This is a genomic window from Pseudomonas massiliensis (genome assembly GCF_000826105.1).
In the GTDB taxonomy this organism is placed as follows: domain Bacteria; phylum Pseudomonadota; class Gammaproteobacteria; order Pseudomonadales; family Pseudomonadaceae; genus Aquipseudomonas; species Aquipseudomonas massiliensis.
Window position 1 is genome coordinate 57672 of record NZ_CCYK01000003.1, and the last position, 115343, is coordinate 173014.

Below are 115343 nucleotides of genomic sequence, written 5' to 3' on the forward strand. Positions count from 1 at the left end.
CGACCAAACCACCCCTTAACCAGATCCTCTTCGGCCCGCCTGGGACAGGCAAGACCTACGCCACCATCAATCAGGCCTTGGCGGTACTTGCCCCTGAATTTCTGGCGCAAAACGCCGACAACTCGCCCGAAGCGCGCCAAGCTCTCAAAGCAGAATTTGAGCGTTTCGCGACTGCTGGCCGCGTTCGTTTTGTTACTTTCCATCAAAGCTTCAGTTATGAGGATTTCGTAGAAGGCATCCGGGCGGATTCAGACAGTGAAACAGGCCAGTTGCGCTACTCCATCGAAGCAGGTGTGTTCAAGCGATTGTGCGACGATGCAAAAACGCAGCCTGCGACGGACCTGGGTATACGCCCAAACCCGGCTATTTGGAAAATCTCTATAGATGGTTCAGGCTCCTCACCTAGCAAAAGCTATTGTCTGAAACACAATGAGGCCCGCATTGGTTGGGGCAAGACCGGGGATTTGCGCGAAAACTACGAGGCCAACGCCTATTACCAAGGGTTGGGCGGCGGCGATAAAGGCACACTCCATTACTTTGCTGAGCAAATGGCAGTGGGGGACATTCTCTTATGCATCCAATCGGCCGAGAAGATCGGCTCCATTGGAGTGGTCACTAGTGAGTACCGTTTCGAGCCCAGGACGCCGGAAGGGGTGATACCTGACTATCAGCACGTACGCTCGGTGCGTTGGCTTTATCGCGATATCAACCTGTCTGTCCTGCCGATCAACGATGGCCGCCAGTTCACGCTGAAAACCGTCTACGCCATGAGCCGGTTCACTTGGGCGGACCTACTCACATACCTACAGCACGAGGGCGTAAAGCCCGCCGAACCTTCAGCATTAACGACGCCTACGGATGATCCCTACGTGCTCATCATCGATGAGATTAACCGAGGCAACGTGTCGCGTATCTTCGGCGAGTTAATTACGCTAATCGAACCTTCCAAGCGCGAAGGCGCGGATGAAGCGCTCAGCCTGCAATTGCCCTACTCGAAAAAGCCGTTCACTGTGCCAAAGAATGTGTACCTGATCGGTACCATGAATACCGCAGATAGGTCCTTAGCTGGACTGGATATCGCGCTGCGCCGCCGTTTTGTGTTCAGGGAAATGTTGCCAGAGCCGCATCTGTTGGATGGCACAGCAGTAGAGGGTGTGAACATCGGCCAGCTATTGAGAGTAATGAATCAGCGTATCGAGGTGCTACTAGACCGTGAACATTGCCTGGGGCATGCGTACTTCATGCCATTGGCGAATGGTGGCACCTTGGCAGAATTGGAGCTGATTTTCCGCAACCAAGTACTGCCTTTGTTGCAAGAGTATTTTTTCGAAGATTGGCAGCGCATCCAGTGGGTGTTGAATGATCACCGCAAGCCGCCTGTCGATCGCTTTGTGGTAAGTGAAGACCAAGACCATCTGGCGCTGTTAGGCAATAAAGTACCCACTCAGGGCCAAGTGTGGCGTATTAATCCGCAAGCGTTCGGCCGGTCAAGCGCTTATGCCGGGGTCATCACCTGCGACGGCATCGATTCGACTGAGGCTGACATCAGGGAGCAGGAAGCTTGAGCATCAGCGTTCTTGTTCGAGAGTACGCCAGGCTTACCACGGCGGCGGTACCATCGGGCAACCTGGATTGCGCGCAGATTTCGGAAAGCGCCTTCGATTGGCTATGTGACCTGAGTGCAAGCTTCAACCGCAGTGGCGCCACGCTGCTGCAGGTGGAGGGCAGACAATCGCTGAAGTGGGACAGCTATGTAGGGGTAATCGAAACGCCGTGCGGTACACGACTGGAGATACTGCCCAAGCATATCGAGCAGGATGCCTGCGTGCGCAGAAGCCGAGCGCTGCTTCGGAAGTTGATTCAAGCGGCGCTCTCCTTGAAACCACGGCAGGTGTCGGTGACGGGGCTTGAGTTGTTTGATGCCCCGCTGACTGAATGGGTGATGGGGCAGTTCCTGACTGAGCTAGACGTGTTGATAAAGCGCGGTATTCGCTTTGACTATAAACGCGTCGAGGAAGAGCAACGTTTTCTGCGTGGACAGCTCAATGTGATCGGGCAGCTTCGCCAGCCGCTGAGTAGGCAGCATCACTTCCAACTTCGCCACGATGTGTATTTGCCCAACCGTGCTGAGAACCGCTTGTTGAAACTCGCGCTGGAGCGCGTTGCTAAGGTTACGCGGGAGCCTGCTCATTGGCGGCTCGCCAATGAGCTTCGCACATTGTTGGCCGAAATCCCCGCAAGCCGTCAAGTCCAAGAGGATTTGCGTCTTTGGAGCTTTGATCGCCTGATGGCTCACTATCGAGCGATCAAACCCTGGTGTGAGCTGATTTTGAATCACCAGATGCCGGTAGCCGTGCAGGGCGAGTGGAAAGGCATGAGCCTGCTGTTCCCCATGGAGCGGCTGTTCGAGAACTACGTAGAACAGTGGTTAGACAGCCAGTTGAAGCCCGACGCCAAACTGACAAAGCAGGCCGCCGGGGCGGTGCTGTGTCGTCATAACGAAAAAGGTATGTTCCGGCTGCGGCCGGACATATTGATCGATACACCTGATCAACGCTGGGTGATGGACACCAAATGGAAACGCATCGACCAGCGCAATGCAAAGCAGAATTACAATCTCAGCCAGAGCGATTTCTACCAGCTGTTTGCCTACGGTCATAAATACCAGAAAGGAGGGCAAGTGCCGAAGTTGGTACTGATCTACCCCTATTGGGCCGGCTTCCAACATGCATTGCCGGTGTTCGATTACGGAGGAGGGATGCAGCTATGCGCATTGCCATTCGATTTGGACAAGGATTGCCTGCTGGATGCAGACACGGTGCAGGTGCCTTTCCTCTAGCTGCTTTATGGGCGCCTTATGGACGCGACGAGATTGGATATTATTGAAAGTTGCAGGGCTTGGATGCTAGAGGCTGAGAGGTCGAATGGGGAGATGCTGGAGCTCAATGTTGTCTTCACGCGTCTGCGTACCGACGCTATTCTCTTCCAAATATTATACTGGTAAAAATTGAATGACATGGACCATTTCTTCGGTGACTGCCTACGGCGGTGTCGTGTTGAGCTCAACTGGGCTGATACTGTTGCGCGAGCCCATGAATCACTACGACGGCTACGTGTGGACATTCGCCAAAACTCGAGTGAGTGAGGGTGAAACACCGGAGCAAACCGCATATCGCGCAGTTCGTAGTGGGTTCGCCACTAATGCCAAAGCTGTTGGAGTGCTGCCAGGAGAGTACATGGGAGGAACGTCGCTAAGCGCGTTTTTTCTAATGTTGCCCCAACTTAACCACGGTACGCTGAATGAGCATACCCAGGCAACGTGCTGGGCGAACTTCGATCAAGCTCGCGTGTTGATTGGTAAGACTACCAATACCGTTGGCCGTAAGCGTGATCTCGCGGTATTGGAAGCAACCCGGCAATGGTTGGAGCGAAACGAAAAAGGTGTTATAGCCTTTGAGCAGCATGGTTCTCTCGGGTGGGCGGTTAAGGGAGATTGGTTAACCGAGGAAATGCCCGAGCAGCGGACAACACTATCATTGGATTTTAACCTGGACGCTGAGGACGTGGAGGCTATTCGCAAAGGATATATTCCGTCAGAGATGGAAGAAAAATGGTTTAGTTACTTTGTTGACAACGTGCTTTATCAGCATCGCAGCTGGACAGGGTTCATGATAGATCAGATCACTTTCGAAACCACCCTGACTGGGCTTCGGGCGGTAAGTGCTGTGGTAAATCGTGACCCTAGGCAATATCAACAAACGGACGATGCGGTGGATATTCGGCGTATAGAATCAATGGTTCGTGAGTTGGCTGCTCACAACAGGGGTAGATAAGGGAAGGCGGCTACGAACACCACCAAAATCATGACTATCTTTAGCGCACGACTTTTATATCAACTACATTATGGAGTTAGGGATTCTCCGATCAAGTTTCCAAGCACCCGCCAACCTGTGCTGAAATAGCCTTCGCCCACCCACTGCGACAGACCGCCATGAGCCAGATGAGCTTTTCCGATTTCGAATACGCCGGCAAGCGCAAGCAGACCCGCCGCGAGCGCTTTCTGGCCGAGATGGATCAGGTGGTGCCCTGGGCAGGGCTGGTGGCGCTGATCGACCCGCACTACCCAAAGGCGGGTGGCGGGCGCAAGCCGTACCCGCTGGAGACCATGCTGCGCATTCACCTGTTGCAGAACTGGTTTTCGCTCAGCGACCCGGCGATGGAGGAAGCGCTGTACGAGATCACGCCGATGCGCCAGTTCGCACGCCTGACCTTGAGCGCGCCGATTCCCGAAGACACCACGATCATGAAGTTCCGGCACCTGCTAGAGAAGCATCAACTGGCGGCCGGGATTCTGCAGGTTATCAACGGCTATCTGCAGGACAAGGGCCTGTCGCTGCGCCAGGGTACCATCGTCGACGCCACCATCATCCACGCGCCGAGTTCGACAAAGAACAAAGACGGCAAGCGCGACCCCGACATGCACCAGACAAAGAAGGGCAATCAATATTTCTTTGGAATGAAGGCGCACATCGGCGCGGACGTGGAATCGGGCCTGGTGCATCATGTTCACGGCACTGCCGCCAACGTCGCGGACGTCACCCAGGTAGCCGAACTGCTGCATGGCGACGAGAACGCAGTGTATGCCGATGCCGATGCCGGTTACACCGGGGTCGAGAAACGGGAAGAGCATGCCGGGCGTGAGGTGATCTGGCAGATTGCAGCGAGGCGCAGCACCTATACCGCCTTGCCCAAACGCAGCCTGATCTACAAGGGCAAGCGGCGCATCGAGCGTGCCAAAGCGCAGACCCGGGCAAAGGTCGAACACCCGTTTCGAGTCATCAAGCGCCAGTTCGGCTACGTGAAAACGCGGTTCCGTGGCTTGGTGAAGAACACGGCGCAACTGACGACCCTGTTCGCCCTGTCGAACCTGTGGATGGCTCGAAAACATGTAATGGGTACGGGCGAGTTGCGCGTGTAGATGGGCAAAACGGGCTGAAAAGCCCCGCTTGGCCCTGCGCATGGGCACTGACGACTAAAAACGGACGCGATCTCGGTATTTTTGCGTCCGTCAGACCTTTCTGGCGAAGTTGCTCGGAGCTTTCTTAGGTAAAAGCAGGTCCACCTCAAAGGTGTCGCCGTGTTCGCTAATGGACGTTTGCGCGCGTCAGCTCAGAATCGCTAAACGTGACCAATGCTGGCATATGCAGCGCCTGATGCTTGGCTTAGCGCAGGACTATACTGAGTCGACTTCAAGCCGGGTTTGATGCCAGACGGCTGGTTCTGGCCTACCCCCGATTAGCAACCCCAAACGGTACATGCACCAGCGGCAAATCTCCCGCGGGTGAGCTCAAGTGACTGCGCTGGTCATCGAAGAACATGTGCGGTTTGAGAATGCTCAGTACCCGTGATTTTTCCATTCCGCCGAGGAAGAAGGATTCATCCGGCGACACGCCCCATTCCTTGAGGGTGGTCACCACGCGTTCATGGGAGGGTGCATTGCGGGCCGTCACGATGGCGATGCGCAGGATCCGTGAATAGTCCAGGTCCTGTGCAAGACGTCGTTGTTCCAGTGCCTGGATCAGCGATAGCTTGCGCACCAGGTCCGCGAGAGGGCCGGGGTTATGGGCGATGCCTTGGCGTTCGGTCTCATGGGCCTGGAATTCGTCCAGGTTCAGGTTGCGCTTGTACACGCTTTCCGCTTCGTCGTCGGCAATTACGCCGTCGAAGTCGAAAGCTACCCTTAACTCAGGGTCGAGTTCGTCGTCGTACACCTTGGAAGGCAACACGCGGCCAGCGGGGTAGTTGGCATCGATGGCCCGTTGCACGTCTTCTTCGTTGGCGCTGAGAAACAGCGACGCATTGAAGGCAGGCAGATAGGCGTACGGCGAGCGGCCGGTCATGAAGGCGGCACGGCTGATTTCCAGTCCGTAATGTCGGATAGAGCGAAACACCCTTAGGCCGGTTTCAGGCGAATTTCGCGAGAGCAGCACCACTTCCACCGGCTGCTCGTTCGGAAATGCCTGGTTGAGGCTCAAGAAACGACGGATGAACGGAAACGCCACGCCCCGAGGGAAAGGCTCGTCCAGGTGTTGTTCCTGATGTTGGCGGTAGGCTTCCACCCCTTCGTTCAAGTACACCTCATGAGACTCCGTGAGATCGAAGAGGGCGCTGGAAGCGACGCCGACCACCAGTTTTTGTTCGATGGGGTAGGGCATGGTTGGCCTTTGAAAAAATGGTCTACAGCTGCTTAAGTTCGACGGACGCTCGATCAGTCATACAGCCAAGCCTTCAGTTCCTTCAAGTTTTTCACCCAGATCTGCTGCGCTTCGGGCTTGGGGTCCAGCTTCTTCGGGTCGATCTGATAGCGTTGCAGCACATACTTCACCAGCGCCTGACGCGTCTGAATTTCCAATGTGCCCCCAACCATACCGAAATCGGTTTCTATGATTGCCTTCTGTTCCGGCGTAAGGCGCTCATCGGGCACGATCAGCACCGGCACCTCGGTGTTCCATTCATGGTCGCCTTCGATGCCATGGGTGGTGACATCGTCCATCAGGTCAGGCACACCCCGGAGCCGGCTCAATACGAAATCCCGGTACGCCTGGTTCTTTTCGCAATACGCCCGCACGTGCCAGCGCATGCCGGTATACACCAAAGTGTGCGGCGCGATCAGGCGAACCTCCGGCGTCGGGTTTGCCAGGGACACGTATTCGATTTCGAGACGCAGATGCTCCCGACAAGCCTTGAGCAAAGGGCGCAGCACTTCGGCCGTGATCGAACGGTCCGGCACTTCCAATACCCGGGTGTGGGCATAGGCCAGGGCAAGCCCCTCGATGTGCCTGGCGCGGGAATTGTTCTGATAGAGCAGGTGCAGATACGCGCTGGCGCTGTCATCGATGAACAGCGGCTTGAACTGCTTGCTCGGCACGTAGCCTTTCAGTTGTTTGTCATATGTAAGGTTTTTAGGCGCATGCTCGGTGATGTAGGTATTGATGTCCTTCGACGCCTGCTGCCGGCTGATGCCGAAGCTCTGCATCAGATGCCCCGTGGTTAGCCGGCCCTCCCACCAGGCCACCGTCTCGATCAATCGATAGCGAAGGGCTAGGTCCCAGCGAACCTGTTCGATGGCCTGCTTGCGTTTCATCCTGTCTCCACATGCGCGAATAATTTACCTGTACAAGTCTACAATCTAGATCTGTCGAGTTCCATTACATATCGTGCGTCCCAACAGCGGCCTGCACGGCCAGCGACACGTTAAGGGACTACCAATGAATACGATGGAACAGATCAAAGGCTGCCTGCTGGGCGGCGCGGTGGGCGAGGCCCTAGGTGTGCCTGTGGACGCACTGTCGTGGCCAGGCATTCAACTCGCCTACGGCCCCCATGGTGTTAGCGAGCTGGCCCCCACCACCAGCCGCACACGCTGCACTCAAAACCTGCAGATGACCTTATTCACCGGGGAAGGCCTGCTACGTGCGTTTCTGCGCAACAGCCGCCACGAACCCTGCCACGTGCCCAGCGTTATTCACGCGTCCCTGCTGCGCTGGCTCACTGCCCAGGGTTACAACACGGAGGTCCCCGTACAGGTCAACGGTTGGTTGACGGAGCAACCCAACGCCTGGTTGCCAAGCGTGGAAACATCGGCATATATCGCCACCTTGAAGGCCGCCATCCGGCTCGGCAAACCCGCGAACAATGACCGCAACGGCTGCGACGGCCTGCTACGCGCCGCACCTTGCGCCTTTTTCGGCAATGCCTTCGCCTATGCCGCCGACTCAGCCCGCCTCACCCTTGGCCATCCTAGTGGCCACCTAGCTGCCGGGCTGTTCGCCGACATCCTCCAGCGGCTGACGGAGCAGGGAAGCAGCCTGGAGCACGCCATTACCCAGAGCCTCGCCACACACGGCGCCCGCCCCGGCATGGCAGACGTAAAGGCCACGCTGGAACGATCCCTGTTCTACTTCTACGAAAACTACCGCCCCGGCCCCGAGCGCATCGCCGCCTTCGGCAGCGGCTGGGCTGCAGAAGAAGCACTGGCGACCGCCCTCTGGTGCGCCCTGATGGCGGACGATGTGGAGGAAGGCATTATCACCGCCGTTAACCACAGCGGCAACAGCAGCGCCACTGGGCAACTCGCCGGGCAGGTGTTGGGGCTCCAGCACGGCGTACGCTGCATCCCGTCGCGGTGGCTGGCGGGGGTAGGGATGCGCGGAGTGGTGGAGCGTATGGCCGGGGATGTCTACCGAGTGCCACGGGAATATTGTGGGGTCGGCGGGGAGGGGGGAGTGGGGGTCTTATACACATCTGACGCCGCCGGCGAAAAGAGAGGAGGGGGTGAATGGGGACGGGCGTTCCGGCATTACCAGCCATCAGGTCAGCTGTTTGATCAAATGGAAACGAAACGAGGCAGTATGAGCGACACGAAAATCAGAAATCTTATGTTGCTGGGCGTTGCGGCTGCGCTGGTTGGGCTTGTTTGGTATCTCGATGCCGCTAACGAGCGCTGGAAGGCTTTCGCCGAGCAGCACCATTGTCGAAAGGTTGGAGAAGTGAGCCCCGATGTGAGTACCGGAGTGGCGGTTACCATGAGTGGGCAACTGGCGCATGTGACCACATTCGACCCTGGTAAGACTGGGTATCAGTGTGATGATGGGGTTACGTATTGGCGGTAGGGTGCTAGCAGGCAGAGCCTAAGGTTGGGAAGTGGCAATACGGCCGAGCGCTCATGGATTATCTGCTGCTTTGTTTTTTATGAAGAGCATCACCCTACATCTGAACATGTTACTGGGTCGGCTGGCGGCTGGGTGGCGTAAGAGCCGCTGGCTCAAAATGCCAAGGCACTGTTTGGCGGAGACGGCGTATCCGACAGGCCTGTAGCAGAGCTGTCCCTGACTGAAACTACCGTCCGTACGGCAAGCGTTTGCCAAAGGATCCATTTTCGGGCAAATTGCCATCAACTGCTTGACGATTGATACATTTGCCTGCCTTTAACCAGGAGTGGTTACGGCGGTTACCAAGCATCCGGCACTGGGCGGCGCATGAGTCTGGCTGTGCCGTCTGTACGCCCAAATACTCCAGGTGCGCCGCCTGCAATTTCAAATACGGCTTTATCAAGCGCCCGCCTACGGGCTTGTTCGGCCAACTGATCATGACGACTGAGTTCTACATAAATGGACACTTTTTCAATGCTCTTCAGAACATGGACCGAGAACCCTTCTGCGCAATTCTGGGCACCTTCATTCGTTGGGGCCGTGGTCTTGCTACTGTTGTCTTGGTACGGCTGGCGGTATTTTTTCCGATCCTTTGCGCTGTCCAGGCAGTTGAAGGCACTCACTCGGGGCATGAAGGCAGCGAAGGCAAAGACGCCAGCGCAACGCCGTGATGCAGCGGCAATGCTTTTCAAAGGCCAGCGTTTCGAGCATCTTTGGAAAGAGTATTCAGAGACCCTCCATGATCAATTCACGTTACAGGATGGCGAACAGCAACTAAGGCGGTCACGCGCAACTACCAGCGCTGCAAGTTTCTTCACCGCGCAGAACATGATTGAGACCCCGCTGGGTGCAGAGTTTTACAAGCACTTGCCTGGCATTCTCACCGGCGTGGGCATTGTCGGGACATTCTTTGGTCTTATGCTGGGTTTGCAACACTTTGACCCGAGTACCCCTGAGCAGGTGAATGCAAGCGTCGACAAGCTGCTCAAGGATGTCCTGTTCGCCTTCTTGGGCTCGTTCGTTTCCATTGCGGCCTCCATCGTCGTAACTGTGACGGAGAAATGGAGGCTGGGGGTTTGTTACCAGCATCTGGAGGCTCTGACCGAGGAGATCGATGGCCTGTTCGATAGCGGGGTAGGAGAGGAATACCTGGCCGAACTTGTCAGGTCTAGTAACGAAAGCTCCATCCAGACCCGTCAGCTCAAGGACAGCTTGGTCACCGACTTGCGAGAAATGTTGCAAAATCTAGTGGACACCCAGGTGAAGGAAAACCTCAAGCTGGCCGAAACGCTCTCGGCTAGTTATCGAGATTCTGGCCAGGTGCTCGCTGAACAAATTGGCGGAGCTATCGAAAACAGCCTCAAGGCGCCTTTGGAACAGTTGGCAGGGGCTGTCCAATCGGCCAGCGGCGACCAGAGCAGCCAAGTGCAAGGCCTGCTGCAAGACGTACTAGTTGCATTCATGAACAAGCTAGAAAGCTCCTTTGGCCAGCAATTCAACGGCCTTCACGAGATGCTTGGTCAATCGATCGCTGCCATGCAATCCATGCAGCAAGGCTTCAATACCCTTGTGCAAGATATGCGCTCGGCCAGCGAAGCCTCTTCGGACAACAGTGCAAAGATGATCGGCCAGTTGCTTGCCGATATGCAAACCGGGCAAAACGCGATGCAAGCCGGTATGAACGAGATGCTTTCCAACCTGCAAGCGTCGATTGCGCGCATTGGCAGTGAAGGCGAAGGCGCCGGTGAGCGCATGGCACGGCAGCTTGAAAAACTCTTCGCCGACAGCGAAGCGCGGCAGCAGGCTATGGCGGAAAACCTCCAAGCGTTTGTCGAAACGCTCAAGCAGAGCGTTGGACATGGGCAGCAGGAAACTATGAGTAAGATCGCCGCGTCCGTCGATGTGCTGGGCGAGCAGTTGGGAAGCCTGTTCAAGCAGATGGAAACCAATCGCTTGCAGATGGACCAGGCCTCCCGCGTCGCGCAGGGCGAGCTGCACCAGGGCACCCGAGAAATGGTAGGGGGCCTGGAAAAGCAGGTGGGCGAGCTACTGGATGCTGTAGCGGAGCAAAGCGGGGTGATGCGCGACACCTTGGGCCAACTCAGTGCCCAGACCGCTCAGCATTTACTCAGCATGCAGCAAGGGGCCGACAAGATGCGCTCGGCTGCCGATCGTTTCGATATAGCCGGGCAAAGCGTTAGCAAGGCCAGCGAGGCAACTGCAGGGGTGGTAGGTGCCTTGCAAGGTACCAGTACCGAACTGGTAGGCGCCTCGCGTGAGTTGAGCAGTGTGGTGGCGGATTATCGTAATAACCGAGAGTCCCTGAACCAGACGTTAGCGATCATCCAAGGGGTGGTTGAGCGTGCTCAGCAGGAAGCAGCAGGGCGTAACCAGTACTTGCACGATCTCAGGCAGCACAGTGACGGTTTGCAGCGGCTTAATCGCGAAGCCAACGAGTACCTCGAAGAGATCAGCAAGATCCTGGGGGGCGGGTTCAGCGAATTCAGCGAAGGAATGGACCGCAGCCTGCGCCAGACGCTTGGTAGTCTGGATGCCGAACTGCACAAGGTGGTCACCAGCCTTGCGGGTGGCGTGGATGGGGTCAAGGAAAGCCTTGAAGACTTCAGCGACATCATGGAACGCGTTCAGCGCCGCTAGGGGAGTTAGTGAATGTTTGGGAAACCGGCGGCTCCCGTTCGCGCCCGCGACGAAGGTGAAAAACCGTTCTGGATCTCTTTCGCAGATCTGATGACTGCGATGATGATCCTGTTCCTGGTGGTAATGGTTGCCTCATTGAGCTCGGTAACCCAGCGTATCCAGCAAGCAGAGCAGGGGGAGAAACAGCGAGGGGCCGATATCGCCAGGCTTTGCCAGGACCTTAAGATCAAGGCCGGTAACCGGAACACAACCATCTTGGTGGACTGCCACGACAACCGCATCAGCTTCGGCGAAGCGGGGCGGTTCGGCCATAACCAGTACTACCTGGATAATAAGGGGCAACAGGCATTGCAGGATGTAGTGCCGCTGATACTGGATGCGGCAGACAGCGAGGAAGGCCGCAAATGGCTTAAGCAGGTAGTCATCGAGGGCTTCACGGATACCGATGGCTCCTACCTGTACAACCTGCACCTTTCCTTGCAGCGTTCCGAATGGGTGATGTGTAGCTTGTTGGATAGCCGTAGCCCGGTGCAGAAAGAACTTGATCCTCAACGGCAGCAGCAGATTCGCAGTATGTTCCTTGCGGGAGGCGTTTCGTTCAATAACGCCAAGGACAGCAAGCAGGAGAGCCGGCGCGTAGAATTGAGGATGCAGTTCTATGGCTTGAAGGACAAGCAAGGCGTGGTGGCCGAGGATGGCCCGGTATTTACAGGCATGGCACCAGAGAAGTGCCAATTGGAGATGCGTTGATGAGCACGGCATTGTCAGCGCTGTCTTCTGCCATTCAATCTGGCCTGCAGCGTCACCGAGGGCGCACGGATGGCGTTGAGCTGTCAGGCTTCGACGGCTTGCGCCTTGCGAGGGAAGACCTGGCCAGGCGATATGACCGGGCAGAGAAGGCATTCGTACCCCCAAAGGAAAAGCGCCAGGAAGCACTTAACAAATTCAAAGCCGAGCAAAAGCTTGATAGTTCCGAGTGGCGACTAGTGTTTGCTGGCCTTTCGGATCGGGAAAACGAAGCCATTGCTGTTCTAGAGGATGAGCCGCTATTCGAGCGAGTACATCGCGAAGTGGGCAGTCGTATCGATCGGAAAATACTCAATCGCAGGGACTGGCTCGCGCTCTGCTACAGTTATTTCGCCTATGACGGTAATGTGCCTGCGGATAACCACAACTGGGGTCTGCTACGCGGCGATATTGACCGTGGCTTCAGCATGATCAAGGCATGCGCAGCCCGTGAAAAGGAGTGGATGCGGATCGTCGAGCACCATCGCACACTCTTTGGCGAACAAGCTGGTATCCAATTGGCCGAAGATATCTTTGCAGGGCGGGCCCGGGATCTCTCGGCGCTGCAGGCGATTGCTCAGGTGCCTGACAGCAGCTGGCTATGGCAGAGGATTTTCAGCGTCTTGCTGTCGCGAATATTCACCCTGGACGATAACGCGTTTCTTCAAAGGTTGCCCGAACTGGTCGCGCTGGGGCAGATCAATACACGCTATGTGAACTCCATACTCAGCGCTTGCCTGACTCGGTATCACCGGTCCCGTATGCGGGAGCAATCATCGTCCCTGCTCAAGCAGGCTGCGCTTGAGCATTGGGGCAGTCCTCAGATTCGTTCAAGGCAGAATGCCTGGCTTCAATATGTGGAAGAACCGGTTTGCGCCATGGTCGTGGCCTGGTTCGCCAAGGAAGACCTCGAACACTTTTTCACACTCCTCAAAGGCGAGGCAGAAGTCGACCAATCTCGGCTTTTTTACTGGCTGCGCTTCGCCAATCAAATGAGTTACACACGGATCGTGATGGGAGCCGATGCATGGCGCGACCAGGCATCGGACTTCGTTCAGTTCCGGGATAAAAACAAGGGCAGGCTAAGCCAGCTCACCGGCGGCCCTGGTCACAACAATGCGGTCGTTATGCAAATTGGCAATTACTTCTTCGTCGAATTTTCCGGAACAGGTAATGCCTGCTACGTTTACCGGTCTGACGCAGCGCCGTTCAATCCGGACAAAAAATCCTTGGCGCTCGCTTCCGAATTGAAGCAGCAAGGTCGCGCATTGAAGCGCATGTCACATTCCCCAGCCCCACGTCGGCCAAACCGTGTGGAAGGGTGGCTAGACCGATTCGATTCGGAACTACGTGCTCTGGGCATTACCCCCCATTCCGCTGCGGCGTCTGCTTCTGCGCAAACTGCTCACGTTCAATCAGCCTCTACAGCGGAGCTAGCCGTACTGCTCGAACACATCAAGTACAAGCTTGTAGATAACCGCGACCGTGGTGGCGCGCTGCAGGTGGTGCTTGAACGGGTAGACGCCCGGGCAGAGTTGGCACTCAAGCGTCTCGGCTTCAAACCCGTGAACAATAACCCGCTAGCGTTCTGGAGGTCGTGATGCTGAAGCGATTTTTTTCCCGTCGCGAGCCAGGCATCACCAGCGCCCGGCCAACCGGTTTTGCTCCGGTAGTAGAGGAGCAGGGCTTTTGTTACCCCCTTGCCTTGGCCGAGGACGATTCACATTGGCACCTGGCAGCCTACTTGGACCAGTTATTCGAAGAAGATCTGGCTACCCAACTTAGTGACCGCTGGCTTCTGCCTTGGGAAGCTCTTTATCAGTTGCTTGATGACCCGGAGCATGTCAGTAGTCTACCGCTGCTAGGCCTACCGCCTCTCTCAGCGTTACGACCACAGCTTTGCAGCAGTGGCAGCCTTGCCGAAGCGGACTTCAAAGTATTCATCCAGAGCTGGCAAGACCCTCTCACTCATGCGCCAGTCAACTTTGAGCGTACGGGCGCTGTGGTTCGCCATGGCACAAACACTGAGTTGCTACCCGAGCCCAGCTGGGCGCTATTACAGGCCGTCCAGAGCCTACACCAGGCCCAAAAGGAACACCCTGGTGAAAGCACCAATCAGATCGGTTGGGCGAACATCCGTAAGGTGGCAAAAAAAGCCAAGGCCGGCATGGATGGTTTCCTCGACAAGACAGTGGTTATCAAGCCGGAGCGGCTACAAATCAAGCCACGCAAAGCCATGGTGGGGAATACGCCAGTAATTGAGCTGGAGGCGGGTTTCGAAGGCCAGCCTGCCAACTGGCTGGCCAGTTTCGATGGCTATAAACAGGTACAGGACACTTACCGCGTCAGCGACAGCGATGGCACGATAACCCATGTATTGATTGAGCCGGATGTGCGAACGGTACTCGAGTCGGTGAGGGGGTTGCCTGGGCGTCGCGTTGCCGGTGATGACGCGATCACTCTCGTACGCAACCCATACAGCGTGATAGGGGATGCTGCGCAAAAGGTCATTGACCCGGATGAATACGAGGCAAGCCTGGTAGAGGCGGGTATCCATTTCCACCGATTCCGGGTGACCCCTGTCTTAGCCGAAGACGGTCAAGCTATCCAAGCAGTCAACCTCTACCTCGAACCTATCAGCAAGGCCCCGCTGCCTGAACACATTCTGGAATTCCGGGCCTCGCATGAATTCGCTCCGTTTGTCCAAGAGTTGCAGGTCAAGCTAGCCGCAGGCATGCCAGCTGGCCTGTGGCAAGGGTTCGAGTTGGAGCTCAGCGACTTCGACCTCGGCCAACTGGCAGGTATCAATACACTCCTATCCGACTGGCAAAAGCAAGAATCTGGATATACCTTCGAGGCTGTGTTGGACCTAGCCTCCTATGGTGACCGGGTAACTGGCATCGGCGAAGCCGAACACATCAGCTCGCCGTTTCTGGTGAAGGAAGCGACCGAGAACTGGCTACCTGCCGAGGTAAAGGCGGCCGGCCTCGAAGGGGCATTGCTCAACCGATGGGACCCAGCCAATCGCGAGCATTTCGAGGAGTTCCAGCTTCGTCTGGATCAAGCCCGTGAGACGGGTGAAGCGTACGTTGACCTTCCAGGCTGCGACGCGCGGCTGCCGTTGAAGGCTGCGCAACAACTGCGTGACGCCTGGTTACGCAAGCTTCAACCCGCTCAAGAGTGCACCGAGCAGAAGCCCGAGAAAGCGGCCCGGACGGTCCTGCAGATTGCACACAACATCGAAGAAGCTACCTATGCGCAGCGACGCGAGTCTGCGCTCAAGGCAGCACATGATGCGCCTGCTCAATTACCCACGCTGTTGCGGGATGACATTCAACTGCGCGAGCACCAACTCAAGGGTGTGGCTTGGATGCAGCAGTTGTTCGGTCTTTCACCCCAGCATGTGTCCGGGTGCTTGCTAGCAGACGACATGGGGCTCGGGAAAACCATTCAGTTACTAACCTTCATTGTGAACTACCTGGAGCAAAATCCAGCCGCGGAGCCGGTACTGATCATTGCGCCTGTATCCTTGCTCGACAACTGGGAACGGGAACTGAAGCGGTTCTTCCACAGCGATGCGCTAGCGGTATTGAAGCTTTATGGCGGCGAGCTAGGTGCAGTCAAGTTCAAGAAGCACGAGATCCCGCTCGAGCTGCAAGCCAAGGGCATCAAGAACCTCCTTCGGCCAGGCTGGAGGGGTAACGCAGGAATCGTACTCACGACCTATGAAACTTTGCGTGATCAGGAATTTTCATTGGCTCGCCAACAGTGGGCGATCGTAGTGTGCGACGAAGCACAAAAAATCAAGAACCCCGCCGCGTTGATCACTCAAGCTGCCAAGGCCATCCCAGCAAGGTTCCGGGTTGCCTGCACGGGTACGCCTGTCGAAAACACCCTCATAGACTTGTGGTGCCTGTTTGACTTCATCCAGCCGGGCTTGCTGGGTGGCTTGAACCAATTTGGGCGGGAGTATCAGCGCCCCATCGAGGCGGCTGCCGAGCGTGATACGGTCGCGCTGGAGCGGCTTCGGGCGCTTATCGAGCCGCAAACGTTGCGACGTACCAAGCAGGACGTTGCCAAGGACTTGCCCGCCAAGATCGAGGACGAGGCCTGCAGAGCCCTGCAGATGCATAAGCTGCAGCGCAACCTGTACCTAGGAGCCATCTCGGATTACACCCAAAGACAGCAAATGCAAGAGCAGCTGAATCAGCGCGAAAGCGGCATGCTGGGCTTGCTGCACAAACTCAAGCTGATATGTGCACACCCCTATAGCGTGCAACCAGACCCCCTGCTGCGCACTCATTCGCCAAAAATGGGTTGGTTGATCCAACAGCTTGAACAGATCCATCGCTCCGGCAGCGGCGATAAGGTGATCGTGTTTACCGAGCTACGAGATATCCAGCGTGAATTACAACACGCCATAGAAGAGCGTTTCGGCTTCAAGGCCACCATCATCAATGGCGATACCAGTACCAGCAGCCATAGTTCCCAAAGTCGCCAGCGGCTTATTGACCGTTTCCAGGAGGCGCCAGGCTTCTCAGTAATCATCCTCTCGACCGTGGCAGTCGGGTTTGGCGTAAACGTACAGGCAGCAAACCATGTCATTCACTTTACCCGTTGCTGGAACCCCGCGAAGGAAGACCAGGCAACAGACCGCGCCTATCGCATCGGCCAAGAGAAAGACGTGTATGTCTATTACCCGACCATCAGAGACGCGCAAATGCCGACATTCGAAGCCACGCTGGATGAATTACTGAACAAGCGCAGGGCGTTGGCCAGGGACATGCTGCAGGCCGCAGGCGAAGTACATGCGGCTGACTTCGGTGCAGTTGTAAAGCAGTAACGGGCAAAGGCAGAAAACCTGCGCGAAAACTTTACCTGTGAATTTACACAAGATGGACCTCACCCAGGCACAACGCTAGGTTAGGCGTATACGAAACGCTTCTGGTTGAAATCTGAGTAGTAAAAGCGACCAGAGCCTACCAAAGGATTGCGAGGTAACCATGCAAGCGACTCAGTGGCCCATAGACGTTGTAATCATCACCGCAGTACTCGCATCCATATGCGCATTGCTTGGCTATTTCGTGGCGAATGCAAGACAGGCTCGGCGATCGAGCCAGCTTGCTATACAGCTTGGACAGGCCCAGGCCGAACAAACCGAGACTGCCGCTCAACTTCTGGCGCTGAAAGTCGAGATCAAGGCAGCTGAAAACCATAGCCATCAATTGCAGATTGCCGCAGGGGGCTTCAACGCCACACTAGCTTCCGCAGAGGCTACCCAGGCGCGATTGGCCGCGGAGGTTAATGAAGGCAAGCAGCGTCAAGCTGCGCTGGAAACCAAGCTGGAAGCTTCGAACACGCAGCGGCATGAGGCCGTGACACTCCACGAGGCGGTATTGGCGGAATCTCGTAGCTTGAAGCTGCAACTGGATGATTACAAATCCCGCCTTGGGCAGGCCTGTACCCAATTGGAGGAAGCGCGGGGGGCTATCGGCATGTTGAAAGATGCCCTTGCAGAGGAGGGCAAGCGTGCCAAGGGGCTGGAAGCAGCCGATAGTACTGTCCGCGCCCATCTGGATGAACTGAAGGCCCAGCTTGCGGCAGCGGTGGAGAAGTATGAGGCACTACAGCGGCAGCTTGCCGAAAGCAGCCGTGAGCGCACTCGGCTTCAGACCGAGTTGGACGAGCGCGCCGCCAGCCATGTTCGGGAACTGGCCGCCTTCGAGCAGCAGAAGGCGAGCCTCTCAGAGCAGTTCAAGCTCCTTTCAACTGAGATCTTGGAAGCGAAAACGCTTTCGTTGCAGGAAAGCAGCAAGGTCACCTTGAGTGCGGTGATGAGCCCCTTCCAGCAATCGATCGACACCTTCAAGCGGGAGGTTCAGGAGATCCACCATCGCGAGACAACCCAGCAAGGTGAGCTTCGTAAAGAGCTGGAATCGCTCAAGGCGCTTAACCAGCAGATCACCGCGGAAGCACATGAGCTCTCCACGGCCTTGCGTGGCCAGAAGAAGCTGCAAGGCAATTGGGGCGAGCTGATACTAGAGAACGTACTAGAGCGCTCAGGCCTGCAGCTGGGCAAGGACTACCGGCGTGAAGTCAGCATCATGACCGACGACGGCGCGCAGCGGCCCGATGCGATTGTTTACCTGCCCCAAAACAAGCACCTGATCATCGATGCCAAGGTATCACTCAACGCCTATACGCGTTTCGTGAATAGTACTGACGACAATGAGCGAGCATTGGCGCTGCGGGAGCACGTACAGGCTGTGGCCAGCCGCATCAAGGAGCTGGCGGACCGTGATTACTACAAACTGCCAGGGCTTCGCTCACCTGACATGGTGTTCATGTTCATACCGATCGAGTCTGCATTCGTTGAGGCGCTGAAGGCAGACGAAACGCTTTTCCAGCAGGCGATCGAAAACAACGTGCTGGTTGCAACCCCTACAACCTTGCTGACCAGCCTCAACATTGTGCGCCAGTTGTGGCGCTATGAAGACCAGAACAAGCACACGGCGGCATTGGCCGATAAGGCAGAAACCGTGTTCAAGAAGCTGAATACGTTCCTTGGCAGTTTTGAACGAATCAAGAAAGGGCTTGAGGTAGCGACCGAAGCCTATGGTAAAGCGGAAGGGCAGCTTATCAGCGGCAAGGGAAACCTTGTGAAGCAAGTCGGCGAATTCAAGAACCTAGCACCGGCTATCAAGGCAGAACTGCCAGCCTACTTCGTTGAAAAGGCCGCCTTGGAAATCGACTTCATTCCCATGGAGCAGGCGCCCGAAGCCGAGCCGCTGAGCTTTTTGGAAGACAGACTGAGCGACAGGGGCGAGAGCGAGATCAGCTACCAGGCGGTTTGATGGAAAATTCGGTTGCCCATAGCAGTGATTGCGATGGAAAAGGGGGCGACGGCAAAAACTGAGTGCAACACCTGATCCATCCGGTACGGTGTACGCATGTCTTACCGAGAACTCAGCATTGAAGAACGCATCACTATCCAGATTGGCCAGCTCCAAGGGCTGAGCCAGCGAGCCATCGCGAGGATATTGAATCGCAGCCCCTCGACCATCAGCCGGGAGCTTCGTCGTAATGCCGCCGTTGCATCGCCCTATTCGGCCAGCCAAGCCCATCGAAAGATGCGCCAGCGCCGTACGGTCTGTCGGCCGGCCCGCAAGCTTGAACCAGGTACAGAACTGTTCGACCTTGTGGTCTACCTGTTGCGACAGCGCTTTTCTCCCCAGCCAATTGCCGGCAAACTTCGACGCATGGAATTTCCAAAGCGTGAAGACGTGTACGTCTGCCGCGAGACCCTCTACAACGCCATCTACGCGCTGCCGGTGGGCGAGCTTCGCAAGGAGCTGATCATTTGCCTGCGTCAGGGCAAAACCAGTCGCCGCCCCGCTCGGGTGGAGTAGATCGCCGTGGTCAGATCCCCGATCTTGTCAGCATTCATGTACGCCCGCCGGAGGCCGAAGACCGCTTGACGCCCGGCTACTGGGAAGGCGACCTCATCAAGGGCAAGGGCAACGCCTCCGCAGTCGGTACGCTCGTTGAGCGCAGTACGGGTTACCTGATGTTGGTGAGAATGCATGACGCCACCGCCACGTCTGCCGTGGAAGGCTTCAGCGCGGCGTTGAATCGTATGCCGCTGGCTGCGCGTAAAACGCTTACGTACGACCAGGGCCGCTAGATGGCGCGCCATGCCGAAATCACTCAGCGCACGGGTGTTGCCGTGTACTTCTGCGACCCTCACAGCCCTTGGCAGCGTGGTAGCAACGAAAACATCAATGGCTTGATCCGCCAGTATTTACCCAAGGGTACCGATCTGTCGGGTGTGAGCCAGGAGCAATTGAACGCGATCGCGTACGAACTCAATATTCGGCCGCGCCAACGTTTTGATTATCAATGCCCAATCGAAATGATGACGCAGATGATGGCCAGGCACCACGAAAGCCCACCCTTAACTCAATAGCTTGGTGTTGCACTCAGCCTTTGAAACCGCCGGGCGTATCCCAGGCCGAAGACGGTGCGTTCGTAGCAGTGAAGAAGCGCCAAATTATCGATTCCTACGAAGACCAAAGCGGAAAATGTGAAATTCGTAAAGCAAGGAAAAAATCGATTTAGCGCATCTCGTTCGGACCAGGGTACGGTCGACTTGTAGTGGTCAACTGATCCCGGACACTGCGTTAAGTTTTTCCTCGGCAACGGCAGGCGCCAAGCCTTCGTTGAATTGATGCGGTCGTAGCCAGTTGTACCGTTCCATCAGGAAACGACCGATATCTTGTTTAGCCAACGCGGCGCTCATATAGCCCATCGTCGGTATCCATTCAGTTTTCAGGCTGCGAAATAGCCGCTCCATCGGGGCATTATCGTGGCAGTTGCCGCGCCGACTCATGCTCTGTGTGAAGCGGTATCGCCATAGTCTCTGGCGGAAACTCCGGCTCCCATATTGGCTGCCCTGATCACTGTGAAACAGCACATTCCGAGGCCGGCCACGCAGCTCATAGGCCATATCCAATGCCTTGATCACCAGGTCGGCGTCAGGCTTGGCTGAGAACGCCCAGCCTACGACCCTGCGCGCATAAAGATCGATCACCGCTGCCAGATAGTGCCATCGACCTTCGGCCCAAACGTACGTGATGTCACCGCACCAGACCTTGTCTGGGGATTCCACGCTGAACTTTCGATCAAGCACGTTTGGGATATCAGGTCGCTCCACGGTGGCCTTTTTGTAGGCATGAGAGCCCGGTTGTTTGCTGATCAGGTTCATCTCGCGCATCAACTTACGTACCTTGAACCGTCCAATCTGCAGGCCATCCTCCTTCATCATCAGCATGATGCTGCGGCTACCTGCAGCGTTTCGGCTTTGCGTAAACAGCTCGTTCACACGGCTGCGCAAAATTACCCGCTCAGCGTTCGGAGAACGACGTCTGCGGCAGTACGCGTAGTAGCAGGATCGAGTGACTTCAAAGACCGAGCACAACAAATCAACCGGCTCCTCTGAGCGAAGCTGATCGACTAACGCAAACGCTCGTGCTCCTCGGCCATCAAGAGCGCGGTAGCCTTTTTTAAAATGGATTTCTCGCGTTCCAGGCGGTTGATTCGGGCTTCCAATTCCTGGATTTTCTGCTGCTCGGGTGTCAGCGCTTTGCTAGTCGGCGTGACACCACCTCGTTCCTGCTGGAGCTGGTTGACCCACCGGCGCAGGGCTGACTCCACCAACCCGAGCGACTGAGCTGCATCAGCGTGGCTGTAGCCTTGGTCAAGCACCAGGCTGGCAGCTTCGCGCTTGAACTCGGAGGTAAAGGTACGTCGTTGTCTGCTCATCGAACACCTCTGTGTGGCGATCATTTTCGCCTAAAAAGGTGTCCGGGGTTAGTAGACCACTACAACTCCAGTCTGGTTAGGCCTGAAGACTTCGCTAGCTACCTTAGCGTCTGATACCGGAGGAAGGCAGGCATCGGGAAGCGCCTTTCGGCGCTTTCTTTTCGGATTTGGTGGGTCGGGGTGATCTGAACTCTAATTGTAAATCGTTGATTTAAATCAACAAATTAAATTTAGAATTTTAATTGGAATACATTTTGGAATACCGGTTGATTGGGTAAGGCTTGAGCCACTCTGAGCTCTCATGTGCAGGAAGGACAGGGTTACGGCAGGGCTTACTCCAGGAGCGCGATGAGCCGCAAAGGTAATCTCGTCTCAGGAGCAAGCAGCACGATTTGCCTCCTCTCTACTGAATAGGGCTACCAACACTACGGCGATTGCAAGCAACCACACAGCAAGGGTACTGATTTCGGCTGCAACGATGATCTTAGCCGAGCCGATTATCAGAGCGAATGCCGCAAGAGCGCAGCCCAACGCTAGCTTTAACATTATGAACTCCTTTGTACCTAAAAAAGAAATATGGGATGCCCTCTGAGGGCATCCCACATATGCGCCTGGGCGTTCAGGCTACCAGTTCAAGCGCAGCATCCAACGCACGCTGCTTGATTCCCGCGCCTGGGCCGAACCAGGCCGAGTCCAGGCGGTAGTCTACCGATCGAGCACGTCTCTCATGGTCCACGTACTCGGTGACGGCGTTCAGTAAGCCCCAGGCGGTACCATTGGCTGATATGAGATGAGACCCGCGCCCGCGCCCTGTGTAGAGCGCCATAGCCTTCTGGAAAGCAAGGTTTAACGCAGGCCTGGTCTTGCTGCGTGGGGTGACTTCGGTGTGTAGGATCTGCCCGAAGTACGCTTGGGCTTCCTGAAGGGAGACCTTGCGTTCCGCGAGCTGGCGCATGCGGTACATAAAGTCGTCCCATTGCGAGACGGCGATACCCAACTGCTTTTTCACCGCTTGCGGATCGAAGCGGGTGCTGTGAGGCACTTTAATCGCGCCGGTCGCGCTCCCGAGCGACATAGCCAGGGTGTTGTTGCAGACGACGCGGATCGTAGTCGGCGTAGCCACCGTGGCCAACGTGCCGTCGCAAGATGTCGCCAGCAGCAGATAGCCGCCCACCTCGTCCTTTCCTTTAAGTGCTGTCGAGTGGCCTGTACGAGCGAGGGCCCAGAACTTGCGGCCGCCCTTGAGCACACCTGCAGTTTCAAGCTCATAACCCGAGACCTCAGTAAGTTCTCGGTAGAATTCGAGGACTTCGGCTGGCTGAACCACCTGGTAACGATGTGAAACGACGGATAATGGTTCCAGCGTGTCTGACCGATAAAGCACCTTTTGATCGGCGAAGGAATGGATCTCAGCCAGCGGGCCTTTAGTCGTGGATTTGAAATGGACTGGGCTGGATTCAATCTGCCAGTTCATACCGGCTTGTTGTTGCCAAACCTCAATAGACTGGTTCGGCCGTAGCTGGTTACCCAGCCCATGCCAGGGCGTAGTGCCGACATAGGCCATATTTTGGATTTCATGTGCCATGGTTAATGATTCCGCTTACTTGATTTTAGAGGGTGTTAGGGTCGAGGCTGTTAGGCTCTGTACGAAATTAACTAGGAGTAAATGAACCACCGCAGCGCAAACATACATACGCTGCTGGATCGTGAGGCCCCGTTGCTGCCAGCTTTGCTCGGGTGGATTGAGCGAGTGCTGTGACTAGGTTTTGAGATGGCTTTTCAAGAGCGCGGTATTTTGTGCCGGTTGATACGGCCGGGTAGCAGGATTGGAGGCGAGCCAGAATCAGCTTGTTTACCGATTCGGCGCAAATAGCCAGGCGGTAAGTCGCTGTAATCGATGCAGTACAGCGTGAGTTGCAGATAGGGCGAGGGAAAGGCATGGCGACTCCTCTTGGGTATTAGTCGCCGAGGTTATATATATTTCAAATTTGTTTTATTGATTTTTTTTTTTTTTTTTTGGAATTTTCGATGTTGATATTCGAATGGTGCTTATTTTCTTGCCTGCTTTTTTAAATTTATAATTTCATCTTCCAGGTCAATTATTTTTTGGCGCATAGATGTTATTATTGTGTGCTGAATTTGAAATCGCTCATTAAGGAATTCTACTTTTTTCTTGAGGGTTTCGTTTTTTGTCTTCGCTTTGTTAAAGAGTTCTTCTTGGTTTTCTATTATGCCCTCTATTAGCTCGCTTTGAGTAATATTCAGCGCCTTGGATGTTTTTCTTATGTATAGCAGTACGTCGTGGGGCAGAGATAGCTGGATCGGGGATTTGAGCTTTGATTTTTGTTTGTTTCGGTACTTATGTACCGCCCATGAGTTCTTTGCTTTGGTTAACTGCGTTTGGGAGAGGTTTTCAGTTCTTGCTGCATACCAAGCAAGTATTGCGTTGTAGGAGCTCAATGGTTCGCCAGCAGCTTTGCTGAAGTATTTGATTGCCCAGCGCGTCTGGATCGGATCACTCCAGTCGATCCAGCCTAGCACTGAGCAGATGTCAGCTTGCATGAGAGCCCTCTTGAAGTTACCGGAAACCGATTTGTATGGTGCCATGGGGCGCTGAGCGGCGCTAGCTCGGAGATGACATGTCATGTCTGAACAAAATACAGGGTGTAATATGTAGAGCACACGGTTATGCTACACTAGCCTTTCGAGAGGTCTGTCATGCTGAACCCCGAATCTGCTATAGCGGTCATCCTTGCAACTTCGTTGAATTCCGACCCGCGTCTGCGTCGCCCCGCAAGAACCCCGTGTACGCGTCAAGGCAAGTGGTTAGCGCTTCTGCTTGCACATCATCAGCCTAGCCTGACAGACGGTCGGCCCCTAGTGAGTGCAGGGTTTCTCAAGTCTGTAGGGGTCTCAGCGCGCCAAGCTCCCATTGGCCTCAAGGATCTAACCGATTGCGGCTGGCTTTCGAAGGGGAGTACCAGGCTTCCCTATCGTGAAAATTTCCCTACCCTAACGCACGCGCAGGCCATCCGTTTTTTGCTTGAGTATCCTCGTAGTTCCCATCTGGACTTTGAGAGCAGATTCAAAATAGGGCTGAAGCCAGATAATCGCCTGCTGCTGGTGACGCTGCTATCTTTGGCGAATGAGACTGGAAGAATTGACGCAGTGAGCGATACCGAGCTAATGCATCTGACGGGATTCGCTAAGGCCCAACTAAAATGTCAGATGCATCGGTTGAAATTTTTTGGCCTGGTCAGCGGTGTGGTGCCCGGGGCCACGCTTTTGAACGATGAGCAGAAAGGAAAGACCTGTATTTACCTAAACCTGCTTCACCCATGCTGGGCAAGCTTCTACCCGGGATGGAAGCTGGCTAGACTAAACCCCAACCTCGAGAATTTTATCAGTGAAGCCTCTGTTAGGCTTTTCTCTAAAAAAATGTGGAGCGCGCAGCCCAACGATGATGATGCCTACTCGTCTAGGCGAGCCTACGCGGACCATGCCCAGACACATCTGCGAAATCGAGTGATAGTGGAGATGTCCGCGGCTGCCCGTTACATCACGTCTACAGGCGGGTCTATGTCTAAAATTGAAGATGGCAGCATAGGTGGAGAAATCCCGGGCTTTGTGGACCTGATAGTATCCTTCTTCTGCTATCTTAGAGAAGAATTTGGATACGTTGTTTATTCTGGTACTAGCCATTTTGATATTTTCGTGGTGTTACCATTTTTTGGTAGTAGGCAGCCTGAAGTAGAGGTGGGTGGCTTCATGCTGCTTACGAATAGCAGTAAAAACGTCGCTGCAATGGATAGCGCCTGGTTAGCTGAGCAGCCGGTGAAGAGTTGGATTAGGCAAGGCATCGTAACTGACGCTGCCGAAGGTCCAAGAAAATATGGATCTCGTAAACGGACCATTGGCGGGGCGACTGAGGTTTTGTTCCGGGAAATAAATACCTGACAGATCCATCCTCTGGGAATGACAGAGGGCCCATCCATGAAAATCTTACGGCTGAATCATGTAATCGATACGACCGGCCTGTCTAGGTCCACGGTTTACAAATATATCTCAGAAGGTACCTTTCCGAAACCAATTTCATTGGGTGAGCGGAGCGTTGGTTGGCTCGAAAGTGAGGTCATGGATTGGCTTCTGGCTCGAATTGAAGAAAGAGATCTATCGTCGATTCGCTGAAAACTACCTTAACCTATCACGGCGCGCCATGAGCGTGTCGTGATGGCTTTATGCCGGAGTAGAGAATCATGGCAGAGCCTTTTCTTATGGCGGCTTGAAGCCGTTTTTTATGCTGTGTGGTTAATATGTTTATATCCTACTGTAAATGCAGTACTCAGCTATCATATTAATGGCTGAGCAAAGAGTGCGCTAAGCCGAAGAATATATGTCGGCTAGGGATCCATCAGATAGCGATTTTTCAATAAACTAGAATCTGAAATTGCACTCACCTCAAGTGAATGCATCTACGAATATTTACCGACGGTACCTAGTGTATGAGTTAAACACTAAGAGTACCTAGCCATGAGCATACGTCACCCTCACAATCCTAAATTGCATCTGTTCGATGATCATTACTACAACGGGCTACCGGTCATGCGCGGTAAGGGGCCTTTCATCACGGAGTATCTAGACGTGCTCCAGAATACCATTGCCTTGGCCCAAGGCCAGTACCGTAGAGTACTGGCATACCGTGTAGACCTCCATTTTCCCAAGGACATGGACATCACTGACTACCTCAAGGACAACCAAGCCATTAGCAGATTCATCGAGTCCTATAAAGCGAAGATTGAGCACAATCGAGCAGTAGCGATGCGTGACCGCCCCTACGCTCACGATACAAAGGTCAGGTACGTGTGGACACGGGAGTTCGGGCAGGCTGAGCGACCGCATTACCATCTGCTGTTTATGCTCAATGGCGCCGCGTACTACACCGTGGGGAACTTGAACTCCAGCACCCCCAACATGATCAGCCGTATGCAGGAGGCCTGGGCCAGTGCGACGGGGTTACCGGTCGGCACCGCAGCAGGTTTGATACACATTCCTGAAAATAGCACGTACAGGCTGGATCGAGAGGATCAGGCCATGCTGGCGGAACTACACAAGCGCGCAAGCTACCTGTGTAAGGCCGCTACTAAGGTCTACGGTAACCGTGCCCGTGGATTCTCAAGCAGCAGAGGCTGACCTTAGCGCCTAGGGCCCCGGAGGCGCCTGGGTGCGCTTCCCATGCATCTCAGCACACTCTACAGTGGACCTTCATGAAAATGGAGGTAGCTGTATGACAGGCTCGACATGGGCCCGCGAGCTGTCGAAGCTCAACCACTGACAGTGATAGCCACATGCTAGCTCTTAAATGAGTACAATAACCTCCAGAAACCTACAGCCAGTGGGGTGTGTCACGCCATGGCACCGCTCAGAGATAGTATTTAATGGACAAGCTCTGGAAGCAAATTACCCAATCCGATTACACATGGGAACGGGACGCGCTGGAGTTCGCGAAGCAGTTGCTCCCTGACCACGACCCCTATCGTGCGTGGGCAAACTTCGAGTTTATCGCTCAGGATGGCTCCATAAACGAAGTTGATCTCATGGTGTTGACGCCTAAGGGCATGTACGTCATTGAGATCAAATCCCACCCAGGCGTGATTCTTGGTGACGCTGCCAACTGGGTCTGGGAAAAGCCTTTGCCCAAAGGTGGGCAGAAGATCTTCGACAACCCCCGTTTGCTTGCTCGTCGCAAAGCGCAAAAGCTGGCGTCTCTGCTGAAGCTGCAGCCTTCATTTCATCGAAGCAAGGAAACGGTGCCTTTTATTGATGCCTTGGTGTTCCTCTCTGCAGAGGACCTGGTCATCAAGCTGGAAGGTAATGCGCGCCAAGGTGTGGTCAATCGGCAAGAGCTGCTCCGCGAGATCACCCTAATCGATGAGAACTGGAGGCATCGACAGATTACCGCTTATGCAGCCAAAGTCATCTCACGCGCTGTAGAGGAAGCGGGCATTAAAGAGTCCGTGCGCATGCGTCGTGTGGGCAGCTATGAGCTTCAAAGCCTTCTCGACGAGTCCGACACTTATCAGGATTGGCTAGCCTTGCATCCAGACCTAGGTCTGCAGCGCAAGGTGCGAATTTATCTGACCCAGGGCAAGCCAAGGGAAGAGGTTTTTCGGCTCGAAAAAGCGGCCAAACTTGAGTTTCGCTTTCTTGAGGGTATCGAGCATCCAGGAATTTTACGGGCGCACGAATTTCAGCAACACGATAGCGGCCCAGCTCTGATCTACGAGCACGATCCCAAGGCATTTCGTCTCGACCATCTTTTGATGAATCTAGGCAAGGATCGTCGGCTGGATACGATACAGGCTACCTACCTGCTTCGCCTCATAGCAGAGGCTGTGCAGTACGCGCATGGCCAGAAGCTTTATCACCGTGGTCTGAGTCCGCAATGCATCTGGGTCAAGTCTCAGGGTGAAGAGAAGTACAGTGTCAAAATCAGCAACTGGGCCACTGCAGAGCGTGTGTTCGAGAGTGAGTCGCGCAACGTTAGCGCCCTAACCCGTCTCAGCAACCTTGTGCATGAAGATGCCGGGCCTTATGTCGCGCTGGAAGCGCACACTGGCGCTGCAGACGGTGTGCACTTGGATGTGTTCTCCCTAGGGGCGATCGCCTACCACCTATTTACAGGTAAGAAGCCCGCGCAGACCGACATCGAGCTACTGGACAGGCTGCGCCGCGGTAATGGTCTGCAGCTCACCGATGAAATCAACGGGGCAAGCGAGGCTATGCAGTACCTGGTGCAGTACGCCACTCACCCTGATGTGGGGAGCCGGTTGGAGTCAGTCAGTGAGTTCATAAAACGACTGGATGACCTTGAGGACGAGGTCAGTCAGCCGAACACACTGCGAACTAACCCAACTGAGGCGCGTAAAGGTGACCTCCTACCGGGAGGCTTCCAGGTTGTTCAGCCGCTTGGCAAAGGTGCGTGCTCAGTCGTATTCCTGGTCGATTACCAGGGGCAGTCTCGCGTTCTGAAGATCGCTTCGACACCTGACCACAATAGCCGTCTTACAAAAGAGGGTGAGGTGCTGGCCAGATTGCGTCATCAGGCCATTGTTCCTTACTACAAAACCCTAGATATCGTTGGCCATACCGCTCTGCTACTCGACTACGCGACCGAGGGCACCCTGGCTCAGCGCCTCCGCCATGTCGGCGCTGTGCAGCTGGAGTTGCTTGAGCGCTTCGGTGATGACCTGCTCAGTGCGGTTGTGCATCTGGAAGACCAGGCATTGGTGCATCGTGATATTAAGCCAGAGAACATCGGCTTGGTGATGCAAGGCAGCGTTCTTCACCTCATGCTTTTTGACTTCTCACTGTCTAGTGTCGGTGCTGACAATATCAGTGCTGGCACTTTGGCCTATATGGATCCTTTTATCCGTGATCCTGGCCGCCGCCGTTGGGACGACCATGCCGAGCGATTCTCGGTTGCGCTGACTCTTTACGAGATGGCTGCCGGTGCTTTGCCAGGGTGGACGTCCTCTGAAGGGCTGCCACATCTGCTCGAAGGGGAGCTGGAGATCGATCGAACCGTCTTCGACCCGAGCATTCGCGACCGCATGGTTGAGTTCTTCAAGCGGGCTTTGGTTCGTGATGTGCGCAAGCGCTTTGCCAGTGCCGGCGAGATGCTGCGTGAGTGGCGCAAGACATTCCATGATGCGCGCAGTGAGTCTCTGCACACGACCCAGCAGCCACAGGAGCGTACGTGCCCCATCAGCGAGGCTCAGTTGGATACTCAGATCGGCCTGTTGGCTCTGAGCCCACAAGCGCTGGATACGCTCAGTCGCCGGAATATCAACAGCGTTGCTGACATCATCAAGCTGAACCGCTCCCGCGTTCGAGTCTGGACGGGAGTGGGGGTGAAGACCCGTAATGAGCTGTCCGATGTCATCGGTCAGCTTCAGGCGCGCCTTCTGGACGGCCAGCAGGTTCAGCAATTGGATAGCGGTGACACCAGTGTCGTTAGTGTCGACCGTCTGTTTCAGCAGGTCCTGCCGAAGTCCGCTGATCAGACTCGGTTGAGCTTTCTTAACGAATACCTGGGGCGACTGGACGAAGATGCGCCCAAGGGCTCTCACAACGTTCATTGGCCTACACCTGCAGCCATCAGCGGCCACCTCGGCATTGAGACTCTGCTGGTGCGCGAGCTGGTCGATAAGGTTCTGACCCAGTGGGGTAAGACCAAAGCGATTACGGACTTGAGAGAAGACATCGTCGGCTTGCTGGAAGATAACGGCGGCGTGATGACAGCGGTCGAAGTGGCTGACGCAATCCTGCTTCGTCGTGGCTCGGTACAAGACAGCCCACTGCGCGAGCGCTGGGCCTATGCTGTCGTGCGTGCAGCTGTGGAAACGGAATTGAGTAAGCAGGAGCCTCGTTGGCTTTTGCGTCGCTCCGGTAACCGCTTCCTGATTGCCGATAATCGTCAGGGGCGAGGGGAGGAGCTGGCCGATTACGCTTGCGACCTTGGCAGCCTGGCAGATGAGTGTGCTCGCCAGCTGCCACTGCTGGCCCCCGTTCGTACGCTGGAGAAGATCCGCGCTGTGCCAGCACCAGAATCATTCGCAGGTCTGAGCAACCACCGACTTCTGCGTTTGGCTGCGGCTGCATCCGAGAGTGCAGCACTATCCAGCCGTGTGGAATTTTATCCGCGAGGGATGCCTGCCAAGCTTGCTTTGGAGTTGGCCCAAGGAGCGCTATTGGGCAGCAAGGCGCTTACCGTCAAAGATATACAGACCCGCGTGGCCGGCCGCTATCCTGCAGCGCAGGAGCTACCTGGCCGCCCTGAGCTGGATGAGCTGGTGCGCTCCCTGGATATCGGTTTCCAGTGGAATGGCGGCTTTGAGTTTGCCAACGGCGATAGGGGGGGATACTGCCTGCCAAGCGCAGGGATGACCAGCTTCGCATCAGCCGGGTCTACTCACTACAGTCCGACTCAACAAGGCGAAGACGACACCACCACACTCAAGTCGGTTAAAGAGCTGGGCTTGATGCTGGAGAAGGCAGTGACTGCCTCCCACTTCCTCGCGCTAACCGTCAGGCCGCGTCAGTGGTGGCAAGCGCAGGAAAAACTCTGCCGAGACTATCCGTTTAAGCGCATCAGCTTTGATGAGCTTCTACTTCGCCATGTACAGGCTGTGTGCGCGAGCATGCCCAAAGCGCCGGACTGGCAGGTGGTGCTCAAAGCAGACGCCTGTGAGCACAGTTCTCGTGATTGGCAGAACCTGCAGCGTCTGGTGCAGCGTGCGTTACCGGGCTTGGCTGAGGAGATTCTGCAGGCCGGTCAACCAGTACTTCTGACGGAGCCAGGGCTGCTGGCGCGCTATGAGCTGGTGACAACATGGCTGAATGACCTGCGCCAACAGTTGATGAACGTTAGCGGTCGCAGCGGCATTGCGTTGCCCGGGTTGGTTCTGCTCATCGCCGTCGATGCGCAGCGTTCCGCGGCCATGATCGATGACGTATTGGTGCCTACAGGCGCCGGTAGCAAAGAGTTTGCCCATATTCCCAGTAGCTGGCTTGACGATTCCCAGTCACTGCCTCAGGCAGTCAAAACCACTGCCTAAGAAAAATTGATAGCAGACCCAGAACCTTCAGGTATTGGGCCAAATGCATAAGGATTTACCTGTGATTAACCGTGCCGATCTGCTGAAAAACCTGCAGTCCCTGTTACCGCATATTGAGAAGGACATCCTCGCCTACAGCGAGTCCAACGCGGAGCTCAGTGATCATTTGCAGAGCGAATATCGCGCGGCAGTTGAGGCTGAACGCACCGCCGAGCACTTCGTTTCCTGGCGTGAAGCGCAAATAACCCAGGCCGCAGTGGCCTGGGTATTGACCTGTGTGTTTGTGCGTTTTCTTGAAGACAACGGCTTACTGAACGAGCCAGTGTTGGCTGGCCCGGTGAGTGATGCGCAGGGGCGAAATGCCTTGCAGCAGGCTAAAGAGCGCATGGTGGCTTACTTCAACGAGAACCCCACCTTTGAAGAACGCCACTACCTGCTCGATCTATTCGCGGAGCTGGAAAAATATCCGGTGATCGCGGAGCTCTTGGATCATCGCCATAACCCCCTCTGGCAGATTCCCGTTTCGGCTGATGGTGCCAAACGTCTGATTGACTTCTTCCAGAAGATCGATGCGGACAGCGGTGAGATCCTCCACGACTTTACCGACCGGGAATGGGATACCCGCTTTCTTGGCGATCTCTACCAGGATCTTTCTGAATCAGTGCGCAAGCGTTATGCGCTGCTGCAAACCCCGGAATTCGTTGAGAGCTTTATTCTCGATTACACCCTAGAGCCGGCGATTCAGACTTTCGGTCTGCCGGGTCTGCGTCTGATCGACCCTACCTGTGGTTCGGGACACTTTTTGCTGACGACCTTCGAACGGGTGTTTAATCAATGGTTGAAGCGTGAGCCTGGCACAAATACCCGTGAGCTGGCACAGCGCGCACTAGATGTGGTGCATGGCACCGATATCAACCCTTATGCCATTGCCATCTGCCGATTCCGTCTGTTGATCGCTGCCATGAAGGCTGCGGGCAGCAGCAAGATCAAGGATGCGCCCAGTTTTCATTTCAATCTGGCGTGTGGTGATTCTCTGTTGCATGGACGACGATTTGAGTGGCAGGGGCAGGGCATCCAGGGCGGCTTGTTGGATGAGGAAAAGAGGCACGTTTACGAAGTTGAAGACCCTGAAAAGCTCAACAGGATTCTTGGGCAGCGTTATCACGTGGTGGTTGGTAACCCGCCCTACATTACGGTGAAAGATAAAGCGCTGAATCAGGCGTACCGGGACAAGTACCCAACCTGTCACCGTAAATATTCACTCGGGGCGCCATTTACCGAGCGCTTCTTTGATTTGGCCCTCTATCCTGAGAGCAACCAACCCGCTGGCTTTATGGGCATGATTACTGCCAACAGCTTTATGAAGCGAGAGTTTGGCAAGAAGCTGATTGAAGATTACCTGCCACGCAAAGACCTGACCCATGTGATTGATACCTCGCGAGCATATATTCCAGGTCATGGCACGCCTACTGTGATTTTGTTTGCCCGCAATCAGTCTCCTAAGCTTGATGTCATTAGAGCAGTTCTGGGTATTCGCGGTGAGCCCGGCACACCTGAAAATGCAGCTCAGGGCAAGGTATGGTCATCCATTGTGGATTTGATGCCAAAAGGAAGTGGTCAAAACGAATTCGTTACTGTTCTCGATCAAGAAAGGTCTCTATTTCAGTCACACCCGTGGAGTGTCGGCGGCGGGGGCGCAGCTGAGCTAAAGGCATTAATGGACGAGAGTTCTCAGACGTTATTGAGCGACGTTCAGGATGCGATTGGCGTTTTTGGGATGACAAACGCTGATGAGGTCATGTTTTCTAGCGCCAAAGACTTTATAAGGAAGAATGTGGAGTTTGACCTTTATCGGCCAATTTGTTTGGGGGATTCGATTCGTGATTGGTCCGCTGAGGAGAAATATCACGCTTTATTTCCATACAGTGCCGATGGGGAACTCCTCGATGTTGCTTTGACTGAGGGATTTCGCAAATGGGTGTGGCCGAATAAAAATAATCTGGGAAACAGAGCGACTTTTGGCAAGCAAACATATTTTGCTGAGGGGCGCCCTTGGTGGGCGTGGCATCAGGTAACATTAGACAGACTGGTTTCCCCATTAACCATCACTTACGCATTTGTAGCGACCCACAACCACTTCGTCCTGGATCGTGGTGGCAAGGTGTTTAACCGTTCTGCGCCAGTAATAAAACTGCCAAAGAATACGGGTGAGGCAGAGCACTTTGCGCTATTAGGGTTGCTGAATAGCTCTGCCGGTATGTTCTGGATGAAGCAGGTATTTCATGGCAAAGGGCAGGGAGGCGTTGGGCAGGAAAGTCGTGCAGAATGGGAGGAGTTTCATGAATTTACGGGAACGGGGTTGAAAAAGTTTCCTGTTCCTGAAGATTCAGCCCGGGTTGTTGAGAAACTTTCAGAGCGACTGGATACGCTTGGCCGGGAGCTGCGTGCACATGCGCCGCAGGCTTATCTCGATATTTCCGATTCAGACTTAGGCGAAGCCCTTAACAATGCACAGGTGGAAGAGGGTCGGTTATGGGCGCGCATGATTGCTCTTCAGGAAGAGCTGGATTGGTATGTTTATTCCCTTTATGGTCTGACCGCTGAAGCCAATTATTACCAAAGTGAAATGCTGGAAGTGAATCTGGGTGAGCGTGCCTTTGAAATTCACCTGGCCCGTAAAATGGCAGCCGGTGAGGCCGAGTCCACCTGGTTTGAGCGTCACGGCAGCACACCGATTACCGAGATTCCGGAGCATTGGCCGGCGGACTACAAGGCATTAGTCGAGCGTCGCTTGCAGGCCATTGAAGAGAATCCCTGGATTAAGTTGGTTGAGCGATCGGAATACAAACGACGCTGGAACCGTGATAACTGGGAAACCCGACTGCAGGTTGCGCTGAAAGAGTGGCTATTAGATCGGCTGGAGCAAGCCTGCCGGGCTCCCGAGCTGAAAACCTGCGCTCAGCTGGCTGACCGCCTTCGTAGCGATGCGGATGCAGTCCGTGTTGCAGAGCTGTACTGCGGCGTCAATCTGTTGGACTTGCAGGCGCTGGTTTGCGAACTGGTAGATGGGGACAACGTGCCACAAATGGCCGCCGCCCGTCTTAAGGCTGATGCTCTGCCTAAATTCCGTGCCTGGCAGGAAACCTGGGACAAGCAGCGTCGGGAAGATGCCATTGACGCCAAATATGGCGTCAATCAGCCACTATCCGTGGAAGATTCCAGGGATTCTGAGAAGAAAGCCAAGTACGACTTGGCCTTGGCTCAAGCAAAGCTGGAAAAGGTTGAGCGAGTAGGTGATATTCCTCTGCCTCCTCAATACAAGTCCACCGATTTCCGTAAGCCCAGCTACTGGCCACTGCGCGGCAAACTGGATGTCCCCAAAGAGCGCTTCTTCTCGCTGCCAGGCTGTGAAAAAGGTGGTGATAGCACGCTTGTCATCGGTTGGGCTGGTTTGAACCATTTGCAACGGGCTCAGGCCATTGCAGCTTGGTACCTGGATCGCAAAGAGGGTGAGGGCTGGGAAGCTGAGCGACTGATGCCCATGCTGGTGGCGCTAGATGAGTTGATCCCCTGGTTAAAGCAATGGCACAACGAAGTGGATCCAGAGTTCGGCGAGCGGATGGGTGATTACTACGAAGGATTCCTGCTCGAAGAACTGCGTAATCTCGAGATTACTCGGGCTGATCTTTTGAGCTGGCAGCCGGCTGCAGTGGCTGGGAAACGTGGCGGTCGTAAAAAGAAAGTGGCCGAGCAGAACTGATTCTGGGGTTTGACGCATGACATTGATTAAAGAGCTGATCGAGATCCCAGAAAAGGTTCAACGGGGTGATTTCGTTCTTAACCTGTCCAGTGGTTTGGCTGATACAGCTATCAGCCAAACGCTCGAGCAGTATGTGGTGACGCCGCAGCTGCAGCGCTCGTTCGACGATGCCTTGAGCTTTATCAAGAGCACCGTGGTGGGCAACCAGAACCGTCAGAAGGGCGCTTACCTTCACGGCAGCTTCGGTAGCGGTAAGTCGCACTTTATGGCGGTGCTGCACCTGCTTTTGCAGGGTAATCCCCAAGCCCGGGCGATTAATGAGCTGGCGCCGGCTGTAGCTAAGCATGATGAGTGGCTGCAGCAAACCAACATCCTGCTGGTGCCCTACCACATGATCGGTGCCGCTAGCATTGAGGCGGGTGTGTTGGGTGGCTACGCGCGACATATCAAGCACCTGCACCCAGATGCACCGGTCCCCGGTTTCTACATGAGTGACCGGTTGTTTCGTGATGCGCGGCAACTACGCAGCAATATGGGTGATGCGAATTTCTTCGCCACATTGAACAAAGGAGCTGCGGCGGCCGAGGATGACGGCTGGGGCGATCTGTCGACTGGTTGGGACGCAGCGAGTTTCGATGCAGTGCTGAATGACCAAGCCGGCGCGGACGATAAGGCCCGTCTGGTCGGAGATCTTATCGGCACCTTCTACAGCTCCATGGCGGATATGGCCAACAGCGAGTTCGGCGGCTACGTCGATTTCGATGAAGGCCTGCGCATCATGACGGAGCATGCCAAAGCGCTCGGATACGACGCGGTCATCCTGTTCCTCGATGAGCTGATTCTCTGGCTGGCCAGTCACCTGTCTGACCCGCGCTTTATCGCCAACAACATTCAGAAAGTGGTGAAGCTGGTTGAAGCCAGCGAGCAGCGTGCGCTGCCCATGGCCAGCTTTATCGCTCGCCAGCGTGATCTGCGTGAGTTTGTGGGCGATCAGTACAACGGCGCTGAGCAGCAAGCACTGAGTGACTCGCTCAAGTACTGGGATGGTCGCTTCCACACCATCACTCTGGAAGACCGTAACCTTCCAGTGATCGCTGAGCGTCGCTTGCTCAAGCCGATTAATGCGGCTGCCAAGGCAGAGATCGACAATGCCTTTGCGGCCATGGATGCCGGCTTGCGCAGCGAGGTGCAGGAAATCCTGCTGACCAACCAGGGTGACCGCGAGATGTTCCGTTCGCTGTATCCCTTTAGTCCTGCTCTGGTGCAGGCACTGGTTGCGCTTTCTTCCGCTCTTCAGCGTGAGCGTACTGCTCTCAAGGTCATGCTGATGCTGTTGGTCGATCAGCGCGAAACCCTGGAGTTAGGTGGATGCATTCCGGTCGGTGACCTGTACGACGTGATTGCTTCTGAGGCCGAGCCGTTCTCGGAAGTGATGCGCATGCATTTCGACAATGCTCGCCATCTGTTCGAGCGCAAGTTGGTGCCGCTGCTGGAGGAAGAGCACAACCTCAGGCTTGATCAGCTGCTGGAGCTGCCAGTCAATGACCCCGGCCGTCGTGCCTTTACCAATGACATGCGCCTGATTAAAACCTTGTTGCTGTCGGCGCTGGTTCCTGAGGTCGAGTGCTTCAAGCAGCTCACGGCCAACAAGCTCGCTGCGTTGAACCACGGCACCATCAAATCACCAATCCCAGGCCGTGAAGCGCAGACAGTTTTGCAGAAGTGCCGCAAATGGGCGGGGCGTGTCGGTGAGATCAAGATCAGTGATGACTCCAACCCGGTCATCGCGATTCAGCTTTCAGGCGTAGATACCGAAAGCATTCTTGAACAGGCGAAAATCCATGACAACGATGGCGCGCGCCGTAAGCTGACCAAGGATTTGCTGTTCGAAGCCTTCGGTGTTCAGGATGATAACCAGCTATTTATCGAGCACCCCTTCGCCTGGCGCGGAACTCGTCGCACCGTTGAGGTGATGTTCCAGAACATTCGCGAGATTTCTGACTTCACTACCTTTGAGGCGCGGGGTGACGATTGGAAGGTGCTGGTCGACTTTCCCTTTGACCAGGGCAATCACTCTCCCGCGAGCGATAGGGCACGCATCCAGGAGTACGAAGCCACTGGTAATGGGACACAAACCCTGTGCTGGTTACCGTATTTCTTTAGTCAGTCGGCGCAGCGTGATCTGGGAACCTTGGTGACGCTTGAGCACGTACTGAAAAGCGAAGATCGCTTCGTCTCCTTCAGTAAGCATCTGAGCCCACTTGAGCGGGCCCAGGCACGTACGCTTCTCGATAACCAGCGCAGCCAGTTACGCCAGCGTATTCGTGATTACCTCATGGGTGCATTCGGCGCTGCACAACCGATCCCGGGCTCGCTTGATGATTCGGTACAACTGGACAGCCAGGTTTATTCGCTGGAGCCTGGATTTACCCCGCAGCTGCCGGTGGGCAGTAATCTGCGTGCTGCCTTCGAGCACCTGCTTAACCAGGCACTGAGCTTCCAGTATCCAGACCACCCTGAATTTGATGGTGAGGTCAGGCTGGCAGACTTGGGCAAGGTGATGGAGCAGCTGCGTCGTGCTGTGCATGCCAGTAATGGTCGCATCGATATTGACACGCCGTTGCGCTCGATCATGCGTTCCATTGCTCAGCCATTGAAGCTGGGTGAAATGCACGAGCGGCATTTCATCTTCAAGGATGATTGGCCGAAGCACATGACTCGTGAGCTGGCCAAGGATGAACATGCCGGGGATCCAGTGACGGTGAAGCGCCTACGTTCGGCGATTGATCAGCCGACACCCAAAGGGCTACCGGACATTGTGCAGAACCTGCTGATCATGGTGTTTGCCGAGCATGGTCAGTACGCCTTTTCGTTGCATGGTCAGGACTATGAGCCGACGCTCAAGGACATGCCGGATAACCTGTTGCTGAGCAAGCAGGATCTGGCTGAGCCGAACATCTGGAAGCTGGGCGTAGATAACGCTTCCGCCATCTTCGGCCTGACGCCTAACAAGCTGCGCACCGCCAACCATCAGAATGCACTGGAAAAAGATATGCAGGATGAGGTTAAGCGTCAGCTTGGGCATTGTGAGGAACTGGTTACTGAGCTCAGAGCTGCATTGAGCCGGGTTAATCAGGGGACGCAATGCAATCGTCTGCGCAATGCCGAGTATGCAGTGAGCCTTTTGCAGACCTTACAGGGTAAGCAGGGTGCGGATCTGATCGCTGCGCTGGCAGATATTCAGCCGCCCACCAACGCGATGGCTCTCGCCAAGAGTATCGTCAGCGCTGCCAGCGTGACCCAGGCAATACAGGACAATAACTGGCAACTGCTGGAAACTGTTTGGAAGTCAGGGCCGGCTGAGGCGTTGCAGATTAAGCAGCGTGTCAGTGCTGCGCTGACCTCGGACGAGCTTGTCACGGCTTTGGCTCAAGCGCTTCGTCAGGCTCAGTCAGATGCTACATCGCAATTGACGCGCAACGTGATTCCCCCGGTCATTCAGAACGTGCCGACTGCCGATACCAGTATCAAGGGTGCGGCTGGCAGAAAGGTGCTGGAGCAGGTTCAGCAGAGTGGGTTGACCAGCAAGCAGGCGCGCAACTTGTTCGCAGAGATTGAGAGCAAATTGCAGGACGGCTATGTGCTGGATGTGAGCTACAGCATTGTGCGCATGGATGGGGCAGGGGATTGAGGTGATGTCGATCATGCAGGCGAGCGCGACATTGCCGATGCCGGTGGTGACCCAACTGCAGGCAGTTTTTCAGCGTGACGCTGAGGCTGACTGCGTGGCATTAGTGTGGCCAAACCCTTTATCGGCTTTAGCTGTAGAACAAGTTGTTGAAGGGCGAAAAGTCAGGGCCATTTACTGCGTCTCTGAGTTGGCGATGCGCGAGGCCTTGGTCAAGCATCAACAAGATCGAAAGGAAACCTCGGAGCGTCTTGTGCTGCTGTCCGGCTTTGCCGAGACGGATCTGGCTATGGACGTGCTGGCCAGAATTTGGCGCAACGAGCCTCAGCGGATAAGCCCTTGGAAGACCCTGCAGCAACTGATTCGTGTAAGGGATATTGATCCTCGTCTAACGCGCAAGCATGGCCGTTGGGTAGCTGAGGCGATGCTCAATGGTGTTGAACGCTATCAGGGGAAAATCAGCTTCGGCGAGATCCTGGATGAGGAGACAGCCTGGCGCGCTATCGCCATGGCTCATCTGAACTACCAAGAAGCCACGTTGGATCTGCAGTCGGTATTGAGCTGGAGCACTAAGGGGGATGTCAGTGCACTGATTACGGCTCTGCCAGGCGATATTCGAGACAACCTTGGGGATTGGTTGGCCCGCGGCCTGCCCGACACTCATGAGGTGGTATCGACGCTGCTTCTGAATGATCAGGGGAGTGATCTGCTCGCCGTCGCCTTGGCGTGCTCCGTGCTGTTTTCCTCGGACATTGAACGTCTGCAAGCGCTTGATTTAACCCAGCTGCATATCAGTCGTGGGATTTTCCGTGAGCGCTTTTTGGGTGGGAAGAAGATCGAATTCCGAGTCCTGCAGCCGCTTGGCGAGGTCGCAGTTACTCTGGTCAGGCAGTGGATAGGTGCTCTCGGTTTCCCTAGCTATGCACGCTTCTTGTCGAAAGCAGAGCAGATTCTTGCGAGCTTAGATATGCAGGCTGCCACCGAGCACTCGGCACTTTTGCCTTGTGGTTTGCACGCGCGCTTTAGTGCGTTTGCTTCAGCCCTGGGTGTAGCTCTGGACGGCGGCGACTCCATGGCTGCGGAGTCGGCTTTGCAGCAGATAGAGGGGCATCGTCTGGCTGGCTTGGATCGCTACAGCGAGACTGTTGCTCGGGCCAATATGGCCATGCGCCTTCTACGTTGGCTCAAGCAGGCGCCGAACGCGGACGGAACTGCAGTTAGCCTGATCGGCGATTACATCGAGCAGGGTGGTTTTTGTGATTGGGCACGAACCGAAATTTGGGCGGGAGATGCTGAGGAGTCTCTAAGTACGGTCTACCAGAAGCTTTCGCAGCACGTTGGGCGTTACAGGGAACGGCAAAACCAGGCTTTCGGGCAGCAACTGTCAAGCATCGCTCGGGGTGATCATCTGCCTGCTCGATTCATTCCTGTCGAGCGCGCCCTGGATGATCTGGTTGCACCATTGGCCGAGCAGGGGCAAGTGCTTTTGCTTGTGCTGGATGGGATGAGCGAAGCCGTCTACCGGCAGTTAAGCGCAGACCTTACTCGTAATCATTGGTTGGAGCTACAGCCCGCTGGCGCACAGGGCGATGCATGTCTGGTTGCAGCATTGCCCACGGTGACTCAGGTCAGCCGTTGCTCGCTGCTATCGGGGGCTCTGTGTGAGGGCAATGCCAACGACGAGAAGAAGGCTTTCAGTAGCCACCCGCAGCTAAAAAAGCTGGCCTCCACCAAGTTTCCACCGCAAGTGTTCCATAAGCAGGATTTGTCCCAGTCTGGATCTGGCAGTTTGCATAGCAACGTTCGGGGGATAATTGCGGGTACAGAGCACCGAGTTCTGGCAGTGGTGATCAACGCCATCGATGATCAGCTGTCCAGTAGCTCGCAAGTTAAGGTCGACTGGTCGTTTGAAACCGTGGCCTTGCTCCGGCATGTGATGGAGGCTGCTCGCGAGGCTGGCCGTGTGGTGATCATTACCAGTGATCACGGTCACGTGCTGGATCATGATTCGGTTTACCAGCAGTCAGCCGACGAAAACGGTGAGCGCTATCACCCGGTTGCTCCCGGCATCACGCCCTCTGAGCTGGAAGTCCAGTTGTCAGGGGAACGTGTCGTGACGGCCAATAAGCAGGTGATCCTGCCTTGGTCAGAACGTCTGCGTTACACCAAAAGTAGGAGCCATGGCTACCACGGTGGTGGTTCGCTCCAGGAGGTTGTGATCCCGCTTGGGGTCTATATCAATGCCGCCACGCGGCAAAGGGTAGAGGGTTGGCGTGAGGTGCCTCGACGACTGCCAGCCTGGTGGTATTCGACAAAAGCCATTGAGGCAGAAACACCGAGCGCGGTTGATCAGCCCACCGTATCAGTCGAAGCACCCACCAAGAAAGCAGCTGGCAAGAAGCAGGCTGTGGCTGAGGTTGTCGAGGACATGTTCGGCTTTGCATCGCCAGCGAAAGCCTTGAGCAAAAGCGCTCCGGTGGTCGCTAGCGATTGGGTTGCTGAGTTGCTCAGTTCGCCGGTCTATGGCCAAGTTCGCGATAGAGCAGGCCGCACAGCGATCAGCGATGAACAAATGCAGACGCTGCTGAGGCTGCTGGAAAAGCACCGTTGGCAGGTTATGGAGGCGGCGCTTTGTTCTGAGTTGCTGATCCCGAAACTGCGGATTCGAGGGTTCCTCGCGGGAGCACAGAAACTGCTCAATGTGGATGGCTATCCGATCCTTTCAGTCGAGCGTGATTCCCAGACAGTGCGTTTGAACGTTGCAGATCTGAAGAAGCAGTTTGAAATCCATTAACTACAGGGTATAGGCATGTCGATTAGCCAACAACGTCGTCAGGATATTCTGGACGCTCTGCGGCGTGGAACTGTGCCGCAGTATGGTTTAGATGCCTTAGCTGTTGGCTTGTTGCCCTTCGAGCGCGCCTTTGATGAGGAGCTGGAAAAGGTCAGTCGAGGCGGGGCGGTATTCAAGGCTATTCGTGGCGAGTACGGCAGCGGTAAAACCTTTGCGTCACGTTGGCTCCGTGAAAAAGCACATCGACTCGGCTTTGCCTGCGCCGAGGTACAAATTTCCGAGACTGAGACCCCGCTTCATCGCTTGGAGACGGTCTATCGGCGTCTGATGGAGCGTTTGACGACGCCAGATATGCCCTCGGGCGCTTTTCAGAATATCGTCGAAGCCTGGTTCTACACCCTTGAAGAGGATGTACTGGCCCAGCATGACATCGATCCGAACGACTCCGAGGCGTTGATTGATGCCACTGATTTACTGATGGAAAAGCGCTTGGGCGAAGTAGTGCGCTCTGCACCTGCATTTGCCTTAACTCTACGTGCCTACCGGAGAGCACTCCTTGAAGGCCAGGAAGAGATCGCCAACGGGCTTTTGGCCTGGATGGCAGGTCAGCCGAACATTTCTGCTGCGGTTAAGCGCTATGCAATGATCAAGGGCGACATCGATCATTTCGGCGCGTTGAGCTTCCTGCAAGGTGTTCTAACCATACTCAAGGATTCAGGGCATCCTGGTCTGCTGCTGGTGCTCGACGAGGTTGAAACACTCCAGCGTATGCGCGGAGATGTTCGCGACAAGAGCCTGAACGCATTGCGTCAGTTGATGGATGAGGTGGACTCTGGGCGATTCCCTGGCCTTTATCTGGTTATCACAGGTACTCCAGCCTTCTACGATGGCCCTATGGGTGTCCAGCGGCTGTCTCCTCTCGCTCAACGTCTGGCGGTCGACTTCACCACTGATGCTCGGTTCGATAATCCTCGCGCCGTGCAAATTCGTCTCCGTGGGTTCAGTCAGGAGTCTCTGGAAGAGGTTGGTCGCAAGGTGCGCAACCTGTATGCCGATAACAGCGTTACGGCTGACCGCATTCTGCGGCTGGCAGACGATGATTACATCGCTGAGCTGGCAAAGGCGGTGACCGGTAAGCTGGGCGGCAAGGTCGGAATTGCACCGCGGATTTTCCTGAAAAAGCTGGTGGGTGAGGTCCTGGATCGTATTGACCAGTTCGAAGACTTCAATCCGCGACAGCACTACGCATTGACCATTTCAGATACCGAGCTGACATCGGTGGAGCGCGCTACCAGTGCGGCAAGCTCGGTAGATGATATCGAGCTCGATCTTTGAGCTGCCTGATTGGAGCTTTGCTGCATGAGTGAGTTCGACAAGCTCCACCCTGCCTTGCAGCACCACATCGTCAACTCTCTGGGTTGGAACGGTTTGCGGCCTTTGCAAGAGTCCACCATTCAGCCTGTCCTCGATGGCGAGCACGCGATTCTGCTGGCTCCAACGGCTGGCGGAAAAACCGAAGCGGCAAGCTTTCCGGTGTTTTCACGCATGCTCAGTGAGAGCTGGGAAGGCCTTTCTGTTCTCTATATCTGCCCGATCAAGGCGCTGCTCAATAACCTTGAGCAGCGCTTGAGTTATTACGGGCATCTCCTGGGGCGAAGCGTTGCCCTGTGGCATGGCGATATCAGTGCTTCTCGTAAGGCCAAGATTGTGGCCTCGCCACCGGACATTCTGCTTACAACCCCTGAATCGCTAGAGGTAATGCTGGTCTCCAACAAGGTTGATCATCAGCAGCTGTTTGCTAATGTTCGGACGGTGATTATTGATGAGGTGCATGCCTTTGCCGGTGATGACCGTGGCTGGCACTTGCTGTCTGTCTTGGAGCGAATCAGCGTTCTAGCAGGCCGAGAGATCCAGCGCTTAGGGCTCTCAGCGACCGTAGGTAATCCTGACACGCTCTGCGATTGGCTTGCCGGTAGCTGTAATGCCCGAAGAAGCGTGATCAACCCTCCTGCAGAGAACAATGTGATTCCTGACGTCCAAGTCGATTGGGTCGGGTCGCTGAAAAACGCAGCAGTTGTGATTTCAAGATTGCACAAAGGCGAGAAGCGCCTCGTCTTCGTGGATAGCCGATCCAAGGTTGAGGAGCTCGCTGTTGAGTTACGGTGCCTTGGTGTTGCCACCTACATCTCCCACAGTTCCTTGAGCCTGGAGAAGCGGAGAGCTGCTGAAGAAGCGTTCTCCCAGGGTAATGACTGCGTCATCGTTTCTACTTCGACGTTGGAGTTGGGTATCGATGTGGGCGACCTTGATCGAGTGATCCAGATCGATGCCCCGTACACGGTTGCTTCGTTCCTGCAGCGTATTGGTCGCACTGGCAGACGTTCGGGCAGCTCTCGAAACTGTCTGTTTCTAGCTACCAAGGAAGATGCGTTTCTTCGTGCTTTGGCGTTGTTACAGCTGTGGCGGCAAGGGTATGTCGAACCGATCGTTCCCCCCGCGAGGCCAATGCACATCTATGCCCAGCAAACCATGGCATTGGCGCTTCAGCAAAAAGGCATCATCGCTGCCGACGTCGATCAGTGGGTGGGGCGCATGCCGGGTTTTGCTGGAGTCACGACCGATGACCGGGCTGGTGTTATCAGCTACATGCTTGGGGCCGGAATATTGCAATCTGATGAGGGGCTCATCGGAATTGGCAAGGCCGGAGAGAGGGCGTATGGTGAGAAGAACTTCATGGAGCTCTTTTCGGTGTTCACGACGCCTCCCATGGTTAAGGTTTATTGGGGCAAGCAGGAGCTAGGGGAAGTTCATCAACTGACCTTTGCTGTCCGTGATAATGGCCCGGCGTTGCTTACTCTTGGCGGACGCAGCTGGCAGACGACCTATATCGACTGGCCGCGTAAAAAGGCTTTTGTCGAGCCTTCGGAGGTACGAGGTAAGTCGCAATGGGTCAGCGATGCACAGCCGCTGAGATACGAGCTATGTCGTGCGATTGCAGATGTGTTGGTTTCAGATCTTGTTCCAGAGGGGCTTTCATCCAGAGCTCAAGCACTGCTTGCCGATCTGCGTGACCAATATGGCTGGATGGAGTCAGGTAAAAGTACTCTGATCCTTGATGCCGATGGTAATGCGATTTGGTGGAACTTCGCAGGCAAGTTGCTGAATTCGGCAATGAAGGATCTGCTGGCTAATGAGGCTGATAAGCTCATCGCCGACAACGAGTGCTTGAGTTTTCGGCACGTCTGTTCTGGCGAGGCGCTGGTAAGTGCTATTCGAGAGGTTCTTGCGGGTGATGCGCATGATTTGGCGGTGCTGCTGGATGAGGCCTTTGTACAAGAGCTGAAATTTGCTGAGTGCTTGAGCCAGAAAGAGATTGATCGTGAGCTGGGACAGCGGTACTCAGTTGATAGTGACTTCCAGCAGTTCTGTCGTAATTCACTTGCAGTTCTTAGGGTAAGGGACAAAGCCTGATGTGAGAATCATCCGTCTTAGCGAAGTCATTCAGACATCTGGTCTTACTCGATCAATCTACAAGCTGGTAGATAAGGTATGACGTTGTGGATGGGTATGGGAAGCTGGTGGAGTTAGTGAAGTAATCAGTGTGATTTTGATGGGGGAAAGGGATGGCCTGGTATCTGAACTTTATCGATCCGGGTAATGCTGGCGGCAGCGTCAGCATTCCGGAGTCGCCACCAGTGGCGTTGCAGCCGATCGTCTACAAGTGCCCGCGCTGCTCGGCACAATTTGGCAGTGTTCAGGCACGCCGTGATCATTTTTTCACGGCGCATCCGTACCGTAAGCCGGAACTACTGCTACGTGGGCAGCTGTTGGGTAATAGCGAAACTGTTATCCATGTAGATCGTGTCCCAGGAAGTGGTGTAACTGAGAGGCCGATGAACGCGTCAATGCGCTCCTCAATCGACCACTTGAAGGTGACTGGCCTTACCTATGGATCGACGCGACCTACGTTAAAGTTTGCGAGGCCCAGGAGGCGTCGGCGAGCTACTTGAACGGACCTGCACGCTGAGGCCCCGAATTGATTTTGGATGAAAATTATTTAACGATAAAGCTGATTGGAAAGTGGATGCTACGGCCTGGGGAAATGCAGCACATGCTTATCGAAGCCCAGACGGAAAAAATCGTGGTTGAGATCGAAAAGCCGAACGCAGAGCAGCGGCTGACCAGGGTAAAGGGCACCGTGGATTCTAATTATTCAACCGTGCAGCCGTCGCCGGGTTGGTTTGGCTATTGGTTTTGGCGAAGAGAGGGACTCAGTGGCGCACCGATCTAGCGAGCAATGTTGGGGGATCGCCCAAGCTACCGCCTACGGTGGCGTCCTGCTTCGGCCCAATGGTGAAGTGCTTCTGCGCGAGCCTAGTAATCACTTTGATGGTTATGTTTGGACGTTTGCCAAAGGCAGGCCGGAGCAGGGAGATACACCCGAACAGACAGCCTTGCGCGAAGTCCTGGAGGAAACGGGCTATCGGGCGGAGATCATTGGCATACTTCCAGGCACCTTCGCGGGCGGGACGACCACCAATGCCTATTTCGTGATGCGTCCGCTGGGTGTGCCGGGCAAGCCGGATTGGGAAACCCAATCCATTCGCTGGGCTAATTTCAATGATGCGGCTTTCCGTATCGAACAGACGCTTAATCCCATTGGCAAGCAGAGAGATCTGGAGATACTGCGCGCCGCGAAATCCTGGTTGGACATTAATCATGAGTTGTTGATGGCAGGCGATGAAACAGCTGGGTTCATCACCGCCGGTGACTGGGATATAAGCGGCGCTGCCGGAACAGCACACTACCCTGCAATTGGATTTCCTGCTGAGCGCAGCTGATAGCGATGCTATACGCAAGGGTTTCGAGCCCATAGAGCAAGAGGATAAGTGGTTCGCTTACTCACCGGCGGCACACTATTTCAGCACCGGAGCTGGACAGGTATCTGCATTGATCAGATTCATTTTATCGAGCATCAAGGGGGGCTACGCGCCACTCACGCGCAGGTGAACCGTAAACCGGAGCATTACTCGCAGACGGATGATGCGGTGGACATCGAGCGCATCGAATCTTTAGTGCGCAATCTGGCACAGTACAATCAGAGCCTGGTGGAACAACCTACCATTGTCTCGGCATTGGCGCTCGCGTCTCGGCCTAACTATCTGGGCGCACCGGCGACTGTGCATGCGCTTATGATGGAGTTCTTCGACGTAACGCTCGGCGTGATTGCCCGGGAGAGAAAGTACGAAGAATGTATCGCCAAGCAATCTGAGCTGGCAAGGATCATGACTGAGGATGGCACCGGTTATGTCCGTATACCCGGTTGGCATACCAAGGATCAGTTGGGCTGGGCACTGATCAAGCGGTTTGATCTCGACCAAGAATACTGCACCGATGAGGACCTGCATCTCATCGTCTCTGAAAGCTTGGCGTCGATAAGTCTGGCCGTGCGAGCGCTGTACAATCTGCAGCTCGTGGATATTGACGGCCCTGATCTGTTTCCGGATCGGCTGGCCCATTTGATGGCGTTCGTATGCTCCGTGTATCTCGGAACGCACACGCTCACCTCTCCTGACAAAACGCTGAAAGATTTCGTGCCAAAAGTTGAGCTGGCTAAACTGAAATCGGTCCTCGAAGACGCCTCCGATTCAGGGTCTAGATTGCCGCCGTTCAAGTTCGCTGAGCTGGATCTGGTACCAGGTACGGTACTCACCTTCAAGCTAGACACTACGGTGATCTGCAGTGTGGCCGAGGCAAACAAGGTTCATTTCATGGGCAAAGAGATGAGTTTGTCCAATGCCGCTATCAAGGCTTTGAAGGCGCACGGACGTAACCCCAAAGCAGCGCGTGGCCCTGACTACTGGTGCTATCAGGGGCTCACGCTTACCGCATATCGTGCACAGCACTCCATGTAAATGAACCCATGCCCTGGCGAATCGGCGTTCGAGGGCTTTCGTATATCTACGTGATAGGTGTCAGCCTTCAGTAGGACCCGCCATGCCTTCTTCCAGAGACTTCAACGTCACGCCGCTTGCGGTGTACCAGCTTTGAGGACCGCTGCGTGCGGTCCCTGCAATTAAGGCAGCCGCGTAGGTGGAAGAACTCATGAGTAGGTCTTTGGTGAGAAGCAAATGGTCGCCTTGGTCGACCATTCTTTTGTCTTCTAGGAGCTGCTCTCTCATCTTGAGAAGCTTGCCATTCAAGCTGGCGGTCGTCGTTTTGGACGCGGTGGAGCCCTTTTTGACTACAAAGCCTTCGTCTGTCTGAACGCCACGAGCTTTCAGTTGATGAACGGTAAATGTTAGTTCTTCGTTGTATTCTGGGGCAACAACCTGAGCCGAGACTGAGGCGTTCTGGGAGGGTTTGGCCGGTATCAGCGGCTCAAGAATCGGGTAGCCCAAGGTGCCCAGCACTATCCGCATATCGTCCAGAAGCTCATTCATCGCTTCGCGCTCTGCACGCGGGAGGCTGGATGCCGTTGGTGTATTGCCGTTTTCAAGCTTATAGCGATCGGCGGTCTTCGCCATCGCCTCTAGTTTAGATTCAAGATACTTGACGTGAGATTTTGTTAAATTGTCATCTTTATTTGTAAGGATGACCACGTCATTCCAGAAGTCTTTCTTACGATCATGCATCAGCAGGCGATCAGCGACGTTTTCGGATTCGCCGATGTAGGCCATGGGTTTTGAATCACCTAGGCGTGCTTCAAATAAAATATATACGCCCGGTTTTGCAGTTTCGGGCCATTGCTTGAGTTCTTCCAGACGATTCCTGGGGCATGCAACTGTCTGGCCAGTTCTGTTTACGATCTCGGCATGACGGATCCCGGCGGCAGTGGCATCTGGAAGGAATATACGAACTGATTTGCCGTATGACATATGTAATTGTTTCTCTAGTGTTGTAGTATGTAATAAACGCTGTGTGTTCTTAAGGTTTTTTAGATGAGGGCTTTATGCTAGCATGGTTTTTCGACTGTCTAATACGTCCAGATTTTTGTCGCCGATGTGGAGATGGCCCGCCGGTGCCGCGATAACCAGTGAAAGCGAAACCTGGCTGGTACCAACTGTGGAAGCAGCGACAGGGGTTAACGAAATGTAAGCATTTGGGTCAAATGCTCATCAGCGATAACAGACAGTCTGCGTCAAACCGGCATGGCAACGCATCAAGGTTTTGAGAATGGTTGATATCACCGCGTTGATGGAAGCACTACCCGTTTCAGGGCTTGAGCCCCAGAGCATTGCTTTGATCAGCGGCATCCTCTATCCGCCACACGAACGAAGCTGGACGGGCAGCATCATGCTATTGGAGCCACCTGCTCACCATCACGCGCCGTACATCGAACCCTTCGGAGCGCTGCAGACGATATTTAGCGCCTGGGGTAAGGCGCAACTGGCCGCTGGCGATGCGGCGAGAGAGTGCGTGGTTCGAATGCGAGTGGAGATCGCGGATGAACGTTGGGCGAATTTCCTGGATTCTGAACCGGACTCGCCTGAGTGCTTACCGGTCTGGGATTTCGTGAGTTGGTTTCGCCGACAGGGCTCTCCCTCACTCACCCTGGAGATAGGAGCCACTGGAACGGCAGGCATCGAGAGCTCTGCGCTATTCACACACATGCTCAATTTTTTTGAAAACACGGCACGCGTTGTTTCTACAGAGCCGATATTCGAAGGGTGGAGTGAGCGCGGTGAAAGCCTGTCTCTTGAGGCTTTGCACGCCTTACCAGCGCCTTGGTATATGGTCGAGTTCGTACCGGGTGCACCATGGCTCGGGCCAGAAGTCGAGAGTGCTAATGACTCCGCGTATGAGCCATTTTTGCGTTGGCGCGAAGGCATGCGTACGGTAGCCGCAGCGCTGGAGCAGGTATTGGGCAAGGAGGTTTACTATTTTGCTGACTTGAATTGCGAGATTGATGATGATTACATGCATCGCTTTTTGGTGTTGCATTGGTGCTGCACGTACAAGCCGGAGTCTGCATACGTCAAGTACTTGACAAAAGTCAGCAAAGCCAAGGACGTCGAGGCGCTGAAGGCCGCGTTGGTAGATGCCACAAATTATACCTACGCGTTTGATCTTCAAAGGCTTGGCAGGGATCCCGATGCACGGATGTGTAGATTTGAATATCTGCCCCCGGCGAGGGAGTGATGCTCCGTCTCTATTTGCCGCCATTGCTTCTCGGATCTGTCGCGAGTCCAGAGGCCATCCTCACGCCGGGGGTAAGCTGTTCGAGCACCCGCGCACGCTCAAGAACAACCCCAATAACTCAGACAGGACTTGCAAGTACCCAGGACGGTTTGGGCTAACGTGCGATGAGTTCAGAAAGGGTAGGGCAAGTGCTTAAGCGCCTGCCAAAACAGCGGTCGAGACCACGTAATGCCACCGCATGTTGTCGTCCAAAGTCCGTAGGTCGGCCATTCCCCACGGGCTTGGCTTACAGCGCTACCGGCTCAACCGTCACTGCCACACGCAACCCCAGAACCACCAGCGCACGTTCGAGTTGGTCACTGCGGGAGTCGTGAAGAAAGTCAAACAGCCGGTCTACCTGCGGGCGGGCTACGCCCAGTCGGCGGGCCAGCTCTGCCTTGCTGAGCTTGGACGTCACAAACGCATTCCAGGCAGCGGCTTTAAGTGAGGCCAGAAATGGAAGGCGCACCCTTTGCTGCCCGGTAACAGAGGCGCTCGGGCCCGGGATAATCACACCTTCCTCTACGTAGAATGAAAAGGCCGTTACCAGCCCATCGCGTAGTGATTCAAGGGCTGCGGCCATATTATCGCCTACCCCATAGGTGCGTGGAATATCAGGGCAGGTCAGCCAAAGGCCGTCCGGATCATCATGGATCTGGACAGGATAGTCATACAAGGTAGCGCTCACGAAAAATCCGTTACAAGGGGTGATAGTTTGATTTCAGGCTTTGATCTGGCGATATTTATGCACTTCAAATCCACCTGACCCAGCGCTGCCTGGGGCTACGACTCCGGCTGGCTGCCCTCATGGTATCAGCGCCGCCGCCTTTTTCAGTGATCCAGCGTGGGTAAGCCATACGCGGTGTGGCGTTTAAATCGTGTGGCCGTAGCAGACCCGCTGAATCTATATCATATCCAGAGGTAACGTCGATCAGCTCCATGACTTCCCCTCCCTGACTGGCTGCTCATCCAGGATGAGGGATTGAAACCAAGACGTTCAAGGAAACGGGCCACCCTTTCTCGGGCACCATCGTTATCCGCTAGCCCTCGCGCGCTAGGTCACGAAGCGGGCCGCGCAGGGTGCGTGTCGGCAGCATCTGGACCTCCGCCCCCTGCTCGCGCATGGTGGCCGCCACACGCCCCAGCTCGTCATCGGTCAAGGTCATCAGGGCCGCAAGCATAAAGTGCATTTTGAGAGACAACGGCCGAGGTTCATCACCGCCGGTGTACCGGCGCCAGTGGCCGCCGATGGTCAGGTCGGCCATTGCTGCTAATTGGTTGCTGGTTAGGGCGGTCCGCTGCTTGAGGTCGTTGAGCTGCGCGGCAGTTGGCGGCGTGTAATGAGCCAGGAAATTCATGGGGCACCAGACAGGGAAAAGCGCTCGGCTGGCGCACCGGGCGAGCGCTGGAGAACGGGAAGGGTGGTTAGTGCAGGTTGAAAAGCCGGGCAGCAACGTCACTGGACACGGTAATCAGCGAAGCGGCAATGGCCAGCAGATCAGGCCTATGCGGAGCGTGCCGTAACAGGAACCTCTACAGCGGCCTACTCGTGGACCTCCGCAGGGGCTTCTACGAGAGAGGCGGCCCCTTGGCGCAGCACAGGATACAAATCTAAATCACCTCTACGAGGCCATCGATCAGGTCGATTGCCGATGAAAACAGGCGAGGCCATGGGTGGAAGTCGCGGGGCGCCGTCTTTGTCGTATCCACAAAGGGGGGCCGATCCGTCCTACAAGCCACCGGGGCGTCGGTGGGGCATGACCTCCCCCACATAATATGAAAAGTGCCCGAATTTCGCCATAGGCCTTGCTATGGATACCCGCAGCACCAGGGTTCTCTTCGGAAGTGAAAGAAGGCGCGAAGCGGGACAAGCAAGGCCATCTTAGGGGTATGGCATTGTGCCTTCACTTGCCCTAATATTTTCCCATCGCTCACCCGGCCACCGTAGAGGAAAACGGTATGGATGCCGCTGCAAGTATTGAAGTGCTACGCGACAGTTCCGATTTCACTGCGCTTACCTGCTATACCAAAGCATTCGACCTGTTCCGGGTAATGGGCGTGAGCTCCAAGGAGCTGGTCCACTCCAATATCACTGCCTCGTTCTTGAACGCAAATGAAGCCCATGGTCTCGGGGGGCAATTCAGGGATGCTTTCGTTAAGACACTTTCGAAACGGCCCTGCGTAGGCCCGGCACTCTCCCAGACTGTATTGGAATCGACTCGCGGCGCTCAGGCGAAGGTTGCCCGCGAGCTAGCCCATCTGGATGTACTGATCGATTTCCCCACGCTGCGTTTGGTCATTGCCATTGAGAACAAGATCTGGGCGGCCGACCAAGATAAGCAAATTGAGGGCTACCAAGAAGCGCTTTGCACCTTGTACCCGCATTACCAGTCGCGAGCTCTTGTTTACCTTACGCCTACAGGGCGCGAATCGCCGACGGTAAATGCGCACTCAAGCGTTCCCGTGTATTACATGTCGTACGGAGAGCTGGCAGCGCTGCTGGGCGAATACCAAACGTTGGCCACGCCACCTGCCGCACACTTCATTGGCGAGTTCATCGCTCACGTGGGAAAAACCATGTCAGGCAACACGGAATTGGGTCAGCTTTGCTGGAACATCTTCGAGCAGAATCAGGAAGCCTATGAGCACTTGGTGAAGCATCACGAGTATTGCATGGCGCGAAAGGTAACCGAGTTATTCCGATCCATGCAGGATCGCGTACGAAACGATACCTTGTTCGAGCAATGGGCTGATGTGCTGGAGGTACGGGCAAGCTCCAATCCGGAAAAGGCTCATCATGATCTTGATATTCGTCTAAAGACCTGGCCCAGCGGGGTATGGGTCAAGATCTACAAGCACAATTGGTTCGGGGTGTATCCATTTTTCCGCTCGGCTGACAAGGAAGCCTTGATGGATTCTCTGCCAGCTTTCACTCAGCCTGCTCGCAGGGTGCATGGGATAGAGGATCGGTTCTTTGCCTCGACTCGCTTCGTCGAAAAAAGTGATCGACGCATACGTAAAGCAGGCGATCGGATCAATGAAAGTGACGTGAATATTGCCCTGACCCGTGCCCATGATTGCATTGTGGAAATCAGTGACGCTTTGCGTTATCCAGCCCACGCATGAGAAGGTTGTTTTAGCCTGCGGCGACCCAGCCTCGCTCGCTCTGCAGGCCTGGTATTGAACTGACAGGGTGTAACTGAACCAACCGAAGGCACCCTACGGGTGAGAGAATGGTCATCGTGGTTCTTGGCTACTGTTGAGTTTGCGAAGACCAAACGCTCACCAGAGAAACCACGATGACCACGCCCACTATCGAATTGACCGAGCTGGTTGAGAAAGGGGCAGACGCAGATCTGCTCAAGCAAATGATCCAGTTCGTTTCCCAGCGGATGATGGATTTCGACGTTGAAAGCCTGTGCGGCGCCGGCTTCGACGTCAAAAGCCCAAACCGCACAAACAGCCGCAACGGCTACCGTGACCGCCTCTGGGAGACCCGCGCCGGCGACGTTGACTTGAAGCTCCCCAAACTACGCCAAGGCAGTTACTTTCCAGGCTTTCTGGAGCCACGGCGAACCGCGGAGAAGGCGATGGCCGCAGTCATTCAAGAGGCCTATATCCAAGGCGTTTCCACACGCTCGGTCGACGAACTGGTCAAGGCCATGGGCATGACTGGCAACTCGAAGAGCCAGGTATCCAGGCTCGCGGGCGAGATTGATGAGCGCGTCAATGCGCTCCTCGATCGATGACTTGAAGGCGACTGGCCTTACCTCTGGATCGACGCCACCTACGTCAAAGTGCGGGAGGCAGGCCGTATCGTGTCGGTCGCGGTAATAATCGCCGTGGCCGTGAGCACCAATGGCGGGCGGGAAATCCTGGGCATGCGGGTAGGCCCTTCCGAAGCTGAACCGTTCTGGACAGATTTCCTGCGCAGCCTGATGCGCCGTGGGTTGCGCGGGGTAAGGCTGGTTATCTCTGACGCTCACGAAGGCCTCAAGGCAGCTGCCGCCAAGGTCTTCCATGCGACGTGGCAGCGCTGCCGGGTGCACTTCATGCGCAACGCCATGGCCCACGTTGGCAAGGGCTAACGCAGCATGGTGGCGGCGTTGCTGCGTACCGTTTTTGCTCAAGACAGTCGCGCTGAATGCCATCAGCAGTGGCGCCTGGTGGCCGATCAGTTACGCGAGAAGTACCCGAAGATCGCGGCGCTCATGGACAGCTGCGAGGATGAAGTACTGGCTCACATGGCCTTCCCTAAGGCCCATCGCCAACAGCTGCACAGCACCAATCCGCTTGAGCGATTGAACGCAGAGATCAAGCGACGTACCGATGTCGTGGGCATCTTCCCCAACGATCCTGCGATTACCAGGCTGGTCGGGGCGATGCTGCTGGAGCAGAACGACGAGTGGTGCCTACAACGACGTTACATGCAGTTGGAGGCCTTCGAGGCAGTCAGCGATAATCCGCAGGCCAAGCTGTCGGCCGTGATCAACTAAACGGCGAACTCAATGGCCAGAGCCGTGAAGAGTTACACCACTTCTAGGGACACGATCTAGGAGCTCGCCTGGCAGATACCGACCTGATATTTTCCTCCTTTAGGTTTGGCTGTTCCTGATGCCCTGAGCATCACGCTGGCTGTACCGGCATAAAGCTGGAATGAGTTTCCCGAGTGGTTCACCGATCGGCGGGATTGGATCAAGGAGTATTTGTATTGGGCACAGGCAAGAAAGGCCAGATTGACAGCGCCAAGATCGTGATCGGCGAAGTGTGCTCACGCTTCTGGTTCCGCATTCCGGACTATCAGCGGGCTTACGTCTGGGGCAAGGATGAGATTTCCGAGCTGATCGACGATGTTAACTACGCCAGCGAGCACAACCCGGACGGCCAGTATTTCCTGGGTTCGATGGTGCTGCGTAGAGCTACACGGACCACAGATGGGGTCAGCTTCGAGGAGTACGAGCTGCTAGATGGTCAGCAGCGATTGACCACCTTGATGCTATTGTTAGCCTGTATCCGCGATCGGGTTGCGGACGATCAGCTCAAGGGCGCCTGTCGTGGCATGTTGTTTCAGGAAGAGAACAAGTGGCAGAAGGTTCCGGGCCGGAATCGAATTGTTTACGAAATTCGTGATAATGTAGGGAGTTTCATAGAGCGCTATATTAAAGTAGATAATGGTACTTACAGCTCCGATTTTTCGGGCATCGCTGCTAGCAAAAATCTATCTCTGTCAAATATGGCGGCGGGGATGCAGACCATTCATGCCTGCTTTAATGACAAAGTTCGATTTCTCACGGATGGCGACTTCGCTCGTTTCGTTCGCTACCTTTTAAATAACGCCCTATTCATTTATGTAGCTACCGAAGATTTGGACGATGCGTTTCGTTTATTCACGATTTTAAATGATCGGGGTATTCCGCTGTCTAGCAGCGACATTTTGAAGGCCAAAAATCTCGGTGCCGTAACCAAGGAGAGTGAGCGCAGCAAATGGGCTGAGTACTGGGAGGAGGTTGAGGGTGAGATGGGGCGTGATGAGTTTGATCGCTTTCTCTCGCTGGTACGCACCATCTACGTGAAGGACAAAGCGCGGGAAGGGCTACTCAGGGAGTTTGATGAGCGTATATACGGCGCTAGGCCTCCACTACTGGCATTAGGTAGCGAGAGCTTCGAGGCCGTGAAGGAGTACAAGGATGCTTTCGATGAGGCAATTCAGCTTGATGGCCTGCCAGCTAGTTTGGGAAATGCTTACCGTAACCGTATTAACGTGATGCGTCGAGGTCTACCCTCCACCGACTGGATTCCACCAGTCCTGGCCTGGTATCGTAAGTTTAAGGCAGATAGGTTGCTTGATCTAGTCGGGCGCATTGATAATAAGTTCTCGGCCGACTGGATCGTACAGCTCACGCCCACCCAGCGCATCAACAACATGAATGATGTTCTCAAAATTATCGAGGCGGCCGATACCCCTGCTGAAGTGTTAGCTAGCAAGGTCTTCGATTTTGATCTCAAGCAGTTACAAGAATTATTGGGCGGCGCCATTTACGGTCGGCGTTTCGCCCGCTATGTTTTGCTGCGACTTGAATACCTGCTGGCTAGCCATGCAGCTCCGCTGAATCTGCCCGATGAAATTAGTGTGGAGCACATTCTGCCGCAGAATCCGGGCGGCACGAGCCAGTGGGTAAAGGATTTCAACGAAGAGCAGCGCGAGACCTGGCTGCACAGGCTGGGCAATCTTATGCTGCTTTCTCGGCGTAAGAATACGTCTCTAGGAAATCTTGACTTTGCGAGCAAGCGTGTTCGCTACTTTGAGGATCGAGTGGAAAGCCTGCCGAACTCGCAGCGTTTGTTGGCGATGGGAAGTTTTGCGCTGGCTGATCTAGAGGTGCGCCATAAAGATCTGCTGCACCGCCTGACAGACTCCTACGCTCCGGGAGTATGATTCGCCGTTTTGCGATCGATGCCGCCCGTTTGCCGATGCGCAGTGATCCGTCGAAGAGCAAGTTCGTACACTTAGAAATACGGCTCTCTTGTTGAGTACTGGACCGACGAGGAAAAAAAAATCCACAGGTAGTCCCTTGTTTAGGATTCCCTGTGGAAGGTTTTCATACCGCGGAGATCGCTAGATTGCCCGCGGCTGCCGCCTGGATATGCTGGCTCCACCAAGCCATCATCGGCCGTCGACGCTCAATGTAATCCGCACGATTGTAAGCGCTGCGCACTTCGTCCTTGTCCACATGGGCAAGCGCTACCTCGATCAGCTCAGGATCCCACCCTTGCTCATTGAGAATGGTGCTGGCCATCGAGCGCATACCGTGACTGACGAGTCGGCCTTCGAACCCCATTCGCTTCAGTGCCATATTTGCCGTTTGGCTATTACAGTGTGTGCGGGGGTTGCGGTCTGCCGGAAAAACGTACTCCCGATGACCACTGAGGGGCTTGATAGCATTCAAAAGCGCGATTGCCTGATCGGTAAGAGGGATGATGTGAGTGCGTCGCTTCTTCATTCGCTCCGGTGGAATGATCCAGATGTTCTTCTCAAGGTCGATGTCTGCCCAGCGGGTAGTCGCCGCTTCTGCTGGGCGAGTCATGGTGTGTAGTTGCCATTCGATCAAGCACCGCGTCGTCCTCTTGATGCTGGCGTTAGCAACCGCGAGCATCAGCTCTTGAAGCTCATCCGGAGCAAGAGCTGCCATATTTTTCTTTTTCGGTTTTTTGAAGACGGACCGAATTCCAGTCAACGGATTCGAATGAATCAAGCCGGAGTTCACGCCATAAGTCATAATTTCGTTCAGACGCTGGCTTAGGCGTTTGACCGTCTCGAGACTGCCCTTTGTCTCCAGTGGGCGAAGCAGCTTGATCACCGTCGGTGCAGTGACCGCAGATATCGGCGTTGCCTCAAGGTCAGGAAAAATGTGCAGCGTCAGCGATCGCCAAATATCTTCGGCATAGGCGGGAGTGACTGCGTCCTTCTTCAGCTCGAACCATGCGATTGCCACATTTTTAAAGGTGTGCTCCACAGTCGCCTTGAGGGCCTGGCGATCTGCGTCTCGTGCTTCCTTCGGATCGAGTCCTTGAGCAACGAGCTCTCTCGCCGCTACGGTGCGCTTGCGGGCAAGCGCGAGGCCCACCTCCGGAAAAGTGCCCAGCCCCATGTTCACGCGCTTTTTGGTCACTGGATGGATGTAGTTGAAATTCCAGAGCTTCGAGCCATTGGCTCTTACCCTCATTTGCAGGCCGTCACCATCGGTGAGGATGTAGTCTTTTTCAGCGGGTTTAGCGGCGTTGACCTTCAGGTCTGAAAGCCGCGCAGCTTGGGCAAACATGGTCGTCTCCAGAGCCTCGTGTATTCCAAAAAATACCAGTGGTAGGCTTGGAATACCACGTGGAATACACGAATTGTAGGATGTGCTCGGATAGCCTCGGACCCCATAGGACCTGAAAGCCCCGTATTTCCCGGCTTTCAGGCACAAAAAAAGACGCCCTAGGACGTCTTTAAATTATGAAGTGGTGGAGCCGGGGGGATTTGAACCCCCGTCCGCCAGTACTCCGCTGTCGGTACTACATGCTTAGCCCGATCTACTGAGTTAACCCGCGGCCGCCCGAGGGGCAGGGTGCGTTGGGCGAGTCGTGTAAGTTTTAGCCGTTTCGTCCACGACGTACTACGCGGCGATCCTGTTCTGTCTGACAGTCGGTTCGGGTTTACAGGCATCCCCTAGCGACTGCTGGTACCGAAGTAACCAGAAGCTCAGGTTCTAGTCACCGCAATTAAGCGGCGATGGCGAATTCCTGGCCGTAGTTTTCGTCATTGGCAACTATAGAAGTTGCAACAGTGGATTTACGAGTTCTGTTACCAACTCGGCATGCACCTAGAGTTTCGTTACCGGCGTCGAATCCTGATCGGCCCCGTACCTGCTGCCAGAGGCGGCAGGTGTTCGTAGGATACGCCCCTTGGCGGCGAATGTCGACCATTGGGCGCACCACAACGGCTCAGTTGCCGGCCGCGCCGCCTTTCTTGGTGAAGTTGTCCAACTGGGTGAGGATCTTGCCGGTGCTGGCGATGCAGGCCTTGGTGTCGCCCTTGGCCTGGTCGGCCTTGGCGGCGTCGATCTGCTGGCGCATGGTTTTTTCCAGGGCAGGGTTGGACGGGGCCACGGTCACCATGGTGTCGTCGATTTTCTGCAGGTTGGCGGCGCACAGGTCGTCCGCGGCGAAGGCGGGGGCGGCGGCCAGGGTAGCGACCGAGAGGGCGAAGGCGGAAAGCAGGGAACGGGTCATGTCATTTCTCCTTGAAAGCGGCATTGGCGCCTTGGCAGAAGGCCAGGCGTCGGGTTCGCCCGCGCGGTTGGGCTTACCTGATGGACTGCCGCTACGCTCCTGGGTTCTATTTTTGTACACCAATCTTCGCCGTCACGTTATCCGCTGATCGCTGCCAATTCGCCCTGTTTTGGAGCATGAAGGCTGTTCTCGGAGTGCTCTATCTTGGGGCTTGTCACGCGGTCTACCAGATACACCAGGCTGTGGTAGTTGATGCCACTGTGGTCGCTCAGCCCGATCTCGCAGGTACGGCTGGTGGAGATGCCTTCGCTGCAATGCTGTACGGCGCCCTTGAGCGAACGCAGGGCATGGGCGTTGAGGTCAGGCTGGGTGAAGCCTTTGTCGCCGGCGAAGCCACAGCAGTGAATGCCTTCGGGCACCACCACCTTATCGCTGCAGCGGCGGGCGATGGCGAGCAGGGCCTGGCTCTGGCCCAGGTGCTGGGTGCTGCAGGTAACGTGCACCGCAATGGGCGCTTGCTGGGGGGTGAAGTCGAGTTTGTCCATGAGATGGCTGTAGATAAACCGCACCGGGTCGTACAGGTCCAGGCGGGTGTCGGCCAGGTTGTCCACCAGGCGCAGGGTGCAGGGGCTGGTGTCGCAGTAGATCGGGTCCAGCCCGCCGCGGCTGGCGCGCAGCAGGGCGCGCAGCAGTTCCTGGCGCTTGGCTTCGCCTTGTTCGGTGTAGCCCTTGGAGGTGAAGGGTTGGCCGCAGCAGAGGCTGTCCAAGGCTTCGGGGAACACCACTTGGTAACCGGCTTTTTCCAGCAAGGCCTGGGTTTTTTCGATCAGTGGGGTTTGTTCGGCGTCGCCGATGGCCGGGCCCATCACCCGGGATACGCAGGCGGGCAGGTAGACCACCCGTGGCCGGGCGTCGTCGTTGGGCGCGGTAAAGGTGATGGCCGGGCGGGCCTGGGGCAGGGCGGGCGTCCAGCGGGGCAGGGTGTTGCCGCTGAGGCTACGCAGGCCCTTGGCGTAGCGGCCCAGGCGCGGGGCGCCGAGCAGCCGTTGGGCACCGCTGGCGGCGCGCAGGCTCAGGCGGGCGCTGGCCAGTAGCGTGGCGAAGTGATCGCCGGCCCAGCGCGCGGCCTGGGGGCGGCTGGCCTGTTGGCCACGCAGTTTTTTTACCAGGTCGCCGGTGTTGATGCCTACCGGGCAGCGTTCGGCGCACAGGCCGGTGGCGGCGCAGGTGTCGATGCCCTGGTACCGAAACTGGCGTTCGAGGGTGGCGGTGTTCTGGCCGCTGCGTTTTCTGGCCTGGATGTCTCGCCACATCACGATGCGCTGGCGCGGGCTGAGGGTCAGCCCCTTGGACGGGCACACGGGTTCGCAGAAGCCGCACTCGATGCATTTATCCACAAGCTCGTCGGCGGCGGGCAGGGGCTTGAGGTTTTTCAGGTGGATGGCCGGGTCCTCGCTGAGGATCACGTCCGGGTTGAGAATGCCTTGTGGGTCCAGTAGGCGTTTGACGGCCCACATCAGTTGGTAGGCCTGCGTGCCCCATTCCAGTTCCACGAAGGGCGCCATGTTGCGACCGGTGCCGTGCTCGGCCTTGAGCGAGCCGCCGAAGTCCACCGCCACCAGCTGGGCCACGTCCTTCATCAGGGCATCGTAGCGGGTAATTTCCTCCGCGCTGTTGAAGCCTTGGGTGAACACGAAGTGCAGGTTGCCTTCCAAGGCGTGGCCGAAAAGGATGGCTTCGTCGTAGCGATGTTTTTCCAGCAGGGCGATGAGCTGGTTCACCCCTTCGGCGAGGCGCTCCACGGGGAAGGTCACGTCCTCGATGATCACGGTGGTGCCGGTTTCCCGCACCGCGCCCACGGCGGGGAAGGTGCCTTTGCGAATGGCCCAGAGGCGGGCGTTTTCCACCGCGTCCGTGGTGAAGTCGATGCGCGCTTCCACCGGGAAGGGCGCCAGGGCGGCCATCACCTGGCTGATGGCGCTCTCAAGGCCCGCGGCCTGTTCGCTGGCGCATTCGATCAGCAGGGCGCAGGCGCCGGGGCTGAGGGTTTGTACGAAGGCAGGCATGCCGGGCTTGTGTTGCACAGAGCGCAGGCTGCGGCGGTCCAGCAGTTCCACGGCGGTCACCGGCTGGGTACGCAGGGCGGTGACGGCCATGCAGCAGGTTTCCACCGAGGGGAACACGATGAGCGCGGTGGCTTTGTGGGGCAGATCCGCCACCGTGTTGTAGGTGACGGCGCTGACGAAGCCCAGGGTGCCTTCGGAGCCCACCAGCAGGTGGCTGAGGATGTCCAGCGGGTCGGTGAAGTCCACCAGAGCGTTGAGGCTCAGGCCGGTGGTGTTCTTCAGCCGGTACTTGTGGCGGATGCGCTCGGCCAGGGCAGGGTCGGCGCGGGTGCTCTCACCCAGGCGCGCCAGCTCGGCGAGCAGGCCGGCGTGGCTGTGGCGAAAGGCGGCCACGCTGGCGGCGTCTTCGGTGTCCACGCAGGTGCCGTCGGCCAGTACCAGGCGCAGGCCGGCCAGGGTGTGATAGGTGTTCTGGGCAGTGCCGCAGCACATGCCGCTGGCGTTGTTGGCGACTATCCCACCTATCTTGCAGGCATTGATCGAGGCTGGGTCTGGCCCGAGCTTGCGGCCGTAGGGCTTGAGCCAGGCGTTGGCCTGGGCGCCGATCACCCCGGGCTGCAGGCGGATCTGCGCGCCGCCGTTGCGAATGTCGCGGCCGCTCCAGTGGTCGCCCAGCACCAGCAGCACCGAGTCGCTGATGGCCTGGCCGGAGAGGCTGGTGCCAGCGGCGCGGAAGGTCACCGGCACGCGCTCGGCCTGGGCGGCCTGGAGCAGGGCGATCACTTCGCTTTCGTATTCCACGCGGATCACCAGCTTGGGCAGCAGCCGGTAGAAGCTGGCGTCGGTGCCGTAGGCCAGGGTGGCCATGGGGTCGTCGAAGCGGCGCTCGGCGGGGATCAGTCGATGCACTTCGGCGAGAAAGGCGGCGGGCAGGGTCATTGGTCCTCCAGGATCAGTACCACCAGGTCTTTCGGGCCGTGGGCGCCATAGGCCAGCACTTGCTCGATATCGGCGGTTTTCGAGGGGCCGGAAATCAGCAGGGCGTTGGTGGGCATGCCGCTGGCCCAGCCGAAGCGCTGCATCACCTCGTACAGGTTGTTGAAGATCTCGCTGGCCTTGAGCAGCGCGAAGTGCACCGGCGGCACCAGGCTCATCAGGCGCGGCTCGGCGGCGTCGGGCCAGAGAATCAGGCTGCCGGTGGCGGCGATGGCGCCCAGGGTGCCGGTGAGGCTGGCCGGGGTGTGGTCGAACAGCTCGCGCTTCCAGGCTTCGATAGGCCGATCGTAGGCGGTGGTCTTGGGCGCGTCGGCCTGGTCGGCCCAGGCGCTGGCCAGCTGTCGGCCATGAGCGGTGTCCGGCGCCACCAGCAGACGCTCGATGCCGCGGGCGGCGAGCAGTTCGGCGAGCAGGGTGGGCCATTGGGCGCCTTGGGTAAGGTGCACTTCGGTGTGTACGGTTTCCATCAACTGGCGCAGGCGGCTTACCCGTTCGCTGGCCGGGTACTGCCAGGGCACGGTTACCAGGGCTTCGTCAAAGTTGTCCACAAGGGGCGTGGTGCCTTCGAGGCTGGCGCGCAGGCTGCGCAGAATGTTTTCCCGGGCGCTCATGGGGTTTTCCTCCCAACCCACCCCTCAAGGGGCTTGGTCAGGTGCTCGGCGGCCAGTTCATGCAAGGAGCGCGGTGCTGGCTTGGGCGCACTGTGGTGGTCCGTCCAGGGGCCAAGCTGGCTGGGCGTAAGGCCGCGCAAGCGGGTGGCCATACGCAGGAAGGCGCGGTACAGCCGGGGCGAGGCATTCAACCGTGCCCAGGCATTCCAGGCCAGGCGCTCCTTGCGCGAGTACTTGCTGCCCTGGCCGCGCAGCAGGGGATTGGCCACCGGTGGCTTGACGTTTTCCTCGCGCAGGCGGCGCAGCAGGGAAGGAATCGGGATCTTCACCGGGCACACCTCACCGCAGGCGCCGCACAGCGAAGACGCGCTGGGGTGATCCGGCACCGTCTCCAGGCCCACCATGTGCGGGGTGATGATCTTGCCGATGGGCCCGGGGTACACCTCGCCGTAGGTGTGGCCGCCCACCCGGGTATAGACCGGGCAGTGGTTCATGCAGGCGCCGCAGCGGATGCAGTTGAGGGTCTGGCGCAGCTCGCTGTCGGCGAAGGCCTGGCTGCGGCCGTTGTCCAGCAGCACCAGGTGCACTTCCTGGGGGCCGTCCAGTTCGCCAGGCTTGCGCGGGCTGGAGATCATGTTCACGTAGGTAGTGATGGGGATGCCCAAGGCCGAGCGGGTGAGCAGGGAGAGCAGCGGCACCACGTCGCGCAGGTTTTCCACCACCTTCTCGATGCCGGTCACGGCGATATGCACAGGGGGCACGCTGGTGACCATGCGGCCGTTGCCTTCGTTTTCCACCAGCAGCAGGGTGCCGGTTTCCGCCACGGCGAAGTTAACGCCGGACACGCCGATGTTCGCCTCGAAGAATTTTTCCCGCAGCACGCGACGGCCGATCTGGATCAGCGCGTCCACGTCCTGGGTGTATTCCACTCCCAGCTTGCGCTCGAACAAAGAGGCCACCTGGCCGGCGTTCTTGTGAATGGCCGGCATGATGATATGGGAGGGCTTTTCGTGGTCCAGCTGCACGATGAACTCGCCCATGTCCGCTTCCAGGCATTCCACCCCGTGGGCGGCGAGCACCTCGTTCATCTCCATTTCTTCGCTGACCATGGACTTGCCCTTGATCACCTGGCGCGCTTCATGGGCCTCGACGATGCCCAGCACGATGCGGTTGGCCTCTTCCACGGTCTGCGCCCAGTGCACCTGCACGCCCTGGCGGGTGAGGTTGCGATCCAGGGTTTCCAGCAGGTCGGGCAGCTTGGACAGGGCCCGGGCGCGAATGGCATTGCCCAGTACTCGCAGGCGCTCGCGTTCATCCGCATCGGCAAAGGCCAGGGCGCGCTTGGTCATCAGCGAATCCATGGCCTTGCGGAAGTTGCCGCGCAGTTGCGCATCGCCCAGGGCCTGGCGGGCGCGGCCGCGAAAGTCCTCAGGCAGTTCGACGGCGGGAATGCGGGTATGGCTGTTCATGCCTCACCTCCGGTGCGTTGCCACAGAAAGCTGGCCAGGTGGCGACCGCGCAGGGCCTGCTGTTGTTTTTCCAGGGCGCCGTTGATGTTCATCAGGCAGCCGCAGTCGGCGGTGATCACCTCGTCGGCGCCGGAGTCGATCAGGTTGCGAGTCTTGTCCGCCACCATGGCGCCGGAGATGGCCGGCATGCGTACGCTGAAGGTGCCGCCGAAGCCGCAGCATTCGCTTTCATGGCTGTGCTCCACCCGTTCCACGCCGCTCAGTTGGGCCAGCAGGGCGCGGCCGTGCAGGTGGGTGTTCATTTCACGCCGCGCGGAGCAGGAGGTATGCAGGGCCACCTGGGTCGGCTGGCCCTGGTCATGCAGTTGCACCTTGCACACTTCCAGTAGGAACTCGGCCAGCTCGTAGGTGCGCGCGGCCAGGGCCTTGGCCTGGGCGAGGCGGGCCGGGTCGTGCTCGAACAGGTGTGGGTAATGCTCACGGAACATTCCGGCGCAGGAGCCGGAGGGCACGATCACCGGCCAGGGTTCGGCGAACAGGTCCAGCTGTGCCGCGGCCACGGTGCGGGCCTGCTCGGTGTAGCCGCTGGTGTAGGCCGGCTGCCCGCAGCAGCTTTGCCCCTGTGGATAATCCACCGCGATGCCTTCCCGTTGCAGCAGGCGGATGGCGTCCAGGCCGGCTTCGGGGAAGAACAGGTCCACCACGCAGGTGCCGAACAGGTACACCCGCTCGGGTTTGGTCTGCGGGTAGTGGCGCGGTTCGGCCAGCGGTGGGGCGACCCAAGTCGCATTGTGCGCTGCATTGCTGTGCTCTGGGTTGTTGCGCGCTGCGTTATAGAAAAGCTCGCTCATCAGGCATGGTCTCCACTGTGGCCCCGCTTCTTCGGCACGCTGTGCGTGACCCTGGCAAGGCTCGGGTTGGGCACCCAATGCGCGGGTGCCCTTTGATTAAAGCCTCAATGCACCAGAATGCCGGTAAACCAGTACGCCTGGGCCAGGGTGATCAGGCCTACCACGGCGGCGAAGAACAGGCTGTGCTTGAGGGTGAAGCGGAACAGATCCGACTCCTTGCCCACCAGCCCGGTTGCAGCGCAGGCCACGGCGATGGACTGCGGCGAAATCATCTTGCCAGTGACCCCGCCGCTGGTGTTGGCCGCCACCAGCAGGGTGTCGTTGACGCCGATCTGGTGGGCGGTGGTGGCCTGCAGCGAGCTGAACAGCGCGTTGGAGGAGGTATCCGAGCCGGTCAGGAACACTCCTAGCCAGCCGAGGAAGGGCGAGAAGAACGGGAAGGCCGCGCCTGTGCCAGCCAGCACTAGCGCCAGGGTAGAGGACATGCCCGAGTAGTTGGTGACAAAGGCGAAGGCCAGCACCATACCGATGGATAGAATCGGCCAGCGCAGCTCATGCAAGGTCTCGACGAAAGTGGTAAGACCAGTTCTTGCGTTGATCCGCAGTACCAGCATGCTGACCACGGCCGAGAGGAAGATGGCCGTACCGGTGGCGGAGATCGGGTCCAGCTTGAACACAGCAGGCATGGCGGTCGGCGTGGTAACGATGGGCGCCATCTTCATCACCAGTTGGTCCAGATGCGGTACCGGTAGGCTCCACACCCAGGCGTAAAGCGCGCCGCCAGCGGCGAACAGGGCCTTGAAGGGCTTGAGCGTCCAGATCGTCACCAGCACGGTGAGGATCAGGAAGGGCGACCAGGCCTTGAGAATCGCACCCAGGCTGTGGCTGGAGTCTTGCCGACCGGGTGCGCGCACGGCGGCGGCACCGGCGCTGGCCCCGGCCAGCTGCGCGGCGCTGGGCGCCGGGGACCATACCTTGAGGAAGGCCGCCAGGGACACCAGGCTGACCAGGGCGGAGGTGATGTCAGGCAGCTCGGGGCCGATGAAGTTGGACGTCAGGTATTGGGTGATGGCGAAGCTGGCGCCGGCCACCAGGGCGGCGGGCCAGGTTTCCCGCACGCCGCGCCAGCCGTCCATGATGAACACCAGCCAGAAGGGCACGAAGATGGACAGCAGCGGCAGCTGGCGGCCGGTCATGGCGCCGATCTTGAAGGCGTCGATGCCGGTCACCTGCCCCGCCACGATGATCGGAATGCCCAAGGCGCCGAAGGCAACGGGCGCGGTGTTGGCGATCAGGCACAGGCCGGCGGCGTAGAGCGGATTGAAGCCCAGGCCCACCAAGAGCGCGGCGGTGATCGCCACCGGAGCGCCGAAGCCGGCCGCGCCTTCCAGGAAGGCCCCGAAGCAGAAGCCGATCAGCAATACCTGCAGGCGCTGGTCTTCGGTGAGCGACAGCACCGAGCTGCGGATCACCTCGAACTGGCCGCTCTTGACCGTGAGCTTGTAGAGGAACACCGCCGCCACGATGATCCAGGCAATGGGCCAGAGGCCGTACAGGAAGCCATAGCCCGCGGCGGCCACAGCCATATCCGCGGGCATCTTGAAGGCAAATATCGCTACCAACAGCGACAGCAACAAGGTCAGGCTGCCAGCCACGTGCCCCTTCAGGCGCAGCCAGGCCAGGGCCAGGAAGAAGAAGGCGATGGGGATCAGGGCAAAGGCGGCGGACAGCCCGAGGCTGCCCAGAGGGCTATAGATTTGCTGCCAGGTTTGCATGGAGGCCTCTAATTGTTGTTGGTCAGGCGCTACGGGTAATTGGTAATACCAATTTACATCAGGTGCGGGCTAGGTTAGGGTGGCTCGGGCCGCGCTGTCAATTTTCCCGGCGGCGACTTTGGTCGTAGGCCAGGCGTGTGGGCGCCTCGCGGCCTTGTTAGAATTGCCGGCAATGGCCTACCAGGGCCTGGGCTTGAGGCGGTGGAGAAGACGATGGGGTTTGATCAGGTGCGCCAGCGCCGTTTGTCCGACGATATCGTCGAGCGGCTCGAGGGCATGATTCTCGAAGGTACCCTGCGCGCCGGTGAGCGCCTGCCGGCCGAACGCGTGCTGGCCGAGCAGTTTGGCGTGTCCCGCCCCTCGCTGCGCGAGGCCATCCAGAAGCTGGCGGCCAAGGGCATCCTGGTCAGCCGCCAGGGCGGCGGCAATTATGTGGTGGACAGCCTCGGCGCCACCTTCAGCGACCCCCTGCTGGAACTGCTCGAGCATAGCCCTGGTGCCCAGCACGACCTCCTCGAATTCCGCCACACCCTCGAAGCCTCCTGTGCCTATTACGCTGCCCTACGGGCGACCGAGGTGGACCGAGAGCGCCTCAGCGCGGCCTTCGAGGCGCTGCAGGCCTGTTACACCAAGGCCGACGAAGCCAGCCGAGTAGAGGAGGGCGCCGCCGACGCGCGCTTCCACCTGGCGATTGCCGAGGCGAGCCATAACGCTGTGCTGCTGCATACCATTCGAGGGTTGTTCGACCTGCTCAAACGCAATGTGGTCACCAATATCGGCGGCATGTACAAGCAGCGCGCGGAAACCCGGGCCATGCTGATCAGCCAGCATCGCGAGCTGTACGAGGCGATCATGGAGGGCAAGGCGGAGCTGGCACGGGAGGTGTCCAGCCGACACATTCTGTATGTGCAGGAAGTGCTCGAAGAGGTGCAGCAGCAGGCCCGGCGGCTGGCTCGGGCGGAGCGGCGTCAGGGGTTGTAGAGCTGGGGGGCGGGTTGCCAGGGTTCGCTAGCTGGCGCTAGCTCCCACCAGGTGATTGGGCTCAGCGCCTGTTCCGGTGGGAGCCAGCGACAGCTGGCGAATGGCGTTGACCCGCATTCGGCAGCTTCTTATGCATGTGCAGGAAGTGCCCGAGGAGGTACAGCAGCAGGCCCGGCGGCTGTCCCGGACGGAGCGGCGGCAGGGGTTGTAGGTGCTGGGAGTGCGAGCTGCCTGAGGTGTTGAGCCGGAAGTACAAGGGTTCGCTAGCTGGCGCTAGCTCCCACCAGGTGGCTGGTGTTGACCCTCGTCAGGGGCAGCTCATGGCCCGGGCGGAGCGGCGGCAGGGGTTGTAGACCTGGGGGGCGGGTTGCCAGGGTTCGCTAGCTGGCGCTAGCTCCCACCAGGTGATTGGGCTCAACGCCTGTTCCGGTGGGAGCCAGCGACAGCTGGCGAATGGCGTTGACCCGCATTCGGCAGCTTCTTATGCATGTGCAGGAAGTGCCCGAGGAGGTACAGCAGCAGGCCCAGCGGCTGGCCCGGGCGGAGCGGCGGCAGGGGTTGTAGGTGCTGGGAGTGCGAGCTGCCTGAGGTGTTGAGCCGGAAGTACAAGGGTTCGCTAGCTGGCGCTAGCTCCCACCAAATGACTGGTGTTGGCCCGTGAGGGTGGGTTAGAGCCAGTGGCTGGCCCCGGGCGGAGCGGGGGGCAGGGGAGCTGCCTGAGGTGTTGAGCCGGAAGTACAAGGGTTCGCTAGCTGGTGCTAGCTCCCACCAGATGACTGGTGTTGCCCCCGTGAGCGTGGCTCAGAGCGTATTCCGGTGGGAGCCAGCGGCAGCTGGCGAATGGCGTTGACCCGCATCCGGCAGCTTCGCTGTTTCCGGCGGGCTCAGTCCTCGCCCTTGCCCTTGCTGCGCACGGCCCGGGCGATTTCCCGGTTGGAATCGCGTTCGCGCTCGGTGTCGCGCTTGTCGTATTCCTTCTTGCCCTTGCCCAGGGCGATTTCGCACTTGATCAGGTGCTTGCTCCAGTAGAGCGCGGTGCACACGGCGGTGTAGCCTTTCTGCTGGACCGAGGCGTGCAGGCGTTCGAGCTCTTTCTTGTTGAGCAGCAGCTTGCGGGTGCGGATCGGGTCTGCGATCACGTGGGTGCTGGCGGTGGTCAGCGGCGTGAAGTGGGCGCCGAACAGCCAGGCTTCGCCGTCCTTGAGCAGGACGTAGCTGTCGACCAGCTGCGCCTTGCCGGCGCGCAGGCTTTTGACTTCCCAGCCGGCGAGTACCAGCCCCGCCTCGTAGCGCTGTTCGATGAAGTAATCGTGGCGCGCTTTCTTGTTCAGCGCGATCGTCCCTGTGGGATGTTTCTTTTGCTTGGCCATAGGGCGCGCATTATAGGGGTAACTTGGCCGGTCCGCTACGGGGGCAATTGTTTCCAGGCGCCGCGGCGCCTTGAGCCACCACGGCGAATCCCGGACAATGCGCGCTCATTTTTGGCAGGTGGGCGAAAAGCCGATGGCGAGTGAAAAGGTGTCCGTCCATGGAAGCTGGGCAAGCCGCTGGGTGTTCATCCTGGCCGCTACGGGTTCCGCGGTCGGGCTGGGCAGTATCTGGAAATTTCCCTACATGGTCGGCGTCTATGGCGGCGGCGCCTTCGTGCTGGTGTTCCTCGCCTGCATCGCCCTGATCGGCGTGCCGGTGATGCTGGCCGAAACCCTGATCGGGCGGCGTTCGCGGCAGAGCCCGGCCAACGCACTGGCTACCCTGGCCCGGGAGGCGGGCCAATCCACCGCCTGGTCCTGGGCAGCCTTCGCCGGCATGCTCACGGCCCTGCTGATCCTTTCCTTTTATAGTGTGGTGGGCGGCTGGTCCTTCGACTACATCGTGGACATGGCTCGCGGGGATTTCCAGGGCGTGACGCCCGATCAGGTCGGGGCCTATTTCGGCGACATGATCAGCAACCCGCTGCGGCTGATCTTCTGGCACAGCGTGTTCATGTTCACCTCCGCCGTGGTGATCGCCAAGGGTGTGGTCAGCGGCCTGGAACGAAGCCTGCGGATCATGATGCCGCTGCTGTTCGTGCTGCTGGTGATCCTGCTGGGATACAGCCTCACCACGGGGCACTTCATGGATGGCGTGCACTTCATGTTCGACTTCGATGCCAGCAAGGTCATGGACGGGCTGCTGCCGGCCATGGGACATGCCTTCTTCTCCCTGAGCGTGGGTGTAGGCTCGATCATGATCTACGGCGCCTACATGCCCAAGAGTGCGTCCATCGGCGGCACTATCGTCTCGGTGGCCCTGCTGGATACCTTCGTATCGCTGCTGGCGGGCGTGGCCTTGTTCCCCATCGTGTTCGCCGCCGGCCTGAACCCCGGCGAAGGGCCGGGCCTGATGTTCGTGACGCTGCCCTTCGCCTTCGGCAGCGTGCCCTTCGGCCAACTGATGGGTGTGGTGTTCTTCATCCTGGTGGGCGTGGCGGCGTGGAGCTCGGCCATTTCTCTGCTCGAGCCCATGGTCGCCTTCATGGTGGAGCGCTACAACACCTCGCGCGCCTGGGTCGCTACCTGGCTGGCGCTGGCCTGCTGGCTGTTCGGCTTGGGCACGGTGTTTTCCTTCAACCTGTGGAAGCAGGCGAAATTTTTCGTGAACGATGGCGCTGGCTTGCGCATCTATGAATGGGGAGCGCAAACCGGCCTGGACTTCTTCGGCGTGGTGGATTTCTTCACGTCCCGTATCATGCTGCCGCTGGGCGGCCTCTGCTTCGTTCTCTTCGCGGGCTGGGCCATGGGGCGGGAGGCCGTGCGCGATGAGCTGGCCATTCGTAACCCACGGCTGTTCGAGCTCACCTTCTTTTTGATGCGCTATGTGGCGCCGTGCGGCATCCTCGTCGTATTTGCCGCTCAGCTTTGGAAGTGACGCGTTCATGACTACCCATATTCAACGTTCCGCCTTGCTGCCTTATCCGGCCCAGTTCCTCTACGACCTGGTCAACGACGTGGCGCGTTACCCGGAATTCCTGCCGTGGTGTTCGTCCACGCGAGTGCTGGAAACCGGCGCGGACTTCATGCGCGCCAGCCTGGAAGTGGCCAAGGGCGGCCTCAGCCAACGGCTGGTCACCCGCAACACCCTCACGCCCGGCGAGAAGATCGAGATGAACCTGGAGGAGGGGCCCTTTACCCAGCTACATGGTGTCTGGATCTTCAAGCCGTTGGGCGAAAAAGCCTGCAAGATCAGCCTGGACCTGGCCTTCGACTACGACGGCCCCCTGGTGCGCGCCACCCTAGGGCCGCTGTTCAACCAGGCCGCGAACACTCTGGTGGACGCTTTCTGCCAACGGGCCAAGCAGTTGAATGGCTGAGCCTGCGGTTTCAGGTTCACCAGGAACCGGCGGGGCGCTTTACAGGTAGTGAACTCGCCATAATGAAAAAGCCCGGTCTGCGAACCGGGCTTTTCGTTTCCAGCGATTTGGCCAGGCCGTATTACTGCGGCGAGGTCTCGATGGGCGCCGGGCTGGGTACCGGCACGGGCTTGGCCTGGTCCACGTCGCGCTGGATCTGATCCAGCAGCGAACCCGGCTGGGCGGGCGCCTGGGGCTGTTCAGGCTGCTGCGCGGGGGCGGTGGAATCAGCCGGCGCGGCGTTGTTGTCCTTTCCGAGGATGCTGTCGTCGCGGCTCACGCCCGGCATGAAGTCGCCGGAGAGGCTGGCGAGTTGGTCCTGCTCGTCGAAGAAGACGCTGATGCGCTCCTGCTGCCGACGCGCGCCACCTTGCTGCATGCTGTAGAGATAGTCCCAGCGGTTGGGATGGAAGGTGTCGACCAGCATCGGGTTGCCCATGATAAACCGCACTTGCCGCCGGGTCATTCCAGGCCTCAACTGGTCTATCATGTCCTGCGTGACGACATTGCCCTGCTGGATGTCGATCTTATAAACCCCGGGGAACGAACAACCGGCGAGTGCGAGCAGGCCCACGAAGGTGAGGCTGGTAAGCAGGTGCTTGGTGTTTTGCATCGGTGGGCGACTTCCACTATCTTGGCTGGGTCAACAAAGCCCCGATCATACCCGCATTGAATCAAGCTGCGAAGCAGCATCGGCGAGAAAGCTGACCATGGTTGAAAACAACGAACTACGAAAAGCAGGACTGAAGGTGACCCTCCCTCGGGTCAAGATCCTGCAAATGCTTGACTCGGCCGAGCAGCGCCATATGAGCGCTGAGGACGTGTACAAGGCCCTCATGGAAGCGGGTGAAGACGTCGGGCTGGCCACGGTCTACCGTGTCCTGACCCAGTTCGAGGCCGCAGGGCTCGTGGTTCGCCATAACTTCGACGGCGGCCATGCCGTGTTCGAACTGGCCGACGGTGGCCATCACGACCACATGGTGGACGTGGATTCCGGCGAAGTGATCGAGTTCTTCGACAGCGAGATCGAAAAACGCCAGAAGGAAATCGTGGCCGAACATGGCTTCGAGCTGGTAGACCATAATCTGGTGCTGTACGTGCGCCGGCCCAAATAAGCCGAACCGCAGTAAAACGAAACCCGCCGAATGGCGGGTTTCGTGTATCAGGGCGTGGAATCAACCCTTGGCGCTGACCACCATCTTGCGCGCGTGGGCCAGGGACTCCTTGGTCAGGTCCACGCCGCCGAGCATCCGCGCCACTTCCTCGATACGCTCGGCCTTGGCCAGGCTGCGCACCGCGGTGCGGGTTTCGTCGTTGCCGCGCAGCTTGTGCACGAACAGGTGATGATGACCCTGGGCCGCCACCTGGGGCAGGTGGGTGACCGTGAGCACCTGGCCGCGATCCCCCAACCGACGCAGCAACTGGCCGACGATTTCCGCGGTGGGGCCGCCGATGCCCACGTCCACTTCGTCGAAGACCAGGGTGGGGGTGCGCGAGGTTTGCGCGGTGATCACCTGGATCGCCAGGCTGATACGCGACAGTTCGCCACCGGAGGCCACCTTGGCCAGGGACTTGATCGGCTGGCCAGGGTTGGCGCTGACCATCAGCTCCACGCTTTCCTGGCCGTGGGGGTGCAGGTCATCGCCGGCGTGGGGCTTGAGGTCGATCTGGAAGCGCCCGCCCGGCATGCCGAGGCGGTGGATTTCTTCCTGCACCGCCGCGGCCAGCCGCTTGGCCGCCTCGGCGCGCAGGCCGGTGAGCTCGCCGGCTTTCTCATGATAATGACGCGCGAAGGCCGCCAGCTCGCCTTCCAGGCGCTCGATGGACTCGTCGCACGCGGCCAGGCTTTCCACCTCGTCGAACAGCTTCTGCTGCAGGGCCGCCACTTCGTTGGGCTGCACCCGGTGCTTGCGGGCCAGGGTATAGATGGTGTCCAGGCGTTCTTCCACCAGTTGCAGGCGAGCCGGGTCCGCCTCGAAATTGTCCACGAAGCGGTTCAGCTCGCCTACCGCCTCCTCTACCTGGATCTGCGCGCTGGCCAGCATGTTGGCCGCTTCCTGCAGGGCGCGCGGCGGGTTGGCGATGGCGGTGAGCCGGTTCAGGCAGGCGCCCAGGGCGTCGAGAATATTGCCCGAGTCGCTCTCGGCGCATTGCTCCACCACCTGGCGGCTGGTGGCGAACAGGCCCTCGGCGTTGGCCAGGTTCTTCTGGGCTTCTTCCAGTTCTTCCAGCTCGTTCTCGCCAAGGGCCAGGTTTTCCAGCTCTTCGAGCTGGTAGCTGAGCAACTGATGACGGGCCCGCTGTTCGTCGCTGGTGCTGGAGAGCCGATGGATTTCCTGGCGAGTCTGCCGCCAGCGCTGGGCGGCCAGGCTGACCTGGCGGGCCAGGTCCACCGCGCCGGCGTATTCGTCCAGCAGGCGGCGGTGGGTATCTGGCTTGAGCAGCGACTGGTGCTCGTGCTGGCCGTGGATGTCGATCAGCAGTTCGCCCAGCGCCTTCAGGTCGCCCAGGGGGCTGGGGGTGCCGTTGATGTAGGCGCGCGAACGGCCTTCGCTGGTGATCACCCGACGCAGGATGCAGTGGGCGTCCGTGTCCAGGTCCCGTTCGGCCAGCCAGGCCCGGGCATCGGGGATTTCACTCACGTCGAAGGTGGCCAGGATGTCCGCCTTGTCGGCCCCCGGACGCACCACGCCGCTGTCGGCCCGGTCGCCCAGGGTCAGGCCCAGGGCGTCGAGCATGATGGACTTGCCCGCGCCGGTTTCCCCGGTGATCACGCTCATCCCGCGCTCGAGTTCCAGGTCCAGGTGTTCGACGATGGCGTAGTTGTGAACGGACAGGTGTACCAGCATGGTCACGATCCCCGAGGTGAAAAGGTCTGGTTATTTATACAGTGCTTCGCATGGGCTGACAATGCCAGGCGTCGCCCTGGGTGAAAGCCAGTACGTTCGGGAAGGTCTTTAGCCTGTCAGGCCCTTGAACCCGTCGCCGACGCCCCCATATAGGCCGGCAACAGGCGCGGGGCTTCCTCGGCCGAACCCCGCTAACGCATTCAAAAGGAGAATTCCATGGCTGAAGACAAGACTCTGGACGAACAGAACCCGCAAGCGACCGCGGCGCCGGAAGCCGCTGGCGAGGATCTTGCCGCTCAGGTACAGGCCCTCGAGGAGCAGTTGGCCGCAGCCAAGGACCAATCCCTGCGCGTGGCTGCCGAAGTGCAGAACATTCGCCGCCGCGCCGAGCAGGACGTGGAGAAGGCTCACAAGTTCGCCCTGGAGAAGTTCACTGGCGAGCTGCTGCCGATCATCGACAGCCTCGAGCGCGGCCTGGAAATGTCCAGCGCCGATGACGAAGCCCTGCGCCCCATGCGTGAAGGCATGCAGCTGACTCTGAAGATGTTCGCCGACACTCTCAAGCGCTACGGCGCCGAAGCGGTGGACCCGCACGGCGAGCCCTTCAATGCCGAGCATCACCAGGCCATGGCCATGCAGGAAAGCGCCGACGTGGAACCCAACACCGTGATCAAGGTGTTCCAGAAGGGTTACCAGCTCAATGGCCGCCTGCTGCGCCCTGCCATGGTGGTGGTCAGCAAACCTGCCGCCGCGGCCACGCCTTCTATCGACGAGAAGGCTTGAAATCCGTAGAGCGGCCCCCATCTAGTCGTCAAGCGTTCGAGTGCTACCGCGTACAGCCACCACTGGCGCGGCAACCCAATTCAAAGTTTCGGGAGAGTTTCATACATGGGCAAGATTATCGGTATTGACCTGGGGACGACCAACTCCTGCGTCTCCGTTCTGGAGAACGGCAACGTCAAGGTCATCGAAAACGCCGAAGGCGCGCGTACCACCCCTTCGATCATCGCCTACGCCAACGACGGTGAAATCCTGGTCGGCCAGTCGGCCAAGCGCCAGGCGGTCACCAACCCGCACAACACCCTGTATGCGGTGAAGCGCCTGATCGGTCGCAAGTTCGACGAAGAAGTCGTACAGAAAGACATCAAGATGGTCCCGTACAAGATCGCCAAGGCCGACAACGGTGACGCCTGGGTCGAAGTGAACGGCCAGAAGATGGCGCCTCCTCAGATCTCGGCCGAAGTGCTGAAGAAAATGAAGAAGACCGCCGAAGACTACCTCGGCGAGTCGGTCACCGAAGCGGTGATCACCGTTCCGGCCTACTTCAACGACAGCCAGCGTCAGGCCACCAAGGACGCCGGCCGTATCGCCGGCCTGGACGTCAAGCGCATCATCAACGAGCCGACCGCGGCCGCGCTGGCATACGGCATGGACAAGGCCAAGGGCGACCACACCGTCATCGTGTACGACCTGGGCGGCGGTACCTTCGACGTGTCCGTGATCGAAATCGCTGAAGTCGACGGCGAGCACCAGTTCGAAGTGTTGGCCACCAACGGCGACACCTTCCTCGGTGGTGAAGACTTCGACATCCGCCTGATCGACTACCTGGTCGACGAGTTCAAGAAAGAAAGCGGCATGAACCTCAAGGGTGACCCGCTGGCGATGCAGCGTCTGAAAGAAGCCGCTGAAAAGGCCAAGATCGAACTGTCTTCCTCCCAGTCGACCGACGTCAACCTGCCATACGTCACTGCCGACGCCACCGGGCCGAAGCACCTGAACGTGAAGATCTCCCGCGCCAAGCTCGAGTCGCTGGTCGAAGACCTGGTGCAGCGCACCATCGAGCCTTGCCGCATCGCGCTCAAGGACGCCGGCATCGACGTTGGTTCGATCAACGACGTGATCCTCGTCGGTGGCCAGACCCGCATGCCGCTGGTCCAGAAGACTGTCAGCGACTTCTTCGGCAAGGAAGCGCGCAAGGACGTCAACCCGGACGAAGCCGTTGCCATGGGCGCCGCCATCCAGGGCGCGGTACTGGCCGGTGATGTGAAGGATGTGCTGCTGCTGGACGTCAGCCCGCTGACCCTGGGTATCGAAACCATGGGCGGCGTGATGACCCCCTTGATCGAGAAGAACACCACCATCCCGACCAAGAAGTCCCAGGTGTTCTCCACCGCTGACGACAACCAGAGCGCCGTGACCATTCACGTGCTGCAGGGTGAGCGCAAGCAGGCCGCGCAGAACAAGTCCCTGGGCAAGTTCGACCTGAGCGACATTCCGCCAGCACCGCGTGGCGTGCCTCAGATCGAAGTGACCTTCGACATCGACGCCAACGGCATCCTGCACGTGGGCGCGAAAGACAAGGCCACCGGCAAGCAGCAGTCCATCGTGATCAAGGCCAACTCCGGCCTGTCCGAGGAAGAAATCCAGCAGATGGTGCGTGACGCCGAGGCCAATGCCGAGGAAGACCGCAAGTTCGAAGAGCTGGCCACTGCCCGCAACCAGGGTGACGCGCTGGTGCACTCCACTCGCAAGATGGTCAGCGAGGCGGGCGACAAGGTGACCGCCGAAGAGAAAGCGGCCATCGAAACCGCGGTCAGCGCGCTGGAAACGGCTGTAAAGGGCGACGACAAGGCGGCCATCGAGGCGCGCATCGAAGAGCTGTCCAAGGTCACCGCGCCTGTGGCTCAGAAGATGTACGCCGAGGCAGGCCCTCAGGAAGCTGGCGCGCAGCCAGCGGCTGAAGAGCCGAAGAAGCACGACGACGTCGTCGATGCCGAGTTCGAAGAAGTGAAAGACAACAAGTAAGCCTTACTTGTGATCGGCCGGTTTCCTGCATTCGCGCGGTGACTGGTAGCATGTCGCCGCGCGGGGGCCCTGGTCCCCGCGTTGGCGTGTCTGGAACACAGGAAATTCATCGCGCCCGGTTTGCCGGGCGCGTTCTGCTGACCATGGCGCGAACGCAGGGGTGTGGCTATCCACCCCGGCGCCGGGCCGGCAAGCGTGCCAGCGGTCGCCCCGTCTTCAGGCGTGGCGGCGGGGCTCGGCCAGCGCGCTTCCTGGCTCAGGCCAGGGAGCATTGGCGAATCTTATTCAGGGTGTAAAACGACCATATGGCTAAGCGTGACTATTACGAGGTACTTGGGGTAGAGCGGGGCGCAAGCGAAGCCGACCTGAAGAAAGCCTATCGCCGCCTGGCGATGAAGTATCACCCGGACCGCAACCCGGGCGACAAGGCCGCCGAAGAAAGCTTCAAGGAGGCCAACGAGGCCTATGAAGTGCTTTCCGACGCCAGCAAGCGCGCCGCCTACGACCAGTACGGTCATGCCGGGGTAGACCCCCAGATGGGCGGTGGCGGGCCGGGCTTCGGCGGCGCCAACTTCTCCGATATCTTCGGCGATGTGTTCAGCGACTTCTTCGGCGGCGGCCGCGGTGGCCGCGGCGGTGCCCAGCGTGGCAGCGACCTGCGCTACACCCTGGAGCTGGACCTGGAAGAAGCCGTGCGCGGTACCACTGTGAGCATTCGCGTGCCCACCCTGGTCAACTGCAAGGTGTGCGACGGCAGCGGCGCCAAGAAAGGCTCCGCCCCCGTGACCTGTCCCACCTGCGCCGGCATCGGCCAGGTACGCATGCAGCAGGGCTTCTTCTCCGTACAGCAAACCTGTCCGCGCTGCCATGGCCAGGGCAAGATCATCTCCGACCCTTGCGATGGCTGCCATGGCGAAGGGCGCGTGGAAGAGTTCAAGACCTTGTCGGTCAAGGTGCCGCCAGGGGTGGATACCGGCGACCGCATTCGCCTGTCCGGCGAAGGCGAGGCGGGCGCCCAGGGCGGCCCCACCGGCGACCTGTACGTGGTGATCAACGTGCGCGAGCACTCGATCTTCCAGCGCGACGGCAAGAACCTCTACTGCGAGGTGCCGATCAGCTTCACCGACGCGGCCCTGGGCGGCGAGCTGGAAGTGCCGACCCTCGATGGTCGAGTCAAGCTCAAGATCCCGGAAGGCACCCAGACCGGCAAGCAGTTCCGCCTGCGCGGCAAGGGCGTAGCGCCGGTGCGCGGTGGTGGCCCGGGCGACCTGCTCTGCCGCGTCGCCGTGGAAACCCCGGTCAACCTGGATCGCCGCCAGCGCGAGCTGCTGGAAGAGTTCCGCGCTTCGCTGGAAGGCAACACCACCCACTCGCCCAAGGCCAGCGGTTGGTTCGAAGGCATGAAGCGCTTCTTTGGCGACCTCTGAAGCGAACGATCAAAAGGATTCACTGATGCGACGTATAGCTGTGATGGGGGCCGCCGGCCGCATGGGCAAAACCCTGATCGAGGCGGTGCAGCAGGCGCCGGGTGCCGGCCTTACTGCCGCCATCGATCGCGCCGACAGCACCCTGGTCGGTGCCGACGCCGGCGAGCTGGCGGCCCTGGGCCGTATCGGCGTGCCGCTTTCCGGGGACCTGGCCAAGGTGGGGGAGGAGTTCGATGTGCTGATCGACTTCACCCACCCATCGGTGACCCTGAAGAACCTGGCGTTCTGCCGCAAGGCTGGCAAGGCCATGGTCATCGGTACCACCGGTTTCAGCGCTGAGGAAAAGGAACGCCTGGCCGACGCGGCCAAGGATATTCCCATTGTGTTCGCGGCCAACTTCAGCGTGGGGGTGAACCTGTGCCTGAAGCTGATCGACACCGCCGCCCGGGTGCTGGGCGACGAAGTGGACATCGAGATCATCGAAGCGCATCACCGGCACAAGGTGGACGCTCCCTCCGGGACCGCCCTGCGCATGGGCGAAGTGGTGGCCAGCGCCCTGGGGCGTGACCTCGAGGAAGTCGCCGTATACGGGCGCGAAGGCCAGACCGGCGCGCGCGACCGGCAGACCATCGGCTTCGCCACCGTGCGTGCTGGCGATGTGGTAGGTGACCATACCGTGCTGTTCGCCGCCGAAGGCGAGCGTGTGGAAATCACCCATAAGGCTTCGAGCCGCATGACCTTCGCCAAGGGGGCGGTACGTGCCGCCCTGTGGCTGGAAGGTCGCGCGCCGGGGCTGTATGACATGCAGGATGTGCTTGACCTTCGGTAACTTGCAGGGGGCGCATTCGCGAGCTGCGCCTTCGGCTTCGCCCGCTTCCCACTGGTGTTCGGCCTGCGTTGGTAGGAAGCGGGCGCAGCTCGCGAAAGGGCCTTACGCTTACGACTGGGTGGGCCGTCTGGCGGCCCGGCGAATTTAACATGTGCCGGGAGTGGACCTAAATGTCGCTTTTCTGTAAGCTACAGCTTTAGTGTGTCCACTAAAAGCGCGCAGATGATTCGATGAAAAAGCGGGGTGACGTGTCAATACGTCTCTCCGCTTTTTTACAACCTGCGTTCGCCCCTTCAGGCTTGATTTATCGGAGGTCTTCTTGACTAAGCCAGCCATACTCGCCCTTGCCGACGGCAGCGTCTTTCGCGGTGAAGCGATCGGAGCCGACGGCCAGACCGTCGGAGAGGTGGTGTTCAACACCGCAATGACCGGCTATCAGGAAATTCTCACCGACCCTTCCTACGCCCAGCAGATCGTTACCCTGACCTACCCGCATATCGGCAACACCGGTACCACCGCGCTGGACGCCGAGGCTGACCGCGTCTGGTCCGCCGGCCTGGTGATCCGCGACCTGCCACTGGTGGCCAGCAACTGGCGTAACACCCAGTCCCTGTCCGACTACCTCAAGGCCAACAATGTAGTGGCCATCGCCGGGATCGACACCCGCCGCCTGACCCGCCTGCTGCGTGAGAAGGGCGCGCAGAATGGCTGCATCCTGGCCGGCGACGACATCTCTGAAGAAGCGGCCATCGCCGCCGCTCGCGCCTTCCCTGGCCTCAAGGGCATGGACCTGGCCAAGGAAGTCAGCACCAAGGAAACCTACAGCTGGCGTGAAGGCGTCTGGGCTTTGGCCACCGACACCCATGCGGTGATGAAGGACGAAGAACTGCCGTATCACGTAGTCGCCTACGACTATGGCGTGAAGCTGAATATCCTGCGCATGCTGGTGGCCCGTGGTTGCCGCTTGACCGTGGTACCGGCGCAAACCCCGGCCAATGAAGTGCTGGCACTCAAGCCCGACGGCGTGTTCCTGTCCAATGGCCCTGGCGATCCTGAGCCTTGCGACTACGCGATCAAGGCGATCCAGGAAGTTCTGGAAACCGACACGCCGGTGTTCGGCATCTGCCTGGGCCACCAGTTGCTGGCCCTGGCCGCTGGCGCCCGCACAGTGAAGATGGATACGGGCCACCATGGTGCCAACCATCCGGTACAGGACCTCGATACCGGCGTGGTGATGATCACCAGCCAGAACCACGGCTTCGCGGTGGATGAAAGCACCCTGCCCAAGAACGTGCGCGCCATCCATAAGTCGCTGTTCGACGGCACCCTGCAGGGGATCGAGCTCACTGACAAGGACGCGTTCAGCTTCCAGGGCCATCCTGAAGCCAGCCCGGGGCCGACCGACGTCGCCCCGCTGTTCGACCGCTTCATCGATGCGATGGCCAAGCGCCGCTAACTGCTGATAGCCCTCGGCCCGCCCGCTCCAGCCGGGCGGGACGGCGCGGCCCTAGATTGTTCGAGGCGGCTCGCCCCAGCCGGGCTCGCCCACCGATTCGCGGAATTGAGTGACAACCATGCCAAAACGTACAGACATCAAAAGCATCCTGATCCTCGGTGCCGGCCCCATCGTCATCGGCCAGGCCTGTGAGTTCGACTACTCCGGCGCCCAGGCCTGCAAGGCGCTGCGCGAGGAAGGGTATCGGGTCATCCTGGTGAACTCCAACCCGGCCACCATCATGACCGACCCGGCCATGGCCGACGCCACCTACATCGAGCCGATCAAGTGGCAGACCGTCGCCAAGATCATCGAGAAGGAGCGCCCGGACGCCCTGCTGCCGACCATGGGTGGCCAGACCGCCCTGAACTGCGCCCTGGACCTGGAGCGCGAAGGTGTGCTGGAAAAATTCGGCGTGGAAATGATCGGCGCCAACGCCGACACCATCGACAAGGCCGAAGACCGCTCGCGCTTCGACAAGGCCATGAAAGCCATCGGCCTGGAATGCCCGCGCTCAGGTATCGCCCATAGCATGGAAGAAGCCAACGCGGTGCTCGAGCGCCTGGGCTTTCCGTGCATCATCCGTCCGTCGTTCACCATGGGTGGCACCGGCGGTGGCATCGCCTACAACCGCGAAGAGTTCGAAGAGATCTGCGCCCGCGGCCTTGACCTGTCGCCTACCAAGGAGCTGCTGATCGACGAATCCCTGATCGGCTGGAAAGAGTACGAGATGGAGGTGGTCCGCGATAAAAAGGACAACTGCATCATCGTCTGCTCCATCGAGAACTTCGACCCCATGGGCGTGCATACCGGTGACTCCATCACTGTGGCCCCGGCCCAGACGCTCACCGACAAGGAATACCAGATCATGCGCAACGCCTCTCTGGCGGTGCTGCGCGAGATCGGCGTGGAAACCGGCGGTTCCAACGTGCAGTTCGGCATCTGCCCGGATACCGGTCGCATGGTGGTCATCGAGATGAACCCCCGGGTATCCCGTTCTTCCGCCCTGGCTTCCAAGGCCACCGGCTTCCCCATCGCCAAGGTCGCGGCCAAGCTGGCGGTGGGCTACACCCTGGATGAATTGCAGAACGACATTACCGGCGGCAAAACCCCGGCCTCCTTCGAGCCGTCCATCGACTACGTGGTCACCAAGCTGCCGCGCTTCGCCTTCGAGAAGTTCGCCAAGGCCGACGCCCGCCTGACCACCCAGATGAAATCCGTAGGCGAGGTCATGGCCATCGGCCGGACCTTCCAGGAATCCCTGCAGAAGGCCCTGCGCGGCCTGGAAGTCGGCGTGGCCGGCCTGGACCCGAAGGTCGAGCCGAGCAACCCCGAGTACCACAGCATCCTCAAGCGCGAGCTGACCGTGCCGGGCGCCGAGCGCATCTGGTACGTGGCCGATGCCTTCCGCGCCGGCATGACCTGCGAGCAGATCTTCGCTCTGACCAAGATCGACCACTGGTTCCTGGTGCAGATCGAAGACCTCATCAAGGAAGAAGAGAAGGTCAAGACCCTGGGCCTGGCCGATATCGACAAGGCGCTGATGTTCCGTCTCAAGCGCAAGGGCTTCTCCGACCAGCGCCTGGCCAAGCTGCTGGGCGTGACCGACAAGAACCTGCGTCGTCATCGCCACAAGCTGGAGATCTTCCCGGTGTACAAGCGGGTCGACACCTGCGCCGCCGAATTCTCCACCGATACCGCGTACCTGTACTCCACCTATGAGGAAGAGTGCGAGGCCAACCCATCCGACCGCGAGAAGATCATGATCCTCGGCGGCGGCCCGAACCGGATCGGCCAGGGTATCGAGTTCGACTACTGCTGTGTGCACGCGGCCCTGGCCCTGCGCGACGATGGTTATGAAACCATCATGGTCAACTGCAACCCGGAAACCGTTTCCACCGACTACGACACCTCGGACCGCCTCTACTTCGAGCCGCTGACCCTGGAAGACGTGCTGGAAGTGGTGCGGGTCGAGAAGCCCAAGGGCGTGATCGTGCACTACGGCGGGCAAACTCCGCTGAAGCTGGCCCGCGCCCTGGAAGAGGCCGGCGTGCCCATCATCGGCACCAGCCCGGATGCCATCGACCGCGCCGAAGACCGCGAGCGGTTCCAGCAGATGGTGCAGCGCCTGAACCTGCTGCAGCCGCCGAACGCCACCGTGCGCAGCGAAGAAGAAGCCATCCGTGCCGCGGGCGGTATCGGCTATCCGCTGGTGGTTCGCCCGTCCTACGTACTGGGCGGTCGCGCCATGGAGATCGTCTACGAGCTCGAAGAGCTCAAGCGCTACCTGCGCGAGGCGGTCCAGGTGTCCAACGACAGCCCGGTGCTGCTGGACCACTTCCTCAACTGCGCCATCGAGATGGACGTGGACGCGGTGTGCGACGGCCAGGACGTAGTCATCGGCGCCATCATGCAGCACATCGAGCAGGCTGGCGTACACTCCGGTGACTCGGCCTGTTCGCTGCCACCGTACTCCCTGCCCGAACACGTGCAGAACGAAGTGCGCGAGCAGGTGAAGAAGATGGCCCTGGAGCTGGGCGTGGTCGGCCTGATGAACGTGCAGCTGGCCTTGCAGGGCGACAAGATCTACGTGATCGAGGTCAACCCGCGCGCCTCCCGCACCGTGCCTTTCGTCTCCAAGTGCATCGGCACTTCCCTGGCAATGATCGCGGCCCGTGTCATGGCTGGCAAAACCTTGAAGGAGCTGGGCTTCACCAAGGAAATCATCCCCAACTTCTACAGCGTGAAGGAGGCGGTGTTCCCCTTCGCCAAGTTCCCGGGGGTTGACCCGATCCTGGGCCCGGAGATGAAATCCACCGGGGAAGTGATGGGCGTAGGCGATACCTTCGGCGAGGCCTTCGCCAAGGCCCAGATGGGCGCCAGCGAAGTACTCCCTACCGGCGGCACCGCGTTCATCAGCGTGCGCGATGACGACAAGCCCTTCGTGGCCAACGTCGCGCGCCAGCTGATCGACAAGGGCTTCGCCATCGTCGCCACCAGCGGCACTGCCAAGGTGATCGAAGAAGCAGGCCTGAAGGTGCGCAGGGTGAACAAGGTGACCGAGGGCCGTCCTCACGTGGTCGACATGATCAAGAACGACGAAGTCACCTTGATCATCAACACCACTGAAGGTCGCCAGTCCATCGCCGATTCCTACTCGATTCGTCGCAACGCCTTGCAGCACAAGATCTACTGCACCACTACCATCGCTGCGGGCGAAGCCATTTGTGAGGCGCTGAAATTCGGCCCTGAAAAGACCGTGCGCCGGTTGCAGGATCTACACGCAGGACTCAACGCATGAATAAATACCCCATGACCGTCCAGGGCGCGCGCGCCCTGGAGCAGGAACTGAAGGTGCTCAAGGAGCAACGCCCGCTGATCAGCGCGAAGATCGGCGAGGCCCGCGAGCTGGGCGACCTGAAGGAAAACGCCGAATACCATGCCGCCCGTGAAGAGCAGGGCCTGGCCGAGGCGCGTATCCGTGACATCGAAGGGCGCCTGCAGAACGCCGTGGTGATCGACGTGACCACCATCGAGCCGACTGGCAAGGTGATCTTCGGCACCACCGTGGAAATCGCCAATACCGAGACCGACGAGCGCGTGAAATACCAGATCGTCGGCGAGGACGAGGCCGACATCAAGGCCGGCAAGCTGTCCGTCGGCTCGCCCATCGCCCGGTCGCTGATCGGCAAGGAAGAAGGCGACGTGGTGGTGGTCAAGACCCCGAGCGGTACCGTCGAGTACGAGATCATCGAGGTCTTGCACATCTAGGGCTTCTGGCCTGTGGATGTATTCGCGAGCTGTCGCTCGCTCCTGCAGGGAGATCAACGACCCTGCGGGATGCGCGCGCAGCTCGCGAACGAGGCCTGGGGCCTGTCGGATCAGTGGAACCGATGGATGTTCGACAGCTGCTTGTTCGGCTGTGGATTGCGGCGGTAGATCAGGGCCATCTTGCCGATGACCTGGACCAGCTCCGCGCGCCCCGCCTGGCACAGGCCGGTGATGGCCTCCAGGCGTTCTTCCCGGTCGAGGATGTTCACCTTGACCTTGATCAGCTCGTGGTCGGCCAGGGCACGCTCCAGTTCGGCCGCCACACCCTCGCTGACGCCATTCTCGGCTACGATCAAGACCGGCTTGAGATGGTGACCAATGGATTTGTATTGCTTCTTCTGCTCTGTATTGAGCGGCATAATCTGACCCTTTGATTGAAACCGTATAAAACGGCGGCCATTTTACCCGAGCGCCCGGTATTAAGCCCAGCGACACGCAACGCCGCCCTACCCAGAGGTGCCCAGTGGCCCGTTCCAAGACAAGCCATAACTGGCTTAAAGAACATTTCAACGACCCCTACGTGAAAATGGCGCAGAAGGATGGCTACCGTTCTCGCGCCAGCTACAAGCTGCTGGAGATCCAGGAAAAGGACAAGCTCATCCGCCCCGGCATGTCGGTGATCGACCTCGGTGCCGCGCCGGGGGGCTGGTCGCAGGTGACCAGTCGGCTGATCGGCGGCCAGGGCCGGCTGATCGCGTCGGACATCCTGGAAATGGACAGCATTCCCGACGTGACCTTCATCCAGGGGGACTTCACCCAGGACGCCGTGCTCGCGCAGATCCTCGAAGCGGTCGGTGGCAGCGAGGTGGACCTTGTTATTTCAGACATGGCCCCCAATATGAGTGGACTGAGCGCGGTGGACATGCCCCGGGCCATGTTCCTGTGCGAACTCGCCCTGGACCTGGCCGGCCGGGTACTCAAGCCAGGCGGGGATTTTCTGATCAAGATCTTCCAGGGCGAGGGTTTCGACACCTACCTCAAGACCGTTCGGCAGATGTTCGACAAGGTACAGATGCGCAAGCCCCTGTCCTCCCGGGATCGCTCTCGCGAGCAATACCTTCTCGCGCGCGGGTTCAAGGGCTGAAGGCTACACTGAAGCAGCCTCACGGCAGCCGATAGCTTTTTTCAAATGGTGGCTGCGATGAAGCATAAGCGAGTATTACGCAGTCAAAAGTTTCACAAAGCGTTACAAGCGGCGTCTGCGCATGCCTAGGTTGTGTAGTAAGTTAGGCCGATGGACATCATACGAAGCCTGGCGCTGGGTCTTAGGGATCGGCTTCAGAGGGTAGCGAATTGAACGATATGGCAAAGAATCTCATCCTGTGGCTGATCATCGCCGCCGTTCTCGTGACGGTGATGAACAATTTCTCCAGCCCCAACGAGCCGCAAACCCTCAACTATTCGGACTTCATCCAGCAGGTGAAGGACGGCAAGATCGAGCGCGTGCAGGTCGACGGCTACGTGATCACCGGCAAGCGAAACGACGGCGACAACTTCAAGACCATCCGCCCGGCGATACAGGACAACGGCCTGATCGGCGACCTGGTGGACAACAAGGTGGTGATCGAGGGCAAGCAGCCCGAGCAGCAGAGCATCTGGACTCAGCTGCTGGTCGCCAGCTTCCCGATCCTCGTGATCATCGCCGTGTTCATGTTCTTCATGCGGCAGATGCAGGGCGGCGCCGGCGGCAAGGGTGGGCCCATGAGCTTCGGCAAGAGCAAGGCGCGACTGCTGTCCGAGGACCAGGTCAAGACTACCCTGGCCGACGTCGCCGGCTGCGACGAAGCCAAGGAAGAAGTGGGCGAACTGGTCGAATTCCTGCGCGACCCGGGCAAGTTCCAGCGCCTGGGTGGTCGCATCCCCCGCGGCGTGCTGATGGTCGGCCCGCCCGGTACCGGCAAGACGCTGCTGGCCAAGGCCATCGCTGGCGAGGCGAAGGTACCGTTCTTCACCATTTCCGGTTCGGACTTCGTCGAAATGTTCGTGGGTGTCGGCGCCAGCCGCGTCCGTGACATGTTCGAGCAGGCCAAGAAGCACGCCCCCTGCATCATCTTCATCGATGAAATCGACGCTGTTGGCCGCCACCGTGGCGCTGGCATGGGCGGTGGCCACGACGAGCGTGAGCAAACCCTCAACCAGTTGCTGGTGGAGATGGACGGCTTCGAAATGAACGACGGCATCATCGTGATCGCCGCCACCAACCGCCCTGACGTGCTGGACCCGGCCCTGCTGCGTCCGGGCCGCTTCGACCGCCAGGTCGTGGTGGGGCTGCCGGACATTCGTGGCCGCGAGCAGATCCTCAAGGTACACATGCGCAAGGTGCCGGTGAGCGAAGACGTGAACGCCGCGGTCATCGCCCGTGGTACTCCCGGCTTTTCGGGCGCCGACCTGGCCAACCTGGTCAACGAGGCTTCCCTGTTCGCCGCCCGCGCCGGCAAGCGTATCGTCGAGATGCGCGAGTTCGAGCTGGCCAAGGACAAGATCATGATGGGTGCCGAGCGCAAGACCATGGTCATGTCGGACAAGGAGAAGCGCAACACCGCTTACCACGAAGCCGGCCATGCCATCGTCGGTCGCATCGTTCCGGAACATGATCCGGTTTACAAGGTGTCCATCATTCCTCGCGGCCGCGCCCTGGGCGTGACCATGTTCCTGCCGGAAGAGGATCGCTACAGCCTGTCCAAGCGCGCCCTGGTCAGCCAGATCTGCTCGCTCTACGGCGGCCGCATCGCCGAGGAGATGACCCTGGGCTTCGATGGCGTGACCACGGGTGCGTCCAACGACATCATGCGCGCCAGCCAGATCGCCCGGAACATGGTCACCAAGTGGGGCCTGTCCGAGAAGATGGGGCCGCTGATGTATGCCGAGGAAGAGGGCGAAGTGTTCCTGGGCCGCGGCGGCAGCTCGCAGAACGGCAGTGTGTCTGGCGAAACCGCGAAGATGATCGATTCGGAAGTTCGCAGTATCATCGATCACTGCTACTCCACGGCCAAGCAGATCCTGGCGGACAATCGCGACAAGCTCGACGCCATGGCCGATGCGCTGATGAAGTACGAGACCATCGACGCGGACCAGATCGAAGACATCATGGCCGGGCGGCCGGTGCGTGAACCACGGGACTGGACCGGCGGTTCCGGCTCCTCGGGTACCACGGCCAAGGGCAGTGAGCGCCCACAGGCGCCAATCGGTGGCCCTGCCGCTCAACACTAAGGCCTCACATGAGTTCCACGCTGCACTCGACCCGGTTGCCTTGCGGCAACCGGGTTCTTGATTTATCCCATACCCATGTCATGGGTATCCTCAATGTAACCCCGGACTCTTTCTCCGACGGCGGCCGCTTCAAGGGTGTCGAGCGCGCGCTCGCGCACGCCAGGAACATGGTCGCGGCAGGCGCAAGCCTGATCGACGTCGGTGGAGAGTCGACGCGCCCAGGTGCGCTGCCCGTATCCGAGCAGGAAGAGCTCGATCGCGTCTGCCCGGTGGTGGAAGCCATCGCCGCCGAGCTGGATGTGATCATTTCCGTGGATACTTCCACGCCCGTAGTCATTCGACAGAGCGCTGCGCTGGGCATGGGCCTGGTCAATGATGTGCGCTCCCTGCGCCGTCCCGGTGCCCTGGAGGCCGCTGCCGATACTCAGGCCGCGGTATGCCTGATGCATATGCAGGGCGAACCCGGCAACATGCAGGACAATCCTCACTACACCGATTTGGTCGGCGAAGTGGCCGATTTCCTCGCCGAGCGCATGCGCGCCTGTCAGAATGCGGGCATTGATGCATCACGCATCGTACTGGACCCCGGCTTTGGCTTCGCCAAGACCCACGACCACAACCTGAGCCTGTTCAAGCGGCTCGAGGCGCTGGACGCCCTGGGACGGCCCTTGCTGGTGGGCGTGTCGCGCAAGAGTATCGTCGGCCAGGCCCTCGGCAAGCCCGTGGACCAGCGCCTGGCGGGCAGCCTGGCACTGGCGGCCTTGGCCACGCTCAAGGGCGCGCGCATCCTGCGCGTGCATGACGTGGCCGAGACGGTGGATGTGGTGCGTATGATCGCGGCAGTCAGCGCGGCGCAATAAGAACGAACGGAGCACCTATGAGCAAAAAATATTTCGGCACCGACGGTATTCGGGGCCGTGTGGGTCAATACCCCATTACCCCGGACTTCATGCTCAAGCTCGGCTGGGCGGCTGGCATGGCCTTCCGCAAGCTTGGCGCCTGCCGCGTGCTGGTAGGCAAGGACACTCGCATTTCCGGCTACATGTTCGAATCCGCGCTGGAGGCCGGTCTGTCGGCCGCCGGGGCGGACGTGATGCTGCTGGGCCCGATGCCCACGCCTGCCATCGCCTATCTGACGCGAACCTTCCATGCCGAGGCGGGCATCGTGATCAGCGCCTCCCACAACCCGCACCACGACAATGGCATCAAGTTCTTTTCGGGTCAGGGCACCAAGCTGCCTGACGAAATCGAGCTGATGATCGAAGAACTCATGGACCAGCCCATGACCGTGGCCGAGTCCGGCAACCTGGGCAAGGTATCGCGGATCAACGACGCGGCCGGCCGGTATATCGAATTCTGCAAGAGCAGCGTGCCCACCAGCACCGACTTCGCTGGCCTCAAGCTGGTGGTGGACTGCGCCCATGGGGCTACCTACAAGGTCGCGCCCAATGTCTTCCGCGAGCTTGGCGCCCAGGTCACCGCCATCTCGGTGCAGCCGGACGGCCTCAACATCAATGAAAACTGTGGCTCGACTCACATGGAGGCGCTCCAGGCCGCTGTGCTGCTGGGGCATGCCGACATGGGCATCGCCTTCGACGGCGACGGCGATCGCGTGCTGATGGTCGACCATACCGGTGCCATCGTCGATGGTGACGAGCTGCTGTTCATTATCGCCCGCGACCTGAAGGAGCGCGGCCGCCTCGAAGGCGGCGTGGTCGGGACCCTGATGAGCAATCTGGGCCTGGAACTGGCCTTGCGCGACCTGGACATTCCCTTCAGTCGCGCCAAGGTCGGCGACCGCTACGTAATCGCTGACATGGCCGAGCGTGGCTGGCCATTGGGGGGCGAGAATTCCGGCCACATCGTATGCTCCCAACACACCACCACCGGCGACGCGATCATCGCCGCGCTGCAGGTGCTGCTGGCCCTCAAGCGTCGCGGTGAGACCCTGGCCCAAGCCCGGCACGGCCTGCGCAAGTGCCCGCAGATACTGATCAATGTTCGCTTCGACGGTGGTCAGGACCCTGTCAGTCATCCCTCGGTGGAGCAGGCCTGCCAGCGGGTCACCGATGCCATGGGCGGCCGCGGCCGGGTGTTGCTGCGCAAGTCCGGCACCGAGCCGCTGGTGCGGGTCATGGTCGAGGGAGACGAAGAAGCCCAGGTGCGCCGCTACGCGGAAGAGCTCGCCGGGGTGGTGGAAGAAGTTTGTGCGTGATTGCCGCTTCGAAGGCTTGCCACCGAATGCGCTTATGGGTAACATCTGCGCCCACTTTGACCGACGGGGTAAAGCATGCGTCGCTTGATGGTAGCTGGTAACTGGAAAATGCACGGTACCCGCTCCAGCGTTGCGGAGCTGCTCAAGGGGTTGAAAAGTCAGGAGTTTTCAGCGACAGTAGAGGTCGCGGTCTTTCCGGCTTTCCTTCACATCAGCGAAGCGGTCGAGGCATTGCGGGGCTCCGGTATCGCGGTAGGTGCGCAGGATCTCGCTACTCAGTCGGCGCCAGGCGCGCTTACGGGTGAGGTCGCGGCAAGCCAGCTGATGGATGCAGGCTGCTCATTGGTGCTCATAGGGCATTCGGAGCGTCGGCAGGTCATCGGCGAGGATGAAAGCGTCCTCGTGGCGAAGTTCAAGGCTGCGCAGGAAGTGGGGCTGGTGCCCGTGCTCTGCGTGGGCGAAACCTTGGCGGAGCGCGAGGCCGAGCGAACCCTGGAAGTCGTGGGGTCGCAGCTCGACAGCATCATCGACGCGCTGGGTGTGGAAGTCTTCACCCGTGCGGTCATCGCTTACGAACCGGTCTGGGCGATTGGTACAGGTTTGACGGCAACGCCAGAGCAGGCGCAGGACGTGCATAAAGCTATCCGCGACAAGCTGGCAGCCAGGAATGCCGAGGTTGCACAAGGCGTGCGGCTTTTGTACGGCGGCAGCGTAAAGGCGGCCAACGCGGCTGATCTGTTCCGTATGCCGGATATCGACGGGGGCCTCATTGGTGGTGCCGCCCTGAATGCAGATGAGTTCGGTGCGATCTGTCGCGCCGCGGGAAGCTGACAAGATGCTGGAAAACGTCGTAGTAGTGTTTCATCTGCTGGGTGCGCTCGGGGTTGTTGTCCTCGTGCTGCTGCAGCAGGGGAAAGGTGCCGAAGCAGGCGCATCTTTCGGCGCAGGGGCTTCAAATACTGTGTTCGGAAGCCAAGGTTCTGCTACCTTTCTGAGTAAGTTTACTGGTATACTCGCTGCATGTTTCTTCTTGACCAGCTTGGGGTTAGGATACTTTGCTAAGCAAAAGGCTCATGAACTGAGTCAGGCAGGGCTTCCGAATCCAGCGGTACTCGAAGTTCCACAGCAAAAACCGGCAACAGATGATGTTCCGGTGCTCCAAGAGCAAAAAAGCGGTTCGAACACCAATGATGTTCCTCCGGCTCAAGAGCAGAAGTAACAGGGTTTCAAAAGTTTTGCCGAGGTGGTGGAATTGGTAGACACGCAACCTTGAGGTGGTTGTGCCCATAGGGTGTAGGGGTTCGAGTCCCCTTCTCGGTACCATATACAAGAAGCCCGCACTTTGCGGGCTTTCTTGTTCCAGGGCTGTCGATTGACCGTTCAAGGCTGAAGCCTTATACTTTCGGGCCAGCTATGTCGCGGGGTGGAGCAGTCTGGTAGCTCGTCGGGCTCATAACCCGAAGGTCGTTGGTTCAAATCCAGCCCCCGCAACCAGTATTCAGCGGAGCCCCTGTTCAGGGGCTTTTTGTTAGCTGATCAGCACATGCGCCGCTTCCAGGCGGTGTTTCCAGTGTGGGCGTTTCGCCCATTTTTTATTTGCACAGCATGCACGAGGGGGTTCAGGTGTCGAGCAAGCTAGAACAGTTGCAGGCCTTACTGGCCCCAGTGGTCGAGGCGCTTGGCTATCAGTGCTGGGGAATCGAGTACATTTCCCAGGGTCGTCATTCGCTGCTCCGTATTTATATCGATAAGGAAGGCGGCGTATTGGTGGACGATTGCGAGATCGTCAGCCGTCAGGTGAGTGGGGTGCTCGATGTGGAAGACCCGATCGCCGTTGAATATACGCTGGAAGTTTCCTCTCCAGGCATGGACCGGCCGCTGTTCACGCTGGAGCAATTCGCGGCCCATGCTGGCGAACAAGTGAAGATCAAGTTGCGTATCCCCTTCGAAGGGCGGCGCAATTTCCAAGGCCTGCTTCGCGGCGTGGAAGAACAGGATGTGGTGGTCCAGGTCGATGACCATGAATTCTTGTTGCCTATCGACTCGATCGACAAGGCACATATTATTCCCAGTTTTGACTGAGACGTTTCGGATTTCGCCTCAAGGGCGAATCCAGAAGGCTTGCGAAAGGCGAGGCGTACGATGAGTAAAGAAGTACTGCTGGTTGTTGAATCGGTATCCAATGAAAAGGGTGTACCGGCGGGTGTAATATTTGAAGCGTTGGAGATCGCCCTGGCTACCGCGACCAAGAAGCGGTTCGAGGACGAAGTAGACCTGCGTGTGGAGATCAACCGTCACACTGGCAGCTACGAAACCTTCCGCCGCTGGACCGTCGTCGAGGACGAGGATTTCGACGATCCGGCCATCCAGCTGGCCGTCGACCAGGCGCAGGCACGCAAGCCTGACGCGGTCGCCGGTGAAATCATCGAAGAAAAGATCGACTCCATCGAGTTCGGTCGCATCGCCGCGCAAACCGCCAAGCAAGTCATCGTGCAGAAAGTGCGCGAGGCCGAGCGTGCCCAGGTGGTCGATGCCTACCGCGAGAAGGTGGGCGAGATCATCTCCGGCACCGTGAAGAAGGTCACCCGCGACAACGTCATCGTGGACCTGGGCAACAATGCCGAGGCCCTGCTGGCGCGCGAAGACATCATCTCCCGGGAAACCTTCCGGGTGGGCGTGCGGGTTCGCGCGCTGCTCAAGGAAATCCGTAGCGAGAACCGCGGCCCTCAGCTGATTCTCTCGCGCACCGCGCCGGAAATGCTTATCGAGCTGTTCCGCATCGAAGTGCCGGAAATCGCCGAAGGGCTGATCGAAGTCATGGGCGCTTCCCGCGACCCGGGCTCTCGCGCCAAGATCGCCGTTCGCTCCAAGGATAAACGCATCGACCCGCAAGGCGCCTGCATCGGCATGCGCGGCTCGCGTGTCCAGGCGGTCTCGGGCGAACTGGGCGGTGAGCGCGTGGATATCGTCCTCTGGGACGACAATCCGGCGCAATTCGTCATCAATGCCATGTCGCCTGCTGAAGTGGCGGCGATCATCGTTGATGAAGATGCCCATGCCATGGACATCGCCGTCGCGGCAGACAACCTCGCCCAGGCCATCGGCCGCGGCGGGCAGAACGTTCGCCTGGCCAGCCAGCTGACCGGGTGGACGCTCAATGTCATGACCGAGTCGGACATCCAGGCCAAGCAACAGGCCGAAACCGGCGACATCCTGCGCAACTTCGTCGAGCAACTGGAAGTGGACGAGGAGCTGGCCCAGGTTCTGGTGGACGAAGGTTTTACCAGCCTGGAAGAAATCGCCTACGTGCCTTTGGAAGAAATGCTCAACATCGATGGGTTCGATGAGGAGATCGTCAATGAGCTTCGTGCCCGGGCCAAGGACCGCCTGCTGACCGCAGCCATCGCCTCCGAGGAAAAACTCGCGGACGCCCAACCGGCGGACGACCTGCTTTCCCTCGACGGCATGGATGCGGATCTTGCGAAGGAATTGGCAGTTCGCGGTGTCATCAACCGCGAAGACCTGGCCGAGCAGTCGATTGACGATTTGCTCGACATCGACGGCATCGACCAAGAGCGTGCCGGCAAGTTGATCATGGCCGCCCGAGCCCATTGGTTCGAGTAAGTGGCGCGGCCTGAGGAGAGAAGTGCATGACGCAAGTCACGGTGAAAGAACTGGCCCAAGAGGTCGCCGCACCGGTGGAGCGCCTGTTGCAACAGATGCGTGAGGCGGGATTGCCGCATACCGACGCTGGCCAGGTTGTGACCGATACCGAAAAACAAGCGCTGTTGGCGCACCTGAAAAGCAGTCACAAGGCAAAAGTGGAAGAACCCCGCAAGATTACCCTGCAGCGCAAAACCACCAGCACGTTGCGTGTTGCTGGCAGCAAGACCATTAGTGTCGAAGTGCGCAAGAAGAAAACCTTCGTCAAGCAAAGCCCCGAAGAGATCGAAGCCGCGCAGCGTCGTGAGCTCGAAGAACGCCGCGCTGCCGAAAACGCCGCTCGGGAAAAGGCCGAGGAGCAGGCTCGCGCCCGCGCCGAGGAAGAAGCCCGCAAGGCACCGCCCGTGGTCGAGGCCGCCAAGCCCGCGCCTGTCGAGGCGCCGGAGCCTGCGCCCGTTGCCGCGCCACGCGCCGCTGAAAACCGTGGCGCCGTCGAGCGCCCGGCCGTGCCTACCCAGACCGTGGAAGTGCGCAAGCGTGAAGACGCCCGCCGTCCCGACAAAGCCCGTGCCGGTGGCGATGACGATCGTCGTGGCGAGCGCAAGGGCCAGCCGCACCGCGCTACCGTCAAGGAAAAGGCGCCCACGCCGCGCGCCGCGCCGCGCACCACGGACGAAGAGAGCGATGGCTTCCGCCGCGGTGGCCGTGGCAAGTCCAAGCTCAAGAAACGCAACATGCATGGCTTCCAGAGCCCGACCGGGCCGGTGGTCCGTGACGTGGTGATCGGCGAGACCATCACCGTGTCCGACCTGGCCCAGCAGATGTCCGTCAAGGGCGCTGAAGTGGTCAAGTTCATGTTCAAGCTGGGCACGCCGGTCACCATCAACCAGGTACTGGACCAGGATACCGCCCAGCTGGTCGCCGAAGAGCTCGGCCACAAGGTCAAGCTGGTCAGCGACAACGCCCTGGAAGAATCCTTGGCCGAATCGCTGCGCTATGAAGGTGAAACCGTGGCCCGCGCGCCGGTGGTCACTGTCATGGGTCACGTCGACCACGGGAAGACCTCGCTGCTCGACTATATCCGTCGCGCCAAGGTCGCCGCTGGCGAAGCAGGCGGGATCACCCAGCACATCGGTGCCTACCATGTGGAAACCGAGCGTGGCATGGTCACCTTCCTGGATACCCCGGGCCACGCCGCGTTCACCGCGATGCGTGCCCGTGGTGCCAAGGCTACCGACATCGTCATCCTGGTGGTGGCGGCGGATGACGGCGTAATGCCGCAGACCATCGAAGCGGTGCAGCATGCCCAGGCGGCTGGCGTGCCGCTGGTGGTTGCCGTGAACAAGATCGACAAGCCGGGCGCCGACCTGGACCGCATCCGCAGCGAGCTGTCGGTGCATGGCGTGACCTCCGAGGAGTGGGGCGGTGACACGCCTTTCGTCCCGGTATCCGCCAAGATGGGTACCGGCGTCGACGAGCTGCTCGAAGCTGTCCTGCTCCAGGCCGAAGTGCTCGAGCTCAAGGCCAGCCCGGCGGCCCCTGGTCGCGGTGTGGTGGTCGAGTCTCGCCTGGACAAGGGCCGTGGCCCAGTAGCCACCGTGCTGGTACAGGACGGTACCCTGCGTCAGGGCGACATGGTGCTGGTAGGTTCCAACTTCGGCCGCATCCGCGCGATGCTGGACGAAAACGGCAAGCCGGTTAAGGAAGCAGGCCCGTCGATCCCGGTCGAGATCCTCGGCCTGGACGGCACCCCGGACGCCGGTGATGAGCTGAGCGTGGTCGCTGACGAGAAGAAAGCCCGTGAAGTGGCGCTCTTCCGTCAGGGCAAGTTCCGCGAGGTCAAGCTGGCCCGCGCTCACGCTGGCAAGCTCGAGAACATCTTCGAGAGCATGGGCCAGGAAGAGAAGAAAACCCTCAACATCGTGCTCAAGGCCGACGTGCGTGGTTCTCTGGAAGCCTTGCAGGGCGCCCTCGGCGGCCTGGGCAACGAAGAAGTCCAGGTGCGGGTCGTGGCCGGCGGTGTCGGCGGCATCACTGAAAGCGATGCCAACCTGGCGCTGGCCTCCAACGCGGTACTGTTCGGCTTCAACGTGCGTGCCGATGCCGGCGCTCGCAAGATCGTCGAGCAGGAAGGCCTCGACATGCGTTACTACAATGTGATCTACGACATCATCGAAGACGTCAAGAAGGCCCTTACCGGCATGCTTGGCAGCGATGTCCGCGAGAACATTCTGGGTATCGCCGAGGTGCGTGACGTGTTCCGCTCGCCGAAGTTCGGCGCGATCGCCGGCTGCATGGTGATCGAGGGCGTGGTACACCGCAATCGCCCGATCCGCGTACTGCGCGAGGACGTGGTGATCTTCGAGGGCGAACTCGAGTCGCTGCGCCGCTTCAAGGACGACATGTCCGAAGTGCGTGCCGGCATGGAGTGCGGTATTGGCGTCAAGAGCTACAACGACGTCAAGGTCGGTGACAAGATCGAAGTGTTCGAGAAGGTCCAGGTGGCCCGTACGCTCTAAGCTGGTTCAGGCCGGGAGCTTCGCGTTCCCTCATGCAACGCCCGGTTCGGCCTCTCGCCGGGCCGGGCGTTTGCCGCTTTCAAGCCATCCGCGAAGCGGGTGGCCGATACAGGTAGTTCTGCCATGGCAAAAGAATATAGCCGTACCCAACGCATCGGTGACCAGATGCAACGCGAGCTGGCCCAGTTGATCCGTCGTGAGGTCAAGGACCCGCGGGTGGGCCTGGTCACCATCACCGCGGTGGATGTCACCCGCGATCTTGGCCACGCCAAGGTCTATATCACCGTACTCGGGGACGAGAGCCCTGAGCACATCGCCCAGAGCGTCAAGGTGCTCAACGCCGCCGGCGGTTTCCTGCGCGCCCAGCTGGGCCGTGAGATGAAACTGCGCAGCGTGCCCCAGCTGCATTTCCACTACGACGAAAGCGTCGCCCGCGGCGCCCACTTGTCGGCCCTGATCGAGCGCGCCGTTGCCGAAGACAGCCAGCATGCGCCGGCTTCACCCACGGCCAATGACGCGAACGAGGACTGAACGTGGCACAGGTCAAGCGTATCCGTCGTAACGTCAGCGGAATCATCCTGCTGGACAAACCTCAGGGTTTTACCTCCAACGCGGCCTTGCAGAAGGTGCGTTGGCTGCTCAACGCCGAGAAGGCGGGCCACACCGGCAGCCTCGACCCACTGGCCACCGGTGTGTTGCCGCTGTGCTTCGGCGAGGCCACCAAGTTTTCCCAGTACCTGCTCGATTCCGACAAGGGCTACGAGACGGTGATGCAACTGGGGCAGACCACCACCACGGCAGACGCCGAAGGGGAGGTGCTGCAGGAACGTGAAGTGACCGTCGGTCGCGCGGACATCGAGGCGGTGCTTCCGGCGTTTCGCGGCCCTATCCAGCAGGTTCCGCCGATGTATTCGGCGCTCAAGCGCGACGGACAGCCGTTGTACAAGCTGGCCCGGGCGGGGGAAGTAGTGGAGCGTGAGGCGCGTTCTGTTACTATTGGCAGCCTTGAGTTGCTGGCCTTGGAGAACACCCGGGCTACCCTGGCGGTTCAGTGCAGCAAGGGCACCTATATTCGCACACTGGTGGAGGATATCGGCGAGCGGTTGGGTTGCGGCGCGTATGTGGCGCAACTGCGGCGCACCCAGGCCGGGCCTTTCACCCTAGTGCAGACGGTGACTCTGGAGGCGCTCGAGCAGGCCCATGCCGAAGGCGGCAGCGAGGCGCTGGACCGCTTCCTGATGCCCGCTGACAGTGGCCTGCAGGACTGGCCACTGCTTCGGTTCTCCGAGCACAGCGCGTTTTACTGGCTGCATGGCCAGCCGGTTCGCGCTCCCGAGGCCCCCGCGTTCGGGATGGTTCGGGTACAGGATCACAATGGCCGCTTCATCGGTATCGGTGAGGTGAGCGAAGACGGGCGCATTGCGCCACGTAGACTGATTCGGTCTGAATGACCGAACGAGGGTGGCTGTCAGTAGGCGCGGTCATTCCTCTTATTAAACGACAGGGCTGGTCCCTGGCCTATTGGAACCGTTCGCGGTTCCCTGAACTGGAGAATGCCTCATGGCACTTAGCGTTGAAGAAAAAGCTCGTATCGTTGGTGAATATCAGCAAGCTGCTGGCGACACCGGTTCCCCGGAAGTCCAGGTTGCCCTGCTGACCGCCAACATCAACAAGCTGCAGGACCACTTCAAGGCCAACGGTAAAGACCACCACTCCCGTCGTGGCCTGATCCGCATGGTCAACCAGCGTCGCAAGCTGCTGGACTACCTGAAGGGCAAGGACACCACTCGCTACAGCGCCCTGATCGGTCGCCTGGGCCTGCGTCGCTGATAGCGGCCCAGCCAGTGGTGAGCCCGGCACTGGCCATGGGGGCGCTTCCAGCGCTGCCATGGCCGGGGCCGTGCGACTCAATGAGGTTGGCAGCCCGCCCCGCCGAGCCTGTGCTCGGGGGCGGGTTTCCAGCCTCAAGTTTTATCCGGACGTTGAACGGGCCGAATCCCGATAGCGCCCAAGCATTCGTTTCGAAGATTTCCCCCAAGAGCAATGGAAGGTAGGAAGCCGTGAACCCGGTAATCAAGAAGTTTCAGTTCGGTCAATCGACCGTAACCCTGGAAACGGGCCGTATCGCCCGCCAGGCCACCGGCGCCGTACTGGTCACCGTCGACAACGACGTGACCGTGCTGGTGACCGTCGTTGGCGCCAAGCAGGCCGACCCGAGCAAAGGGTTCTTCCCGCTGTCGGTCCACTATCAGGAAAAAACCTACGCCGCGGGCAAGATCCCAGGTGGCTTCTTCAAGCGTGAGGGCCGCCCCTCCGAGAAGGAAACCCTCACCTCGCGTCTGATCGACCGTCCGATCCGCCCGCTTTTCCCTGAAGGCTTCATGAATGAAGTCCAGGTGGTGTGCACCGTGGTGTCCACCAGCAAGAAGACCGATCCGGACATTGCCGCCATGATCGGTACTTCCGCCGCCCTGGCCATCTCCGGTATTCCGTTCGAAGGCCCGATCGGCGCTGCCCGTGTGGCCTTCCATGAGAGCACCGGCTACCTGCTGAACCCGACCTACGAGCAGCTGGCCGCTTCCAGCCTCGACATGGTGGTTGCCGGTACCTCCGACGCCGTGCTGATGGTGGAATCCGAAGCGCGCGAACTGACCGAAGACCAGATGCTGGGCGCGGTTCTGTTCGCCCATGACGAATTCCAGGTCGTGATCCAGGCCGTCAAGGAGCTGGCTGCCGAAGCCGGCAAGCCTACCTGGGAATGGCAGGCGCCAGCGGCCAACACCGAACTGCTCACTGCCGTTCGTGGCCAGTTCGGCGAAGCCATCTCCGACGCCTACACCATCACCCTCAAGGCGGACCGCTACAACCGCCTGGGCCAGCTGCGCGACCAGGCCGTCGCTCACTTCGCCACTGATGCCGAAGGCGCGCCAAGCGCGGCCGAGGTCAAGGAAATCTTCGGCGAGCTGGAATACCGCACCGTTCGCGAGAACATCGTCAACGGCAAGCCACGTATCGACGGCCGTGACACGCGCACCGTGCGCCCGCTGAACATCGAAGTCGGCGTACTGCCCAAGACCCACGGTTCCGCGCTCTTCACCCGCGGCGAAACCCAGGCCCTGGTGGTCGCCACCCTGGGCACCGCGCGCGATGCCCAGCTGCTCGACACCCTCGAAGGCGAGAAGAAAGACGCCTTCATGCTGCACTACAACTTCCCGCCCTTCTCGGTTGGCGAGTGCGGTCGCATGGGCGGCGCCGGCCGTCGTGAGATCGGCCACGGCCGCCTGGCCCGTCGTGGCGTGCAGGCCATGCTGCCGAGCGATTCCGAATTCCCGTATACCATCCGCGTGGTCTCGGAAATCACCGAATCCAACGGCTCAAGCTCCATGGCCTCGGTGTGCGGTGCTTCCCTGGCCCTGATGGACGCCGGCGTGCCGATGAAGGCGCCGGTAGCCGGTATCGCCATGGGCCTGGTCAAGGAAGGCGACAAGTTCGCCGTACTGACCGACATCCTGGGTGACGAAGACCACCTGGGCGACATGGACTTCAAGGTAGCCGGTACCGCCAAGGGCGTGACCGCGCTGCAGATGGACATCAAGATCAACGGCATCACCGAAGAGATCATGGAAATCGCCCTGGGCCAGGCCCTGGAAGCGCGTCTGAACATCCTCGGCCAGATGAACCAGGTGATCGGCCAGTCGCGTTCGGAGCTGTCCGCCAACGCACCGACCATGCTGTCCATGAAGATCGACACCGACAAGATCCGCGACGTGATCGGCAAGGGTGGCGCGACCATCCGTGCGATCTGCGAAGAAACCAAGGCGTCCATCGACATCGAAGACGACGGTTCGATCAAGATCTTCGGCGAAACCAAGGAAGCCGCGGAAGCGGCTCGCCAGCGCGTGCTGGGCATCACCGCCGAAGCCGAGATCGGCAAGGTGTACGTGGGCAAGGTCGAGCGCATCGTGGACTTCGGTGCCTTCGTCAACATCCTGCCTGGCAAGGACGGCCTGGTGCACATCTCCATGCTGAGCGATCAGCGCGTGGAGAAGGTCACCGACGTACTCAAGGAAGGCCAGGAAGTGAAGGTACTGGTCATGGACGTGGACAACCGCGGCCGGATCAAGCTGTCCATCAAGGACGTACCTGCTGCTGAAGCGTCGGGCGTGTAACCTTCGCTTGAGCTTGTGAGAAGCCCCGCCTCGGCGGGGCTTTTTCATGTCTGCGCGGGCGGTTGCTGTACCTGCAACTTGCACGCAAATTTTCGTCACAGGTTGCAGGTTGCACGATGGCCTGAACCCATCATTTATCCTAAGTTGTTGATATCTAAAGGCGACTGCATAAGCGAGGCGTTGGCACGCGAGCTGCAACACTACTGTCACTCGGTAGCTAACTGGCTACGGACTATTCAAAAGAACAGGAGTGACTCCCATGAAAAAATTCGCTATCGCTGCCGCCGCTGCTTCCGTTATGGCGATGGGCCTGACTACTGGCGCCTATGCTGAAACCACCCAGGCCGTACAAGCACCGATGATGCTGGCTGCCGGTGAAGTCACCGAAGCCAAGGAAGTAACCTCCGACACCTGGATCACCACCAAGGTCAAGGCTGACCTGGTTACCGAGAAGGGCATTCCAGGTACCGACATCAAGGTAGAGACCAACAAGGGCGTCGTATCCCTGTCCTCCACCGTTGCCCTGAGTGACGCTCAAAAAGACACTGCTGTTGCGATCACCAAGCGCATCAAAGGCGTGAAAGCCGTATCTGCAGATGGCCTGAAAACCAACTAAGCCGTACGGTTGTTTGAAAAGCCCCGCCTTGGCGGGGCTTTTTCATGCGTCACGGGAAACCATAGAGCGGTCTCAGCTGTAAGTGCGCACGCCCGCAGTCGCCTTCGCGAGCTTCGCCCGCATCCTACAGGGCGCTCGGGTCAGCCTCGCACTGTTGGCTCTACGGAGCGACATCCAAGTGCAGCACGCTCACCACCTGCCCATCGGGCCGGGCGTCGGCCAGGCGGGCATCGATCAGGTAGATCCGGTCATCGGCCAGTTTACCCTGGTTGACCATGAAGTCCTTGATGCTGGTCGCGCGGGCCTGGCCCAGTTGGCGCAGCAAGGTATTGCTGTCGCGCCAGGAGTCGATGACTGCGGCTTGCAGTTTCGCCTGCCGGGCAAGGTCGTCCAGCTGTTGCCACTGCGCCGGCGGCTGTTGCTTGAGCCGGGTGCGGTAGATCCCTTCCAGCAAGGCAGGCTTCTCTTCCTGCGGAACACTGAGCTGGGCCGCCTGGGCAGGGACTTTATCGCCGCGCCGCTGGAGGATCTTGTACCACATGGCCTGGTATTCGCGCTCAAGGCGCTGTGCGGCGATCAGCGGGCCGTCGCTTGCGGCGGCGCTGGCGCCTTCAACTTCCAGGCGCAGCTCCGGCTTCTGGTTGAGCGCCGCCGCGACCTTCAGCAGGTCCGCCTGCGCTCGCGGGTCGAGGTCGCTGCTGCCCGCAGCGAAGCCAATGTTACCCAGCTCCTCGTCGGCGCCTCCGGGCACAAGATTACCCAGCAGGCGGAAGGGCGCCTGGGCGGCACGGACCATCAGGTTACGCAGGGTTTGCCATACCACCGGCATCACGCTGAACTGTGGGTTGTTGAGGTCTCCGGATACGGGCAAGGCGATGGAGATACGCCCGTGGCTGTCCTTGAGCAGGGAAATGGCGAGCTTTATGGGCAGGTTGACCGCATCCGGGCTGTCTACCTTCTCGCCCAGTTCGAGTTGCTCGACCACCACGTTGTTATCCGCTTTCAGCTGACCCTTGCTGATCTGGTAGCGTAGGTCCAGGTCCAGTCGGCCCTTGCGGATGCGGTACCCGGCGAACTTGCCGGAGTAGGGGGTCAGGGTGGTCAGCTCCACGCGCCTGAAGTGGGTAGCGATGTCCAGGCTGCTCAGGGGGTCGAACGGTATGAGGCTGCCTTCGATGGTCACAGGCGCATATTTATCCACCCGGCCTTTGACGTCGACCCGGGCGGCCAGGGGCCTGGAATTGTCCAGGGCACCGATCTTGCCGTTGAGCTGTTGAATGGCGGTCGCAAAGTTTGGCGTGAGGCTGAAGTCCGCGAAGTTGGCGGAGCCGTCGCTGAAGGTCACCCCACCTATGCGCACGGCCAGGGGTTTGCTGGGCGCGGCTTCGGTCGCCGCCGGTGCAACGGGCGGCGTTGCCTTTTGCGGCACCAGCAAGTCATCGATGTTGGTGGTGCGGTCTTCGTTGATCATGAAACGCGCATAGGGCTGGGCAACCGTCACCTGCCGGATGCTCAGCCCGTCGTTGTGGCGGTACGCCAGGCCGTCGAGTTCAAGGCTGGCCCAGCGCACGAAGTCCTGGGACTTGAGGGTATCCAGCGTATGCAACTGGTTCACCGTGGCGTTGCCGGTCACGGCGAACGCCAGCGGCGCCGTGTTGCTCAGGTCAAGGGTGAGATCGCTGTCCAGCATCGCGCTGCGCAGCTCGAGCTTCATGAAGGGCGTGATATAGGGCTGGGCTATGCGAAGGTCGATGTCTTGGGTAGTCACTGCCAACTGGGCGCTGACGGGGCTGAGGCTGAGTTCGCCCTTGGCCTGCAGCCGGCCCTGCTTGCCTACGCCTGTGTCCAGTTCCAGGGTGACCGGCTTAGCATTAACAGTGTCGTACCCGGCCATGCGCAGGTTCAAGGGCGCCAGCTCAAGGCTCACAGGCTCTGCCGTGCTCTTGTCGGCCAGGTGCAGCCGGGCTTCGCTGATCCGGGCCTCACCCAGGCTGACATGCCAGGCAGGCGCGGCCGCTTGCGGCGGGGCAGCCTCCGAAGGTTGGCCAGCGGGCGTGAACAGCCGTTGCCAGTCGATCTCACCATTGGCTTCCCGTGCCGCCCAGCTCTCGAGCTGCTGGGCCTGGACATGTTTCACCGCCAGCTGCCGCTGCGCCAGATCGAACGAGGCGCCACTGGCCTTGAGCGCGGCCAGGCGGAGCAATGGGCGCCCGTCCGGCGCTGCCATGGCGAAGGGCGCGACCGTGACGCTCGCATCATTCACCTGTACCTGCGCCTGACCGGTCAGGTCGATGCGGTAGGACAGTTCCGCGCTGGCCTTGCCTTGCTCCAACTTGAGCGGGGCGGCGGCCTGCACATAGGGCCACCAGGTTTGTAGGGGCGCCTCCTTCAGGGAAAGGTGCCCCTCGGAGGTGAACGGAAACAGTGAAAAGCGTCCTGTCCATATAAGCTTGCCGACCAGGGGGCCGCCGGCGGTCAGCTCCATCTGGGCATCGCCCTTGGGCAGCGTGGTCAGGTGGCGGAGCTGGAAATCCAGCGCGTCGTAGGTGAACTCCACCGGCTCGGTACCGCGTGCGTCGCGGAAATGCACATGGCCGCCGCCGAGGTTCAGCTCATCGAGCGTCAGCGGGAAAGGTGTGCTGTCTTCACCTGCAGGCTGCTCAGGTTCGGGGGAGGGTTTGAAGAGCGAGGCCAGATTCAGTTGGCCGTTCCGGGCAATCAGAACCTGCGCCTGGGGTTGTTGCAGGTCCACGCGTAGCAGGTGTACCTGCCGCCGCCACAGGCTGTCGACCTGTAAATTGGCATACAAGGTGCTGAAAGCCACCTGGGGATCGTTGTCGGCACCGAGCTGCAAGCCATGCAGGGTCAACTCCAAGGTAAAGGGGTTGAAGCTGATCTTGTCCAGGTGGGCTGGGGTCGTAGCCATTGTGGCCAGCTTTTCGTTGGCAATCCGTAGCCCGACCACTGGCACTACCCAGAACCCCAGCGCCGCGTAAAGCGCGACAGCGATCAGTACCCCGGCCCCGATTCGCAGCAACCGTTTGGGCAATAGCTTCGGCATGTCGGCTTCGCTTATTCAGTGAAAGGTGCATTGGAGTGCGTTGGGCGGAGCCGGGTTCCATCAGCGGCCGGGTCGCTGCGAAGCGCCAACGCGCTGTGGGGCTCATGCCCCGGGCCCAGGACCCCGGGGCAATCAGGCTCAGGGACGCTCGATCGCCAGGGCGACCCCCTGGCCGCCGCCGATGCAGAGCGTGGCCAGGCCTTTCCTGACGTCGCGGCGGATCATCTCGTGCAGCAAGGTGACCAGCACCCGGCAACCGGAGGCCCCGATCGGGTGGCCCAGGGCGATGGCGCCGCCGTTCACATTGACTTTGTTCATGTCCCAGCCCAGCTCGCGGGAAACGGCCAGGGCCTGTGCGGCGAAGGCTTCGTTGGCTTCGATCAGGTCGACGTCCTCCAGCGCCCATTTGGCTTTCTCCAGGCAGCGACGGGTGGCGCTGACCGGCGCGATGCCCATGACTGCCGGGTCCACGCCTGCGTTGGCATAGGCGACAATCCTGGCCAGCACCGGCAGGCCCAGGGCGGCGGCCTTTTCCGCGCTCATCAGTATCACCGCGGCGGCGCCATCGTTGAGGGCCGATGCATTGCCGGCGGTAACGGTACCATCCTTTTTGAAGGCTGGCTTGAGCTTGGCCAGGGATTCCACCGTCGTACCCGCGCGGGGCTGCTCGTCATCGAGCACCTGCACCGGCTCACCCTTGCGCTGTGGGACACTGACTGGCGTGATCTCACTGCGAAACCGCTGGGACTCTATCGCCGCGGCGGCCTTGTGCTGGGAGGCCGCGGCGAAGGTGTCCTGGTCCTCGCGGCTGATACCGTATTGCTCTACCAGGTTCTCGGCGGTGATGCCCATGTGGTAGTCGTTGAAGGCGTCCCACAAGCCGTCGCTGATCATGGTATCCACCAGGCTGGCATGGCCCATGCGCAGGCCGGTGCGGGCTCCAGGCAATACGTAGTTGGCCAGGCTCATGCTTTCCTGACCGCCGGCGATAATAACGTCGGCATCGCCGCAGCGAATGGCCTGGGTGCCCAGGTGCAAGGCCTTCAAGCCGGAGCCGCAGACTTTGTTCAGGGTCATGGCCGGTACCGCGACAGGCAGGCCCGCGTGGATCGACGCCTGTCGGGCCGGGTTCTGCCCCGCGCCGGCGGTAAGTACCTGGCCCATGATCACTTCATCGACCTCGGCCGGGTTCAGCCCGGTGGTTTCCAGCAACTGGCGGATGACAGTCGCGCCCAGCTCCACGGCCGGGACGGTTGCCAGGGCCCCTTGGAAACTGCCCACCGGAGTCCGGGTGGCGGCAACGATGACCACGTCTTTCATGCGCTTCGATCCTCTTTGTTATTAGTGTCGGTCGCCAGGGGCGAGCCGGGAAGACTGCAAGACAGCGCATGTTGGCATATTTGCGCGTGCCACGCGCTATCGGGTGGCCAGGCCCATGCGCTGGCGCGCCCGATGAGCCGAACCGTCGCGCACGGCCCAGCGCAGCAAGGGCGCAGTGCAGCCTACCCCCAAGTCGATCATGGCTCGCCTCAGGGGCCCCTGGCGCAGCTCGAGCAGCACCGCCGCCCAGGGCGGCAGCAGAGCCATGCCTGCATTGAGCATCAGCTGACCCATGGGCCGCGCGAGGCGGCTGGGCGCCGGCGCCTCTCGCAACAGCCTGACCACCTCGCGAGTACGTTCGTCGCAGCGCAAGGCAGGGCGCATGCGCTGCAGATAGGCCTGCACCTCATCCACTGAGCGTGGCACTTCCCGCGCCCCGAGCCGCTCGGCGACAAGTGCGATCTCCGCGTAGTAGCGGTCTTGCTCCGCCAGGCTCAGGCTTGGGTTGCGGTAGCGCAGATGGGCGGCCAGAAAGCTGCTGACCTCGGCTACATGGACCCAGGTCAGCAAGGCCGGGTCGCTGGCGGCGTAGGGCTGCCCGGCCAGTTCCCCGGTGATCCGGGCATGGATGGCGCGGACCTTATCGATCAGCCAGTTGGCATCCTGGGTGGAGCCATAGGTGGTGCCGGAGACGAACTGCCCGGTGCGGCGCAGCCGGCCAAGCATGTCGTCACGGAAATTGGAATGGTCCCACACCCCGGCCAATGCCAAGGGGTGGAGCATCTGCAAGAGCAGGGCGCGGATGCCGCCGATCATCATGGCGGTGAAGTCCCCGTGCACCTGCCAGCAGATGGACGCCGGCCCGAACAGGCCCGGGTCGCCCGGTGGGTTGCGCAGGTCGAGCTGGCCCAGGGCCAGGCCGGTCAAGCCCAGCACCTGGCGCTCGATGCGCTGGCGAACGGCCTCGATCACAGCCATGTCCCGGGCTCACCCCAGCCGGGTCAGCCGCGATGACGGCTGCGGAAGAAGTTGATCAGGCCCTGGGTCGAGGCGTCCTCGGCCGGTTCCTCCACGTCGCCGATCAGGCGCTGGTAGACGTTCTTGCCCAGCTCCTTGCCCAGCTCCACGCCCCATTGGTCGAAGGCGTTGATACCCCAGATCACGCTTTGTACGAATACCTTGTGCTCGTACATGGCCACCAGCGCGCCCAGGCGGCGTGGGCTGATGCGCTCCACCACCAGGGTATTGCTCGGGCGGTTGCCCGGAATGACCTTGTGCGGCGCCAGGCGCTGGACCTCTGCCTCGGGCATGCCCTTGGCGCGCAGCTCGGCTTCGGCCTCGGCGCGGGTCTTGCCCAGCATCAGGGCCTGGCTCTGGGACAGGCAGTTGGCGAACAGCCACTGGTGATGGTCGGCCACCGGGTTGAAGCTCACCACGGGCACGATGAAGTCCGCCGGGATCAGCTGGGTGCCCTGGTGCAACAGCTGGTGGTAGGCGTGCTGGCCGTTGGCGCCTACGCCACCCCAGATGACCGGGCCGGTGTCGGTAGTGGCCGGCGAACCGTCCTGGCGCACGCTCTTGCCGTTGGATTCCATGTCCAGCTGTTGCAGGTGCTTGGTGATGTTGCGCAGGTAGTGGTCGTACGGCAGGATCGCGTGGCTCTGCGCGCCCCAGAAATTGCCGTACCACACGCCCAGCAAGGCCAGCAGCACGGGCATGTTGCTGTCGAAGGGCGCGGTCTGGAAGTGCTCGTCCATGGTGTGAGCACCGGAGAGCAGTTCCTTGAAGTTGGCGGTACCGATAGACAGCGCGATCGGCAGCCCGATGGCTGACCATAGCGAGTAGCGGCCGCCGACCCAGTCCCACATGGGGAAGATGTTCTCTTCACGGATGCCGAAGGCCACCGCCGCTGCGTTGTTGCTCGATACCGCGATGAAGTGGCGATGCAGCTCGGCTTCGGAGCCGCCCTGGGCCAGGTACCAGGCACGAGCAGCCTGAGCGTTCTTCAGGGTTTCCAGGGTGCCGAAGGATTTCGACGACACGATGAACAGGGTCGTTTCGGCGCGCAGCTTGGCCGACAGCTCATGGAATTCACTGCCATCGATATTGGCCAGGTAGTGGCAGCGCACGCCTTTCTGGCTGTACGGCAACAAGGCTTCGGAGACCAGCTGCGGGCCCAGGAACGAGCCACCGATGCCGATGTTCACCACGTCGGTGATGGGCTTTTCGGTATAACCGCGCCAGAGACCGTCGTGGATGCGAGTCACCAGTTCGGTGATCTGCCCCAGCACCTTGTGCACTTCGGGCATGATGTTGGTGCCAGCGACCTTCAGCTTGTCGCCGATGGGGCGACGCAGGGCCGTGTGCAGGGCAGGGCGGCCTTCGGAGGCGTTGAGGATCTCGCCGGCGAACATGGCCTTGATGGCTTCGGAGAGCTTGACCTCATTGGCCAGGGAAACGAGCAGGTCCTGGGTTTCCTGGGTGATCAGGTTCTTCGAGTAATCGAGGAACAGGCCGCAGGCGCTGAGGGAAAAGTCATCGAACCGGGTTGGGTCGGCATTGAAGGCTTCACGCATGCTGAACGGCTGCATGGCTGCGCGGTGTTCGCTCAGCGCCTGCCAGGCGGGAAGGGCGGTCACGTCGTGAGGATTGCGGTAGTACGCCATCTCTGCAAGTTTCCTTTTACTTGTTCAGCCTCTTGGACCTTTGGGAGTCCGGGCGGTTGCTTCGCATTTTCGGCCACCGGTGCGATGGGGCGAATCTGTGCTCAGTGCTCACGGTACCCCTTGCGCGACGCCTTGTCTGCGCCTGCGCGAAGGGGTTTGCATACTATCTTGTGGCAGCCTTCGGGCCAGGGCGGATCAGCCCGCGGTCGGCGTGCCCTCCAGGCTTACCCTGAGGTTGTCGATCAGGCGCGTGCTGCCCAGGTAGGCGGCGGCCAGGATCACCAGGTCGTGATCATCCGGCGCGGCGGCGCGCAGGGAGTCGGCCTGGCGGATCTCCAGGTAGTCCAGGCGCATGCCGCTGTCGACAATGTGCTTGCGCTGTTCGCTCATCAGTGCCTGGAAGTTACGCTCCCCGGCTTCCAGCGCCCGGGCGATGGTGTTCAGGCTCTGGTAGATGGCGGGCGCGATCTGCCGCTGCTCGGGGCTCAGGTAACCGTTGCGCGAGGACAGTGCCAGGCCGTCGTCGGCTCGCACCGTGGGCTGGCCGACGATCTCGATAGGCATGTTCAGGTCCCGCACCATGGCGCGGATCACCGCCAACTGCTGGTAGTCCTTCTGGCCGAACACGGCCAGGTCAGGCTGGACGAGATTGAACAGCTTGCTTACCACAGTGGCCACGCCCTCGAAGTGCCCTGGCCGGCTCGCGCCGCAGAGTTCCTCGGACAGCTCGGGCACGCTGACACGGGTCTGCACGCTGGTGCCGCCTGGATACATCTGTGCCACGGAAGGGGCGAACAGCAGGTCGCAGCCGGCCTGCTCCAGCTTCTCTTGGTCCGCTGCCAGAGTGCGAGGGTAACTGTCCAGGTCTTCGTTAGGGCCGAACTGCAACGGGTTGACGAAGATGCTGGCGATCACGAAGTCGGCGCGCCGGCGCGCCTCGGTGACCAGGGCCACATGCCCGCTGTGCAGATTGCCCATGGTCGGGACGAAGCCGACACGCTTGCCTTGCGCCCGGGCCGCGGCCACGGCGGCGCGCAGTTCCTGCACCGTATTGACTGTGTTCATGCATTGAATCCGTGTTCAGGGGCAGGGAAGCTGCCATCTTTGACCGCGCTGACATAGGCGCTGAGCGCGCTCGGGATATCGGCCTGGCCGGCCATGAAATTCTTCACGAACTTCGGGACCCGGCCGGTCAGCGACAGGCCCAGCATATCGTGCAATACCAGGACCTGGCCGTCGGTCGCCGGGCCGGCGCCGATACCGATCACCGGCACGCGCACGGCTTGGGTGATCTGCGCAGCCAGTTCACTTGGCACGCATTCGAGCAGGATCATGGCCGCGCCGGCATCCTGTAGGGCGATGGCATCCGCGCGCATTTGCCGGGCCTGGCTTTCCAGGCGGCCCTGTACCTTGTAGCCGCCCAGTACGTTGACCGATTGTGGGGTAAGGCCCATGTGCGCGCACACCGGCACACCACGTTCGGCCAGCAGGCGGATGGTTTCGCCCAGCCAGGCAGCGCCTTCCACCTTTACCATGTGGGCTCCGGCCTGCATGAGCGCGGCGCTGTTGGCGAAGGCCTGTTCGAGGGTGGCGCAGGCCATGAAAGGCAGGTCGGCCAGGATCAGTGCCCCGGCGTTGCCGCGCTTGACGCAGGCGGTATGGTACGCCATGTCCGCGTTGCTGACCGGCAGGGTGCTGTCGTGACCTTGCAGGACCATGCCCAGAGAGTCGCCGATAAGCAGCACCTCGACACCCGCCTCGCTGGCCACGCGAGCGAAGGTGGCGTCATAGCAGGTCAGCATTGTTATTTTTTCACCCTTGGCCTTGAGGCTCTGGAGGGTGGTCAGGGTGATCTCTGGCATGAATTCATATCCTCGGTGAGCCTCCCAAGGCGGGAGGGCAACACGTGTATCTCGGTAACGAAGCGGGTATCCGCGCGGGCGGACAGGCAGGGCAGCCGCATTCGCTATCGGTGGGTGCCCTTCGGCAAGCCCTTCGGCAAGACCGACGGGCCGCCTATAGTCGTGACGCCATCGAGGGAAGTCAATTGTGGTCCACGATGGCGTTACCCGGTGTTACCGCGAGGTTACGCCAGCTCGCCAGCCCGCTCCAGCCCTTGGAAGGGGCAGGCACGCAGCAGCTCGCTCAGTGCCCGGCCGTCGGCCAGGGTGAAATCACCGGGTACCAGTTCTGCCAGGGGGTAAAGCACGAATGGCCTAAGGTGCAGTTGGTAATGAGGAACCCGCAGGCGTGGTTCGTCCAGCAGGCGCTCGCCGAACAACAGGATATCCAGGTCCAGGGTACGCGGCCCCCAGCGTTCGGCGCGCACGCGTCCTTGCTCGTTCTCGATTCGTTGCAGCGCATCGAGCAAGGCCAGCGGGGCGAGGGTCGTGTCCAGGGCGGCCACGGCGTTGCTGTAGCGAGGCTGCCCGGGCAGCAGGGAATCGCTCAGGTACAGGCCGGAGACCCCCGCCCATTGGGTAGCGGGCAACTGACGCAGGCCATGCAGCGCCTGGCGCAGTTGTTCGGTGGGCTCGGCCAGGTTGCTACCCAGCCCGATGAACACCCGTTCTGGAGCACTCATTCGGCGAAGCTGTCGCCTTTGCGACGACTGTTGTTGCGGCGCTTCTTGCGCGCCGGGCCGGCCGAGGGGGAAGCCTCGTCCCGATTGCCGAGGTCGCGGATCATGGCCCGCCGTTCGCTGTCTGTGGCGTCCTGGTAGTCCGTCCACCATTGGCCCAGCCCATCGGTTTGCTCTCCCGCGCTTTCGCGTAGCAGAAGAAAGTCGTACCCGGCCCGGAAACGCGGGTTGTCCAGCAGTACGTCGGCGCGCTTGCCATTGCGCCGTGGCAGGCGCTCCTGCATGTCCCAGATTTCCTTGATGGGCAAGGTAAAGCGTTTCGGGATCGCGATGAACTGGCACTGCTCGGCGATCAGCTCGTGTGCCGCTTCCTGCATGGCCGGGATCGGCGGCAGGCCACGGCCTTGCAAGGCCAGGGCGCGGGCCGGAAGAGCAGGCCACAGGAGCGCGGCGAACAGAAACGCAGGCGTGACAGGCTTGCCTTCTTGCACGCGCAGGTCGGTGTTGACCAAGGCATTGCGGATCAGGGTATGGGTATAGGACGGCGTGTCTTCCAGGGCTTGGGCGCTGGCCGGGAACATCTGCTCGAACAGGTTCAGGTCCACCAGCATTTCGAAGGTGTCGGCCGCCTGACCGGACAGGAACAGCTTGAGCACTTCCTCGAACAGGCGGGCCCCGGGAATGCCCTGCAACAACGTAGCCATTTCCCGGATCGGCTGCACCGTGTGGCGCTCGATTCCGAAGTCCAGCTTGGCGGCGAAGCGCACCGCGCGCAGCATGCGTACCGGGTCTTCCTGGTAGCGCTGCCGCGGTTCGCCGATGAGGCGGACCAGGCGGTTACGCACATCGTGCACGCCGTTGGCGTAGTCCAGGATGCGGTCGCTGACCGGGTCGTAGTAGAGCGCGTTGATGGTGAAGTCGCGGCGCTGGGCGTCTTCTTCCAGGCTGCCATAGACGTTGTCGCGCAGGATCAGACCGCTCTCGTTGCGCGAGGAGTGGCGGCTGGTGGTGGCGTCGTCTTCCGGATGATTGGCGCGGAAAGTGGCCACTTCGATGATCTCGCGACCGAACTGGATATGCACCAGCCGGAAACGACGGCCAATGATCCTGGCGTTGCGGAATTCGGCGCGGATCTGCTCGGGCGTGGCGCTGGTGGCCACATCGAAATCCTTGGGCGGCAGGTTCAGCAGCAGGTCGCGTACGCAACCGCCCACCAGGTAGGCCTGGTAGCCTGCTTGCTGCAGGCGCTCGACGATGCTGACCGCATGGCGGCTGAACTGATGGCGCTGCAGGCCGTGGGCGCCGCTGTTGAGCACTTCAGGGGTGCTTCGTTGATGATGGACCTGGCGGGCCGGGGGACGAAAAGACTGGAACAGCTTTTTCAGCATGGGATGCACTGTATGAAGGAATGATCGGCCATACCAAGATTGACCGCATAATGGGCGGGGATTCTAGCATTTAGTGACGGGATGGTGTAGGAGCCAGCGAAGCTGGCGAATTCGATCGCCCAATACCGGGCTATCAGGCTTCGCTAACTGCCGCACCGAAGGGTATGGTGGGCGGAACAACGTGCATCAGGCGGAAACGACAAGGGGAGCCGTAGCTCCCCAGGAAGTCGTTGCCTGCTCGTTTTTGTTCTCGCTTGGGCTTTTGTTTTTGTTGTGTGCCCGGCCCGCCAGGCATTGCCTGGGAGCATCTCCCAAAGGGGGAGCCAAGAGCAAACGGATTGCTTTGAACGCCGTATTGCTGACCCTAGGGTCCAACCAGTTCAGGCACTGCTCGATCGCAGTTTTTATTGTTCTCGGCCTGGTTGCGGGAAAATCCCGTAACGATACCTCTTCAAAAGAATCAGTTAGCTACGCCTCATGCCGTCTTGTTCTTGTTATGCGTGAGCCGATTCATGTTGTTTTTATTATGGGTTTGCGCTTTTTCTTGTTCTTGTACCGTAGATATTGCAGATGCTGTGCCAACTTTTAAAAATCCTTTGTTTTCAAAGGCTTGGTATAAAAGGTAGCGTTTTTCGAGCTTCGCTACAGGGGGAATTCGTTACCGTACGCCCCGCCTTTGTTACAGCCTTGCGAGTGACGGTAACACCTGCTCACCCTTCGTTGGCCACGCTCGACTTGCGCCGAGGAATGCCCAGCCGCTGGCGGCGCTCCCATAGGCATTTACGACTGACCCCAAGCTTGCGCGCCAGCTCTGTCTCGGTCATGTGATCCTGGTGCTCGAGTACAAAATGCTGGAAATAGTCTTCCAGAGAGAGGTCTTCGGTGGGCTCATGGTTGTTGGTCGGCGAAGCGGCGGCGGGTGTGCTGAAGGCTTCGTCGTCGTCATCCAGGTCGTTGAGCTCGATATCGATTCCCAGCAGATCGGCCGTGAGTTGCTGGCCCTCGCTGAGGATAACCGCGCGCTCGACCGCGTTCTCCAGTTCCCGTACGTTACCCGGCCAGCTGTAATGACGAATGGCGCTTTCCGCGTCCGCGGCGAAGCGCAGCCCTTCACGGCCCAGGCGTGCGGCCTGGCGGGCCAGGAACACATTGGCGATCTCGATCACATCGCTGCCCCGCTCGCGCAAGGGTGGAAGTTTCAGGGCGATAACGTGCAGGCGGTAGTAGAGGTCTTCGCGGAACTGGCCGACCTTGGCCAGGCTCTTGAGGTCCCGGTGGGTCGCAGCGATGAGGCGGACATCCACCTTCTGCGACTGGACCGAGCCCACCCGACGGATTTCCCCTTCCTGCAGCACGCGTAGCAGGCGTGCCTGGGCCTCCAGCGGCAGTTCACCGATTTCGTCGAGGAAGAGGGTACCGCCATCGGCTGCCTCCACCAGCCCGGCGCGGCCGGCGCTGGCACCGGTGAAGGCCCCCTTCTCATGGCCGAACAGCTCCGACTCGATCAGGGTTTCTGGAATGGCCGCGCAGTTCACCGAAATCATGGTGGCTTTGGCGCGGCGCGACAGGTTATGCAAGGCCCTGGCGACCAACTCTTTGCCAGTGCCGGATTCGCCCTGGATCAACACATTGGAATCGGTAGGCGCAACCTTGCGGATCTTGCCGTACAGGTCCTGCATGGGGGCGCAGGAGCCGATGATCCCGATTTCGCCCTGTGGCGCGGCGGCCGGTTTGTCGGCGCCGCGAGGGCTGGCCCTGGCAGGCTCGCTCGTGGCCGCGGCAGGCTGCCGATCGCGCAGGATGCGGGCCACGGCCTGGAGCATCTCGTCGTGGTCGAAGGGCTTGGCGATGTAGTCCACCGCGCCCATTTTCATGGAGTCCACGGCTGAGCGCAGGCTCGCGTAGCTGGTCATGATGAGCACCGGGCGACCCTCGCCCAGCTTGATGAGCTCGGTGCCCGGAGCGCCGGGCAAGCGCAGGTCGCTGACGATCAGGTCGAACGACGGAATGCTGAAGCGCTCTTGTGCTTCCTGCACGGAACCGGCTTCGCTGACCTGGTACTGATTCCGTTCAAGCAGGCGACGCAAGGCAGAGCGAATGATGTTTTCGTCTTCGACGATGAGAATATGCGGCATCTGATTCGGTTCTCTCGACGGTCTCAGTTAACAGCGGACGTCGCTTCGACATGGCGTGGCAAGGTCACCCGGATACGGGTACCTATCTGCCGTTCTGTGTCCGCCGGGCTGTCGATGGTGATCTGTCCATAATGCTCTTCCACGATGGAATAGACCAGCGCGAGGCCCAGGCCCGTTCCTTCGCCCGGATCCTTGGTAGTGAAAAAAGGTTCGAAGAGCCGGTCCATGATGTTCTTCGGAATGCCGCTGCCTTCGTCTTCGACCACCAGCGCGACAGTGTGCTCGCTGACCTCGCTGCGCACTCGCACGGCGCTCCCTGGCGAGGAGGCGTCGCGGGCGTTGGAGAGCAGATTGATCAGCACCTGGGCCAGGCGTTGGGGGTCCCCTTCGGCCCAATGGTCGGGGTCACACAGGTTGTAGAACTGCACTTCGAAGTTGCGTCGGTTCAGGGCCAGCAGGCCGATGGCATCCTGGGCCACCTGGGCCAGGCTGACGGGCTCGACACTGTGCTGATGGCTACCGGCATGGGCGAAGCTCATCAACGATTGCACGATGCGCGACACCCGCTTCGTCTGCTCGAGGATCTGGCTGGACAGCTCGGTGATCTCGCCGTCCCCCTCGCGTTCTTCGCGCAGGTTCTGCGCCAGGCAGGCGATGCCTGTGATCGGGTTGCCGATCTCATGGGCCACGCCTGCGGCCAACCGGCCAATGCTGGCCAGGCGTTCGGAATGCACCAGCTTGTCTTCGAGCATCTGGGTGTCAGTCAGATCTTCCACCAGCAATACCAGCCCGCTGTTACCTGGGGCGAGCGGCTCGTCGATGGCGGCCTTGTGCAGGTTGAGCCAGCGAATCTGGCCATCCAGGGCCAGGCGCTGCTTATGCAGATGCTCGTCGGGCCCCTGGATGAAGCTTTGCAGCAGGTCCTGCCAAGGCTCAGCGATGGTCATCAGGCGCGAGCCCACCACCCGCTGGGCGGAGATACCGGTAAGCTCTTCCATGGCTTTGTTCCACATGAGGATTTCCCGGTCCTTGGCCAGGGAGCAGACCCCCATGGGCAGTTCCTGAAGCGTCTGCCGGTGGTAGCGGCGCAAGGCGTCCAGCTCGGCGGCCAGGCCGGTGAGGCGAGAGTGGTAATCCTCCAGTCGGCTCTCGATGAAGTGGATGTCTTCGGTGACATAGGTTTCCCCACCGGATTTATAGGGCAGGAAGGTTTCCACGATGTCCTGGGCCACGCTGGGGCCCATCAAGCCCGACAGGTTGGCTTCAATGCGGTCGCGCAAGCGGCGCAGGGCATAGGGGCGGCGCTCGTCGAAGGGCAGGTAAAGGTCGCGCAGGGCTTGCTCCACTTCCTTTTGCGCGGCCCGGGCGCCCAACGGCTTGGCCAACTGAGTGGCGAACTCCTGAGGCGAGGCGACATGCAGTTCGCGTCGCTGCGGGCGGCGGACGTTGTCCACGGCGCAGGCTTCGGCCGCGCTGCTTTCTTCCGGGCTGGCCTCGGTGAACACCGAGACCAGGGTGAACAGCAGGATATTCGCGGCCAGGGACGCAATGGCTGCCATGTGCCAGCTGGTGTCATCCAGTACATAGATCATATCCAGCACAGGAATGTAGAAGCCGTCCACGTCACCGAGCAGCGGCATCAGCATGGTCAAGGACCAGACGGCGATACCCGCCAGCAGGCCCGCCATGAAGCCGCGCCGGTTGGCGGTGGGCCAGTACAGCACTGACAGCACCCCTGGCAGGAATTGCAGGGTGGCGACGAAGGCGACGATGCCCAGGTGGGCCAGGTCCTGGCGGCTGCCCAACATCAGGTAGAAGGCATAGCCGGCCATGATGATCGCCACGATCAGCCCGCGGCGGGTCCATTTGAGCCAGCGGTAGATGCTTCCGCCGGCGGGGGGCTGGTATAGCGGCAGCACCAGGTGGTTCAGGGCCATCCCGGACAAGGCCAGGGTGGTCACGATGATCAGCCCGCTGGAAGCGGACAGCCCGCCCACATAGGCCAGCAGGGCCAGGGCTCGGTTGTTGGCGGCGATGCCTATGCCCAGGGTGAAGTATTCCGGAGAGGTGGTTGCGCCCAGGCGCAGCCCGGCCCAGAGGATCAGGGGCACCGCCAGGCTCATCAACAGCAGGAACAGC

The 115343-nt window shown here is 59.4% G+C and carries 79 protein-coding genes, 2 tRNA genes, 1 other RNA gene and 3 pseudogenes (2 of these 85 cut by a window edge); 55 read left to right on the top strand and 30 right to left on the bottom strand.

The annotated features are described in order from the left end of the window. The 4 genes from BN1188_RS00960 to BN1188_RS00975 form a co-directional block, all read left to right on the top strand. Positions 1 to 1565: the 3' portion of an AAA family ATPase gene (locus BN1188_RS00960; RefSeq protein ID WP_084596122.1), read on the top strand. 727 nt of this gene lie to the left of the window's left edge; 1565 of the gene's 2292 nt are visible here — the last part of the coding sequence; its start codon lies off the left edge, out of view; the stop codon is at positions 1563 to 1565. Then, positions 1562 to 2839, top strand: a complete 1278-nt coding sequence (locus tag BN1188_RS00965; RefSeq protein WP_040259309.1) for an McrC family protein — start codon at positions 1562 to 1564, stop codon at positions 2837 to 2839. The genes BN1188_RS00960 and BN1188_RS00965 overlap by 4 nt, the downstream gene beginning before the upstream one ends. Before the next feature lie 172 nt (positions 2840 to 3011). Continuing rightward, positions 3012 to 3833, top strand: coding sequence for an NUDIX hydrolase (locus BN1188_RS00970; RefSeq protein ID WP_148485231.1), 822 nt, complete (start codon positions 3012 to 3014; stop codon positions 3831 to 3833). Between the two features lie 158 nt (positions 3834 to 3991). After that, positions 3992 to 4978 (top strand): IS5 family transposase, encoded by a 987-nt coding sequence (locus tag BN1188_RS00975; protein WP_040259310.1) that lies wholly within the window; start codon positions 3992 to 3994, stop codon positions 4976 to 4978. 307 nt (positions 4979 to 5285) lie between these two features. Here the strand turns inward: BN1188_RS00975 and BN1188_RS00980 are convergent, their stop codons facing one another. Continuing rightward, complete coding sequence (locus BN1188_RS00980; protein WP_040259404.1) at positions 5286 to 6215, bottom strand: 5'-nucleotidase; 930 nt, start codon at positions 6213 to 6215, stop codon at positions 5286 to 5288. Between the two features lie 53 nt (positions 6216 to 6268). After that, positions 6269 to 7144, bottom strand: coding sequence for a helix-turn-helix transcriptional regulator (locus tag BN1188_RS00985; protein WP_040259311.1), 876 nt, complete (start codon positions 7142 to 7144; stop codon positions 6269 to 6271). 124 nt (positions 7145 to 7268) lie between these two features. Between BN1188_RS00985 and BN1188_RS00990 the strand changes: the two genes are divergently transcribed. The 7 genes and pseudogenes from BN1188_RS00990 (at position 7269) to BN1188_RS01020 (ending at position 20121) form a co-directional block, all read left to right on the top strand. Further along, on the top strand, positions 7269 to 8672 hold the full coding sequence (locus tag BN1188_RS00990; RefSeq protein WP_084596120.1) for an ADP-ribosylglycohydrolase family protein: 1404 nt from the start codon (positions 7269 to 7271) through the stop codon (positions 8670 to 8672). 498 nt (positions 8673 to 9170) lie between these two features. Then, positions 9171 to 11369, top strand: coding sequence for a type I Zorya anti-phage system protein ZorA1 (zorA1, locus tag BN1188_RS00995; protein WP_040259312.1), 2199 nt, complete (start codon positions 9171 to 9173; stop codon positions 11367 to 11369). A 12-nt stretch (positions 11370 to 11381) separates the two neighbouring features. Then, positions 11382 to 12119, top strand: a complete 738-nt coding sequence (gene zorB1, locus BN1188_RS01000) for a type I Zorya anti-phage system protein ZorB1 (protein WP_040259313.1) — start codon at positions 11382 to 11384, stop codon at positions 12117 to 12119. Next, positions 12119 to 13756, top strand: a complete 1638-nt coding sequence (zorC, locus tag BN1188_RS01005; protein WP_040259314.1) for a type I Zorya anti-phage system protein ZorC — start codon at positions 12119 to 12121, stop codon at positions 13754 to 13756. The genes zorB1 and zorC overlap by 1 nt, the downstream gene beginning before the upstream one ends. Continuing rightward, the gene (zorD, locus tag BN1188_RS01010; RefSeq protein WP_040259315.1) at positions 13756 to 16998 is read left to right on the top strand and encodes a type I Zorya anti-phage system protein ZorD; all 3243 of its coding nucleotides are present in this window, start codon (positions 13756 to 13758) and stop codon (positions 16996 to 16998) included. The genes zorC and zorD overlap by 1 nt, the downstream gene beginning before the upstream one ends. Before the next feature lie 160 nt (positions 16999 to 17158). Further along, positions 17159 to 19009, top strand: a complete 1851-nt coding sequence (gene rmuC / locus BN1188_RS01015; protein ID WP_040259316.1) for a DNA recombination protein RmuC — start codon at positions 17159 to 17161, stop codon at positions 19007 to 19009. 96 nt (positions 19010 to 19105) lie between these two features. Further along, positions 19106 to 20121 (top strand): annotated as a pseudogene (locus BN1188_RS01020) (IS30 family transposase). A gap of 192 nt (positions 20122 to 20313) precedes the next feature. Here BN1188_RS01020 and BN1188_RS01025 read toward each other — a convergent pair. The 3 genes from BN1188_RS01025 to BN1188_RS01035 all read right to left on the bottom strand — a co-directional run bounded on the left by BN1188_RS01025 (position 20314) and on the right by BN1188_RS01035 (position 24038). Next, positions 20314 to 21476 (bottom strand): IS3 family transposase gene (locus tag BN1188_RS01025; protein ID WP_088776176.1). Its coding sequence is split into 2 segments (ribosomal slippage): positions 20314 to 21221 and positions 21221 to 21476, totalling 1164 coding nucleotides; the frame shifts between segments, so codons are not numbered across the junction. Positions 21477 to 22095: 619 nt separating this feature from the next. Further along, the gene (locus BN1188_RS01030) at positions 22096 to 23061 is read right to left on the bottom strand and encodes a DUF932 domain-containing protein (protein WP_040259318.1); all 966 of its coding nucleotides are present in this window, start codon (positions 23059 to 23061) and stop codon (positions 22096 to 22098) included. 464 nt (positions 23062 to 23525) lie between these two features. Next, entirely contained in the window at positions 23526 to 24038 is a 513-nt protein-coding gene (locus BN1188_RS01035; protein WP_040259319.1) for a hypothetical protein, read from the bottom strand. A gap of 156 nt (positions 24039 to 24194) precedes the next feature. On the opposite strand from BN1188_RS01035, the gene BN1188_RS21540 reads away from it, so the two are divergent. The 13 genes and pseudogenes from BN1188_RS21540 to BN1188_RS01095 all read left to right on the top strand — a co-directional run bounded on the left by BN1188_RS21540 (position 24195) and on the right by BN1188_RS01095 (position 47250). Continuing rightward, complete coding sequence (locus BN1188_RS21540) at positions 24195 to 25433, top strand: hypothetical protein (protein WP_148485232.1); 1239 nt, start codon at positions 24195 to 24197, stop codon at positions 25431 to 25433. 36 nt (positions 25434 to 25469) lie between these two features. Then, positions 25470 to 25664, top strand: a complete 195-nt coding sequence (locus BN1188_RS01045; RefSeq protein ID WP_040259321.1) for a helix-turn-helix transcriptional regulator — start codon at positions 25470 to 25472, stop codon at positions 25662 to 25664. A gap of 342 nt (positions 25665 to 26006) precedes the next feature. Then, the gene (locus BN1188_RS01050; RefSeq protein WP_040259322.1) at positions 26007 to 26666 is read left to right on the top strand and encodes an inovirus Gp2 family protein; all 660 of its coding nucleotides are present in this window, start codon (positions 26007 to 26009) and stop codon (positions 26664 to 26666) included. Between the two features lie 245 nt (positions 26667 to 26911). Next, positions 26912 to 31093, top strand: a complete 4182-nt coding sequence (pglW, locus tag BN1188_RS01055) for a BREX system serine/threonine kinase PglW (protein WP_040259323.1) — start codon at positions 26912 to 26914, stop codon at positions 31091 to 31093. Between the two features lie 61 nt (positions 31094 to 31154). After that, positions 31155 to 34853, top strand: a complete 3699-nt coding sequence (gene pglX / locus BN1188_RS01060) for a BREX-2 system adenine-specific DNA-methyltransferase PglX (protein WP_040259324.1) — start codon at positions 31155 to 31157, stop codon at positions 34851 to 34853. A gap of 16 nt (positions 34854 to 34869) precedes the next feature. Further along, the gene (locus BN1188_RS01065; RefSeq protein ID WP_040259325.1) at positions 34870 to 38544 is read left to right on the top strand and encodes a BREX-2 system ATPase PglY family protein; all 3675 of its coding nucleotides are present in this window, start codon (positions 34870 to 34872) and stop codon (positions 38542 to 38544) included. 4 nt (positions 38545 to 38548) lie between these two features. After that, the gene (gene pglZ, locus BN1188_RS01070) at positions 38549 to 41335 is read left to right on the top strand and encodes a BREX-2 system phosphatase PglZ (RefSeq protein ID WP_040259407.1); all 2787 of its coding nucleotides are present in this window, start codon (positions 38549 to 38551) and stop codon (positions 41333 to 41335) included. 15 nt (positions 41336 to 41350) lie between these two features. Next, entirely contained in the window at positions 41351 to 42670 is a 1320-nt protein-coding gene (gene brxD, locus BN1188_RS01075) for a BREX system ATP-binding protein BrxD (protein WP_040259326.1), read from the top strand. A gap of 24 nt (positions 42671 to 42694) precedes the next feature. Beyond that, positions 42695 to 44806: a DEAD/DEAH box helicase gene (locus tag BN1188_RS01080; protein ID WP_040259327.1), complete on the top strand. Its 2112-nt coding sequence runs from the start codon at positions 42695 to 42697 to the stop codon at positions 44804 to 44806. A 415-nt stretch (positions 44807 to 45221) separates the two neighbouring features. Continuing rightward, positions 45222 to 45317: pseudogene (locus tag BN1188_RS21835) on the top strand (transposase); the annotation flags it as partial. 54 nt (positions 45318 to 45371) lie between these two features. Continuing rightward, positions 45372 to 45626: a hypothetical protein gene (locus BN1188_RS01085; RefSeq protein WP_148485233.1), complete on the top strand. Its 255-nt coding sequence runs from the start codon at positions 45372 to 45374 to the stop codon at positions 45624 to 45626. Further along, on the top strand, positions 45610 to 46176 hold the full coding sequence (locus BN1188_RS01090) for an NUDIX domain-containing protein (protein WP_198293221.1): 567 nt from the start codon (positions 45610 to 45612) through the stop codon (positions 46174 to 46176). The genes BN1188_RS01085 and BN1188_RS01090 overlap by 17 nt, the downstream gene beginning before the upstream one ends. Positions 46177 to 46224: 48 nt before the next feature. Then, a complete protein-coding gene (locus BN1188_RS01095) occupies positions 46225 to 47250 on the top strand; it encodes a hypothetical protein (protein ID WP_052469104.1) in 1026 nt (341 codons plus the stop codon). A 60-nt stretch (positions 47251 to 47310) separates the two neighbouring features. Here BN1188_RS01095 and BN1188_RS01100 read toward each other — a convergent pair whose 3' ends face one another. Next, positions 47311 to 48213, bottom strand: a complete 903-nt coding sequence (locus BN1188_RS01100; RefSeq protein ID WP_040259330.1) for a GIY-YIG nuclease family protein — start codon at positions 48211 to 48213, stop codon at positions 47311 to 47313. Positions 48214 to 48511: 298 nt separating this feature from the next. Between BN1188_RS01100 and BN1188_RS01105 the strand changes: the two genes are divergently transcribed. Further along, complete coding sequence (locus tag BN1188_RS01105) at positions 48512 to 49477, top strand: hypothetical protein (RefSeq protein ID WP_040259331.1); 966 nt, start codon at positions 48512 to 48514, stop codon at positions 49475 to 49477. Between the two features lie 286 nt (positions 49478 to 49763). Here BN1188_RS01105 and BN1188_RS01110 read toward each other — a convergent pair whose 3' ends face one another. Next, a complete protein-coding gene (locus tag BN1188_RS01110) occupies positions 49764 to 50204 on the bottom strand; it encodes a type II toxin-antitoxin system HicB family antitoxin (protein ID WP_052469105.1) in 441 nt (146 codons plus the stop codon). Positions 50205 to 50556: 352 nt separating this feature from the next. Then, complete coding sequence (locus tag BN1188_RS01115; protein ID WP_052469106.1) at positions 50557 to 50874, bottom strand: hypothetical protein; 318 nt, start codon at positions 50872 to 50874, stop codon at positions 50557 to 50559. A 601-nt stretch (positions 50875 to 51475) separates the two neighbouring features. On the opposite strand from BN1188_RS01115, the gene BN1188_RS01120 reads away from it, so the two are divergent. The 3 genes and pseudogenes from BN1188_RS01120 (at position 51476) to BN1188_RS01130 (ending at position 55952) form a co-directional block, all read left to right on the top strand. Beyond that, on the top strand, positions 51476 to 52642 hold the full coding sequence (locus tag BN1188_RS01120; RefSeq protein ID WP_040259332.1) for a PDDEXK-like family protein: 1167 nt from the start codon (positions 51476 to 51478) through the stop codon (positions 52640 to 52642). 173 nt (positions 52643 to 52815) lie between these two features. Beyond that, positions 52816 to 54012 (top strand): annotated as a pseudogene (locus BN1188_RS01125) (IS256 family transposase). Between the two features lie 215 nt (positions 54013 to 54227). Next, positions 54228 to 55952 (top strand): DUF262 domain-containing protein, encoded by a 1725-nt coding sequence (locus BN1188_RS01130; RefSeq protein ID WP_040259333.1) that lies wholly within the window; start codon positions 54228 to 54230, stop codon positions 55950 to 55952. A gap of 163 nt (positions 55953 to 56115) precedes the next feature. On the opposite strand, the gene BN1188_RS01135 is transcribed toward BN1188_RS01130, so the two are convergent. From BN1188_RS01135 to BN1188_RS01170, 8 genes are all read right to left on the bottom strand, one after another. Next, the gene (locus BN1188_RS01135) at positions 56116 to 57336 is read right to left on the bottom strand and encodes an integrase domain-containing protein (RefSeq protein ID WP_040259334.1); all 1221 of its coding nucleotides are present in this window, start codon (positions 57334 to 57336) and stop codon (positions 56116 to 56118) included. Positions 57337 to 57518: 182 nt separating this feature from the next. Continuing rightward, positions 57519 to 57918, bottom strand: a transfer-messenger RNA (tmRNA) gene (gene ssrA, locus BN1188_RS01140). Between the two features lie 82 nt (positions 57919 to 58000). Further along, on the bottom strand, positions 58001 to 58288 hold the full coding sequence (locus BN1188_RS01145) for a hypothetical protein (protein ID WP_040259335.1): 288 nt from the start codon (positions 58286 to 58288) through the stop codon (positions 58001 to 58003). A gap of 137 nt (positions 58289 to 58425) precedes the next feature. Next, on the bottom strand, positions 58426 to 61293 hold the full coding sequence (locus BN1188_RS01150; RefSeq protein ID WP_084596121.1) for an FAD-binding and (Fe-S)-binding domain-containing protein: 2868 nt from the start codon (positions 61291 to 61293) through the stop codon (positions 58426 to 58428). Beyond that, positions 61290 to 61961: a LutC/YkgG family protein gene (locus BN1188_RS01155; RefSeq protein WP_040259336.1), complete on the bottom strand. Its 672-nt coding sequence runs from the start codon at positions 61959 to 61961 to the stop codon at positions 61290 to 61292. Before BN1188_RS01155 ends, BN1188_RS01150 begins: the two co-directional genes overlap by 4 nt. Next, the gene (locus tag BN1188_RS01160; protein ID WP_040259337.1) at positions 61958 to 63430 is read right to left on the bottom strand and encodes a LutB/LldF family L-lactate oxidation iron-sulfur protein; all 1473 of its coding nucleotides are present in this window, start codon (positions 63428 to 63430) and stop codon (positions 61958 to 61960) included. The genes BN1188_RS01155 and BN1188_RS01160 overlap by 4 nt, the downstream gene beginning before the upstream one ends. After that, positions 63427 to 64281, bottom strand: coding sequence for a (Fe-S)-binding protein (locus tag BN1188_RS01165; protein ID WP_040259338.1), 855 nt, complete (start codon positions 64279 to 64281; stop codon positions 63427 to 63429). Before BN1188_RS01165 ends, BN1188_RS01160 begins: the two co-directional genes overlap by 4 nt. 104 nt (positions 64282 to 64385) lie before the next feature. Further along, positions 64386 to 66056: a lactate permease LctP family transporter gene (locus BN1188_RS01170; RefSeq protein WP_040259339.1), complete on the bottom strand. Its 1671-nt coding sequence runs from the start codon at positions 66054 to 66056 to the stop codon at positions 64386 to 64388. A gap of 213 nt (positions 66057 to 66269) precedes the next feature. Here BN1188_RS01170 and BN1188_RS01175 point away from each other — a divergent pair, with 213 nt between their 5' ends. Continuing rightward, positions 66270 to 67037 carry an FCD domain-containing protein gene (locus BN1188_RS01175; RefSeq protein ID WP_040259340.1) on the top strand — a complete coding sequence of 256 codons (768 nt, stop codon included), beginning with the start codon at positions 66270 to 66272 and terminating at the stop codon, positions 67035 to 67037. 884 nt (positions 67038 to 67921) lie between these two features. On the opposite strand, the gene smpB is transcribed toward BN1188_RS01175, so the two are convergent. Then, complete coding sequence (smpB, locus tag BN1188_RS01180) at positions 67922 to 68407, bottom strand: SsrA-binding protein SmpB (RefSeq protein ID WP_040259341.1); 486 nt, start codon at positions 68405 to 68407, stop codon at positions 67922 to 67924. A gap of 133 nt (positions 68408 to 68540) precedes the next feature. Here smpB and BN1188_RS01185 point away from each other — a divergent pair, with 133 nt between their 5' ends. Together BN1188_RS01185 and BN1188_RS01190 are read left to right on the top strand one after the other, a co-directional pair. Further along, entirely contained in the window at positions 68541 to 69944 is a 1404-nt protein-coding gene (locus BN1188_RS01185; protein WP_040259412.1) for a sodium-dependent transporter, read from the top strand. Between the two features lie 7 nt (positions 69945 to 69951). Next, on the top strand, positions 69952 to 70386 hold the full coding sequence (locus BN1188_RS01190; RefSeq protein WP_040259342.1) for a type II toxin-antitoxin system RatA family toxin: 435 nt from the start codon (positions 69952 to 69954) through the stop codon (positions 70384 to 70386). Between the two features lie 121 nt (positions 70387 to 70507). Here the strand turns inward: BN1188_RS01190 and bamE are convergent, their stop codons facing one another. Next, entirely contained in the window at positions 70508 to 71038 is a 531-nt protein-coding gene (gene bamE, locus BN1188_RS01195) for an outer membrane protein assembly factor BamE (RefSeq protein WP_040259343.1), read from the bottom strand. A gap of 97 nt (positions 71039 to 71135) precedes the next feature. Between bamE and fur the strand changes: the two genes are divergently transcribed. After that, positions 71136 to 71540 carry a ferric iron uptake transcriptional regulator gene (fur, locus tag BN1188_RS01200; RefSeq protein ID WP_040259344.1) on the top strand — a complete coding sequence of 135 codons (405 nt, stop codon included), beginning with the start codon at positions 71136 to 71138 and terminating at the stop codon, positions 71538 to 71540. 60 nt (positions 71541 to 71600) lie between these two features. Here fur and recN read toward each other — a convergent pair whose 3' ends face one another. Beyond that, complete coding sequence (recN, locus tag BN1188_RS01205) at positions 71601 to 73274, bottom strand: DNA repair protein RecN (RefSeq protein WP_040259345.1); 1674 nt, start codon at positions 73272 to 73274, stop codon at positions 71601 to 71603. Between the two features lie 216 nt (positions 73275 to 73490). Between recN and grpE the strand changes: the two genes are divergently transcribed. From grpE to greA, 7 genes are all read left to right on the top strand, one after another. Continuing rightward, positions 73491 to 74057, top strand: coding sequence for a nucleotide exchange factor GrpE (gene grpE, locus BN1188_RS01210; protein ID WP_040259346.1), 567 nt, complete (start codon positions 73491 to 73493; stop codon positions 74055 to 74057). Between the two features lie 105 nt (positions 74058 to 74162). Next, positions 74163 to 76079, top strand: a complete 1917-nt coding sequence (dnaK, locus tag BN1188_RS01215; RefSeq protein WP_040259347.1) for a molecular chaperone DnaK — start codon at positions 74163 to 74165, stop codon at positions 76077 to 76079. A gap of 305 nt (positions 76080 to 76384) precedes the next feature. Beyond that, the gene (dnaJ, locus tag BN1188_RS01220; protein ID WP_040259348.1) at positions 76385 to 77506 is read left to right on the top strand and encodes a molecular chaperone DnaJ; all 1122 of its coding nucleotides are present in this window, start codon (positions 76385 to 76387) and stop codon (positions 77504 to 77506) included. A 25-nt stretch (positions 77507 to 77531) separates the two neighbouring features. Then, positions 77532 to 78335, top strand: a complete 804-nt coding sequence (gene dapB / locus BN1188_RS01225) for a 4-hydroxy-tetrahydrodipicolinate reductase (RefSeq protein ID WP_040259349.1) — start codon at positions 77532 to 77534, stop codon at positions 78333 to 78335. A gap of 319 nt (positions 78336 to 78654) precedes the next feature. Then, a complete protein-coding gene (gene carA, locus BN1188_RS01230; protein WP_040259350.1) occupies positions 78655 to 79791 on the top strand; it encodes a glutamine-hydrolyzing carbamoyl-phosphate synthase small subunit in 1137 nt (378 codons plus the stop codon). A 118-nt stretch (positions 79792 to 79909) separates the two neighbouring features. After that, positions 79910 to 83131: a carbamoyl-phosphate synthase large subunit gene (gene carB, locus BN1188_RS01235; RefSeq protein WP_040259351.1), complete on the top strand. Its 3222-nt coding sequence runs from the start codon at positions 79910 to 79912 to the stop codon at positions 83129 to 83131. Beyond that, positions 83128 to 83601 carry a transcription elongation factor GreA gene (gene greA / locus BN1188_RS01240; RefSeq protein WP_040259352.1) on the top strand — a complete coding sequence of 158 codons (474 nt, stop codon included), beginning with the start codon at positions 83128 to 83130 and terminating at the stop codon, positions 83599 to 83601. Before carB ends, greA begins: the two co-directional genes overlap by 4 nt. Before the next feature lie 110 nt (positions 83602 to 83711). Here the strand turns inward: greA and yhbY are convergent, their stop codons facing one another. Beyond that, on the bottom strand, positions 83712 to 84020 hold the full coding sequence (gene yhbY / locus BN1188_RS01245; protein ID WP_040259353.1) for a ribosome assembly RNA-binding protein YhbY: 309 nt from the start codon (positions 84018 to 84020) through the stop codon (positions 83712 to 83714). 104 nt (positions 84021 to 84124) lie between these two features. Here yhbY and rlmE point away from each other — a divergent pair, with 104 nt between their 5' ends. The 16 genes from rlmE (at position 84125) to BN1188_RS01325 (ending at position 100053) form a co-directional block, all read left to right on the top strand. Continuing rightward, positions 84125 to 84745: a 23S rRNA (uridine(2552)-2'-O)-methyltransferase RlmE gene (gene rlmE, locus BN1188_RS01250; protein ID WP_040259354.1), complete on the top strand. Its 621-nt coding sequence runs from the start codon at positions 84125 to 84127 to the stop codon at positions 84743 to 84745. Between the two features lie 218 nt (positions 84746 to 84963). Next, complete coding sequence (gene ftsH / locus BN1188_RS01255; RefSeq protein ID WP_040259355.1) at positions 84964 to 86871, top strand: ATP-dependent zinc metalloprotease FtsH; 1908 nt, start codon at positions 84964 to 84966, stop codon at positions 86869 to 86871. Positions 86872 to 86879: 8 nt separating this feature from the next. Beyond that, positions 86880 to 87731, top strand: a complete 852-nt coding sequence (gene folP / locus BN1188_RS01260) for a dihydropteroate synthase (RefSeq protein WP_040259356.1) — start codon at positions 86880 to 86882, stop codon at positions 87729 to 87731. A gap of 17 nt (positions 87732 to 87748) precedes the next feature. Next, positions 87749 to 89086, top strand: coding sequence for a phosphoglucosamine mutase (gene glmM / locus BN1188_RS01265; protein ID WP_040259357.1), 1338 nt, complete (start codon positions 87749 to 87751; stop codon positions 89084 to 89086). A 75-nt stretch (positions 89087 to 89161) separates the two neighbouring features. After that, entirely contained in the window at positions 89162 to 89917 is a 756-nt protein-coding gene (gene tpiA, locus BN1188_RS01270) for a triose-phosphate isomerase (protein ID WP_040259358.1), read from the top strand. A 4-nt stretch (positions 89918 to 89921) separates the two neighbouring features. After that, entirely contained in the window at positions 89922 to 90305 is a 384-nt protein-coding gene (gene secG / locus BN1188_RS01275) for a preprotein translocase subunit SecG (RefSeq protein WP_040259359.1), read from the top strand. Between the two features lie 18 nt (positions 90306 to 90323). Further along, positions 90324 to 90409, top strand: a tRNA-Leu gene (locus tag BN1188_RS01280). 94 nt (positions 90410 to 90503) lie between these two features. After that, positions 90504 to 90580: transfer RNA gene (locus tag BN1188_RS01285), tRNA-Met, on the top strand. Between the two features lie 129 nt (positions 90581 to 90709). Further along, positions 90710 to 91168 carry a ribosome maturation factor RimP gene (gene rimP / locus BN1188_RS01290; RefSeq protein WP_040259413.1) on the top strand — a complete coding sequence of 153 codons (459 nt, stop codon included), beginning with the start codon at positions 90710 to 90712 and terminating at the stop codon, positions 91166 to 91168. A gap of 60 nt (positions 91169 to 91228) precedes the next feature. Beyond that, the gene (nusA, locus tag BN1188_RS01295) at positions 91229 to 92710 is read left to right on the top strand and encodes a transcription termination factor NusA (protein WP_040259360.1); all 1482 of its coding nucleotides are present in this window, start codon (positions 91229 to 91231) and stop codon (positions 92708 to 92710) included. Between the two features lie 26 nt (positions 92711 to 92736). Beyond that, positions 92737 to 95268, top strand: coding sequence for a translation initiation factor IF-2 (infB, locus tag BN1188_RS01300; RefSeq protein ID WP_040259361.1), 2532 nt, complete (start codon positions 92737 to 92739; stop codon positions 95266 to 95268). 123 nt (positions 95269 to 95391) lie between these two features. Beyond that, positions 95392 to 95799: a 30S ribosome-binding factor RbfA gene (rbfA, locus tag BN1188_RS01305; RefSeq protein WP_040259362.1), complete on the top strand. Its 408-nt coding sequence runs from the start codon at positions 95392 to 95394 to the stop codon at positions 95797 to 95799. 2 nt (positions 95800 to 95801) lie between these two features. Then, on the top strand, positions 95802 to 96719 hold the full coding sequence (gene truB / locus BN1188_RS01310; protein WP_040259363.1) for a tRNA pseudouridine(55) synthase TruB: 918 nt from the start codon (positions 95802 to 95804) through the stop codon (positions 96717 to 96719). 109 nt (positions 96720 to 96828) lie between these two features. Beyond that, positions 96829 to 97098, top strand: coding sequence for a 30S ribosomal protein S15 (gene rpsO, locus BN1188_RS01315; protein WP_040259364.1), 270 nt, complete (start codon positions 96829 to 96831; stop codon positions 97096 to 97098). 230 nt (positions 97099 to 97328) lie between these two features. Then, complete coding sequence (gene pnp / locus BN1188_RS01320; protein ID WP_040259365.1) at positions 97329 to 99437, top strand: polyribonucleotide nucleotidyltransferase; 2109 nt, start codon at positions 97329 to 97331, stop codon at positions 99435 to 99437. Between the two features lie 259 nt (positions 99438 to 99696). Beyond that, positions 99697 to 100053, top strand: coding sequence for a BON domain-containing protein (locus tag BN1188_RS01325; RefSeq protein ID WP_040259366.1), 357 nt, complete (start codon positions 99697 to 99699; stop codon positions 100051 to 100053). Between the two features lie 160 nt (positions 100054 to 100213). On the opposite strand, the gene BN1188_RS01330 is transcribed toward BN1188_RS01325, so the two are convergent. The 10 genes from BN1188_RS01330 to BN1188_RS01375 all read right to left on the bottom strand — a co-directional run. Further along, the gene (locus BN1188_RS01330) at positions 100214 to 103102 is read right to left on the bottom strand and encodes a DUF748 domain-containing protein (protein WP_040259414.1); all 2889 of its coding nucleotides are present in this window, start codon (positions 103100 to 103102) and stop codon (positions 100214 to 100216) included. A gap of 150 nt (positions 103103 to 103252) precedes the next feature. Next, the gene (locus BN1188_RS01335; protein ID WP_040259367.1) at positions 103253 to 104434 is read right to left on the bottom strand and encodes an acetyl-CoA C-acetyltransferase; all 1182 of its coding nucleotides are present in this window, start codon (positions 104432 to 104434) and stop codon (positions 103253 to 103255) included. 96 nt (positions 104435 to 104530) lie between these two features. Continuing rightward, positions 104531 to 105403 (bottom strand): oxygenase MpaB family protein, encoded by an 873-nt coding sequence (locus BN1188_RS01340; protein ID WP_040259415.1) that lies wholly within the window; start codon positions 105401 to 105403, stop codon positions 104531 to 104533. A gap of 32 nt (positions 105404 to 105435) precedes the next feature. Beyond that, positions 105436 to 107100: a glucose-6-phosphate isomerase gene (gene pgi, locus BN1188_RS01345; RefSeq protein ID WP_040259368.1), complete on the bottom strand. Its 1665-nt coding sequence runs from the start codon at positions 107098 to 107100 to the stop codon at positions 105436 to 105438. 195 nt (positions 107101 to 107295) lie between these two features. Continuing rightward, positions 107296 to 108165, bottom strand: a complete 870-nt coding sequence (panC, locus tag BN1188_RS01350) for a pantoate--beta-alanine ligase (RefSeq protein ID WP_040259369.1) — start codon at positions 108163 to 108165, stop codon at positions 107296 to 107298. After that, the gene (gene panB / locus BN1188_RS01355; RefSeq protein WP_040259370.1) at positions 108162 to 108962 is read right to left on the bottom strand and encodes a 3-methyl-2-oxobutanoate hydroxymethyltransferase; all 801 of its coding nucleotides are present in this window, start codon (positions 108960 to 108962) and stop codon (positions 108162 to 108164) included. The genes panC and panB overlap by 4 nt, the downstream gene beginning before the upstream one ends. 224 nt (positions 108963 to 109186) lie before the next feature. Continuing rightward, positions 109187 to 109684, bottom strand: coding sequence for a 2-amino-4-hydroxy-6-hydroxymethyldihydropteridine diphosphokinase (gene folK / locus BN1188_RS01360; protein ID WP_040259371.1), 498 nt, complete (start codon positions 109682 to 109684; stop codon positions 109187 to 109189). Beyond that, positions 109681 to 111069, bottom strand: a complete 1389-nt coding sequence (locus BN1188_RS01365; protein ID WP_040259372.1) for a polynucleotide adenylyltransferase PcnB — start codon at positions 111067 to 111069, stop codon at positions 109681 to 109683. The genes folK and BN1188_RS01365 overlap by 4 nt, the downstream gene beginning before the upstream one ends. A gap of 710 nt (positions 111070 to 111779) precedes the next feature. After that, the gene (locus BN1188_RS01370) at positions 111780 to 113204 is read right to left on the bottom strand and encodes a sigma-54-dependent transcriptional regulator (RefSeq protein WP_040259373.1); all 1425 of its coding nucleotides are present in this window, start codon (positions 113202 to 113204) and stop codon (positions 111780 to 111782) included. A 23-nt stretch (positions 113205 to 113227) separates the two neighbouring features. Beyond that, positions 113228 to 115343: the 3' portion of a sensor histidine kinase gene (locus tag BN1188_RS01375; RefSeq protein ID WP_040259374.1), read on the bottom strand. It continues 833 nt past the right edge of the window; the window shows 2116 of its 2949 coding nt (coding positions 834–2949); the start codon falls outside the window, past its right edge; the stop codon is at positions 113228 to 113230.

Excerpts from the sequence above, each read along its gene's own strand:
- BN1188_RS00970 (WP_148485231.1), top strand. The coding sequence starts at position 3,012 with ATGACATGGACCATTTCTTCGGTGACTGCCTACGGCGGTGTCGTGTTG.
- BN1188_RS00975 (WP_040259310.1), top strand. The coding sequence starts at position 3,992 with ATGAGCCAGATGAGCTTTTCCGATTTCGAATACGCCGGCAAGCGCAAG.
- BN1188_RS00980 (WP_040259404.1), bottom strand. The coding sequence starts at position 6,215 with ATGCCCTACCCCATCGAACAAAAACTGGTGGTCGGCGTCGCTTCCAGC.
- BN1188_RS00985 (WP_040259311.1), bottom strand. The coding sequence starts at position 7,144 with ATGAAACGCAAGCAGGCCATCGAACAGGTTCGCTGGGACCTAGCCCTT.
- BN1188_RS00990 (WP_084596120.1), top strand. The coding sequence starts at position 7,269 with ATGAATACGATGGAACAGATCAAAGGCTGCCTGCTGGGCGGCGCGGTG.
- zorA1 (WP_040259312.1), top strand. The coding sequence starts at position 9,171 with ATGGACACTTTTTCAATGCTCTTCAGAACATGGACCGAGAACCCTTCT.
- zorB1 (WP_040259313.1), top strand. The coding sequence starts at position 11,382 with ATGTTTGGGAAACCGGCGGCTCCCGTTCGCGCCCGCGACGAAGGTGAA.
- zorC (WP_040259314.1), top strand. The coding sequence starts at position 12,119 with ATGAGCACGGCATTGTCAGCGCTGTCTTCTGCCATTCAATCTGGCCTG.
- zorD (WP_040259315.1), top strand. The coding sequence starts at position 13,756 with ATGCTGAAGCGATTTTTTTCCCGTCGCGAGCCAGGCATCACCAGCGCC.
- rmuC (WP_040259316.1), top strand. The coding sequence starts at position 17,159 with ATGCAAGCGACTCAGTGGCCCATAGACGTTGTAATCATCACCGCAGTA.
- BN1188_RS01030 (WP_040259318.1), bottom strand. The coding sequence starts at position 23,061 with ATGGCACATGAAATCCAAAATATGGCCTATGTCGGCACTACGCCCTGG.
- BN1188_RS01035 (WP_040259319.1), bottom strand. The coding sequence starts at position 24,038 with ATGCAAGCTGACATCTGCTCAGTGCTAGGCTGGATCGACTGGAGTGAT.
- BN1188_RS21540 (WP_148485232.1), top strand. The coding sequence starts at position 24,195 with ATGCTGAACCCCGAATCTGCTATAGCGGTCATCCTTGCAACTTCGTTG.
- BN1188_RS01045 (WP_040259321.1), top strand. The coding sequence starts at position 25,470 with ATGAAAATCTTACGGCTGAATCATGTAATCGATACGACCGGCCTGTCT.
- BN1188_RS01050 (WP_040259322.1), top strand. The coding sequence starts at position 26,007 with ATGAGCATACGTCACCCTCACAATCCTAAATTGCATCTGTTCGATGAT.
- pglW (WP_040259323.1), top strand. The coding sequence starts at position 26,912 with ATGGACAAGCTCTGGAAGCAAATTACCCAATCCGATTACACATGGGAA.
- BN1188_RS01065 (WP_040259325.1), top strand. The coding sequence starts at position 34,870 with ATGACATTGATTAAAGAGCTGATCGAGATCCCAGAAAAGGTTCAACGG.
- pglZ (WP_040259407.1), top strand. The coding sequence starts at position 38,549 with ATGTCGATCATGCAGGCGAGCGCGACATTGCCGATGCCGGTGGTGACC.
- brxD (WP_040259326.1), top strand. The coding sequence starts at position 41,351 with ATGTCGATTAGCCAACAACGTCGTCAGGATATTCTGGACGCTCTGCGG.
- BN1188_RS01080 (WP_040259327.1), top strand. The coding sequence starts at position 42,695 with ATGAGTGAGTTCGACAAGCTCCACCCTGCCTTGCAGCACCACATCGTC.
- BN1188_RS01100 (WP_040259330.1), bottom strand. The coding sequence starts at position 48,213 with ATGTCATACGGCAAATCAGTTCGTATATTCCTTCCAGATGCCACTGCC.
- BN1188_RS01105 (WP_040259331.1), top strand. The coding sequence starts at position 48,512 with ATGGTTGATATCACCGCGTTGATGGAAGCACTACCCGTTTCAGGGCTT.
- BN1188_RS01115 (WP_052469106.1), bottom strand. The coding sequence starts at position 50,874 with ATGAATTTCCTGGCTCATTACACGCCGCCAACTGCCGCGCAGCTCAAC.
- BN1188_RS01120 (WP_040259332.1), top strand. The coding sequence starts at position 51,476 with ATGGATGCCGCTGCAAGTATTGAAGTGCTACGCGACAGTTCCGATTTC.
- BN1188_RS01135 (WP_040259334.1), bottom strand. The coding sequence starts at position 57,336 with ATGTTTGCCCAAGCTGCGCGGCTTTCAGACCTGAAGGTCAACGCCGCT.
- BN1188_RS01145 (WP_040259335.1), bottom strand. The coding sequence starts at position 58,288 with ATGACCCGTTCCCTGCTTTCCGCCTTCGCCCTCTCGGTCGCTACCCTG.
- BN1188_RS01150 (WP_084596121.1), bottom strand. The coding sequence starts at position 61,293 with ATGACCCTGCCCGCCGCCTTTCTCGCCGAAGTGCATCGACTGATCCCC.
- BN1188_RS01155 (WP_040259336.1), bottom strand. The coding sequence starts at position 61,961 with ATGAGCGCCCGGGAAAACATTCTGCGCAGCCTGCGCGCCAGCCTCGAA.
- BN1188_RS01160 (WP_040259337.1), bottom strand. The coding sequence starts at position 63,430 with ATGAACAGCCATACCCGCATTCCCGCCGTCGAACTGCCTGAGGACTTT.
- BN1188_RS01165 (WP_040259338.1), bottom strand. The coding sequence starts at position 64,281 with ATGAGCGAGCTTTTCTATAACGCAGCGCGCAACAACCCAGAGCACAGC.
- BN1188_RS01170 (WP_040259339.1), bottom strand. The coding sequence starts at position 66,056 with ATGCAAACCTGGCAGCAAATCTATAGCCCTCTGGGCAGCCTCGGGCTG.
- BN1188_RS01175 (WP_040259340.1), top strand. The coding sequence starts at position 66,270 with ATGGGGTTTGATCAGGTGCGCCAGCGCCGTTTGTCCGACGATATCGTC.
- smpB (WP_040259341.1), bottom strand. The coding sequence starts at position 68,407 with ATGGCCAAGCAAAAGAAACATCCCACAGGGACGATCGCGCTGAACAAG.
- BN1188_RS01185 (WP_040259412.1), top strand. The coding sequence starts at position 68,541 with ATGGCGAGTGAAAAGGTGTCCGTCCATGGAAGCTGGGCAAGCCGCTGG.
- BN1188_RS01190 (WP_040259342.1), top strand. The coding sequence starts at position 69,952 with ATGACTACCCATATTCAACGTTCCGCCTTGCTGCCTTATCCGGCCCAG.
- bamE (WP_040259343.1), bottom strand. The coding sequence starts at position 71,038 with ATGCAAAACACCAAGCACCTGCTTACCAGCCTCACCTTCGTGGGCCTG.
- fur (WP_040259344.1), top strand. The coding sequence starts at position 71,136 with ATGGTTGAAAACAACGAACTACGAAAAGCAGGACTGAAGGTGACCCTC.
- recN (WP_040259345.1), bottom strand. The coding sequence starts at position 73,274 with ATGCTGGTACACCTGTCCGTTCACAACTACGCCATCGTCGAACACCTG.
- grpE (WP_040259346.1), top strand. The coding sequence starts at position 73,491 with ATGGCTGAAGACAAGACTCTGGACGAACAGAACCCGCAAGCGACCGCG.
- dnaK (WP_040259347.1), top strand. The coding sequence starts at position 74,163 with ATGGGCAAGATTATCGGTATTGACCTGGGGACGACCAACTCCTGCGTC.
- dnaJ (WP_040259348.1), top strand. The coding sequence starts at position 76,385 with ATGGCTAAGCGTGACTATTACGAGGTACTTGGGGTAGAGCGGGGCGCA.
- dapB (WP_040259349.1), top strand. The coding sequence starts at position 77,532 with ATGCGACGTATAGCTGTGATGGGGGCCGCCGGCCGCATGGGCAAAACC.
- carB (WP_040259351.1), top strand. The coding sequence starts at position 79,910 with ATGCCAAAACGTACAGACATCAAAAGCATCCTGATCCTCGGTGCCGGC.
- greA (WP_040259352.1), top strand. The coding sequence starts at position 83,128 with ATGAATAAATACCCCATGACCGTCCAGGGCGCGCGCGCCCTGGAGCAG.
- yhbY (WP_040259353.1), bottom strand. The coding sequence starts at position 84,020 with ATGCCGCTCAATACAGAGCAGAAGAAGCAATACAAATCCATTGGTCAC.
- ftsH (WP_040259355.1), top strand. The coding sequence starts at position 84,964 with ATGGCAAAGAATCTCATCCTGTGGCTGATCATCGCCGCCGTTCTCGTG.
- folP (WP_040259356.1), top strand. The coding sequence starts at position 86,880 with ATGAGTTCCACGCTGCACTCGACCCGGTTGCCTTGCGGCAACCGGGTT.
- glmM (WP_040259357.1), top strand. The coding sequence starts at position 87,749 with ATGAGCAAAAAATATTTCGGCACCGACGGTATTCGGGGCCGTGTGGGT.
- tpiA (WP_040259358.1), top strand. The coding sequence starts at position 89,162 with ATGCGTCGCTTGATGGTAGCTGGTAACTGGAAAATGCACGGTACCCGC.
- secG (WP_040259359.1), top strand. The coding sequence starts at position 89,922 with ATGCTGGAAAACGTCGTAGTAGTGTTTCATCTGCTGGGTGCGCTCGGG.
- nusA (WP_040259360.1), top strand. The coding sequence starts at position 91,229 with ATGAGTAAAGAAGTACTGCTGGTTGTTGAATCGGTATCCAATGAAAAG.
- infB (WP_040259361.1), top strand. The coding sequence starts at position 92,737 with ATGACGCAAGTCACGGTGAAAGAACTGGCCCAAGAGGTCGCCGCACCG.
- rbfA (WP_040259362.1), top strand. The coding sequence starts at position 95,392 with ATGGCAAAAGAATATAGCCGTACCCAACGCATCGGTGACCAGATGCAA.
- rpsO (WP_040259364.1), top strand. The coding sequence starts at position 96,829 with ATGGCACTTAGCGTTGAAGAAAAAGCTCGTATCGTTGGTGAATATCAG.
- BN1188_RS01325 (WP_040259366.1), top strand. The coding sequence starts at position 99,697 with ATGAAAAAATTCGCTATCGCTGCCGCCGCTGCTTCCGTTATGGCGATG.
- BN1188_RS01335 (WP_040259367.1), bottom strand. The coding sequence starts at position 104,434 with ATGAAAGACGTGGTCATCGTTGCCGCCACCCGGACTCCGGTGGGCAGT.
- pgi (WP_040259368.1), bottom strand. The coding sequence starts at position 107,100 with ATGGCGTACTACCGCAATCCTCACGACGTGACCGCCCTTCCCGCCTGG.
- panC (WP_040259369.1), bottom strand. The coding sequence starts at position 108,165 with ATGAACACAGTCAATACGGTGCAGGAACTGCGCGCCGCCGTGGCCGCG.
- panB (WP_040259370.1), bottom strand. The coding sequence starts at position 108,962 with ATGCCAGAGATCACCCTGACCACCCTCCAGAGCCTCAAGGCCAAGGGT.
- folK (WP_040259371.1), bottom strand. The coding sequence starts at position 109,684 with ATGAGTGCTCCAGAACGGGTGTTCATCGGGCTGGGTAGCAACCTGGCC.
- BN1188_RS01365 (WP_040259372.1), bottom strand. The coding sequence starts at position 111,069 with ATGCTGAAAAAGCTGTTCCAGTCTTTTCGTCCCCCGGCCCGCCAGGTC.
- BN1188_RS01370 (WP_040259373.1), bottom strand. The coding sequence starts at position 113,204 with ATGCCGCATATTCTCATCGTCGAAGACGAAAACATCATTCGCTCTGCC.